The organism is Mycobacterium sp. RTGN6, assembly GCF_033804605.1.
In the GTDB taxonomy this organism is placed as follows: domain Bacteria; phylum Actinomycetota; class Actinomycetes; order Mycobacteriales; family Mycobacteriaceae; genus Mycobacterium.
In genome coordinates, this window is the sequence record NZ_JAPZKZ010000002.1 from 514,421 (window position 1) to 629,763 (window position 115,343).

Sequence of the window (115,343 nt, forward strand, 5' to 3'; positions counted from 1 at the left end):
GACACGGGCGCGGGTCCGGCGGTCGGCATCGAACTGGCCCGCTTCCCGCTGGCGGTGTCCCAGTGAACTTCGCGGGGATGGCCGACGTCCTTTCCTTGCTCGACGCGCCGCGGCAGGTGGTGCGGCTCGACACCGTCGGCTCGGGTGCGTCCGCGGTCGCCTCGAGTTTCAGCGCCGAGATCTCGGTCGCGGGCGTCAGGATGCTGCCTGCGCTGGTCGACGTGCCCGCCTCCGGGCTCGAGTTCCCGTTCGACTGGGGCACTGTGCTGGCAGGCATCGACCGCCTCGAGCTCGCCCCGATCACCATCGACGTGCAGGCCGACGCGGCTGACGACTTCGGCGGCTATCCGCTTGGCGAGCTCGCCACCGAGCTCAAGGACGATCGGCTCGTCGTCAAAGTGCCTGGCGGACGCCAGCTTAGGGCGCTCAACCTCACCGGACTGAAATCGGAGAACGTCGCGCTCGGCAGCGAGCAACAGCTGAAAGCCGCCGCGCGCCGGCTGGTGGTCAGCCTGCCCGATCCGCGCGGCGGCTGGGCGGCGCCGATTCTGTCGGTTCCGCCCGTCGACCGCCAGAAGGAGATCCCGCCGACGCTCACCGGAGCGAGCTTCGCCGACGGAGTGCTCCGGCTGCCGGACCTGACCGGGCCCATTCGGCTCTCCGTCGTGGACGGCGCCACCCCCGACAAGTTCGCCAAGCATGCAATGACCGTCGGCAAGGTGATTGGCTGGGCGGCAAGCACTCCCGTGGATCTCACGCTCACCGGACCCGACGGCACGACGCTGTGGAACTGGTCGGGGGCGATGCCCGCTGGCATGGCGCAGCGCCCCGACGTCACGGTCGCGGTCTCGAGCGCGGCCGAGGCGCTGCGCGCCGCGGGCAGCCCCATCACCGGCAGCCTCACCCTGACGAGCAAGTTCCCGAGCAAGGTCCGGTTCGAGGTCAGCGACGTCGCCGGCGAGCTGATCCGCGACCTGCCAGGCTCCGTCACCGTCGAACTGGCCGGCGAGCCAGTGCCATTGCCGCTTGCCACGCCGCTGCCGCCGTCCGCGCCAAGCACCGTCGTCGCCGACGTGAAGGTGACCTACCTCGGGCAGCGAATGGCCGACGTCTCGGATCCGCTGCCTCCGGTCGGCGCGCACCGCGGCATCGTCGTCCGCCAGGACCGAGTCCTTCGAGTGCTTCCGCCGAAAGCGCTGCGCGACGAGCGGGTGAGTCGAATCGGACTGATCGGCTTCTGCCCCGAGCCGACCGCCCTGCTGGTGCGACTGGTGCCGGCGGGCACCACGTCCGAGCCAGGGTCGGTGGCCGCGCTCGGCACGCCAGGCACGGCCACCGTCGACGCGTCGACCGCCGTTGGGGTGATTTGGGTCGACCTCCCCGAACCGATCCACGTCGAGGCGCCCGTCGCGATCGAGGTGAGCGCCGGAACCGGTGCCGTGTACTGGGTGTCGGACCCGGAGCCCCTTATTCGCATCGTCGTCGTGGACCCCGATCCCGGCGGCAGGCCGATCGTGCTCGGCGGCACCACGTTGCTGACCGTCGATCAACCTCTCGTTGGCGCGCAGCGGGCTGCGCTCCCCGCGCTGGCCTTCGGCTCGGAGGCACCGGTGCTGGCCAGCGCACTGTTCTGCACCGTCGAGCTCACCGACGGTGAACTGCGCTACCCGCGGGGGACGTGATGGTGACGTTCGAAGCAGAGCTCAACGGCCTCGACTTCGCCGAGATCGATGCCACGCTTGCGCGCGCCCGCACCGCGATCGAACAAGCTCAGCAGCTGTCCCTCGGCGACCTGAACCCCGCCGCACTGCTCGGTGATCTCGGTATCGCGCTCGAGGCGGCGGGCCAGGTGCGGCTCGACGCCACGTCCATCAATCAGATTGGTGGGCAGGCACTTTCGGCACTCGGCTCGTTGGTCACGCTGCCCGACCTCAGCGGACTCGAAGAGGTGGTCGAAGGATTGGAGCGGCTCGCCGAGGGGTTGGCCGTCCCCGCGGCGGTGTTCAGCGGCAGCGGCGACGGCAAGGCCGTGCTGGACCGGGTGTTCCGCGCACTGAGCGGCTCGCTCGATCTGGAGACGCTGCTTGGCGAGATCACCGATCGCGCCGTTGGTGCCTTCGACGTGTCCATTCCCGACGAATTCGCGGGACCCATGCGGGCGCTGTCGGCGCTTGCGGGCGATCCGAAACCGGCCGAGCTGCTCGAAATCCTCGGCACGGTCTTCACCGGGCTCGACATCGCCGCGGTGGGCCGGCTGGTCGGCGCGGCCGAATCGGCGCTCGCGCTCGTGGTCGGCGCGGGCGACGCCGGTCCGCTACAAATTGCGGTCGACGCGGTCCACCTGCGGCTGGACGCCGCCTATCAGCTGATGGCCGTCCCGGTGGTGGACGTGTCGGCGCTTCTGAAGGCCATCGACGAGGTTGGGTTTGCGGTCGACGTCGTCGGGACCGCGCTGCCGCGGTTCGCGGCCGGACTTGGCACCGACCTGCGCACCGCGGGGAACCTGTTGTCCGGGCTCGACCTGACCGGATCGCTCGACGGGCTCGTCGCGGCGCTCCCGCTGCCTGGCGAGGACATGCCCCGCGAGCTCGTCGCCTCGCTCGATGGGATGGCCCAATTCCTCGAGCAGCTCGACGGCGCCGCGGTGACAGCCGCCATCGCGGCGATGAAGGACGAACTCCTCGCGGCGGCCGGGCTCGACCAGCTCGCCGACCTGCTCTCCGGGCTGGACGAGGTGTTCGCGCAGGCCGGTGCCCAGCTGGATCGGCTGCCACTGCGGAAACTCCGCGATGACGCGGTGGCAGCGCTGGTCGGCTGCCAGCAGGCGGTGTTGTCCTTCGACGGGTTCAGTTTCCTCGACGAGGCGGTCGCGCCAATTCGCGACTTGGAGACCAAGATCCGCACGCTCGACACGAGCGCCGTGACGGATTCGGTGAGCACCGTGGTGGACCAGCTGAACGACTTGCTCGCCGACGTCGACGTGACTCCCGTACGCGACGCGGTAGCGGCCGTCATCGGTCCGCTCGGCGACATCGTGGAGCGTCTGGTGCCGTTCGTCGAGCAAGTCGCCGACCAGCTCAAGCAGGTGGTCGATCAGTTGAACGGCATCGACTTCGACGTGGCAGGCACCGCGACGCTGGACTTGCTGCACGGTATTCGCGAGCAAGTCGCCGACGCGGTCGGCGGCGGTGACGTACCCGAGCCGGTCAAGGCCGTCGTGGCGGCGGCGGCGGCCGTGCTGCGGGAGCTGGACCTGTCGGCGAAGCTCACTGCACCGTTCGGCGACGCCGTAGCGACGATCGACGTCAGCGCCCTCGTCGCGCCGCTGGAAGGTACCTGGCACGTCGCAGGCGAGGCGTTGGCCAAGGCCACCCCAGCGGCGCTCATCGCCGAACTCGACCCGCCGTTCGCCGACCTCGTCGCCGCGCTCGACGGGCTCAGCTTGGCGCCACTGATCGACGCCGTGCAGCGCCTGTTCGATGACGCGGTCACCGAACTCCGCGCACTCGATCCACGCACCTTGGTCGCGCCGCTGGAGGCGCGATTCCAGGATCTGGTCCGCGAGCTGACCGCAGCGCTCGACCCCGCGCCACTCTTCGCGCCGGTGCACGCCGCGTACCGGGCCCTGCACGAGCTGCTCGACGAGATCGACGTCGCCGCAACACTTCACAGCGTGTTGGGCGGTCTCGCGGACATGCCGCACCAGATGAGCAGCAGGCTTGGCGGGCGACTGCAGGAGGGGCTCTCCGGCGCCGCCCCCGCCGCGGTGGCCGCGGCTGGCTTTCAGCTCGGTGACGTGCTTCGGCCGCTGGCATTGTTCCTCGGTGAGGTACGCGTCAAGTTGGCCCGGCTCGGCGCAGGCGTGCTCGGCCCGGTCTTGGCCGAACTCGCCGCGGCGACGCGCGGGCTGCGCGAATTAACCGACACCGCAACTGGATTCGCTGTTCGGCTCGGCGATGCCGTCGACACCAGGATGGCCTGGCTCAGTCCGACGTCCGGTTCCGGTCCACTTGCGCAACTGCGCACCGACCTCGAGTCCTTCCAGATGGCCATGCAGACGCTGGACGTGAGCGCCGGAGCGCGGGTACAGCTGACCGCGTCGGCAGGGGCCGTGCAGTTCGACGCCAGGGTGCACGTCGACGCGCACGCCGAGGCGACCGAGCAAGCGAGCAGCTTGCGCGGCACAGCCGATTCGGCCGCGCTTGGCCGCAGCTTGCGGCTACTCGGTCGAGCGCTGGACGAGGCGCTGCCCGCCGAGCTCGTCACCGGCGGCCTCGACCCCTTGGCGGCCATCGACGCGTTCCTGGATGCGGTGTTCGACCGGGTCGATCCATCCGACCTCGCCGACCAGTTGGACGCCATCGGGGCCAGGATCGAAGCGCGCTTCGTTGCGCTGGCCGCCGAGCTTGCCAACGGGCTCTTCCTGGTGGTCGACGCGGTCTTCGCCAGCATCGAGCCGCTCATGCCGGCCAGCGTCATCAAGCGGCTGCAGGATGGCATCGACGCCGTCTTGGCCCGCTTCACCGCATTGGACCCGACCCCAATCGAGGACGAGGTACGCGCCGTCGTGCACGCCGCGATCTCCCTGCTGGCCGTGCATTCGCCCGCGGCACTCGCCGCGGAACTCGGCTACGTCTTCGACGCCTGCATCGCCCGCATCGCAGCGCTGTCACCGGCCACGCTGTTCGCGGGTGCGGACCCGTTCGCCCCCGTCAAGGCTCAGCTCGAGACGATGAAGCCGAGCGACCTACTTTCGCCGTTGGTGGCCGAGACGAAGCAGTTCACCGTCGCGCTGGACACCATCGCCAGCATCGATCTCACCTTCGCGGTCGGTGCCGTCGACGAGCTGAAACTGAACTTCGCGACCGTCCTCGACGGCGTGCAGCGGGAGTGGAACGCGCTGTTGGACGAACTCGCGCGGATCTCTGGGGGTGTCTCGGTGAGCGTGAGCGTGGGATGAGGTCGACATGACGACGACGGATCATCGGACGGAGCCGCAGGTGGTCGAGGAAGTGCTCGACGACCCGGCCCGTGGCAGGCGCCGGGTGTGGCGCGACGACGCCGGGCGAGTCGTTCGTGTCGAGCTGGCCGACGGCACCGTGCTCGATGTGCGGCGCGACGACTCCGGGGGGAGCTTCGGCGTAACGACCGGCGACGGCACGCCGTTGCTCACCTTGGCGACTCCGGTCACCGTGCCCGCGGCGCTGCGGGCGGTGGGACTGACCCCGGCGCAGGCGGCCGAGATCGACGGGACACATCGCTTGACCGCGACCGATCGGGGCGGCACCACTCGCACCGAGCTGCGGGAGCGCAGCGTCCGGGTCGAGCGGGATGGCGAGGTGCTGCGGATCGACGCCGACGACGAGGGACGCCCGCGGCGGGTCACCACGCCCGGCTACGACGACGTGTGCTGCCGCTGGGTCGACGGCCGCTGGGAGCTCGGCGGGCTTGACGGACGGGTGCTCGTGTCGATCGTCGAATCACCGGGCCACGACGCCTTTTACGTCCCGCTAGCGACCGCGCCAGGCGGCGGCGTCGGTTGGTCGGAAGTGGCGCGCGACTCCGGCCTGGGGTGGCGCGACGGCGACGGACTCCCGCTCGTCGACGTCGAGCTCGACGTCGCGGATCGAGTCACTCGGCGAACGTGGCACGGCAGCCGGGTGCTCGACTACACCCGCGATCAACGTGGACGGCTGAGCACCTGGACCGAGACACCGCTTCGTGGCGATGCGCGCCCGACGGTCCACGTTCGCCAGTACACCGGCGATGAACTGAGCGGCTTGGTCACCGACGGCGTGCGCACCGTCGTGCGATCAGACGAAGGCGGCCGCATCCGCAAGCTCATCGGGCCGACGCGGACGTTCGGATACGAGTACGACGCCAACGGGCGGCGGGTGGCCAGGGTGTGCCGGGACCACGTAACCACCTACGGCTACGACGAATTGGGCCAGCTCATCGCGGTGACGTCACCGGAAGGCATCGTCGAATACGGCTGGGACGCACTGGGTCGACGGATCTCCGTGGCCGTCGACGGCATCGAGTATCGCGAGCACCGCGACCCGACGGGACGGCTGTGGGCGGTCACGACCGCAGAGGGCGCGCCCGTCTACCGCTTCCTGTGGTGGAACGGGCGGGTGATCGCCCGCTGTGACGGCGACGATGCGATCGACGAGATCTACCTCACCGATCCGTTCGGCACGCTGCTCGGGGTGGCGAACGCGACGACCGGTTGGCGGTTCGACGACGCGATCCAGCCACCCTTCGGTCACGTCGAGGAGGGCGTGGGCTGGCGTCCCACGCTGTTCGGCCACATCGCCGACGGCAACACGTCGCTAATCTGTTTCGGCGCACGCGAACTCGATCCGCAGACCGGCTCGTTCCTCACCCCGGATCCGTGGCACGGTGAGCCCGACGACCCACGACGGCTGGCTGGGCAGTCTGCCGGGGAACTGCCGAAGGAATGGCCCGCCGCGGGGATTCACGCGTATGCACTGAGCCAGTACGATCCGCTGAGCCGGCCGGACCGCGACGGACACTTCGCGGTGTTCAACTTCATCCTGACCCTGATCCTCGGCCCGACCTGGGGTGCCACGCTGACCTCGCTGTCGCTGTTCCTGTTCGCCCCGCTCAACTTCTACGCCGAGGTCATCGGGATCTGCGGGTACATCGGCGGCAGGCACCTCTGGCCACAGCATTCGATCTTCGGGCTGCGGTTGGCGACGGGGAGCTCGCGGCTGGGCACCATGGGGCTGGCGCTGAACGGTTTCGTGCCAAGGGGTTTCGCGGGAGTCGGCGGCGATCGTTGCATCACCATCGGTTACGTGGCGTGGGAGAGTCGGCACTACTTCCATCAGCTGGACCGGGCGCGCGTGCTCGAACTGGACGACATCGCGGGCGCACCGAACACCGCGGACGGCAAGCCCAGCTTTGGCCCGGGCCGGTTCTCGGACAAGTCCAACGGCTCCATCCTGGTGATCACCAGCACCGACAGCGACCGGCGGGACAGGGTGTATGGCAGCTGGTGGACGCGTGGACCCGGCAATGCGGTCGGCCTGCGGGGCACCGCCGATCAGAGCTTCGAGGACCGAGCGAAGCCCGGCTCCCCGCACGTCCGCGGTTCGGTCTTCCTTGCCCATCCGATGCCGGAGTCGATGCCAGCGCCGCGGTCGGTCGGCGATGGCGGCACGCTGAAAGTCGACGAGTACCTCAAGGTGGCCCCGGCAAAGACCAGCACCGCGAAGCTGATACCCGAGGTGTGGTTCGCCGTCGACCCGAAGAGCGACTCCGGCGTCGCCACCGGCACCGTGGTTGGCGTATCCGCAGGCGACCTGGCGGCCGCATACGGGGCCGTGCTCACCGTCGTGCCCGGCAAGAAGCCCGTCGCGATCCTCGACCACGACTTGCCCAGGCGATTCAGCACGCGTCCCGACCTCCGCGGCAACGTCGTGCTGCAGAAGATGACGGTATCGGCCGTGACGAGCGCGGGCTGGGCCTCGCGGGCGGGTGCTGCAGACAAGCTCGATCTCGCGCCGCCGCCGCCGCATCAGGTGGCGGTCGGTGACGTATTCCGTTGCGCGCCAAGCGGCGGTGCGCCGGCCGCCGAACGTCCCAACGCCTACTCCGCGGTGAAGTCGGTGAGCATGGCGCTCACGGTGTCCCCGACGCTCGGTGGCGCCACGGTCGCTGGATCCGCTCTTTACCGGCTGGCCCCCGACGGCATTGCGGCCAACGCGACGTACGCCGACCCCGCCGGCCATCCGGCGCAGCTCACCTTCGCCCGCGACCAGCCGTTCAAGGCGGGCGCCCTCGTCCAGGTCACCGCGACCGGGCAGCCGACCCGGTACGGTCGCATTGAGTCGGTCGCCGCCGCAGTGGATGCGGGGCCGCCCGGCGCCGGTGGTGTCCCCGGCTCGCCCGCGGTACCTGCCTCGATCACTCTCGACGAACCCCTCGCCGGACTGCCCGCAGGCCCGGTCAAGGTGGCCGGCCTCAAGGAGAGCGACCGGGACAAGGACAAGGGCACCAACATCGCCCAGACCGGTGACGCCCTCACCGTCAACGTGACCTCGACCGTTCTGTTCGCGCAGAAGCACCCCGTGCTCATCGATGCCGCGCCCCGTCGGGTACGCGAAGTCTCCGCCGTCGGAACCGTAGGGGTCGACATGGTCGACGAGCTCATCGGCACGGCACCATTCACGTTGACCAAATGCACGCCCAACGGATCGACGGTCGGCACCGAACTGTCCTCGGCGCGCTTCCTCAAGTGGGACGGCGGAGCCAAGCCGAGCGGCTACGGCGGGTGGCCGGCTTCGATCATGGGGGTGGTGCCCACGGTCTCCTCGGGATTCAATGCCGACCGACAGCCGAGTGGCTGGCGCTTCTTCCTGAACGTGAAACCGCCACCGCGAGAGATGCATCCGGACTTCAACGACTACTGGCAGCCCGTCACCGTGTCCGGCGCGGACTACTGGCTGCTGTCGAGCGAGCTGAAGATCACCAAGAGCGATTCGTCGTACTTCTGGGAGCCGGACGCTGACGACCATCCGCGGCGTTACCAGCAGACCATCACGCCGAATGCCGCAGGCGAGTTCGTGATGGACGTGCAAGGGTTCGACAGTCACGGGGTGACGCGACCGGAACCGGGCGGTGGCCCGGTGCTGGCATTCCCGGCCGAGGCTCAGGTGCCAGAAGCGCCCCGCGCCCGGTGGAGCCTCGGCGATGCGCTGGCCGACCACGAACTCACCCACACGCTCCAGAACACTTGGTGGGGACCGATTCTGGGTGCGTTGCCGCTGCAGGGGGCATTCCGGACCGTGCGCGACGTCCTGGTCGCCAACAACGTCGACCGCGACGACGTCAAGTGGATGGACTACCACCCACTCGCGGCGGAGGCCGGCGTCGCGGGTTTCGAGGACAGCAACCTGTTCGAGATGCTGAGCATCGGCGGGTTGATGCAAATGATTTGGAGTTACGTGATTCTCGGGCCCGTGCTCGCGGACGACGACGCCCGGCGGAAGATCTTGTCGACGAACTTCGACGACTGGTCGAGTGTGTTCAACCCGGTCAATCAGGCGATCATCAATGCGATTCCCAAGGTCCAGGACGACGTGCCGGCGTCCAAGGACTGGAAGGTCGTGCTGGGACGGGCGCTGACGCGCGCGCTCGACATGAAGGCCTGGACCCCGTTCATGGGCTTCATCAAACTGCTGCTCCCCGACGGGCCGCGCAACTTCCTCGAGCAGCAAGCGAGCCGAAAGAGCGGCAACCTGTACTCGACACTGCTGTCGGTCGATGACAAGTTCAGCGCAAAGCTGTCGGTGGCCCCGAACCTGACGAACGCCAACGTCACCAAACAACTCGGTGGTGCCGCACGGCTGATGTCGTACGTCGACGGATATCAGAGCCGCAACATGGCGCTGGCCGAATGTGACGCGCCCGGCTCACACCTGGTGACCTTCAACGACTACTTCTCCTTCGGTGCGACGGGGCCGATTCTGCAGTTCGCACCCGCCGGCGGCGATGCGCTGCTGCCCGCCGATCTGTACGAACCCGTGCCGCTACCACCGCCGGCGCCGCCGCCACCTGTTCGACTGTCGGTCGACGGCCCCACGATCGGAACAACGCCGACCGTCACGGAGCTGCTGGTGGTCAAGCCGAACACCCCGATGCGGCCAAGACTGCGGGCCATCGCGCCGATCCCGCCGCGCGTGTCGGGGGCGGTCGGCTGCTACCTGGTGCCGGTCAGCCCCGGGGCGTGGTCCGTGACCGCCCCCGACGCGCTCTCGCACAACCCGGCTGAGGACGCGCACACCGCGGAGGCGACGGTCACCATCGACAGCAAGGTCATCCTCGGATCCGACGACGTGCCGTGGGCCATGCCGCCGGCGTCCGGCGTCGTGCCAACTGGTCCGAAGCTCACCCGATTCATCACCGAGAAGCAGGACTTGACCGTCGTTGGTCACAAGACGACCGATTGGCAGGCGGTCGGAGAGAATGGTGTGACCGTGACCCCCCGACCGGCGGGCAGCGGTTGGGAGCTGTCGGTCGACCCGCCGGCGGCGGGAGCGGCATTTCCCTTCAACAAGCGGGTGCGGATCTGGGCCTTGGTGCGGCCCACGGACGCCAACCTCTTCGACCTCGACCATCCCGACGTCCCGACGCTCGCGGGCAAGCGCAGCTATCTGGAGGACGACATTTGGATTCCGGTGCGCGACTTCCTGATCGAAGTCACCGACCTACCACCACTTCCGCCCGGCGGAACGCCAGCGACGATGACGGCCAACGGTTCATACGATCTGGACCTGCCCATCAAGGTTGCGGGTCCGCCGAGCATCGTCGTCAGCGGCGCGCTGATACGCGCCAGCCGGGACAGCGATCGTCCACCGCGCGGCGAGCGATGGAAGTTCACGGCAGCGGGCGAAAGATTCGTCGAGACAGCCCAAGTCGTGCACGTCATCGTGCGCTACGCCCCTGGCATAGAGCGACCGTTCGACATCACCGTCAACCCGAACTTCACCTTGGACGCCGCCACCTTCGACGCGACGCAGGCGGCTCCGCTCGCGTTGACCATCAACGGCGGGACGGCGCCGTTCACGGTGCTCGCCCAGCCGCCGGCCGCAAGTCGGGCCGAGGCCAAGGTCGTCGGCACCACGGTGACGGTGACCATCGCCGCGCCGCCAGCGCTGCCTCCTGGTGCACCGCCGCCGGCACCCATCGCGCCGATCAAGTGGCAGCTCAAAGTTCGCGACAACGCGGGGAACGTCGGCGCCCGCACCATCACGCTGCATCCCTGAGCGCTGCGCAGAACCGACGGACACTCTCCCAGTAGCCGTACGCGCCGCGTCCGTCGGTTTCGCTACGAGGCGGGCAACTCGAAGGGTGCCCTGGACGCGCAGCGCGTCGAGTCGCGGTCCAAGATGATGGAATGTCTGAAACGAAGATCACGGTCATCTACGACAACCCGACCGACCCAGGGGACTTCGAAGCGGCCTACGAGGCCGAACAGTTGGAAGCCGCACGCAAGATCCCGGGCCACACTCGGTTCGAGGCGTCGAAGGTGTGGCCGAAGGAGGACGGGTCGCCGACTCCCGCGTACCGCATGATCGACCTCTACTACTCCGACTACGACGCGGCCTGCGCGGCGGTCACCACCCCGGAAGCCGGCGCGTTCTTCCAGGCCATGGCTCGGCTGTCGACCGGCGGGGTCCGCGTGCTGATGTCGGACGTCGAGGTGCCCCAACAACGCTGATGTCGACGTGGATTGGCTGGCTGGAGTTCGACCTGTTGCTCGGCGACGTCCATTCCCTGAAGCAGAAGCGGTCGGTGGTGCGTCCGCTAGTGGCCGAATTGCAGCGGCGCCTGAGTGTTTCGGCCGCGGAGACCGATTCGTTGGACCTGCACCGTCGGGCCGGCGTCGGGATGGCCGTGGTCGCCGCCGACCGGGCGCACGTCGTCGACGTGCTCGACGCGGCTGAGCGCCTGGTGGCGGCCCGCCCCGAGTTCGAATTGCTCTCGGTCAAGCGGCGGCTGCTCAACAGCGACGACGACTAGCCAATCAGGTTGGACCGCAGCCGATCTACCTGGCCGGAAGTCACGCCGATGGCGTCCAGGTAGCCGGCGGGCGAACCGTAGTCGGCCTCGATCGTCTGCCAGGCGGCGTCGAGGTACTCCTCGCGAACCCCGAGCACTTCCTCGTTGAGCCGGGCCTCCGCGAAGGTGAAGATTTCGTCGGTGGAGACCGCGGCAGTGCGGTTGCGCAGGGACGCGAGGATGCTCACGCGAAGTCGGGGGACGGCGTCGTTGCTACGCAGAAAGTCGGCCAGGATGGTGTCGCGGTCGACGCCCACCGCCTCGAGCACCGTCGCTACGGTGAACCCGGTGCGGTCCTTGCCTGCGAAGCAGTGCGCGATGACGGGGCGCTCGTCGGCCAGCAGCGAGATCACCTGGCGCACCGCAAGTTTGGCACCCGGGAGGCCCGGAAAACGCAGGTACTCGTCGGTCATGAAGCGTGCTGCCGCGTCGGCGACGTCTTCGTCGTCGGACTTCTGGATCACCATCTTCTCGAAGGCATCCTCGTGCGGAGCCCCCGCGCCCGGCTTGGCGAGCTCCTGGAACGGCAGTCGGTGGATCACGACACCGTCGGGCACCTGGCCAGCCCCTCGCCGCTCGACCTCGCGATCGGACCGCAGGTCGGCGACGTCGCTGATGCCGAAGCTCGACAGCGCCTTGCGTCCGCCGTCGTCGAGACCGCTGAGCTCACTGGACCGAAAGAACCGGCCGGGACGGATGCCCGTCTCCTCGGCGACGTCGCGAAAGTTCCACGCGCCGCCCAGTTCCCCGCCGCTCGACCGCACTAGGGCGTCACCGCCGCGGCGAATGCCGACTTCTCCCGGCCGAGCTCACCGCGCGCGATGGTGCGCATGTGCACCTCGTCGGGACCGTCGAACAGCCGCATCCCCCGGTGCCAGCCATAGAGCCGGGCCAGCACGGTGTCGTCGCTGATACCCGCTGCGCCATGCACCTGGATGGCGCGGTCGATCACATTGCAGGCCATCTGCGGGGCCACCGCCTTGATCATCGCGACGAGATGCCGCGCGTCCTTGCTCTGGTTGCCGTGCTCGTCGATCACCCACGCGGCCTTGTGACACAGCAGCCGGGCCTGATCGATCTCGTTGCGCGACAGCGCAACCTGCTGCTGCACCACACCCTGTTCGGCTAGTGGCTTGCCAAAGGCGATGCGGTTGTTCACCCGGTCGATCATCAGCGCCATCGCCCGCTCGGCCACGCCGATGGCGCGCATGCAGTGGTGGATGCGGCCGGGGCCCAACCGGGCCTGCGCGATCACGAAACCGCCGCCCTCCTCGCCGAGCAGGTTGGCCACCGGCACCCGCACGTTGTCGAAGCTGATCTCGCAGTGCCCGTGCTGGTCCTGCCAGCCGAACACCGGAAGCGACCGCTCCACCGACACCCCAGGAGTGTCGATCGGTACCAGGATCATCGACTGCTGCTGATGGCTGGCGGCGTCCGGATTGGTGCGCCCCATGACGATGAGGATCTTGCAGCGCGGATCGGCCGCCCCGGAGATCCACCACTTGCGGCCATTGATGACGTAGTCGTCGCCGTCACGCAGCATGGTCGTCTCGATGTTGCGCGCATCGCTGGAGGCCACCGCGGGCTCCGTCATCGCGAATGCACTGCGGATCTCACCGTTGAGCAACGGCTCCAGCCACTGCTTGGACTGCTCCTCGGTGGCGAACAGGTGCAGCGTCTCCATGTTGCCGGTGTCCGGCGCCGCACAGTTGGTGGCCTCGGGGGCGAGCTCCATGCTCCAGCCGGTGAGCTCGGCCAGCGGGGCGTACTCGAGGTTCGTCAGCCCGGACTCCGAGGGCAGGAACAGATTCCACAACCCGCGGTCCTTGGCCAGCTTCTTGAGGTCCTCGACCACCGGCGGCACCGTGTGGTCATCGCGCCCCGCCGCCAGCCGATAGGCGTCGTACGACTCCTCGGCCGGGAACACGTGCTCCGTCATGAACTCGGAGAGCCGATCGTGGTAATCCTGACCCTTGGCTGACATCGCGAAGTCCATGACCGTCACGATAGACACCCGTCAATCGCCGACTACCGTCACCTCTCCCGTCGCGCCATCCACCTCGATCAGCGCGCCCGTCGGCAGCCGGCTCGCCGCACCGCGGACGTTCACCACGCAGGGCACGCCGAACTCGCGCGCAACGATCGCCGCGTGCGATATGGGGCCGCCCAACTCGGTCACCACCGCCGCCGCGTAGGCGAACGCGGGCGTGTACCCGATGTCGGTGACCTTCGCGACGAGCACTTCGCCTGGCAATAGGTCGTCGATGTTCTCGGGCCGCACGACCCGCACCCGGCCGCGCACCTTGCCGCCGCAGACGCCAAGGCCGCGCAGGGATTCGCCACTGACCAGCACCTCGCCCGCCGACGGCATCGGGTGCCACTGCCCGCTGAACGCCTCGGGCGGGGCGAACCGTTCGAGGTCGTGCTGCTCGGTGCGGCGCCGGGCGACGACGGCCGCGACGTCGGGCGGCATCGCCTCTAGCTCGTCGACGAGCAGGTAGAACACGTCGTCGACCTCGCCAAGCTGCCCGGCGTCGACGAGCCGGCTGCCGTACTCGCGCAACAGCGTGCGCAGCACCCAGATCGCGCGCACCATCCGGTCGCGCCGCACCTCGCGTTCGCGCAGCTGGCTGGCCGCCGCGATGGACACCGGGAACGCCCATTTCGGCACGCCGGACGTCGCGGCCACGCCACGGGGCGCCGCAGTCGCCGCCTTCGCGACGATCCGCATCAGCAGCGTTGGATCGTCGGCGTACGTCACTGCGCGCATCTCGACCTCGCCCGGCCCCCGATGCCCGATGATCGCCAACTCGCGGTACAACTCGGCGACGAACTGCGGCGCCTTGGCCGTCACGTCGTCGAGCGTGAGCTCGGGGCGGGCCAGCGCCTCGGTCACCGCCGGGTCGCGACGGGCGGCCTCCGCCAGCCGGTGCACCGCGCTCAGCGACTGCGCACTGGCCACCTGCGGACCCGCCGCGGGCATCACGTCGCGTCCGCACAGCAGGCGCAGGATCACGCCGTACGCGGTGCACACCAGGATCGACGCCGACGCCAGCACCCACCCGTGCACGACGTGGTCGCGCGCCGCCACGATGACCGTCCGCAGCCGGTCGTCGTCCATGTCTTCGGCGTTGGCGGCTTGCATCTCCAGCCGCGCCACGTCGGCGACGAAGTCGCGTGAGTCGCGGTGCGAGCCCGCGGACAGGACGAGCAGGTTGTTCGCGAACGTCGCGACGGCGCGCAGCTGCTTGCGCAGCCCGCGCGGCTCGACGGGCGGCTGCTCGGGCCCGAAGAGGTCAAGCCCCTCGGCGGTGCGGCCGAAGAAGCCCGAAAGGATCATGTCGGGTTTGACGAGTGGCACCGTCAGCGCCATGAAGTAGCCCGACGTGATGCCGGCGTACAGGCGGTGGCCGAACACTCCGGTGGTGCGCACCGACATCTCGCGCTCGACGACCCCGCCGGGGCGAAGTCGCGCGGCGATCACCATGGCGGCTGCGCGGGTGCCGCGCACCGACACCGACGCCGACGAGGGGGAGAAGGGCCCGGGCAGCGCTTCTGACAGGTTGGTCGCGATGAAGGCGGGGAAGCGGGGGTCGATGGGGGTGTCGAACTCGCCGTTGGAGCCGTCCGGCCCGGCGGGCACGGGCACCACCCCGTCGGGCGCCGACGCGTCGAACGCGGGGATCGCACGGACGCGCGGCAGCCGGCCGGGGACGGCAACGAGCTTGTCTCCGAACGCGATTCGGCCGCGAGTCGCGAGTGCGAAGTCCACGACGCACTCGTCCGCGGTCCACGACGGGGCGCCCCACCGGGCGGGCAGCCGGGTCGGGTCGAGGGTCGGTTGCGTCGCGACCAGTCGCGCGGGGCCGCCGCGGGCGAGCCGCCGGGGCACCCGCAGCACCGGTCGCCCGACGGCGGCGGCGATGGCGCGAATGCTGGTGTGGCCTCCTGCGACGACGTCAACGGTGCCCGGTTCGAGGTCTGGGTCGAGCAGCGCGCGGACGAAGATGCGTTGCACGTCGTCGGGGTGGACCACGTCCAACGGCTGGTCCGCCGATCCGTCGCCGTCGAGCACCGCTGGTCCGGTGAACGCGCGCAGGGTGGCGTCGACGACGTTGCGGCCCAACGGGAGTGCGGAGCGAATCCACGTCACGGCGGCGTCCGCGGGGGGCTGCGCCGCGACGACAACGCGTCGAATGTCGGCCTCGGCGGCGGTCTGGGCCACGACGGCGGTCTCCTCGGCGTCGGATCCGCAGTGGGCGACGGCCTCGGCACCGACGAGCACGTGCCGAAGCGTGGCCGCATCGCGGACGTCGATCTCGAGGAACACCACTGAGCCAGGCCAACTCTCGGGCCGACTCGAGCCGACGCCGATGACGTCGTGGCCGAGGCTGACGAGCCGTGCGGCTACGCCCTGGCCGAGCGGACCTTCGACTCCGGCGACAATGGCCCTCACGCGCGGCTAGTCGTCGTCATCGTCACTGAACGCCGCGAGCAGCTCCTGCAGGTCCATGTCCGCGATGTCTTGGGCGCGGTCGGCAGGCTCCGCGGCGCCGTCCTCGGCCACGTCGCTCTGGCCAGCCAGGTCGAGCAGCATGTCCAGCACCCCGGCCTGCCGGAGTCGCTTGATGGGGATCGACGACACCACGCGCTGCAACTCCTCGTCGACCTTGTTGGCCGCGGGTGCCGCCTCGTCCTCGTCGCTGAGCTGGGTGCGGAAGTACTCGGCGAGCGCAGCGGGGTTGGGGTAGTCGAAGATCAGCGTCGGCGACAGCACGAGTCCCGTTGCGGCCTTGAGCCGGTTGCGCAGTTCGACGGCCGTCAGCGAGTCGAAGCCGTGGTCCTGGAACGCCAGGTCCGGCGCGATGGCGTCGGGGGTCGGCAGGCCGAGCACGGTCGCCATGTGGGAGCGGACCAATCCGAGCAGTACCTCGTGCTGGTCCTCGGTCGGCAACCCGGACAGCCGCGCCGTCAGGGCCGAGCGGGACTGGGCGGCGGCCAAGGAGTCGCCGACCTGACGCCGGGCCGGGCCCGAGATCAGGTCGTTGAACATCGGTGGCAGCGTGCCCGCTGCCGACTTGGTCCGCAGCGCGGCCCGGTCGATGCGGGCGGGGACGAGGAACGGTTCGTCGACGACGAGCGCCTCGTCGAACAGCCGCAGCGCGTCGTCGACGGGCATCGCCAGGATGCCGTCGCGGTTCAGCCGCGCCAGGTCCGCCTTCTCGAGGTGACCCGTCATGCCGCTGGCCTGTTCCCACAGCCCCCAGCCAAGCGACATGCCGGGCAGGCCTTGGGCCCGCCGCGTCGTCGCCAGCGCGTCGAGGTACGCGTTCGCGGCCGAGTAGTTCGCCTGTCCCGACGCGCCGACGAGCCCGGCCATCGACGAGAACATCACGAAAGCCGACAACTCGAGGTCGCGCGTCAGGTCGTGCAGGTTCCACGCCGCGTCGACCTTGGCCCGCAGCACGGTGTCGATGCGGTCGGGGGTCAGCGACGTCACGACCGCGTCGTCGATCACGCCTGCGGTGTGGAACACGGCGGACAGCGCGTGTTGGTGGTCGACCCCGGCGAGCACCTTGCCGAGCGCGTCGCGGTCGGCCACGTCGGCGGCCACGACGTTGACCGTCGCTCCCGCACAGGTCAATTCGTCGACGAGCTCGGTCGCACCGGGAGCGTCGAGCCCGCGCCGCGACACCAGGAGCAGGTGGCGCACGCCGTGGTGGCCGACGACGTGGCGGGCCACCGACGCGCCCGCCATGCCGGTGCCGCCGGTGATGAGCACGGTCCCCGAGGCCCAGGTGTCGGGCATCGTCATGACGACCTTGCCGATGTGGCGGGCCTGGCTCAGGTACCGCAGCGCAGCGGGCGCCCGTCGCACGTCCCACGTCGTCACCGGGAGCGGCTTCAGCACGCCGGTGCCGCTCAATGCCGCGACACCGGAAAGGATTTGGGCGACGCCGTCGGCGCCGGCCTCGAACAGGTCGAAGGCGCGGTAGCGCACGCCGGGGTGGGCGGCCGCAACGGTGTCGGCGTCGCGAATGTCGGTCTTGCCCATCTCCAGGAACGCCCCGCCGCGTGGCAGCAGCCGCAGCGACGCGGCGACGAAGTCACCGGCCAGCGAGTCGAGCACGACGTCCACCCCGCGGCCGCCCGTCACCGACAGGAACTTCTGCTCGAAGTCCAACGTGCGGGAGTCGCCGATGTGGTCGTCGTCGAAGCCCATGGCGCGCAACGTGTCCCACTTGCCGCGGCTGGCCGTCGCGAACACCTCGAGGCCCCAGTGCCGGGCCAGCTGCACGGCCGCCATGCCGACGCCGCCGGTGGCGGCGTGGATGAGCACCGATTGGCCCGGCTTGGCGTCGGCGAGCTGACGCAGCGCGAAGTAGGCGGTGGCGAAGCCGACGGTGAAGCCGGCGGCCTGCGGGTAGTGCCAGTCGTCGGGCACGGGAAGCACCACGCCGGCGTCGGTGGTCGCGACGGTTCCGGTGCCATCGGGGAACAGGCCCATGACACGGTCGCCGACGGCGACGGTCGTCACGGCGGCGCCGACTTCGGTGACGACGCCCGCGGCCTCGATGCCCATCACGGCGTCGCCGGGGTAGAGCCCGAGCGTGATCATCACGTCGCGGAAGTTGGCCGCGATGGCGCGGATCGCGACCCTGATGCGTCCCGGCTCCAGCGCTGCGTTGGCGTCCGGAATCGCTTCAAGGACGAGGTCGTCAAACGTGCCTGGCGTGCCGACGGCCAGCCGCCACGGCGCCTCGTCCGCGGGCGGGGTGAGCACGGCCTCGGCGGCCCGGCTCGGCACGACGCGCGCGACGTGAAGCACGCCGTCGCGGATGACCACCTGTGGCTCGCCGAGTGCGTGGGCGGCCGTGGGGTCGACTGGCTCGCTCGTGTCGGTGTCCACCAACACGATTCGGCCTGGGTGTTCGGTCTGAGCGGCCCGGATCAGGCCCCACACCGTGGCGGCTGCGATGTCGGTGACGTGCTCACCAGGCAGCGCGACGGCGCCGCGGGTCACCACGACCGACACCCCGGCGGGCTCCGCCAGCCACGTCTGCACGCGTTCGAGCGCGACGTGCGTGGCCGCGTAGACGTCTGCGAGCTCGGATCCCGTCGTGCGCAGCTCGAATACGGGAAGCTCGCCGTCGGTAACCGGGGCGGCCTCGGTCGCCGGCGCAGGGGACCAGATCACCTCGAACAACTCGCCGCCCGACGTGCCGCCGACCGCGGCCGCCAACTGTTGCGCGGACACGGGGCGAGCCACCATCGCGGCGACCGAAAGCACCGGAAGTCCGAGTCCGTCGGCCAGGTCGATGGACATCGACGACGGACCCGTCGGCGCGATCCTGGCCCGCACCGCTGATGCCCCGGAGGCGTGCAGCGACACCTTCTGCCAGGAGAAGGGCAGCTGGATTTCGTCGCCAGCGGTGCTGAGCACCACGGCGTGCAGGGCGCCGTCGAGCAGTGCCGGGTGAACGCCAAAACCGCTGGCCGGCACGTCCTGTGACATCTTGACCTCGGCGAACACCTCGTCGCCGCGCCGCCACATCGCCGTCAGCCCCTGGAACGCCGGACCGTACTCGTAACCCCGGGCCGCCAGCACCGCATACGCGTCGGTGACGTCCACCTCGCGGGCGCCCACCGGCGGCCACACCGACAGGTCTGCGCCGGGCGCGGACACCTCGGTGGCGAGCTCGCCCTCGGCGTGTAGCACCCAGGCCGCGCCATCGCCGTCGGGCCGCGAGAACACCGACACCACACGCGAACCCGCCCGATCCGGCGCGCTCACCACGACCTGGACCGAGACACCCTCGGGTGGCAGCACCAGCGGAGCGTGCAGCATCAGTTCTTCGACCACGTTGCAGCCGACCTCGTCACCCGCGCGGATCGCCAACTCGACGAAGCCCGCGCCGGGGAACAGCACCACGCCACTGACGGCGTGGTCGGCGAGCCACGGCTGCGTCGCCACCGCGAGTCGACCGGTCAGCACGACGCCACCGGTGTCGGGTGACTCGACCACCGCGCCGAGCAACGCATGCTCGGTGGCGCCCAATCCAAGCCCCGTCGCGTCGGAAGCGCCCGCGCGGTTCGAGAGCCAGAAGCGGCGGCGCTGGAAGGCGTAGGTCGGGAGGTCGATGAGCCGGCCTCCGTCGCACACGCGGCGCCAGCCCACCTCGACACCCGCCACCGACAACTCGGCCAGCGCGCTGAGCAGGGTGGTCGGCTCGGAGCGGTCCTTGCGAAGTGCCGACACCGCAACGGGTTCGGTGCCTGACTCGGGCTGCGCGAGCGTCTGTTCGACCGACGCCGTCAGCCCGCTGGCCGGGCCGACCTCGAGGAAGCGCGTGACGCCCGCGGCAGCGCAGGCACGCACGCCGTCGGCGAACCGGACGGCGTCGCGGACGTGGCGCAGCCAGTAGTCGGCTGTGCCGAAGTCCGGCCCGGCGACGTCACCGGTGACGTTCGAGATGACCGGAATGGTCGGGGCGCTGACGGACATCCCGCTGGCGACGGTGTTGAACTCCAACATCATCGGATCCATCAGCGACGAGTGGAAGGCGTGTGACACGGCGAGTCGGTGCACGCGGCGGCCCTGTTCGCGCAGCGTCTCGGCGATGGCCGTCACGGCGTCGTCGGGGCCCGAAATCACCACGGACTCCGGCGCGTTGACGGCGGCGATGCCGACACCGTCGCGCAGCAGCGGCGCGACGGCGGACTCGCTTGCCGCGATCGCGAACATCGCTCCGCCCTCGGGCAGCCGTTGCATCAGCCTGCCCCTGGCGACCACCAATGCCGACGCGTTCTCCAGGGACAGCACGCCCGCGACGTGAGCGGCCGTCAGCTCGCCGACGGAGTGCCCGATCAGGTAATCCGGTCGCACACCCCAGGATTCGAGCAGCCGGAACAGTGCAACCTCGACGGCGAACAGTGCGGGCTGAGCGAACTCGGTGCTGTCGAGCAGCGCGTCGTTGGCACCCCACATGACGTCGCGGATCGGGCGCAGCAGGTGCCGGTCCAGTTCGATGGCGGTGGCGTCCAGGGCTTCGGCGAAGACGGGGAACGCCGCGTAGAGCTCGCGGCCCATGCCGAGGGCTTGCGAGCCCTGGCCTCCGAACACGAACGCGGTCTTGCCCGCCGCGGTGGCGCGGCCGCGGATCGCGTCGGACTCGCCGGAGGCAAGCCCTTCGAGGCCGCTCAGCAGCTCGTCCCGGTCGGCGCCGAGCACGACGGCACGGTGGGCGAACGTGGAACGGCCGCCGAGCGTCCATCCGACGTCGAGCACGTCTGCGTCCTGGTGCGCTGCGACGTAGTCTGCGACCCGGCGGGCCTGAACCGCCAGCGCATCAGGGGTTTTCGCGGAGACCAGCCACGGGACGACGGGCGAATGGCGTTGGACGTCGGCAGCCGGGGCAGCGTCTGCGGCGGGCGGCTCCTCGATGATGACGTGCGCATTGGTGCCGCTGATGCCGAACGACGACACCCCGGCGCGCCGGGTGGCCTGATGCGCCGGCCATGGCCGTGGCTCGGTGAGCAGGGAGATCGCGCCCATCGACCAGTCCACGTGTGGGGTCGGCTCGTCGACGTGCAGCGTGGCCGGAAGCGAGTCGTGGCGCATCGCCATGATCATCTTGATCACGCCCGCCACCCCGGCTCCTGCCTGACTGTGGCCCATGTTCGACTTGATCGACCCCAGCCACAGCGGCTGTGTCCGGCCCTGGCCGTACGTCGCCAGCAGGGCCTGCGCCTCGATCGGGTCGCCGAGCGTGGTGCCGGTGCCGTGTGCCTCGACGGCGTCCACGTCCGACGGCGCGAGCCCGGCGTTGGCCAGCGCCGCACGGACGACGCGCTGCTGGGCCGGGCCGTTGGGCGCAGTCAGCCCGTTCGACGCGCCGTCCTGGTTGATCGCCGAACCGCGCACCACCGCCAGCACGGGGTGGCCGAGCCTCCTTGCGTCGGAGAGTCTTTCGACCAGTAGCACGCCGCCGCCGTCGGCGAAGCCGGTGCCGTCTGCCGCGCCTGCGAACGCCTTGCAGCGTCCGTCCGCGGACAGCCCGCGCTGCCTGCTGAACTCGACGAAGATGTCGGGCGTCGCGTTCACGGTGACGCCGCCGGCCAGGGCGAGGTCGCATTCGCCGAGGCGCAACGCCTGCACGGCCATGTGCAGTGCGACGAGCGACGACGAGCATGCAGTGTCCACCGACACCGCGGGGCCCTCGAGCCCGAGTACGTACGAGACCCGGCCCGACGCCACGCTGGCGGCCTGGCCGGTCAGCCGGAAGCCCTCGACGCCGTCGGAGTCCATCCCGTAGCCCTGAGCGATGATCCCGGCGAACACGCCGGTCGCGCTTCCGCGCAGGTCCGCGGGGTCCAACCCGCCGCGTTCCAGTGCCTCCCAGCACAATTCGAGGAAGACGCGCTGCTGCGGGTCCATCGCCAGCGCCTCACTGGGCGAGACGCCGAAGAAGCTCGCGTCGAAGCCAGCCACGTCGTCGAGGAAACCGCCGGTGCGGGCGTAGGACTTGCCGGGTGCGTCGGGGTCGGCGTTGAACAGCCCAGCCAGATCCCAGCCGCGGTCGGTGGGGAAGTCGGTGAGCACGTCGCGGCCGGCGGCCACCATGTCCCACAACGCCTCTGGTGAGTCCACGCCTCCCGGGTAGCGGCAGGACATGCCGACCACGGCGACCGGCTCGTCGATCACCGACAGTGCGGTGGGGGAGTGCTCGATGGCCAGCGGCGCTCCCGCGAGTTCGGTGCGGATGTAGCCCGCCAACGCCGCCGGAGTGGGGTAGTCGAAGATGAGCGTGGGCGAAAGGGCAAGTCCGGTGGCGACTTTGAGCCGGTTGCGCAGCTCGACGGCGGTCAGCGAGTCGAAGCCGTGATCGGAGAACGCGAGGTCGGCAGAGATGGCGTCCGGCTCGACGGTGCCAAGCACGGTGGCCATGTGGACGCGCAGCAGGTCGAGCACCACCGCTTGCTGCTCCTGCTCGGAGCGGCCTTGCAGCCGTTGCGCCAGTGCGGACTTCGACTTGGCGGCCACGAGCGAGTCGTCGACGCGGCGCCTTGCCGACGAGCTGGCCAGCTGGCTGAACATCGGGGGCAGCACGCCCTGGGCGGAGCGGGTCCGCAGCGCGCTCCGGTCGATGCGGGCCGGGGCCAGCAGCGCCTCGCCGACGACCAGTGCGGTGTCGAACAGCTCCATCGCATCCTCGGTCGACATCGCCAGGATGCCGTCGCGGCCCAGCCTGGACAGGTCGGCCTCTGCGAGGTGGCCGGTCATGTCGCTGGCCTGGTCCCACAGCCCCCACGCCAGGGACGTCGCCGGAAGGCCGTTGGCGCGGCGGTGAGCGGCGAGCGCGTCGAGGAACGTGTTCGCCGCGCCGTAGTTGCCCTGTCCGGACGAGCCGACGACGCCTGCCATCGACGAGAAGAGCACGAACGCACCGATGTTCGCGTGGCGCGTCAGTTCGTGCAGGTTCCAGGCCGCGTCGACCTTGGCCCGCAGCACGGTGTCGATGCGTTCGGGGGTCAGCGATCCGATCACCGCGTCGTCGAGTACGCCGGTGGCGTGCACGACGGCGGACAGCGGGACGTCCAGCCCGGTCAGCAGCGCGGCCAGCTCGTCGCGGTCGGCGACGTCGGCGGCGACGATCCGGACGTCTGCGCCCGCCTCGGTCAACTCGGCCGCGAGCTCGGCGGCGCCAGGCGCATCGGGGCCACGGCGCGACACCAGCAGCAGGTTCGTGACGCCGTGGTGCGCGACGACGTGGCGGGCCACCGACGCGCCCGCCATGCCGGTGCCGCCGGTGATGAGCACGGTGCCCTTGGCCCACGCGTCGGGCATCGTCATGACGATCTTGCCGATGTGGCGGGCCTGGCTCAGGTAGCGCAGGGCCGCGGGGGCGCGGCGCATGTCCCACGTCGTCACCGGAAGCGGGGTGAGGACGCCCGATTCGAACATCTCGGACAGTTCGACGATGTACTCGTGCATCCGGGGCCGGCCCGGTTCGAAGAGGTCGAAGGCGCGGTAGCGCACACCCGGGTGGGCGGCCGCGACGGCGTCGGCGTCGCGGATGTCGGTCTTGCCCATCTCCAGGAACACCCCGCCGCGCGGAAGCAGCCGCAGCGAAGCGTCGACGAACTCACCGGCCAGCGAGTCGAGCACGACGTCGAAGCCGCGGCCGCCGGTGACGTCGAGGAACTTCTGCTCGAAGTCCAGGGTGCGGGAGTCGCCGATGTGGTCGTCGTCGAAGCCCATGCCGCGCAACGTGTCCCACTTGCCGCGGCTGGCAGTGGTGAACACCTCGAGGCCCCAGTGCCGGGCCAGCTGCACCGCGGCCAGCCCGACGCCGCCGGTGGCGGCGTGGATCAGGATCGACTGGCCGGGCTGCACCTGGGCCAGTTCGCGCAGCCCGTAGAACGCGGTGGTGAACACGACGAGCACGGCGGCCGCCTCTGCGTCCGTCCAGCCGTCCGGGATGGGTGCGATGAGCCGCGCGTCGGCGGCGACGACGGTGCCGGTGCCCTCGGGGAACAGGCCCATCACGCGCTGCCCGACGACGAAGTCCGTCACGTCCGGGCTGACCTCGGTGACGACGCCCGCGGCCTCGCTACCGAGCAGCGCATCGTGGGTGAACATGCCCAGCGTGATCATCACGTCGCGGAAGTTGGCCGCGACGGCGTGAAGCTCGACCCGGATGTGGGCCGGCGGCAGCGGGGCGTCCGAATTCGGCACCTCTTCGAGCGCGAGGTTGTCGAACGTGCCCGCTTCGGTGACCCCGAGCCGCCACGGCTTGCCCGAATCCGGCGGCACCAGAATCGAATCCGCTCCGCGACTGTGCACCACTCGCGGCGCGTGCAGTGCGCTTGCGCGGACGACCAGCTGCGGTTCGCCGACAGCCAGGATGGTCGCGACGTCGGCGCTGCCCACCACGTCGGCGATCACGATGCGGCCAGGATGTTCGGTCTGCGCGGCCCGCACCAGGCCCCACACCGCGGCACCCGCCAGGTCAGTGACGTCCTCGCCGGGCAGCGCGACCGCCCCGCGTGTCAGCACGACCAGCACGCCGGTCGGCTCGGCCAGCCAGGACTGGATGCGGGCCAGCGCCTGATGCGTGGTCGTGTGGACGCGGGCCGCCAGATCGGCGGAATCGGTTGCCACCGGCTCGGATTCGAACACGATGACGTCGCCGGGTGCGGCCGGAACAAGCTCCGGTGCGGCCACGGGTGACCACTCGACTTCGAAGAGCTCACCGCCGCTCGGCCCGCGCGTTGCGCTGGCGAGCTGCTCGGCGGTGACGGGACGGGTGGTCAACGACCCCACCGACAGCACCGGCAGCCCGAGTCCATCGGCCAGGTCGATCGACACCGAGTGGGCGCCGGTCGGGGTCAGCCGCGCCCGCAGCGACGTCGCGCCCGCGGCGTGCAAGGACACCTGCTGCCACGAGAACGGCAGCGCCAGTTGATGATCCGAGGCGGCCAAGGCCAGCGCGTGCAGGGAGGCGTCAAGCAGAATGGGGTGCACGCCGAATTCGTTGGCCTGCACGTCCTGCGGAACGGAGACCTCCGCGAACACCTCGTCGCCGCGTTGCCACATCGCGGTCAAGGCGCGGAACGCGGGCCCGTACTCGTAACCCCGTTCGGCGAGCGAGGCGTAGGCGTCATCGACGTCGACCGCCACCGCACCGGGCGGGGGCCACGCCGACAGCTCGGCACCCGGGGCGTCGGCGGACGCTACGACGATCGCCTCTGCGTGCAGCACCCAGCTGCCACCCTCTTCACCGGGTAGCGAGAACACCGCCACCGCACGGGAACCCGACTCGTCAGGCGGACCGACGACGACCCGCACCGGTACGCCGGACGGGGCGATCACCAACGGCGCCTGCAGCGTGAGTTCCTCGATGGTCGGGCAACCGACCTCGTCGCCGGCGCGGATCACCAGGTCCACGAAACCGGCTCCGGGGAAGAGCACGACGCCGTTGACGGCGTGATCGGCCAGCCACGGATGGGCCGAAGTGGCCAGTCGGCCGGTTAGCACCACGTGGCCCGACTCGGGCAGCTCGATGACGGCGCCCAGCAGTGCGTGTGCAGCACCGGCGAGCCCCAACCCGGTGGTGTCCGTCGAGCCGGACCCGCCGCCCGACAGCCAGAACCGCCGCCGCTCAAAGGCATACGTGGGGAGGTCCAACAACTCCCCTGGCCCGCACACGTCGCGCCACGCGACCGGGATGCCGGAGGTGAACGCCTGCGCGACCGAGGTGAGGAACCGCTCGAGCCCGCCGTCGTCCCGTCCGAGCGAGGGCACCACCACCGGGTCGTCCGGGGTGTCGGTGCAGTCGTTGACGGTGTCCTCGATGCCGGCGATCAGCGCCGGGTGCGGGCTGCACTCGACGAACGCGCGGTAACCCTTGCCGCACGCGGTGCGAACGGCCTTGTCGAATTCGACGGTCTGGCGGATGTTGCGGTACCAGTAGTTCGCGTCCAGGAAGGCCGTGTCGATCGGCTCGCCGGTCACGGTGGAGATGAAAGCCGTACGCGTAGAAGAGGGTTCGATGCCGGCCAGTGCTTCGAGGAGCTGCTCGCGGATGGCCTCCACCTGAACCGAGTGCGAGGCGTAGTCGACGTCGATCCAGCGGGCGCGGATCTCGAGCGCCTCGCACTGGCGCACCAGTTCCTCGAGCGCCGTGCGCGCACCGGAGATGACGACGGCGGAGCGCCCGTTGACCACCGCGATCGACGCGTCGTCGGCCACGTCAACCAGGAGCTCGCGCGCTCGGTCCGCACTGCACGCCAACGACACCATGCCGCCCGGGCCGGAGAGCGCCACCAGCAGCTTGCTGCGCAGTGCGACGACGCGCGCGGCGTCGCGCAGCGAGAGCGCGCCCGCGACGTAGGCAGCGGCGATCTCTCCTTGTGAATGCCCGATGACCGCATCGGGTGCGACGCCACACGACCGCCACAGCTGCGCCAATGACACCATCACGGCGAACAGTGCGGGCTGGACGACGTCGACGCGGTCGAGCCCGGGCGCGCCTGGCGCACCGCGCAGCACGTCGACGAGCGACCAGTCGACGAACTCCGACAACGCGTCGGCGCAGGCCTGCAGCTGTTCGGCGAAAATCGGTGAGGTGTCGAGCAATTCGATACCCATGCCGAGCCACTGGCTGCCCTGGCCGGGGAACACGAAGACCGTCTTGCCCGTCGGTGTCGCGTGTCCGACGGTGACCTTCGGGCCGGGCGCGTCGGCGGCGAGCTCCGTCAACCCCTGCTCGAGTGCGGCGCGATCGGCGCCGAGCACCACGGCGCGGTGGTCGAACGTCGCGCGGCCCGCGAGCGTCCACGCGACGTCGTGCGGGTCGGCGTCGGGGTGGCTCTGCAGATGGGTGGAGAGCCGGCTCGCCTGTGCGCGCAGGGCCGCAGCCGACTTGGCCGACAGCACCCACGGCAGCGTCGGAGCGGTCGACTTCTCGATGGGCGCAGCCGTCGGCGCGGGCGCCTGCTCGACGATCACGTGAGCGTTGGTGCCGCTGATCCCGAACGACGAGATGCCCGCGCGCCGCGAGCCGTCCCGAGCTGGCCACGGCTGGTTCTCGGTCAGCAGCGACACCGCACCCGCGGTCCAGTCGACGTGCGGCGATGGCGCATCGACGTGCAGCGTGGCGGGCAGCGTCTCGTGGCGCATCGCCATGATCATCTTGATCACGCCGGCCACCCCAGCCGCGGCCTGCGTGTGACCCATGTTCGACTTCACCGAGCCCAGCCACAGCGGCGTCGGCCGGTCCTGACCGTAGGTGGCCAGCAGCGCCTGGGCTTCGATCGGGTCGCCGAGCGGAGTTCCTGTGCCGTGCCCCTCGACGATGTCGACCTGCGCGGCCGTCACCCCCGCATTCGCCAGCGCCGCGCGCACCACGCGCTGCTGCGACGGGCCGTTGGGCGCCGTCAGCCCGTTGGAGGCGCCGTCCTGGTTCACCGCGGACCCACGCACCACCGCGAGCACGGGGTGCCCGAGGCGCAGCGCGTCGGACAGCCGTTCAACGACGAGCACGCCGCCGCCCTCGGCCCAGCCGACGCCGTCGGCCGCACCGGCGTAGGGCTTGCACCGACCGTCGGGCGCCAGGCCGCGATGCCGGGCGAACTCGACGAAGATAGTAGGTGTGGCGTTCACGGTGACACCGCCCGCCAAGGCCAGGTCGCATTCGCCGAGGCGCAGCGCCTGCACCGCCATGTGCAAGGCCACCAGCGACGACGAGCAGGCCGTGTCCACGGACACCGCCGGCCCTTCCAGCCCGAGCACGTAGGCGACGCGGCCCGACGTAACGCTCGAGGTCATGCCCGTCAGCCGGTAGCCCTCGATGGCGTCGCTCGCCATGCCGTACCCGCCGGAGATGACGCCGGCGAACACGCCCGTCGCGCTGCCCCGCAACGTGCTCGGATCGATGCCGCCGCGTTCGAGCGCCTCCCACGCGAGTTCGAGTAACAACCGCTGCTGAGGGTCCATCGCGAGCGCCTCGGTTGGCGCGATCCCGAAGAAGCCCGCATCGAAGTCGGCCACGTCGTCGACGAAGCCGCCGGACGTGGCATACGACTTGCCGGGCGCGTCCGGGTCCGGATCGAACAGGCCTGCGGTATCCCAGCCTCGGTCGGCGGGCCACTCGGACACGACGTCGCGCTTCTCGTCCACCATCTGCCACAGGCGTTCGGGGGAATCGACCCCGCCGGGGAACCGGCAGGACATCCCGACGACGGCGATCGGCTCGCCGGACCGCTCCACGAGGGCGCGGTTCTGGGTCTTCAGCCGTTCGACCTGGACGAGGGCCTTTCGGAGCGCCTCGGTTGCGTGTTCGAGTTGGTTGACCATGCGGTCCTATCCGTCGTCTGACCGTCGCGGGTGTGGCTGCGCCGACGGTCTGCGACGCTGCGGGTGAAGCGCTGCGTCGCGGATTCGGGGTCGGTCGTGGGTGCCTGTCGTCATGAGCTTGCCGAAATGGTACGTAGGCGGCGGCGGCGCCGCCCACGTACGGGTGGGCTAAGCAGTTCGAAGCCTGTCAGCTGGCTACCAAGAATTCGTTGAGAATCTGCCAAGATCCTGTTCCGAAGCTGTGTGTAGAGCTCGCAAAACGCGGGCAAAACCACCACAGAAGGAAACCGTCTCACTATGTTCAGCAACCGCATCGCCGCCGTCACTGCATCCACCATCGCCGCCGCAGCCTTCGGCTTCGCCGCCTTCGCGGGCGCCGCCACTGCCTCGGCCAGCACGGTCGACGACCGATTCCTGACCAACATCGACGCCGAGGGCATCGCCTTCGACACGGCTCAGGGCGCCATCGAGGACGCCCACCTGGTCTGCTCCTACCTCGCCGACGGCGACACCGGAGTCACCATCGCCGGCGAGATCCTCGACAACAGCGACCTGACCGCCCGCCAAGCCGCCGTCTTCGTCGTGGAGGCCACCAGCGCCTACTGCCACGCGTACATGGACCAGGTCACCGCCTAGCGCCCTCTCCTTGCACCGCCGAACGACGATTACCGCCACGCGAAACTCGAAAATCGCGTGGCGGTAATCGTCGTTCGGCGGTGAAGGTTTCTAGGCGGTCAGCACTCGCCGTAGCCGTCCGGGTCGCAATAGAGCGGTGAGCGGGTCGACGAGCACGATGGTCCGGAAGTAGGTCTCGGTGAGCTCGACGTCGTGGGCCGCCGCCGCGAATGTCTTGTTGATCCACCAGTTCATGAGCCGCTTCGGAATCGAACGCCAATCATCTGCGGGCGTGATGCTGAAGTCGATGAGTCGGTTGGTGCGCCAGATCGGGGCCAACTTCTTGGCGGCCGTGCGGAAGTAGCGCCGACTCACGTCGTCGGTGTCGGATTCTGACAGGCAGCGGTGAAGTGCCGCCGCCTGCAAGCCCGCCGACGTCATGCCCTGGCCCCACACCGGATTGAAACTGCAGACCGCGTCGCCGATGACGAGCAGCCCTTTCGGAAAGCGTGTGAGTTTGTCGTACCGTCGCCACACGCTCGCGGGGTAGCGCGCCGCGGACACGTCGCCCAGCGGTTCCGCGGCGCGCAGTGCGGCCATGTAGTGAGCGGGCAGCAAGTCGGCGGCGAACGCCAGCACGCCGGTGAGGTCGGTGGGTAGCTCATGCCCGGCGATTCCGATGAGCGTGAGGATTGCGGTGTCGTCCTCGTAGGCCAACATACCTGCACCGCTTGGTCTTTCGAGGGTTGGAGCGACGACCGCGACCTTGTCGGTGAGCGCGCCGACGGGGATGCGGAAGAACTGACTCGAATAGCTCAGATTCACGGCGTACTTCTGGTCCACCGGGCGGTCGTACCCATGACCTTCGAGGAATGCCGGCGTGCGGGCCGACCGGCCGGTGGCGTCGACCAGCAGATCGGTCTCCAGGACCTGTGTTTCACCCGTCGCGCGGTCGACGATCCGGACTGCACTGACTCGGTCGGGCGGACCGACGATCGGCTCGACCACGTCGTGACCGTCCTGGAACGTGACGTTCTCGAGCTGACTTACTCGCCGACGGACGTGGTGCTCCAACAGCGGTCGACTGGCCAGGAGGATGACGATCTGATCAGGTGAGGTGAATCGGCCCGTCCGGCATAATTCGTGAGCGCCGAACCGCAGGTAGAGCGGCGACGGGTCGGTGGGGTCGGGAAGGTGCGCCCCGGCGGCGGCGAGTTCATCGAGCAGCCCGGGGAACAGTTCGTCGGCGTAGGTCGAACCCGGACTGAGCATCATGTGCAGGTGCCGGCCCTGGGCGACGCCGCGGCGCTGAGCCACCGTTTCAGGCAACACGTCGCGCTCCACCACGGTGACGGATTCGTAGAAGTCGGAAAGCACCCGGGCGGCGAACAGTCCGGCCATGCTGGCGCCGCAGACCACGGCACTCTTGCGGCGTTGATGCACGTCGGTTCCTCCCTGAAATGCCCCGACCCGCAACGCCACCCTGACATCGGGGAGAAGACCGTGTCCACCAACGAACGGTCACGGCTTCATGAGAACCGCGTGATCGGGCGTCGCGCCGAACTACCCCTTGACAGCTTCACGGGTGACGAGCATCATCTGACAAAACGTTTTATCAAACCGAGAGTGCAACTCTCTGAACTGCGCTAAAACGTTTAATCAACGAAAGGAGCACGATAGATGAGCACTGTCCACGCGCCACACCTCGTGGCGCATCCCTTGCCCGCACCGAACGACGTCGCGATCAGTCGGCTCGGCGCCGTCCAACCGGTCCTGGTCGACGTGGCGCGCGCCATCGACGTCGTCCCGGGCCTCCGGCCGAACGTCATCCTGACGTCCGGCCCCACGATGCCGTGGAGCGAGTACCGGGGCGGGCAGCGAACGGCCGCGCTCGGTGCCGCCGTGTACGAGGGGTTGGCCACCGACCTGGATGCCGCGGCTGCCGCCTTCGACGCCGGCGCACTCGAGGTCGCTGGCTGCCAGGAGTACGGCTGCGTCGGATCCTTGGCGGGCGTGACGTCGCCTTCGATGCCCGTCGTCGTGGTCGAAGACACGGCGAGTGGCGAGCGCAGCTATTGCACGCTCTTCGAGGGCGAGACGCCGGACAGGCTCAACTACGGCGTCTGGAACGAGGCGGTGCGCAACAACCTGAATCTCCTTGCCGACGTGATCGCCCCCGCACTCGGCGCGGCGATCCGGCGTTCGGGCGGCATTGCGCTCTTGCCGATCATGCAGCGGGCACTGCGGCAAGGCGACGAACTGCACAGTCGCAACACCGCGGCGTCCCTGCTGCTGCTGAGGGAGATCGTGCCCGCCCTGTCCGATGCGGACGCGGACGCGCGCGAATTGATCGCCTATCTGACCGCCGGCGACTACTTCTTCTTGCGCCCGGCAATGGCCGCGGCGAAGCTCCTGACGAGCGCGATGGTGGGCGTGCCGAGGAGTTCGATCGTCACGTCGATGGCGATGTCCTGCAGGCAGTTCGGAATCAAGGTGTCGGGCCTCGGTGACCGTTGGTTCACTGGGCCGCTACCGACATTCGAGCACTACCGGCTGGTGGTCGGCTACACGCTCGACGACGCGCAGTTCATGGGCGGCGAAAGCATCATCACCGAGGTCGCTGGGCTTGGAGCGTTCGCCCAGACCTCGGCGTTCACCCTGCAGGACTACCAGGGCGGTGTCGCCAACATGATCGCGGCCAACTCCGAGATGTACGAGATCAGCCACGGCGAGAGTCCGCACTTCCTGTTGCCGTACTTCGGATTCCGCGGCTCGCCGACCGGGATCGACGTCCACGAGGTGGTCCGCACCGCCATCACACCCGTCATGGACATCGGCATCGCAGGCCGAGCCGGCGGCCAGATCGGCGCGGGACTCGCGCGCGCCCCGCTCGAGCCGTTCGCGGCGGCAAGCGCCGCCCTTGCAGCAGCCCACCCGACCACCGAAGGAAGGTAACCATGGACACCATCAACGCGCTCGCTTCACAGCACGTCGAACTCGCCGAAAGCCTTGCCCGACAAGGCGTCAAGTACGCCGTCGGATGCTGGGTCGACGTGCTCGGCCGGGCAAAGTCCAAGATCGTGCCGATCGACCACCTGCCAAACCTCGCCGCGGGCTCCGAGCGCTACACCCCGAGGGGTATGGGTGGGATCGGGCGGATGAACCCGGTCGAGGACGAAGTCGTCGGCGTGCCCGACGTCAGCACCCTGAAGGTCCTCCCGTGGGATCGGCGCTTCGCCTGGATGGTTGCCGACATGTCGATGGGTGGGCGAGAGCCGTTCGCCTTGTGTCCGCGGTCGGCGCTCAAGCGACAGGTCGTCGAGGCCGCGGACATGGGATACGTGTGCCAACTCGGCATCGAACCCGAGTTCTACGTGTTCAAACCGGAATCGGTCGGCGCCACGGCGCTCGAACCCATCGCGCGCAGCGGGCGCATCGCGCCGACGCCGGCCTACGACCTCGAGGTCGCACTGGACGCGATGCCCTTCCTCGACCGCGTCACCGACTACATGACCGAGTTGGGCTTCGGATTGTTCAGTTTCGACGCGGAAGGCGGCGAAGGACAGTACGAATTCGATTACGCACACGACGAAGTGGTCGCCTCGGCGGACCGCATGACGTTGTTTCGGCTGCTCGTGAAGCAGGCGGCGAAGGAGAACGGATTGCTCGCCACATTCATGCCAAAGCCGTTCGCCGAGACGTGGGGGTCGGGTGCGCATTTCAACATGAGCCTCGAGGACCGCCACAACGGCGAGAACGTCTTCAAGACGGGTACCGGCAACACCGGTTGGCGCAAGGAGGCACTGCACTTCGCCGGAGGCGTGCTCAAGCACGCCAAGGCTCTGACTGCGCTCGCGAACCCGACGACGAACTCGTACCGGCGACTGGTCCCGAGGTTGGCCGACGGGAACTACTCGTGGGCGCCCACGAAGATCAGCTATGGCCACAACAACCGGTCGTGCATGTTGCGACTGCCCGCCAACCGGCCTGCGATCGAGAACCGGAGCGTCGACGCCGCGGCCAACACCTACTTGGCAGCAGCCTTCATGCTCGCCGCGGGACTCGAGGGCATACGCGACGGGATCGACCCGGGCAAACCGGAGGACGTCGTCTCCTACGACGACACCTCGATCGGCGTGCTGCCTCGGACGCTCATCGACGCGATCGAGGAGTTCGAGCGGGATCCACTGACGCACAGTGTCTTCCACTCGGCGTTCGTCAGGGATTACGTCGAGATGAAGCGTTCGGAGTGGGAGCGCAGCCATGCGGAGGTCAGTGACTCCGAACGTTCCTACTACCTGCTGAACCTGTGACCGTCGTGGGCATCACGCTCGGATCGACCGAGCGACCAGAGGTGGTCACGGCCTTCGTTCGCTCGGTGTTGGCGGCCGGGGGTACGCCGGTGCTGATCCCCACGGCCATAGCTGCGACGGACATGGTCGAGGAGGCACTCGAAGCAGTCGACGCGTTGCTGTTGTCGGGCGGCGGTGACGTGCATCCATCCGAGTACGGCCAGGCGCCCCGGACCACGCTCGACGCCGTGGACCGCCAGCGCGATCGCATGGAGCGCCGGGCGGTTGACGCGGCATTGCGGCAACGCAAGCGCATCCTTGGCGTGTGCCGCGGCGCCCAGCTGATGTGTGTAGCCACTGGCGGGACGCTGTTCCAGGACCTCGCGGCAGAGGGGCTGGGCGGCCACCTCGACGAATCCCATGACCGCGGCTACGCCACGCTCGTGCACGGCGTGAAGTCAGAGGCTGGGTCGACGGCCGACTGCGTGCTCGATGGGCTCGATGCGGTGAATTCCCACCACCACCAGGCGATCAGAGACGTCGGTGATGTCCTGACCGCCACCGCGTGGGCCGAGGACGGGGTGATCGAGGCCGTCGAAGCGCCGGGGATGCTGGGCCTGCAGTGGCATCCCGAAGTACTCGTAGACACCGACCACCGTCACCTTGAACCCTTCCGGTGGCTCGTCACCGGCAACGGCGGAAGCGAATGAGAATGAATCAACCACCCTTCGAAGCCGCCACCGACGATGCGGCGACGCCTTCACGCATCGATGTCAACAGCAAGGACAGAGTCGGCCGCATCGAGCAGTACGGCGTCGAGTACATCCCCGAGGACGAACGTCGTTCCTCGCCAAGGAATCTCACCAGCATTCTGTCCGGGGGTTCGCTGACGTTTAGCGTGATCATCATCGGCTGGTTCCCGGTCGTGTTCGGGCTGAGTTGGTGGCAGGCGGCGTCGGCAGTCGTCGTCGGTTCGGCCGTCGGCGCAGCGGTGCTGGCGCCGACCGGACTGATGGGACCCCGTTCGGGCACTAACAACCCCGTGGCCAGCGGAGCGTTCTTCGGTGTCGCGGGGAGGCTCATCGGTTCCATACTCGAGGCCAGTGCGTCGGTAGCCTTTGCGGCACTGAGCATCTGGACCGGTGGTGACGCGCTTGCCGGCGCGCTCACTCGCTTCTTCGGGATCTCGGACACCGAACCGGTCCGACTCATCGCCTATGCCGTGCTCGCGGTCGTGGTCACGATCGTGTCGGTCCTCGGCCACTCCAGCATGGTCTTCTGCCAGCGGTTCATGATCCCGACCGCGGGCGCGTGCCTGCTCGTCGGGCTATTGGTGTTCGGTGACGCGTTCGATTCGCACTACCCGGGTACCGGGGACTACATGCTCGGGTCGATGGAGGCGGCATGGATGTTGTCGGTGCTGTTGTGCGCGTCCACCGTGGCTTCCTACGGCCCATACGTGGGTGATTGGTCGCGACACATCTCGCCGCGAACGCATTCCGATGGGTCGATCATGCGAGCCCTCTTCATCGGCGGACTGTTCGGAATGGGCGGGCCCTTCATGTGGGGGGTGTTCACGTCGGTGGCGCTGTTCGCCAGCGCCACACCGGGGGCCGAGACGTCCTACGTGCTGGCACTCGTCGACGCCGCGCCGTTGTGGTTCGTTCCCGCACTGATCTACGTCGGGCTGGCCTCGGGCACGGCGCAGGCCGTGATCAACACCTACGGCACCGGGCTCGACACATCGGCGATCATCCCAAGGCTCAACCGAGTCCAGGCCACGCTCGTCGCGTGTGCCCTGGCGACCGTGCTGGTCTACGTCGGCCACTTCTACTCGGCCCTCGCCAACGGCGTTTCGATATTCCTTGCGGTCCTTGCGTGTTCGTCGATCCCGTGGATCGTGATCCTCACCATCGGCCACGTCCACCGCCGCGGCTACTACCACGTGTCAGATCTACAGGTGTTCAACCGTGGCGAAAAGGGTGGCGTGTACTGGTTCACCGGTGGGCTCAACTACGTCGGCATCGGGGTATGGGTGGTGGCGGTCGTGGCCGGTCTCTGGTTCTCCCACAACCAGTGGTTCATGGGCCCGGGCGCTCGATGGATCGGCGGACTCGACGTCGGGTTCCTAGTGGCGGGCGCCGTGGCGGCGGTGCTCTACCCGATCGCGCTGCGGGCGTTCCCGGAACCTGCCGAATTGTTCGGTCCCAGTGGAGCGCAACGACGAGGAGTACGCCCGTGGCGGTGAGCGTCGCGACCCCTGACATCATGGGTTCCACGCTCGCGGCAGAGGAGGACCAGGTGGCGGTGACGATCCGTGACGTAGCCGCGGCCGCGGGCGTATCGCTAACCACCGTGTCGCATGTGCTGAGCAATCAGGGTCGCATTGGGCAGAACACTCGCGAGCGGGTGCTTCAGGTGGCGGCGGACCTTGGCTACACCGCCAACGTGCATGCTCAGCAGTTGGTGACCAATCGCAGCCGCACGCTCGCGATTCAGGTCGCACCGTTCGATCCCGCCAGCGAGTCGAGCATGCTCATCCCGAACTCGGAGTACTTCCTCGAATTGCTCAACGGTGCATCAGAGGAGGCGGGGAGACTCGGGTACGCGCTGGTGCTCACACCGGCGGGAGTCGGGCCCACCGCGATCACCGCCTTCGCGGTGGACGGGGCAATCATCGTCGACCCGCACGGCGACGAAGGTCTGCTCGATCCGTCGTGGACCTCATCGCATCCAGTCGTCACCGCCGGCCGCACGGCGACCAGGCGCGCCGACCCGTACGTCGTGGACAACGACCATCAGGCGGCAGCGACGAATGCTCTGGAACACTTGTGGGAGCAGGGATTTCGACGACCCGCCGCCATGATTACCGACCGGGCACGGTCGTACACCCGCGACGTCGTCGATGCGTACACGGCGTTCGCCGAGGAGCGGGGCATCCCGGTTCGAGCGATCGAGACCGGAGCGGGCAACTCGACGGGCGATGCGCTGCGGGCACTACTGGCGTCCGACGACCCGCCCGACGCGATCTACGCCGGTTCCGAGGACATCGCCATGGACGTCCTGCACCAGGCGGTCCAGCTGGGCATCCGCGTGCCCGCCGAGCTCGGGCTGTGTAGCTGCGTGGACAGCAGCACCTTCAACCTCACCTGCCCCGAGGTCACGGGCGTGTTCTGCGATCCGCGGACGATCGGCCGGCGAGCGGTGGGCCTGCTGATCGATCTGATCGAGGGCAACAAGCCCGACGACCGGGTCATCATCGTGCCGACCGAACTCAGGGTCCGCACGTCAACCCGTCGCCGCACCGCCTGAACCAACCATGGCCGCCGTTGAGCTCGCCGGACATGACAAAACCTTTTAGCATAGGAGCATGACGATGAAGACCCTGGTCGTGAGCGCAAGTCCGCGGGAGGACGGCAACTCGCACGTCCTCGCGGAAGCTGTCGTGGAAGGGACCGTCGCCGCCGGCAACGCGGTTGAGCACGTCTTCCTCGATGACTACGTCGAACGCATGCTGGGGAACTGCCGGACGTGCCGTCGCGCCGAGGACCGCAGCTGCAGCCTCGATGACCGCTACGAAGCGCTCCTGTTGGACAAGATGCTGCCCGCCGACGGGATCGTGTTCGCGATGCCGCTCTACTTCTACGGGATGCCCGGCCGGCTCAAGACCGTCTTCGACCGATTGTTCTGCTACACCGCCAACAGCGCGCCGCAGCAGGCCCTCGTCGTCGACGGCATCATGAACAAGAAGATCGGTGTGGTGATCTCGTGCGAGGAGAGCTATCTCGGCGCGACGTCAGGTGTGATCGCACAGTTCGGGGAACTGACGCGATACCTCAACCAGGAACTCGTCGGCGTCGTCGTGGGAAATGCCAACAGCCGCGGGGAGATTCGGAACGATCCCACCGACCCGGTGTCGGCGGCCTTCGACCTTGGTCGGCGGCTGTACACCAGTCGAGTCACTGACTACCGGCTGGACACCGTGCGCTCCAACAAGGTGTGGACCGAAGTATCGGTGGTGTGAGGAGCTCGCGCGCTAGGTGGTCAGCCCGCGGGCGATGACGAGTCGCTGAATCTGGTTGGTGCCCTCGAAGATCTGCGTGATCTTGGCCTCGCGCATGTAGCGCTCGACGCGGTAGTCACGGGTGTATCCGGCGCCGCCGAAGACCTGCACCGCGTCGGTGGTCACCTTCATCGCGGCGTCGGTGGCGATGAGCTTGGCGATGCTGGCCTGCGACGAGTACGGCCGCCCGGCGTCGCGACGGCGCGCCGCATCGAGGTAGGTCGCCCGCGCGCTGACCACTGCGGCGGCCATGTCCGCCAACAGGAACCCGAGCCCTTGATGGTCGATGATCTTGCGGCCAAACGTGGTTCGCTCGTTGGCGTAGCGGGTGGCCTCGTCGAGCGCGGCCTGTGCGATGCCGACGGCCACCGAGGCGATGCCGAGCCGGCCGGAGTCCAGTGCGCTGAACGCGATCTGCAGCCCCTGGCCTTCGGCGCCGATCAGCCGATCGCCGTCTAGCACCGCGTTGTCGTAGAACGCCGACGTCGTCGGAACGGCGTGCAGACCCATCTTCTCCTCGGGCTTGCCGAAGCTCAGCCCTTCCAGGTCGCCGGGCACCAGGAAGCAACTGATGCCCTTCGACCCCTCGCCGGTCCGTGCGAACAGTGTGTAAAAATCCGCGACACCACCGTGCGTGATCCACGACTTGGAGCCGTTCAGCACGTAGTTGCCGTCCGTCCGGGTGGCCGCGCAGCGCAACGCCGCGGCGTCCGAGCCGGCCTGCGGCTCCGACAGGCTGTAGGCGCCGATCTGCTCACCCGAGAGCATGCCGGGCAGCCAGCGGCCCTTCTGCTCGTCGGTGCCGAACGTCAGCAGCGGATGCGACGAGAGGCTGTGCACGCTGACCGCGACCGCCACGGCGGCCCAGCGCGCCGCGAGCTCCTCGAGCACCTGCAGGTACACCTCGAACGGCTGACCGCCACCGCCCCACTCCTCGGGCTGCGGCAGGCTCAGCAGCCCCGCCGCGCCGAGTTGTGCGAACACGCCGTCGGGATAGGTCTCGGAGCGCTCGTGCTCGTCGACGATCGGGTCGAGCACCTTGTCGGCCACGTCGCGGGTCAAGGCAACGAGTTCCGCGGCTTCCTCGGTGGGCAACAGGCGGTCGACGGGCATGGTTGCATCTCCTAGTTCTTGCGTGGTCGCACTGTATCGCCGTCACCCGCACTCATCACCAAGGCCGCCATCACGAGCGCGATCCCGGCGATTTCCGGCCCCGTGGGGCGCTGGGCGAGGAGTGCGGCGCCGACGACGGCCGCGGTCGCAGGCAGCAGCGCGAGAAGCAGCGCGAACCGGGCGCGGCCCACGCGCTTCAGCACCACCTGATCCAGCGCGTACGGCACGACGCTGGAAAGCACGCCGACGGCGACGCCGAACAGCCAGGTTCGCGGAGCCGCGAAAACCGACGCGTCGGCGACGAGTTGCCCGAGTAGTAGCGGCGCCGCCAACAGCACGGCCGCGGCCGCCATGCCGACCGCCAGCGAGTCGATGCCGTCGCCCGCGTCGGCGACGCGCTTGCCCAGCAGGATGTAGCCGGCCCACAGCGCAGCGGCGAGGAGCGCGAAGCCGATTCCCAAAAGCTCACCGCCCGCCTGCACGCCGGCGAGCAATGCCACCCCCGCGGCGACCAGGACGACGGCCAACACGTCGCGGAGGCGTCGCGAACCCAGCGTCGCTACGACGACGGGTCCGATGAACTCGATCGCCACCGCCGTGCCCAGCGGTATCCGCGCGATGGATTCGAAGAATGCGACGTTCATCCCGACGGTGACGACGCCGAACCCGGCCGCGACGGCGGCCGAGCGCCGCGTCCAGCGCAGCAGCCACGGCCTCCGCCACGCGACGAGCACCATCGCCGCCGCCGCGCAGCGCAGCCACGCGACGGCCGCCGGGTCGGTGGTCTGGAACAGGAAGACGCCAATGGCCGCGCCGACGTACTGCGACACCGCACCGACGACGAAGAACATCGGCAGGGACCACGCGGGGACGCGCGATCCGTCCGTCACGGCGATTTACAGCGCAGCGTTGATCGCGTCCACCCGGTCCTTGGCGTCGCCGAAGAGCATCTGGGTGTTCTCCCGGAAGAACAGCGGGTTCTGCACGCCCGCGTAACCGGAGGCCATGGAGCGCTTGAACACTATGACGTTGTTCGCGTTCCACACCGTCAGCACCGGCATACCGGCGATGGGGCTGCTGGGATCCTCGGCCGCCGCCGGGTTCACGGTGTCGTTGGCGCCGATGACGAGAACGACCGAGGTGTCGTCGAAGTCGTCGTTGATCTCGTCCATCTCGAGCACGATGTCGTAGGGCACCTTAGCCTCGGCCAGCAGCACGTTCATGTGGCCGGGCAGCCGGCCCGCGACGGGGTGGATGCCGAAGCGGACCTCGACGCCGCGCTCCCGAAGCTTGCGGGTCAGGTCGGCGACCCCGTACTGAGCCTGGGCGACCGCCATCCCGTAGCCGGGGGTGATGATCACCGAGCTGGCCGAGTTGAGCAGTTCGGCGGCGCCGTCGGCGGTGATCTCGCGATGCTCGCCGTAGTCCTTGTCGTCTGCCGGGCCGGCTTCGATACCGAAGCCGCCGGCGATGACGGAGATGAATGACCGGTTCATCGCCTTGCACATGATGTAGGACAGGTAGGCACCGGAGGAGCCGACGAGTGCGCCGGTGACGATGAGCAGGTCGTTGGACAGCAGGAAGCCAGACGCGGCAGCGGCCCAGCCCGAGTAGCTGTTGAGCATTGACACCACGACGGGCATGTCGCCGCCGCCGATCGAGGCGACCAGATGCCAGCCGAGCAGCAGCGCGAGCACGGTGACGGCGATGAGCAGCCACAGCTGCGGTGCGATGACGAACCACACCGTGAGCGCGAAGAACACGACCAGCGCGCCGACGTTGAGGATGTTCTTGCCCGGCAGCATCAGCGGCGTGGACTTGATGCGGGCCGACAACTTCAGGTTGGCCACGATCGACCCGGTGAACGTAACGGCGCCGATGAACACACCGATGAAGACCTCGGCGGAGTGGATGCCGAGCAGGCCTTGACCGTCCAGCAGGGCGGCCTCGGATCCGGCGAGGTCACCTTCGACGTGCAGGTAGCCGTTCCAGCCCACCAGCACCGCGGCGAGGCCGACGAACGAGTGCAGCAGCGCGATCAGTTCGGGCATGCCGGTCATCTCGACCACGCGGGCCCGCCACAGGCCGATCGCGGCGCCGATCGCCATCGCGCCAGCCAGCAGGCCCAGACCCAACGGTTCGATGTGGCGGGACAGCGCCAGCGCGATGGTGGCGACCAGCGCCACCGCCATGCCTGCGATGCCGAAGGTATTGCCGGACCGCGACGTTTCGTGCTTGGACAACCCGGCCAGGGCCAGGATGAACAGCAGGGCCGCGACGACGTAGGCCGCGGTGGCAGTGGTCTCTAGGGTGAACATGCAATCCGTCCGATGAGGGGGAGAGTCGGGGGGAGGGCCGGGGTGGTCAGCTGCGCGAGAACATCGCGAGCATGCGGCGTGTGACTGCGAAGCCACCGAAGACGTTGATGCTGGCGAGCAGGATCGCGACCGTAGCCAAGATCGTGACGACGGCTCCCCCGGTGTAGATGCCGTGTCCGATCTGCAGCAGTGCGCCGACGACGATGATGCCCGAGATCGCATTGGTCACCGACATCAGCGGGGTGTGCAGGGCGTGGTGCACGTGCCCGATCACGTAGTAGCCGATCACGATCGCCAGGGCGAACACCGTCAGGTGTACCTGCAGCGCGGCCGGGGACAGCGCGATGAGCAGGAACAGCACCGCTGCCGCGACGAACGTGATGCCCAGTCGGCGCTGTGGCGACATCGGCTGTTTGGCGGGCTTCGGCTCGACCGGTGCGGCGACGGCAGCCGCAGGCGCCGCGGAGACCTGCACCGGTGGCGGCGGCCAGGTGGTCTCGCCCTCGCGCACGACAGTCACCGACCGCTGCACCACGTCGTCGAAGTCCAGGGTGAGCTGCCCGTCCTTCTCGGGGGTGAGCAGCTTGAGCAGGTTCACCAGGTTGGTGCCGTAGAGCTGGGAGGCGGTGGCGGGCAGCCGCCCGGCCAGATCGGTGTAGCCGATGATCGTCACGCCGTTGTCGGTGAGGATGGCCTGATCCTTGACGGTGCCCTCGACGTTGCCGCCGTTGGCTGCGGCCATGTCCACGATCACGCTGCCCGATTTCATCGAGGCGACCATGTCCGCGGTGATGATGCGGGGTGCGGGCCGGCCGGGAATCAGCGCGGTGGTGATGATGATGTCGACGTCCTTGGACTGCTCGGCGTACAGCGCCGCCTCGCGGGCCTTGTAGTCGTCGCCCATCTCCTTGGCGTAGCCAGTGGCCGAGACCTCGGCCGCCGCGGGGTCGACGTAGAGGTACTCCCCGCCGAGGGACTTGACCTGGTCGGCGACCTCGGGACGCGGGTCGGTGGCCTTGACGATGGCGCCCATACTGCCTGCCGCGCCGACGGCGGCCAGACCGGCGACCCCTGCGCCGACCACGAGCACCTTGGCGGGCGGCACCTTGCCCGCCGCGGTCACCTGACCGGTGAAGAACCGGCCGAAGGCGTGCGCGGCTTCGACGACAGCCCGGTACCCGGCGATGTTGGCCATCGACGACAGCACGTCCAGCGACTGCGCCCGCGAGATACGAGGGACGGCGTCCATCGCCAGCACCGTGATCGGGCGGGCGGAGAGCTTCTCGACCAGTTCCGGGTTCAGCGCAGGCGAGATCAGGCTGATCAGGGTGGCCTTGTCCTTCAATGCGGCGATCTCGACGTCGGAGGGGGCGTTGACCTTGAGCACTATGTCGGCGGCCCAGGTTTCACCGACTTCGGCGCCTGCCTCGACGTAGGCGGCATCGGAGAAGCTGGAGGCGGTGCCTGCCCCGGACTCGACGACGACGGAGTAGCCCAGTTTGATGAGTTGTCCGACGGTCTGCGGCGTGGCGGCGACACGCGTCTCACCCGCGTGAGACTCGCGCGGTATCCCGATAATCATCGAAAGAGTCTCCCATCTGCTGCCGGGGCCCGCGCGTGGCCCTCTGGCGGTAAGCGGTGTGCTTACTCCCAGTGGGCGCCCCTTGCGTCGCCGACCGCACGCTTGTCGTGCGCATCCCTCGAGTAGCTGCGTAAACAGGCGTGCGTTCGGCGAATGAGTTTTCGTCTCCTGGGAGGACCTCGACGAGCGACGCAAGGACGCGGACGCGCTCGATCCGGACGTCTCGGACGTCGTCGACGAACTCAACCGGATCGTCGTCGACGCCGAACGTACGGTTGTTGTACAGATCGCCCGAGTAGGGCCGTAAACAACCGTACTTTCGACGAGCCTTCCACCGCATCAATTCAACGACAGACCGCCAGGGCGCCCGGCGATTGCGAATTCGCACCGATCGCGCATCGACATCACCTACAGGGTGTGCAGCGAGCGGGCCGGGCCGCACGATGGTCGGACGCGTCCGCACGAGACCGAAGCGAAGGAGCGCGATGCCGTGAGTGTGGTAGTTGAACGCGGGCTCGCCCGGTGCCCCCACTGCGTCGCGGTCACCCAGTACTCCTTCACCGAGCTGGGCTCGAATTCGCTGTGCTACGAGGTCGATTGCAAGAAGTGCGGTGAACGCTACCGCGAGCTCCACGGCCCGACCGCACCGAAGTTCGGCGTCGACACCGTCACGGACTGGGTGCCCGACGTGCCCCCGTCGCAGCCTGCCCATCGCGAGCGGATGCGGGCCTGGCTGGCTGCCGCACGCACGCGGCGGCTACTGCGGCGCGGCTTTCGCTGAGGGCTTACGCCGGGTGGGCGGTCGCCGGGGGCGACCGGTATCGGCGGTGCGATCTTCGTTGCCGAAGAAGCTGCGCAGCAGACTGGCGGCCCGGTGTATGTAGGGGACCGGCGTGTCGGGCTCGGTCGGCGCGTCCCGCGACCACATCTCAAGACCGGTGCGTACGGTCGCGAGCGCCAGGCCCGCAATCAGTTGTGGAACCTCGTCATCGGCCTGCAATCGTAGGCGTCGCGCGACGATCTCTGCCACCGATGCGTAGAACTGTTCAAAAGTGGTGAGCACCGCCGCGAGCACGTTGGGATGCTGCAGCGCAACCATTTTGATGTCTTCGTGCTGACGCCTTGATGGCGGTTGCTGATCAAAATGCTCTGCGATCAGAGATATCAGGTCGGTCAGGACGACTGAGCGTCGAGCCTTGCCGCGGGAAATGAACTCCGCAGCCAGCTCATCAGAGATTTCTAACGGGGCATAGACGACGGCTGCTTCCTTGGTGGGGAAGTAGTTGAAGAACGTGCGCTGTGAGACGCCGGCTTCTGCGCTGATCTGCTCGATGGTGACGTTGTCATAGCCTCGCTCGCGGGCAAGGCGTAGCGCGGCGTCGTGAATATCCTGCGTCGTCTGCCGCCGACGACGCGCACGCAGATCTGTCGACTCCGCCATGGCCACATTGTGCAGACCTTGCAACCCGCGCATCAAATCCCACGCGGGGCTGGCACGTTTCGGCGCGGATCTAACCGGACGCCTACGGTGCAGTTGACGCATACGGTGCAGTATGTGCAAGATATGGAATCTTGCATCGGCCCGGGCGCGACGACGCTCACGCGGCGGGCGGGGCCAAGCGAACGAAAGGCCCATCAGTGGTCGGAGTGGTGAAGCGGGCGTGGATTCCGCTGCTCATCGTGGTGGTCTTCGCGATAGGGGGATCGGTGGTCTATCGCATGCACGGGTTCTTCGGCGCGAACAACGAGATCACCCGCCCGGGCGCCGGCCTCGCCGAAGACGCCGAGCCGTTCGACCCCAAAGTCGTGAAGTACGAAATCTTCGGAATGGAAGGCGCCGTGGCGACCATCAACTACCTCGACCTCGAAGCGTTGCCGCAGATAGTGAGGAATGCCCCCCTGCCCTGGTCGATCACCCTCACCACCACCGCACCATCGGCCAGCCCCATCATCGTGGCCCAGGGCGATGGCGACAGCATCGGCTGCCGCATCGTGGTGAACGACGAAGTCAAGGATGAGAAGACGTCAAACGGCGTGACGGCACAGACCTTCTGCCAGGTCAAGTCCGCGTGAGCGACAAACCAGTCGGCAAGCACCCGGCGATTCCTCGGTTCATTCGCCTGTTTTGCGTGCCGGTTCTGTTGGGCTGGCTGGCACTGACCGCCATCGTGAACGTCGTCGTGCCCCAATTGGAAGTGGTCGGTCAGGAGCACTCGGTGTCTCTGACTCCTGATGATGCGCCGTCCCTGCAGGCGATGAAGCTGATGGGCAAGGTCTTTCAGGAATCCGACTCCAACAGCACGGCGATGATCGTCCTGGAGAGCGAGAAGCCACTCGGTGGCGAAGCCCATCGTTACTACGACGGCCTAGTCACGAAACTCAGCGCGGACACCAAGCACGTCCAGCACATCCAGGACCTCTGGGGCGATCCGCTGACTTCGGCGGGCGCGCAGAGCGCCGACAACAAAGCGACCTACGTGCAGATCTACCTTGCCGGCAACCAGGGCGAGACGTTGGCCAATGAATCCGTCCGGGCAGTGAAGGACGTCGTAGCCGCTGATCCGCCGCCGGCGGGCTTGAAGGTCTACGTCACCGGGCCGGGGCCGCTGGCGTCGGACCAACAGCACGCAGGCGACAAGAGCTTGCAGCTGGTCACCGCGGTGACCATCGGGGTCATCCTGCTCATGCTGCTACTCGTCTATCGCTCGGTCGTCACCTTGGTCCTGGTCCTGGTCATGGTGATGCTCGAGTTGGTCGTAGCCAGGGGCATGGTGGCGTTTCTCGGCTACTACGAGGTGATCGGGCTCTCGACGTTCGCGGTCAATCTCCTCACCATGCTCGCGATCGCGGCGGGCACTGACTACGCGATCTTCCTCGTCGGCCGCTATCACGAAGCGCGTCAAGCCGGCGAGGACCGCGAAACCGCCTTCTACACCATGTATCGGGGCACCGCCCACGTGATCCTTGGCTCGGGCCTGACGATCGCCGGAGCAACCTTCTGCCTCAGCTTCACCCGATTGCCCTACTTCCAGACCCTGGGTGTGCCCTTGGCGATCGGCATGCTCGTCGTCACGGTAGCGGCGCTCACCATGGCGCCGGCCCTGATGACCGTGGCGAGCCGATTCGGTCTCCTTGACCCCAAACGCACGACGAACACGCGAGGGTGGCGTCGGGTGGGCACCGCCGTCGTGCGCTGGCCCGGCCCGATTTTGGTGGCTACCATCGCGGTCGCCTTGGTCGGGCTCCTTGCCTTACCGTCCTACACGACCAGCTACAACGACCGGGATTATCTGCCGGCCGATATCGAGGCAAACGCGGGCTACGCTGCGGCGGACCGACACTTCTCGCAAGCCCGGCTCAATCCGGAGTTGCTCCTGGTCCAGGCCGACCACGACCTTCGCAACTCCGCGGACATGCTCATCGTCGACCGCATCGCCAAGGCTGTCTTTCACCTGCCCGGCATCGCCCGAGTCCAGACCATCACCCGGCCACTTGGCACCCCGATCGAACACACCTCGATCCCCTATCAGATCAGCATGCAGGGCGTCACCCAGCAGTTGAACCAGTCCTATTCGGAAGACCGCACGGCAGACCTCCTGAGCCAGGCCAACGACATCTCCAACACGATCGACATCCTGCGGCAACAGATGGCACTGCAGAAGGAGAGCACGGCCGCCCAACACGAGCAGACCGAAGCCTTCCACGACATCGTTCCGGTCATCAGTGATCTGCGCGACAAGATCGCCAACTTCGACGACTTCTTCCGGCCGATACGCAACTACCTCTACTGGGAACCGCACTGCTACGACATCCCAACCTGCGCCGCAGTGCGATCGGTGTTCGACGCCCTCGACGGCATCAGCGCGCTCACCGACCAATTCGGAAGCATCACAGCCAGTTTGGACAAGCTCGATACCCTCCAACCGAAACTGAATGCCCTGCTTCCACCCCAAATCGCCAGCCAGGAAACCAACCTCGACCGGATCCTGTCCAACTACGCGACGCAGAAGGGCCAGCAGGATCAGCAGGCTGCGAACCAACAGAATTCGAACGCGATGGGTCGGGCGTTCGACGAGTCCAAGATCGACGACTCGTTCTACCTACCGCCCGAGGTCTTCGACAACGAAGACTTCAAACGTGGCCTCAAACAGTTCGTGTCGCCGGACGGCAAGGCCGTGCGCTTCATCATCTCCCATCAGGGGGACCCGGCCAGTGCTGAAGGCATCTCCCACATCGACCAAATCAAGAACGCAGCTTTCGAAGCCATCAAGGGAACGCCTCTCGAAACCTCGAGGATCTACCTGGGCGGCACCGCATCGACGTACAAGGACATGCAGGAGGGCAACGACTATGACCTCATGATCGCGGCCGTATCCGCGCTCTGCTTGATCTTCGTCATCATGCTCATCATCACCCGAGCAGTCATCGCCTCACTCGTGATCGTCGGCACGGTGGTGCTATCGCTCGCCGCCTCGTTCGGGCTCTCAGTCCTGCTCTGGCAACACGTCATCGGACTCGAATTGCACTGGATGATCTTGGCGATGTCCGTGATCATCCTGCTGGCCGTGGGGTCGGACTACAACCTTCTTCTGGTGTCCCGCTTCAAGGAAGAACGCGATGCGGGATTGAAGACGGGCATCATCAGGTCGATGGCCGGCACCGGCAGCGTGGTGACCTCAGCCGGTCTGGTCTTCGCGTTCACCATGATGTCGTTTGCGGTCAGCGACCTACGCGTACTGGGTCAGGTGGGCACCACCATCGGGCTCGGGCTGCTCTTCGACACCCTGGTGGTGCGGTCGTTCATGACGCCAGCCATCGCAGCACTGATGGGCCGCTGGTTCTGGTGGCCACAGAACGTACGTACCCGCCCCGCCCGGCGACAACGCGAGCTGACCCCGGCCACGCTCCCCTGATTGTGACCGCACGTCGGTGCTGAAGTTAGATTCGCAGTGATCCGATTCCTTCAGTCGATCGCCGCCACCCGGTAGCAATGGGTGGTGCGCACGACTTCCGACGATTCCTGCTGTCGCTGACCCGTCCCGGTCAGCTCGAGCAGAAGAGAGTCGTAGGAACAGTGTCGGTATTCGTTGACATCACCTCGGACGAGGCGCAGGTCGCCACGCCCACCCCCCAAGCGCGTCAAGGGCAGTGGCGCGGTCGGCTGACCCGGGCGGCGCTGCCGCTGCTGTCGGTCGTCGTCTTCCTGATCGTGTGGCAGTTCGCCGCAGCGGCGGGCATCTGGAACCAAACCTTCGTGCCCTATCCCGCCACGGTCTGGCGGGCGTTCGTCGACGTCTCGACCACCCACGACGGAGTCCGCGGCTACGCCGGCTACCTGTTGTGGGAGCACCTCTACATGACCCTGCGCCGGGTGTTCGTCGGCGTGGTGATCGGCGTCGCGCTCGGAGTGCTGCTCGGCCTCGTCATGGGGTCGGTCGGGTGGGTGCGCAGCGTGCTCGAACCGTGGTTGACGTTCCTGCGCGCCCTGCCGCCGCTGGCCTACTTCTTCCTGCTGGTGATCTGGCTGGGCATCGACGAGGCACCGAAGATCACCCTGCTCGCGCTGGCCGCGCTCCCACCGGCCGCGGTGGCGACCACGGCAGCCGTCGTCGCCGCCCCCGTCGGACTGCAGGAGGCTGCGCGTGCGCTCGGCGCCACTCGGACACAAGTGATTCGAGACGTCGTCATTCCGTCGGCGCTACCCGAGACGTTCACCGGGATCCGGCTCGCCGTAGGGATGGCCTACTCGTCGGTGGTCGCCGCCGAGTTGTTCAACGGCATCCCCGGCATCGGCGGACTCGTCAAGGACGCAAGCAACTACAACAACACCCCCGTCGTGCTCGTCGGCATCTTCGCCATCGGGTTCTCGGGTCTGGTCATCGACGGTCTACTTCGCGCCGTAGAGCGGCGCGCCGTCCCTTGGAGAGGACAGCTATGAAACTGAAGGCACTACTGGCAGCCGCCGCCGTCGCGACCGTGGCACTGGCCGGCTGCGCGGTGGATCACTCCGGACAGGACGCCGCGAAGCCAACTATTCGCATTGGCTACCAAACCTTTCCGAGCGGCGACCTGATCGTCAAGAACAACAAATGGCTCGAAGAGGCGCTGCCCGACTTCAACATCAAGTGGATCAAGTTCGACTCCGGCGCCGACGTGAACACCGCGTTCATCGCCAAGGAACTGGACTTCGGCGCACTGGGCTCCAGCCCCGTCGCGCGCGGTCTGTCCGCGCCGCTGAACATCCCCTACCAGGTGGCGTTCGTGCTCGACGTCGCCGGAGACAACGAAGCACTGGTGGCCCGCAACGGAGCTGGCGTCAACACGATCGCAGACCTGAAGGGCAAGCGGGTCGGCACGCCGTTCGCATCCACCGCGCACTACAGCCTGCTGGCGGCACTGGCGCAGAACAACCTGTCGGCCAACGACGTTCAGCTCGTCGACTTGCAGCCGCAGGCCATCCTCGCGGCGTGGGAACGCGGTGACATCGACGCCGCCTACACCTGGCTCCCGACGCTCGACCAGTTGCGCAAGACCGGAAAGGACCTGATCACCAGCCGACAGCTGGCCAAGGACGGCAAGCCCACGCTGGACCTGGCCGCTGTGGCAACCGAGTTCGCAGGCGCTCATCCCGAGGTCGTCGACACCTGGCGTCAGCAGGAGGCCAGGGCGCTGGACACCATCAAGGACGACCCGGACGCCGCCGCGAAAGCCATCGCCGCGGAGATCGGCTTGACCCCGGAAGACGTTGTGGGACAGCTGAAGCAGGGCGTCTACCTGACACCGGAAGAGGTGGCCTCCGCGGAATGGCTGGGTGCCGACGGAAAGCCAGGCAACATCGCAGCCAACCTCGAGAGCGCCTCGAAGTTCCTGGCCGAGCAGAAGCAGATCCCAAGTGCGGCACCGCTGAAGACATTTCAGGACGCCATCTACACCAAGGGGCTGCCCGGTGCCCTCAAGCAGTGACGTCGCGACGCGCGGTGGCCTGAAGATCCAGAACGTCGAACACCGTTACGGCAACGGCAGAGACGCGGTGACCGCGCTCGGTCCGGTCGACCTCGACGTCGAACCGGGCGCGTTCCTGGTGTTGGTCGGTGCGTCGGGATGCGGAAAGAGCACGCTGCTGCGGCTGATCGCAGGCTTCGAGGAGCCGACCGAGGGCACGGTGCAGGTGGACAGCGACTCGCCGACCCCCGGTGTCACCTCGGGGGTGGTGTTCCAGCAGCCGAGGTTGTTCCCGTGGCGCACGGTGGGCGGCAACGTCGAGCTGGCGCTCAAGTACGCGAAGGTGCCGCGGGACCGGCGCGCGGAGCGGCGTGACCAGCTTCTGCAGCGGGTCGGGCTCGAAGGCACCGCGGACCGCAAGATCTGGGAGATCAGTGGCGGGCAGCAACAGCGCGTCGCGATCGCGCGGGCCCTGGCCGCCGAGACGCCGCTGTTCCTCCTCGACGAGCCGTTCGCCGCGCTCGATGCGCTCACCCGCGAGCGGCTTCAGGAGGACGTGCGGCAAGTGAGCGCGGAGTCCGGCCGGACGACGGTGTTCGTCACGCACAGCGCCGACGAGGCCGCGTTCCTCGGTTCCCGGATCGTCGTGCTGACGCGACGTCCCGGGCAGGTGGCGCTGGACCTGCCGGTCGACCTGCCGCGCACGGGCGTCGATCCCGACGAGCTTCGGCGTTCCCCGGAGTACACCCGGTTGCGCGCCGAAGTCGGCAGGGCGGTGAAGGCCGCCGCGGCCTAGTTTCTCGAAGATGCCCCGGTGGGACTGGCTAGACCGGCGGGTACGCGGGGGGCGGGTAGACGCCGCGCAGACCCCACGGGAGCCACTGGAAGAAGTACTCGATCTCGTCGCTCGCGTCGTAGTCAGGATTCGGATCCATCAGTACCTCCCACAGCGTGACGAGCGATTCAACGAAGTCTAGCCCCGCGGGCCGGGTCCCGGACAGGAGACGGCGACGGTTGCTTAAACTGGCCAACCAGTTGATTGGTACCCGGGCGCCGTCCCGGCCTGCATATAGTGAGTCGTCATGTCCTCCGAATCGCCTTCGAACGGGCTGACCAGGCGCGAAGAGCTCCTGGCCGTCGCCACCAAGCTCTTCGCCGCCCGTGGTTACCACGGCACCCGCATGGACGACGTGGCCGACGCCGTCGGGCTCAACAAGGCGACGGTGTACCACTACTACGCCAGCAAGTCCCTGATCCTCTACGACATCTACAAGAGCGCCGCCGACTTCACCGTCGGCGCCCTGCACGACGACCCGTCGGCATCGGCCCGGGAGACGATCTACCACTTCACCCGCAGGCTGCTCGTCGGCATCGCCAGCGACGTCGAACGTGCCGCCGTGTACTTCCAGGAGGGCCCGTACATCACCGAGTGGTTCACCGAGGACCAGGTGGACTACATCCGTAGGTCCGAGACCACCGTCTACGAGCACGTCCGCGACGTCATCGACCGTGGCATCGCCAGCGGCGAGTTCTACGAATGCGACTCGCACGTCCTGGCTCTCGGCTACATCGGCATGACCTTGGGGTCCTACCGGTGGCTGCGTCCGCACGGACGCCGCACCGCCCAGGAGATCGCCGTCGAGTTCAGCACCGCGTTGCTGCGCGGCCTCATCCGCGACGAGGCGGTGCGGGCGGCCGAGCCGCTGGGCCTGGACCCCTCGGGCATCGCCCAATCGAAGTAGTCCGGGCATGGGCACGGAGATGGATCCCGATCCCACGCTCCTGATGCTCGCCGGCGACTGGCACGGCAACAAGCACTGGGCCGAACGCGTCATCGGCCACGCCGTCGACCGCGACGTCGACACCATCCTCCAACTCGGCGACTTCGGTTACTGGACGGACGATTACCGCACCGAGGACTACCTCGGCGCCATCGACAAGATGCTCACCATGGCCGACATCCGGCTGTTCTGGATCGACGGCAACCACGAGGACCACACCCGCGTCGCCGAGTGGGCGGACGCAACGCGGTATCCGAGCGTGCGCTACCTCGGACGTGGCTTCCGGTGGCAGTGGTGGGGCAAGACGTGGATGAGCGTCGGCGGCGCGATGAGCGTCGACAAGCGGATGCGCGTCGAGGGTGAGAGTTGGTGGCCGCAGGAGGAACTGACCGACGCCGACGTCGAGTACGCGAAGCGCGACGGCGCCGTCGACGTCATCGTCAGCCACGACTGCCCGCGCGGTGTCGACATCCCCGGCGTCGGCCCCGACACCAAGGGCGGCGCGCGCGGCGACTGGCCGCCGGACATCCTGGCCGAAGCCCAACGGCATCGCGACAAGCTGGCGACCATCTGCCGAGCGACGGCACCCGACTGGCTCTTCCACGGGCACTACCACATTCCGTACGCCGCCCAGCTGGACGCGACCAGGGTGGTTGGCCTCGCCGACGACCGCTCGGCGATGGACGACCACACCCTGGTGCTGAACCACGACGACCTGTAGGCCACGTCTGAGAAGGAGCCCGATGAAGTCCACCCTGATGTCGCGACGCGACCTCGACTTCCTGCTGTTCGAGTGGCTCGCCGTCGACGCGCTGACCAAGCGCGAGCGTTTCTCCGACCACTCGCGAGAGACCTTCGACGGCGTGCTCGACCTGTGCGAGGAACTGGCCACCCGATACTTCGCCCCGCACAACAAGACCAGCGACGCCAACGAACCGACGTTCGACGGCACCCGCGTCACCGTCATCGGCGAGGTGAAGGAGGCACTGGACGCGTTCGCGAAGGCCGACCTGATCGGCATGAGCATGGACGGTGCGCTGGGCGGCGCCCAGCTTCCGGTGTGTGTGGCGCAGGCCGGGTTCGCGTGGATGTCGGCGGCCAACGTCAGCACGTCGGGCTACGTGATGCTGACCATCGCCAACGCCAACCTGCTGGCCAAGTTCGGCACCGACGAACAGCGTGAGCGCTACGTCTTGCCGATGCTCGCGGGGCGCTTCACCGGAACCATGGCGCTGTCCGAGACTCAGGCGGGTTCGTCGCTGGCCGACATCACCACCCGCGCCGAGCCGCGCGACGACGGGACGTACCGGTTGTTCGGGTCGAAGATGTGGATCTCCGGCGCGGAGCACGAGATGAGTGAGAACATCGTGAACCTGGTGCTGGCCAAGATTCCCGGCGGGCCGGCCGGCACCAAGGGGATCTCGTTGTTCGTCGTGCCAAAGTTCCTGGCCGACGGCACCCGCAACGGCGTGACGATCTCAGGCTTGAATCACAAGATGGGCCAACGGGGAATCACCAACACCGTGCTCGATCTCGACGGCGCCATCGGATACCTGGTCGGCGAGCCGCACCGCGGGCTGACCTACATGTTCCACATGATGAACGAGGCTCGGCTCGGGGTCGGCATGGGCGCGGTGTCGTTGGGCTACACCGGCTATCTGAAGTCGTTGCAGTACGCACGGGAGCGGCCGCAGGGCCGCCCGGTGACCGCCAAGGACCCGACGACTCCGCAGGTGCCGATCGTCGAGCACGCGGACGTCAAGCGAATGCTGTTGGCGCAGAAGGCGTACGTGGAGGGCGGGTTGGCTCTGGCGCTCTACTGCGCGCGGTTGATCGACGTGGCGCAGACCGCGGAATCCGACGCCGAACGCGACGAGACGACGCTGCTGCTGGACATCCTGACCCCGGTCGCGAAGAGCTGGCCGTCGCAGTGGTGCCTGGAGGCCAACAACCTGGCGATCCAGGTGCACGGCGGGTACGGGTACACCCGGGAGTACGACGTCGAGCAGCACTACCGCGACAACCGACTCAACCCGATCCACGAAGGCACTCACGGCATCCAGAGCCTCGACCTGTTGGGCCGCAAGGTGACTCAGCGCGGCGGCGCCAGCCTGACCGAGCTCGGCAAGCACGTCACGGATGCGGTCGACCGGGCCGCATCCGCGGGTGACGACGCAGCGGAGCTCGCCGCGCAGCTGGACGCCTCCTGGCACCGACTCGTCGCCGTGACCGCTGGGATGTTCGGCTCCGGTGACGCGGAGGCCGCGATGGCGAACAGCGTCGTCTACCTGGAGGCCTTCGGACACGTCGTGCTGGCCTGGATGTGGCTGGAACAATTCATCGCCACGCAGGGGCAGTCCGGCGACTTCTACGACGGCAAGCGCCAGGCCGCGCGGTACTTCTTCCGCTACGAACTTCCCAGGACCGCACCGCAACTCGACCTGCTGGAGAGTCTCGACCGCACCACGCTCGACATGCGCGACGCCTGGTTCTAGATTTCAAACCCACGCTTTCGTGCCGCATTCATGCATTACTTGCATCAACTGATGCTAAATCGGGGTTGGACAGGTATTACTGGGCGTCTCTAGGTTGGAGTGACGACCGCCACACATCTGCTCTGTGATGGCTCGGATCACGATGAAGGAGACGATGTCATGCTCGGTTCTGCGTTCCGCGATCATCGCGTACGCGGCGGTCTCGCGACCGCCGCCGCCACCTGCCTGGTCCTGACCGGCTGTGGCGGCGTCCAGAACAGCACCGGGGGTGACACCGGTGGCGCCTATCCGTCGGGCACCGTCGAGATGTACGTCGGCGCGTCAGCCGGCGGCTCCAGCGACCTGATCAGCCGGGCGGTCTCCAAGGGGCTCAGCGACACACTCGGTGCATCATTTCCGGTGATCAATCGCGAGGGGGCCAACGGCGCGCTCGCCGCCGCAGAGGTCTCTGGCGCCGAGCCGAACGGCAAGCTGATCGCCATCCAGAACGCCTCCCTGTTCACGATCACCCCGCTGGCCGTGGCGCCCGACGAGGTGACGAACATCGACGACTTCGACGTCGTCTCGGGCGTCTCCCGCGATGACTACGTGCTGGTCACGAGCCCAGCCAGCGGCTACCGCAACCTCGACGACATCAAGAACGCGACGAAGGTGGTCCGATACGGCACCACGGGCGTCGGAACCGGCGCCCAGCTGTCAGCCGCGCTGCTGTTCAAGGCCACCGGCGTCAACTCGCAGGCGGTGCCCTTCGACGGCGGTGCGCCCGCACTCGCCGCGGTGCTGGGCAACCAGGTCGACGTGGCCAGCATCCAGGTCGGCGAGGCCATCGAGAACATCCAGTCCGGCAAGCTGACACCGTTGGCGGTCTTCGGCCCGGATCGCATCGAGTACCTGCCCAACGTGCCGACCGCGAAGGAGCAGGGGCTTGACGTCGAGGTGACGCAGTACCGGTTCATGACCGTGCCGAAGGGGACGCCACAGGAGATCCGGGACCGGCTCGCCGAAGGCATGAAGAAGACCTTCGAGACCGCGGGCTACAAGGAGTTCAACAAGCAGAACAGCCTCACCCCGATGGAATTGTCGGGTGACGAGGTCCTCGCACAGTTGAAGGAAGACCAAAAGCGCTACGCCGACCTGGTCAGTCAGAACGGCATCAATCTGCGCGACGAGGGCTGAGTCGTGGGCGAGGTCGAGAAGCCCGTCGAACACCAGCACACCCGAGACATCCTGGCCGAGCTCGAAGATGAAGTCGCGCATGAGATGGAGGAGGACCGCCCACCCGCGGGCGGTCCCGTCTACCAGGTCGTGGGTGCCCTCGTCGGCATCGTCCTCGGTGTCTGCGGCGCGGTGCTCGCCGCCGGATACGGGCTAGGGTCCCTTCACGAACCGGGGCCGGGCCTGTGGCCCTTCGTGGTCAGCGTGTTGATCGCCGGACTGTCCGCCATCCTGCTAGTGGTGGGCCGCGGCCTGACCGACAGCGAGTCGTTCTCCCGCAGCAGCATCCTTCCGGTGGTCGGCGCCATCACGTTCGTCGCGTTCGGACTGTTGATGCCGCTGACTGGTTTCGAAATCCCTGCCGTCCTGCTCTGTGTCGTCTGGCTGAAGTTCCTCGGCGGCGAGAGCTGGCGCAACACCGTTGTCATCACCGTGGTGACCGTCGCGGTGTTCTACTTCCTCTTCCTCTACGGGTTGCGAATTCCGTTGCCCCACTTGATCGCCTTCTGAAACGACACCAACAATGGACTTCAACGCCTTCATCGATGGCTTCGCGCTCGTCGTCGAGCCGAAGAACCTGCTGTACTGCCTCGTCGGCGTCCTCATCGGCATGGTCATTGGCGTGCTACCCGGGCTCGGACCGGCGGCCACCATCGCGATTCTGCTGCCGATCACCTACACGATCGACCCGGTGTCGGCGATCATCATGCTGGCCGGCATCTACTACGGCGCCCAGTACGGCGGCACCATCACCTCCGTCCTGCTTCGACTACCTGGCGAGGCGTCATCGGTCGTCACGGTGTTCGACGGCTTCGCACTGGCCAAGCAGGGCAAGGCGGGTACCGCCCTGGGCATCGCCGCCATCGGTTCCTTTGTCGGAGCGACGATCTCGATCGTCGGTCTGACCCTGCTCGCTCCGGTGGTCGCCGAAGTGGCGCTGGACTTCGGCCCGCCGGAGTACGCCGCGCTGGCACTGCTTGGCGTGCTGCTGGTCGCGACCATCGGCAGCGGCAACAAGCTCAAGGCGATGATCGCCGGCCTCCTCGGGCTGCTGCTGGCCACCGTCGGCCGCGACACCTTCAGCGGGGCGTCGCGCTTCACGTTCGACAGCCTGCAACTCGCCGACGGCATCGACTTCGTCGTCGTGGCAATGGGTTTGTTCGGGGTGGGCGAGATTCTGTACAACCTCGAGCAGCGCCACGGTAAGACGCACGTGCCCGCCGAGGTCGGCAACGTGTGGCCGTCGCGCAAGGAGCTGAAGCAGTCGTCCGGAGCCATCGGCCGCGGTTCGGTGATCGGGTTCGTGCTCGGTGTGCTGCCCGGCGGCGGCGCGGTGCTGTCCTCGATCGTGGCCTACGCCACCGAGAAGCGCCGCTCCAAGACGCCGGAGCGGTTCGGGCGGGGGGCCATCGAGGGGGTGGCCGCCCCCGAGACCGCCAACAATGCCGCGGCGACGTCGTCGTTCATCCCACTGCTCACCATCGGGCTACCCGCCAACGCGACCATGGCCATGCTGTTCGGCGCGCTGCTGATCCTCGGTGTCTCGCCAGGACCGCAGCTGGTGACCGAACATCCGGACGTCTTCTGGGGCGTCATCAACTCGATGTACATCGGCAACATCCTGCTGCTCATCTTGTCGATTCCGTTGGTGGGACTGTTCGTTCGCATCCTTCGGGTCCGTCCCGCGATCCTGGCGCCGATCACCGCCCTCATCACGATCTTGGGTGTCTACACGATCAACAACTCGACATTCGACATCTTCCTGATGGTCGCGTTCGGTGTCATCGGCTATCTGATGAAGAAGGCCGGCTTCGACCCCGGCCCGATGGTGCTGGCCTTCGTCCTTGGTTCGATCATCGAGTCGAGCACGCGGCGGTCGCTGTTGATCTTCGGCGGCGATCCGACCGGCTTCGTTACTCGCCCGATCTCGGGCACGATCCTGGCGATCTTCGTCGTGCTCGCGTTGCTGCCCGCGGTGCGGTCGCTTCTCAAGCGGCGTCAGTCAGCGGCGGCCGGCGTCGAGGCGCCGACGGGTGTTGCCGAGGTGGACACGCATAGCGGCCCTGGCGACGTCGGGGTCGCCGGCGACGATGGCGGCAGCGACGTCATCGTGCTCCCGCCGGACCCGGTCGACGTGGCCGGCGTCGGTCAGCGAGTAGGCGTCGCCGAGGCGGGTGCGGGGAAGCATGATCATCATCGGACCGAGTGAGTCGAGCAGTTCGAGGTAGAACCGGTTGCCGCTGACGGCCGCGACGGCGCGATGGAAGCGGAAGTCCGCCTCGACGGCGTCCTCCGGTGCGGCGGCGACGAACACTTCCAGTGCTGCATGAATGGTGGCCTTGCCGTTGGTGTCCACCCGAGCCGCCGCCAATGCGGCTGCCTCGCATTCGATTCCGATTCGGAAGTCGACCATGTCGAGCACGTCGTGGTGAGTGCGGATGGCGGCTGACTCGACGGTGAACGACGTCGGCTCGGGTACGGCGAGGACGAACGAGCCGCGGCCCTGGAAGGTTTCGACCAGGCCCTCGGCGCGCAGCCGCGTGACCGCCTCGCGGACCACCGTCCGCGATACCGCGAACTCGTCGATGAGCTCGGACTCAGATGGCAGCTTGTGTCCGGGTGGCAGGTCGCCGGCGAGGATCTTGTCCTTCAAGCCGACGACCACCCGCTGCGCCAGGGTCGTCGTCACGACCACATCATGGCTTACCGAAGGACGCCGTCTCCACCGTCCTGGCCCGCATCGTGTCGCTGAGCGTGAACCCGAGCCCTGCGCGCTCCGGCAGCCACATGCGGCCGTCGCGAATGTCGATGCGCTCGTTGAAGAGTGGGTTCAGCCACTCGAAGTGCTCGACCCACGGCTCTGTCGGATAGGTCGCGGCCAGATGCAGATGGATCTCCATCGCGTAGTGCGGTGCGAGCGCCAATCCGGCGTGAGCTGCCAGCGTCGAGAAGCGCAGGAACGGTGTGATGCCGCCGATCCGCGGCGCGTCGGGCTGAACGATGCCGCGGTAGCCCGCGTCGATGAGTGCCATGTGCTCGGGCACCGAGGTGAGCATCTCCCCGGTCGCGATCGGCGTGTCGAAGACGTGGCTCAGGTCGGCGTGCCCGATGGCATCCCACGCATCCAGCGGCTCCTCGATCCAGATCAGGTCGAACGCCTCGAGTTCGCGACACATCCGGCGAGCGCGGGCCCGGTCCCACTGCTGGTTGGCGTCGACCATCAACGGTGTCTCACCGAGGTGTTCGCGCATGGCCGTCACTCGGTCCAGGTCGGTCTTCCAGTCCGGCTGGCCGACCTTGATCTTGATTCCGCCGATCCCCGACTCCAGCGACGCGGTGGCCTTCTCCTTCATCTCGGAGAGCGAGGCCTGAAGGAATCCGCCGGAGGTGTTGTAGACCCGGCACGAATCACGATGTGCGCCAATCAGCTTGGCGAGCGGAAGGTCGGCGCGCCGCGCCTTGAGATCCCACAGCGCAACGTCGAGCGCCGCGATGGCCTGCGAAGCGACACCGGAGCGCCCGACCGACGCGCCCGCCCACAGCAGCGACTGGTAGATCCGGTCGATGTCGGAGGGGTCCTGGCCGATGACGACCTCGGCGATCTCCGCCAGATGGGCGTACTGCGCCTTGCCGCCGGCGCGCTTGGAGTAACTGAACCCCATGCCTTCGAAGCCCTGCTCGGTGACCACCTCGACGAACAGCAGCACCGTCTCCGTGAGCGGTTTCTGCCGGCCGGTCAGGACTTTGGCGTCGCTGACGGGGTTTTCCAGTGGCAGCACTACGTGCGAAAGCGTGAGGTGGCGAATTCGGTCGGACATCGGACCCCGATCAGTTATACGATGAGTGTTCAACTCATCATACAAGTTGAGCGAGATCTGACAACCCCTGCGGCCAGCCGGGGTCTAGAACCCCGCCGAAACTGCTGACAGATCGCGAATTCGGCGAGAATCGCGATCTGTCAGCAGTCTCGGCGACGGAATCAGCCCAACTCGATGACCTGGCGCACGGCCTTGCCATCGGCGAGCTCGTCCATGCCCGCGTTGATCTCGTCGAGCCCGATGGTCGCCGACACCAGCGCCTCGACCGGCAACCGGCCCGAACGCCACAGCGCGACGAAGCGCGGAATGTCGCGGGCCGGGACCGCCGAGCCCAGGTAGCTGCCGATCAGCGAACGCCCCTCGGCGACGAAACCCAACGGCGACACACTGATTCGCGCATCCGGCCGAGGTAGTCCGACCGTCACGGTGCGCCCGCCCGGCGCCGTCAATCCGATCGCCGCCTCGAGCGCGGCTGGGTGACCGGCCGCCTCGATCACGACGTCGGCCTTGAGTTCGGAGACCTCGTCGGCGGTGTAGCCCGCGTGGGCGCCCAGGCTCACCGCCCGATTCACCTTGTCTGACAACTGATCGACCGCGACCACCCGGACGTCGTCGTGAGCCAGCGCCGTCAGCACCGCTGCCATGCCCACCCCGCCGAGTCCGACGACCGCTACCGTCTGGCCCGCACGCGGCCGCCCGGCGTTGATTACGGCACCACCACCGGTGAGCACCGCGCAGCCGAGCAGCGCCGCGACGACCGCGGGCACGTCGGGGTCGACGGGCACCACCGACCGGCGGTCGACGACGGCGTGCGTCGCGAACGCGGAGACGCCAAGGTGGTGCAGCACCGGGAGCCCGTCGCGGGTGAGCCGCGTCCCGCCGCCCAGCAGCGTGCCCGCCCCGTTGGCGGCGCTGCCCGCCGAACACGGCGCGAGGCCGTCGGTACCGCAGGCAGCGCAGTCGCCGCAGCGGGGCAGGAACGTCAGGACGACGCGTTGCCCGACCGCGATGTCGGCGACCCCGGCACCGACCTGCTCGACGATGCCCGCCGCCTCGTGTCCGAGCAGCATCGGCACCGGCCGGACGCGACCCCCGTCGACGACGGACAGGTCGGAGTGGCACAACCCGGCGGCCTCGATGCGGATCAGCAGTTCGCCGTCGCCCGGCGGGGCGAGGTCGAGCTCGGCGATCGTCAGGGGCCGCGATTCGGCGTAGCGGCGGGGGAGGCCGATGTGGTCGAGGACGGCGCCGCGGATCTTCATGACTCCAGCCTGCCTGACACACTGGGCCGGTGGGTGACGATGAGCGGGCCCTCACCAGCCGCGACTTCCCGGTGCACTGGCCGGTGCTGACCCGGTGGACCGACAACGACATGTTCGGCCATCTCAACAACGCGGTGTACTACGAACTCTTCGACACGGCGATCAACGCGTGGATCAACACCAGCACCGACGTGGACCCGATCACGGCGCCGTGGCTGGGGGTCGTCGCAGAGTCGGGCTGCCGCTACTTCGCCGAACTCGCGTTCCCGGACCCGCTGGTGGTCGGGCTGGCCGTGACGCGGCTCGGGACCAGTAGCGTGACCTACCGGCTCGCCGTCTTCGCGCCCCCGGCGGAGGCGCCGAGTACCGTTGCCGCCGTTGGGCATTGGGTGCACGTGTACGTCGACCGCTCCAACCGCCGCCCCGTCCCGATCCCGGAAGCCATCCGGGCGCTGCTGGAGACCGCCGCGGGTTGACCGTCAGGCGTTGTCGTCGAGCCAGGAGGCGATGGCCGCGACCGCGTCACGGAAGAAGATCCCGTACGGGCGGTCGGCGACGTAGCCGAGGTGCGGCGTGGCGAGCACGTTGGGCAGCGTGCGCAGCGGATGATCGGCGGGCAGGGGTTCGGTGTCGAAGACGTCGAGAGCGGCGCCTGCGATGGCTCCCGACCGCAGCGCCTCGATGAGCGCAGGCTCGTCGACGATCGGTCCGCGCGACGTATTGACCAGCAGCGCAGTCGGTTTCATCGCCGAGAGTTCGGCGGCGCCGACCAGCCCGCGGGAGCGTTCACTCAGCTTGAGATGGACCGACACGACGTCGGCGGTGGCGAAGAACTCGTCACGCGGCAGATACCTCGCCCCGGCCTCCGCGGCGGCCGCCTCGGTCAGATTCTGACTCCACGCCACGACGTCCATCCCGAACGCCGCGCCGATCCGCGCCACCCGGGCCCCAATGCGCCCGAGCCCGAGCACGCCGAGCACGCGACGGTCGAGTTCGCGGCCGACCGTCGTCTGCCATCCGCCCTCGGCGAGGGACCGGCGCTCGTCGACCAGGTGACGCGAGGCACCCAGGATGAGCGCCCACGTCAACTCGATGGTCGACGCGACGGTGCCGCCCGTCGTGCTCACGTGAATGCCGGCCTCGGCGACGGCGTCGGAGTCGATCGATGCGTTGAAGGGCCCTGTTGACGCGATCATCCGCAGCCGAGGCAGTCGCTCGATGACGCTGCGCGGCAGCGGGGTTCGCTCGCGCATCACGAAGACGACGTCGAAAGGCGCCAACCGGGCGACCAGCTCGTCGGCGTCCGCGACGTGGTCGGAGAAGACCGTGACGTCGGCGCGTGCCGTGACGGGCGACCAGTCCACCATCGTCAGTGCGACGTGCTGATAGTCGTCGAGCACCGCGATTCGAACCCGTGCGCTCATCGCCTCGTCCTCTCGATATAGTCGCCCGATGCCGATCGTGAGCAAGACCGTCGAAGTGTCGGCCTCCGCCGAGTCGATCATGGCCATCGTGGCCGACTTCGAGTCGTACCCCGACTGGAACGAAGAGATCAAGGGCTGTTGGATCCTGGCCCGCTACGACGACGGCAGGCCCAGCCAGTTGCGCCTCGACACGTCGGTGCAGGGCATGGACGGCACCTACATCCAGGCCGTCTACTACCCGGGCGAAAACCAGGTCCAGACGGTGATGCAGAAGGGCGACCTGTTCAAGAAGCAGGAGCAGGTCTTCTCGGTGGTCGAAATGGGCACGACCACGCTGCTCACCGTCGACCTCGACGTCGAGGTGACGCTGCCGGTGCCCGCGCCGATGGTGAAGAAGGTCGTCAACGACGCGCTGGATCACCTAGCCGAAAACCTCAAGGCGCGCGCGGAGGAGTTGGCTCCCTAGTCAGGACCACAATCCGACCTCGTCGAGGCGTGCGGTGAGCAAGCGCGCACCATCGGTGAACTGTTCGGTGGTGAGCCGTACCACGGCATCGACATCGCGCCTGCGCAGAGCGGCGATCAGCTGCCGGTGGTTGGTCACCGCGTCGAAGCCCCACTGCGCATCGTTCACGAAGACGTGCGGCGGCAGGTACCGGGCGGCGTGCAGCAGAAACCAGGCCAGCTTCATCCGGCCCGCGGAGCGGTTGAGCGAGCGGTGGAAGGCGAACTCGGCGGCGGTCACCTTGTCGGGGTCGTGCCGGTCGACGGCAGCGGCGACGTTGTCGGCGAGCCGCTCGAGTTCGTCGATCTGTTCGTCGGTGATGTGCAAGGCCGCCGACCGCACCAGCTGAGCGGCGATGGTCTGCTGGAGCCAGAACAGGTCCTCGATATCGTCGCGGGTCAACGGCGCGACGATGTGCCCGCGGTTCGGCTCGAGTTGGACCATGCCCTCGCCGCGCAGCGTCCGCAGCGCCTCCCGTACGGGCATGATGCTGACGCCGAGCGCCGCGGCCGTCTCGTCGAGCCTGATGAACGTCCCAGGCCGTAGCGACCCCGACATGATTTCGATCCGCAGGTGAGTGGCCACCTCGTCGGAAAGCTGCTCCCGACGACCCAGCCGCCGCCTGGCGGGTGCGTTCATGCGGTGTCCGTTCTCCCAATCAACTGGTGGGGTTGTCCCCGCGCCGCCGAAGCCATAGTGTGACCGGGGCAACAGCCATGTTTGATCAAATATCAACATCACGCAACCCACGCCGACCGATATCAGGGAGCACCAGCCGTTGACTGCGTCGCCTTCGCCCGTCGAGCAGCCCTATCTGGCGCGCAGGCACAACTGGACGAACCAGCTCGCACGGCACGCGCTCATGCAGCCAGACGCGACGGCCCTACGCTTCCTCGGCCACACCATCACCTGGGGTGAGCTCGACGGGCGCGTCACCGCCCTGGCCGGCGCGTTGAGCCGCCGCGGCGTCGAATCCGGTGACCGCGTGCTGATCCTGATGCTCAACCGCACCGAGTTCATCGAGTCGTTCCTGGGCGCCAACCTGCTCGGCGCCATCGGGGTGCCCATCAACTTCCGCATGACACCCGCCGAGATCGCCTTCCTGGTCGACGATTGCGACGCCAAGGTCATCGTCACCGAACCGGTACTCGCAGGCGTGGCCACCGCGGTACGCAACCTCGACCCCCGCCTATCGACCGTGATCGTCGCGGGCGGCGCGGACGAGGACGGCGTGCTCGACTACGAGGACCTGATCGCCGAGGACGGCGCCCCACCGGTCGTCGACATCCCCAACGACTCGCCCGCGCTGATCATGTACACCTCCGGCACGACGGGCCGGCCCAAGGGTGCGGTGTTGACGCACAACAACATTGCGGGCCAGGGCATGACGGGTCTGTTCACCATCGGTGTCGACCTCAACCACGACGTTGGCTTCATCGGCGTGCCGCTGTTCCACATCGCTGGCATCGGCAACGTGATCGGCGGGCTCATGCTCGGCAGGCCAACCGTGCTCTACCCGTTGGGGGCGTTCGACCCCAACGAACTGCTCGACGTGTTGGCCGCCGAGAAGGTGACGGCCATCTTCCTCGTGCCCGCGCAGTGGCAGGCGGTGTGCGCGGCGCAGCGCGCCAATCCGCGCGACGTGTCGTTGCGCGCGCTGTCGTGGGGCGCGGCGCCCGCGTCCGACACGCTGCTGCGGGACATGGCGGAGACGTTCCCCGGCAGCCAGATCTTCGCGGCGTTCGGGCAGACCGAGATGTCGCCGGTGACGTGCATGTTGTTGGGCGAGGACGCGATCCGCAAGCTGGGTTCGGTGGGCAAGGTCATCCCCACCGTGGCCGCGCGCGTCGTCGACGAGGACATGAACGACGTACCCGTCGGACAGGTCGGTGAGATCGTGTACCGCGCGCCGACGTTGATGGCGGGCTACTGGAACAACCCGAAGGCCACCGCCGAGGCCTTCGAAGGTGGGTGGTTCCACTCCGGGGATCTGGTGCGGCTGGACGACGAGGGCTACGTCTGGGTCGTCGACCGTAAGAAGGACATGATCATCTCCGGCGGCGAGAACATCTACTGCGCCGAGGTCGAGAATGCACTGGCGGCCCACCCCGCCGTCGCGGAAGTAGCAGTGATCGGGCGGCCACACGAGAAGTGGGGAGAAGTTCCGGTGGCCGTCATCGCCTTGGCGGCAACTGCGCCTTCCGCACTGCCGGTGGCCGAACTCGACGATTTCCTCGCCGAACGCCTCGCTCGGTACAAGCATCCGAAGGCGGTGGAGATCGTCGACGCACTTCCCCGCAACCCCGCCGGCAAAGTTCTCAAGACGGAACTGAGAGCGCGCTTCGGCGCGGAGAAGTTCGTTGACGCTAGCGAAAGTTCTTCTGTTCCAAGGGTTTCTGCAGGCAACGCACATGGCTGACCAGGGGAGATGGGTTTGCTAACGGTTGGGTCTTCAATCCTGCGGATGCGGTGCACGGCTACTACGGCATCGGGTACAGTCCTGTGGTCCGCCTTACTACCGACCAGTAGGGAGACGGGAATCACACACTTGGAGCAGGGGCAAGGAGGGGGCGTGCGACATGGTCAGCCGTTCCGTCGCATTCACCGCGGCTTCTTAATGGAGCCACTCCGGTGACGGCGTCTACCGGAGGGCTGGTCGACTACGTCCGCGACCAGATCACGCCTGGCCTCCAGGCCGTTGGCGGCTTCGTCAAGATGTGTGTGCTCACCGCGAAGGCGCTGTTTCGGCGACCGTTCCAGTGGCGCGAGTTCATCCTTCAGGGCTGGTTCCTGATGCGGGTGGCGTTCCTGCCCACCATTGCCGTCGCGATCCCGCTGACGGTGCTCATCATCTTCACGCTGAACATCCTGCTCGCCGAGTTCGGCGCCGCCGACATCTCCGGAGCGGGCGCGGCGCTGGGCGCCGTCACACAGCTGGGCCCGCTCGTCACGGTGCTCGTGGTGGCGGGCGCAGGCTCTACCGCAATCTGCGCCGACATCGGGGCCCGCACCATCCGCGAGGAGATCGACGCACTCGAGGTGCTCGGCATCGACCCGATTCACCGGCTCGTCGTACCGCGCGTCGTGGCCTCGACGTTCGTGGCGCTGCTGCTCAACGGCGCGGTGATCACCATCGGACTGGTCGGCGGCTTCGTATTCGGCGTCTACATCCAGAACATCTCCGCTGGCGCGTACGTGTCGACGCTGACGTTGGTGACCGGCCTGCCCGAGGTACTCATCTCCGTCGTGAAGGCCATGGTGTTCGGGCTGATCGCCGGGCTCGTCGGCTGCTACCGAGGCCTCACCGTCTCCGGCGGCGCCAAGGGCGTCGGCACCGCTGTCAACGAAACGCTAGTGCTCTGCGTCATCGCGCTGTTCGCGGTCAACGTCGTGCTCACCACCATCGGTGTCCGATTCGGAACGGGGCGCTGACATGTCGACATCCACAGTCCTGCGGTCCCGCTTCCCGAGAGGCGTCGGCCAGGCCGAGCGGCTGGCCAAATCGCCCGCGCGGTTCCTCGACAGCGTCGGCCACGTCGCGTGGTTCATCGTCACCGCCGTCGGTTCCATCGGCCACGCACTGCGCTACTACCGCAAGGAAATGCTGCGCCTCATCGCCGAGATCGGCATGGGCACCGGCGCCATGGCGGTCGTCGGCGGCACCGTCGCCATCGTCGGATTCGTCACCCTGTCGGGCGGCTCGCTGATCGCCATCCAGGGTTTCGCCTCGCTCGGCAACATCGGCGTCGAGGCCTTCACCGGGTTCTTCGCCGCACTGGTCAACGTGCGCATCGCCGCCCCCGTCGTCGCGGGCCAGGCGCTGGCCGCGACCGTCGGCGCAGGCGCCACCGCGGAACTCGGCGCCATGCGCATCAGCGAGGAGATCGACGCGCTCGAAGTCATGGGCATCAAGTCGATCTCGTACCTGGTGTCGACGCGCATCATGGCCGGCTTCGTCGTGATCATCCCGCTGTATGCGATGGCGATCATCATGAGCTTCCTGTCGGCGCAGATCACTACGACGCTGTTCTACGGTCAGTCGACCGGCACCTACGAGCACTACTTCCGGACGTTCCTGCGGCCCGACGACGTGGCGTGGTCGTTCGTGCAGGCGATCATCATCTCGGTCATCGTCATGTTGAACCACTGCTATTACGGCTTCTACGCCAGCGGCGGTCCCGTTGGCGTCGGTGAGGCCGTCGGCCGCTCGATGCGCGCCTCGCTCATCGCGATCGTCCTCGTCGTCTTGTTCGCTTCGTTGGCGCTTTACGGCACCAACGCCAACTTCAACCTGACGGTGTAGCGCCATGACCGCTTCAGGCCAAGTGCAATTGCCGGTCAACAAGCCGCGGACGCCACCCTTCAAGTTGGCGGGGCTTGTTCTGCTGGTGGCGTTGGCCGTCGTCGTGACCCTGGTGTCGGTTCAGTTCCGCGGCGGCTTCGAGGACCCCGAGAAGCTGACGTTGATCGCCGGACGGTCGGGTCTGTCGATGGATCCGGGTTCGAAGGTCACCTACAACGGAGTCGAGATCGGCCGCGTCGTCGGCATCGAGGCCGTCGACTCCGACGGCGTCCAGAAGGCGAAGGTGACGCTCGACGTCAACCGCCAGTTCGTCAGCCTGATCCCGGCCAACGTGGACGCCGAGATCAAGGCCAGCACGGTGTTCGGCAACAAGTACATCGCCTTCTCCACGCCGCCGAAGCCCGACGCGGCCCGGATCAACCCGGCAAAGGACATCGACGTCTCGTCGGTGACGACGGAGTTCAACACGCTGTTCGAGACCGTCGTCGAGGTAGCCAAGCAGGTCGACCCCATCAAGCTGAACCAGACGCTGACGGCCACCGCGCAGGCGCTCGACGGGTTGGGCGACCGCTTCGGCGAGTCGATTCAGAACGGCAACACGATCCTGGCCGACCTCAATCCACAGATGCCCCGGCTCCGCCAGGACAACCAGCGGTTGGCCGATCTCGCCAACGTGTACGCCGACGCCTCACCGAACCTGTTCGACGGCCTAGAGCACGCCGTCACCACGGCCCGCACGCTCAACGATCAGCAGGCCAACATCGATGCGGCGCTGATGGCCTCGGTCGGGTTCGGCAACACGGGCGGGGAGGTCTTCGAGAAGGCGGGCCCGTACCTGGTGCGCGGCGCAGCCGACCTGATCCCGACGACGCAACTGCTCGACGAGTACAGCCCCGCGCTGTTCTGCACCATCCGCAACTACCACGACGTCGAGCCGAAGATCGCCTCGTCGCTGGGTGGCAACGGCTACTCTCTGCGCACTCACTCCGAGGTGCTCGGCGCGTCCAACCCGTACGTCTACCCCGACAACCTGCCCCGCGTGAACGCGAGGGGTGGCCCGGAGGGAAAGCCCGGCTGCTGGCAGTCGACGACCAAAGACCTGTGGCCCGCGCCGTACCTGGTGATGGACACCGGCGCGTCGATCGCCCCCTACAACCACTTCGAACTGGGTCAACCCATCGCCATTGAGTACGTCTGGGGCCGCCAGATCGGGGAGAACACGATCAACCCATGAAAATCACCGGTACAGCGATCAAGCTCGGCGCCATGTCGTTGGTGCTGCTGATGTTCACCGCGATCATCATCGTGGTGTTCGGTCAGATGCGGTTCGACCGCACCAATAGCTACTCAGCGGTGTTCAAGAACGCCAGCGGGCTGCGCGCTGGCCAGTTCGTCCGCGCGTCCGGCGTGGAGGTCGGCAAGGTCGCCAAGGTCCAGCTGCTCGACGACGGACACCGCGTGCAGATCGACTTCGACGTCGATCGCAGCGTGCCGCTCTTCCAGGGCACCACCGCGTCGATCCGGTACCTAAACCTCATCGGCGATCGCTACCTCGAACTCAAGCGCGGCGACGACGAGAAGAAGCTGCCGCCCGGCGGCACCATCCCGGTGGAACGCACCGAGCCCGCGTTGGACCTCGACGCGCTCATCGGCGGATTCCGGCCGCTGTTCCGGGCACTGGACCCCGACAAGGTCAACAACATCGCGCAGTCGATCGTCACGATCTTCCAAGGCCAGGGCGGCACCATCAACGACATCCTCGACCAGACCGCGTCGCTGACGTCCGCGATCGCCGATCGCGACCAGGCCATCGGCGAGGTGGTCCGCAATCTCAACACCGTGCTCGACACGACGGTCAAGCATCAGCAGCAGTTCGACGACACCGTGAAGAACTTCGAAACACTCATCACGGGATTGAAGAACCGCGCCGATCCGATCGCGACGTCGGTGGCCGAGATCAGTGATGCGGCAGGCTCGGTCGCCGACCTGCTCGGCGACAACCGGCCGCTGCTTCAGCGCACCGTCACCGATCTCGAGATGATCCAGCAGCCGCTGGTCGATCAGAAGGATCAACTCAACGACATCCTCACCAGGCTCCCGCAGGCGTTGAAGATCATTGGCCGCGCGGGCGGCATCTACGGCGACTTCTTCAACTTCTACGCGTGCGACGTCACCCTGAAGTTGAACGGACTGCAGCCGGGTGGTCCCGTCCGCACCGTCAAGGTCTGGTCGCAGCCGTCCGGAAGGTGCACCCCGCAATGAGGACCCTCGAAGGCGACAACCGGATCCGCAACGGGTTGATGGGCATCATCATCCTGCTGCTGGTCATCGGCGTCGGACAGAGCTTCGCCAGCGTGCCCATGGTGTTTGCGACGCCCACCTACTACGCGCAGTTCACCGACACCGGCGGGCTCAACCCCGGCGACAAGGTGCGTATCGCAGGTGTCGACGTCGGCAACATCCGGAGCATGGAGATCGACGGCGACAAGGTCGTCATCGGCTACTCGCTGACGGGCGTCAAGGTCGGCACTGACAGCCGGGCCAACATCCGCACCGACACGATCCTCGGGCGCAAGAACCTCGAGATCGAGCCGAAGGGCGATACCACCCTCAAGCCCAATGGCGTGCTGCCGCTTGGTCAAACCACCACGCCCTACCAGATCTACGACGCCTTCTTCGATCTCACCAAGTCCGCCTCCGGGTGGGACACCGAAACGGTCAAGCGGTCGCTGAACGTGCTCTCGGAAACCATCAATCAGACCTATCCGCATCTGTCCGCCGCGCTCGACGGGGTGGCCCGGTTCTCCGACACCATCGGCAAGCGCGACGACGAGATCAAGTCGCTGCTCGCCAACGCCAACAAGATCGCCGGAGTGCTTGGCAGCCGCAGCGAGCAGATCAACTCGCTGCTGGTGAACGCGAAGACGCTGCTGGCCGCCGTCAACGAGCGCACCTACGCCGTCAGCGCGCTGCTCGAGCGGGTGGGCAACTTCTCGGCCCAGGTGAAGGGCTTCATCGACGACAACCCGAACCTCAACCGCGTGCTCACCCAGCTGAACACCATCAGCGACGTGCTGGTGGCCCGCAAGTACGACCTGATCGACGTGCTGACCACGTTGAGCAAGTTCACCGCGTCGCTGGCCGAGGGCATCGCGTCGGGGCCCTACTTCAAGGTCATGCTCGTCAACCTGCTGCCCTACTGGATCCTGCAGCCGTGGGTGGACGCCGCCTTCAAGAAGCGTGGCATCAGCCCCGAGGAGTTCTGGGGCAACGCGGGCCTGCCGTCGCACCAATGGCCGGACCCCAACGGCCAACGACAGGCCAACGGCGCCCCACCGCCCGCGCCGACGCATCTGGAGGGCACCCCGGAGCATCCAGGCCCCGCGGTCATCGCGGGCACGCCGTGCTCGTACACGCCTGGGCCCGGCAACTTCCCGACTTCGGCGAACCCGTTGCCGTGCGCAGACGCCACCGTCGGTCCGTTCGGCAACAACCCCTACGGACCCGCGAACGACCTGACGCAGCCGAACGTCGTTGGCCTGCCGCCGAACCCGGCCGCGGCGAACCCCGCTCCCGGCGTGCCCAGTGCCGCGTTCCCCGGTGAGTACTCGCCGATCGTGCCCGGCATCGCGCCGCAGCCGTTCGCTCCCGGCCCGCCGGGGGCCCGCACGGTTCCGGCCACGCCGGGTCCGTCCGATCCGTACATCGCGCCGGGATCGCTTCAGGGCGACGGCACCTCGCCGCTGCCGCCTGCGCTCGTCGGCCCGATACCGCCGCCAGGACCCGGCCCGCAGGTCGGTGGCGGCGGCGAACCGCTGCCCGGCAACCCGCCGTTCCTCCCGCCCGGATCACAGGGATAGGGGCCGCCGCGATGTCAACCATCTTCAACGTCCGCAACCTCAAGATGCCTGCGCTGACGCGTGCGTCGGTCATCATCGGAACACTCGTCATCGTCCTCGGGCTGATCGCCGCGTTCGTCGGCTGGCACCTGTACAAGAAGCTGACCACCAACACCGTGGTGGCCGAGTTCCCGCAGACGCTGGCGCTGTATCCGGGCGACAAGGTCCAGATCATGGGCGTCAAGGTCGGGCAGATCGACACGATCGTGCCGGCCGGCGACAAGATGAAGGTCACCTTCCACTACGACTCGAAGTACAAGGTGCCCGCCAACGTCACGGCGTCGGTGCTCAACCCCAGCCTGGTCGCGTCGCGGACCATCCAGCTGGCGCCGCCGTACACCGGAGGCCCGGTACTCGAGGACAACGCACTCATCCCGATCGACCGCACCCAGGTGCCGGTCGAGTACGACGAACTGCGCGACTCGATCAACCGCATCCTGACCGACCTCGGCCCAACGCCGCAGCAGCCGAAGGGGCCGTTCGGTGACGTCATCGAGTCGTTCTCCAACGGGCTCGAGGGCAAGGGCGAGGAGATCAACAAGACGCTGAACAGCCTGTCCGACGCGCTCACCACGCTGAACCAGGGCCGCGGCGACTTCTTCGGCGTGATCAAGAGCCTGGCGTTGTTCGTCAACGCGCTCTACAAGAGCGATCAGCAGTTCGTGGCGCTGAACGACAACCTGGCGCAGTTCACCAACTCGTTCACCAACACCGACCGCGAGGTGGCCACCGCGGTGCAGGACCTCAACCAGTTGCTCAGCACGACAAGGGGTTTCCTCGACCAGAACGCCACGGTGCTGACCAAGGACGTCAACAACCTGGCCGACGCGACCAACGCGATCCTGCAGCCCGAGCCGCGCGACGGCCTCGAAACCGGCCTGCACGTGTTCCCGAACCTGGCGTCGAACCTCGTCAACATCGCGGCGCCGAACGCTGGCGGCATCGTCGGTCTGCCGACCATCAACAACTACGCCAATCCAATGCAGTTCCTGTGCAGCGCGATCCAGGCGGGTAGCCGGCTCGGTTACCAGGACTCCGCCGAACTGTGCGCCCAGTACCTGGGGCCGATCCTCGACGCGACGAAGTTCAACTTCCCGCCGTTCGGCCTGAACCAGTTCAGCACGGCGATGACGCTGCCCAAGCAGATCGCGTACTCCGAGCCCAGGCTGCAACCGCCGCCGGGATACAAGGACACGACGGTCCCCGGCATCTTCTCCCGCGACACGCTGTTCTCGCACGGCAACCACGAGCCAGGCTGGGTCGTCGCACCCGGCATGCAGGGCGTCGACGTGCAACCGTTGACCGCGAACATGCTGACGCCCGAGTCGCTCTCCGAGCTCATGGGCGGACCCGACATCGTAATCCCGCCCGCTCCACCGGCATTCGGGGTCAACAACGGCAGGCTGCCCGGACCGCCCAATGCGTACGGCGAGAACAGCCCGCTGCCCCCGCCGTGGTACGTGCAGCCCGGACCGCCGCCCGCTCCCGCACCGGGCGTCATCCCCGGCGATCCCGGCGGGGCGATCTCGCCCGCCGGGATGGGACCCGCGCCCGCAGGACCACCGCTGCCAGCTGAAGCAGGAGGCAACTGATGCGCCGCTTGCACGTGACGAGTCCGAGGAAGCTCGGCGTCGGCGGACTCGCCAAGCGCGCGGGTGCCTTCGTCATGCTCGCCGTCGTGCTGACCTCGTGCGGCTGGAAGGGCGTCGCCAACCTGCCGCTGCCGGGTGGTCCCCAGAGCGGTGCCGACAGGATGACGCTCTACGTCCAGATGCCGGATACGTTGGCGCTCAACGTCAACAGCCGGGTCCGGGTCGCCGACGTCTTCGTCGGGAGCGTCAAGGCGATCGAGCTGAAGAACTGGGTGGCGACGCTGACCCTGGACGTTCAGTCCGATCTGAAGCTGCCCTCCAACACGCTGGCCAAGGTCGGCCAGACCAGCCTGCTCGGGTCGCAGCACGTGCAGTTGGACCCGCCGGCTGACCCGTCGGGCACGTTGCTCAAGAGCGGCGACACCATCCCGCTGCAGAATGCGTCGGCCTTCCCCACCACGGAGCGGGTGCTCGCCAGCATCGGCACCATCCTCACCGGTGGCGGCATCCCCAACCTGGAGACGATCCAGACCGAGATCAACAACATCCTGAACGGCCGCGGCGATCAGATCCGCGAATTCCTCGGCAGGCTGGACACATTCACCGCAGAGCTGAACGCTCAGCGCAACGACATCACCCGCGCGATCGACTCGACGAACCGGTTGCTGTCCATCGTGGCGCAGCGCAACGACACCCTCGATCGGGTGCTGACCGAGTTCCCGCCGCTGATCAAGCACTTCGCCGAGACCCGGGACCTATTCGCCGACGCCGTGACGGCACTCGGACGGGTGAGCACCGCCACCGACGAGACGCTGTCGCAGGCGAACCCGGATCTGCATCAGAACCTGATCAACCTGCAGCGTCCGGGCAAGCAGCTGGGCAAGGCCTCGCCGTACGTCATCGGCGCATTGAAGCTGCTGCTGACCGCACCGTTCAGCATCGAGAACGTGCCGAAGGTGGTGCGTGGCGACTACATCAACGTGTCGCTCAACGTCGACCTGACGCTGTCCGCGATCGACAACGGGTTGCTCTCCGGCACCGGCGTTTCCGGCATGCTGCGTGCGCTCGAGCAGGCGTGGGGCCGCGACCCGGCGACCATGATTCCGGACGTCCGGTTCACTCCCAACGCGCACAGCGTTGAGGGCGGCCCGCTGGTCGAGAGGGGTGAGTGAGCTGTGCTGACACGCCTCATCAAGGCCCAGTTGATCCTGTTCACGATTCTGACGATCATCGCGTTGACGGCGCTCGGGTGGTACTACCTGCGGCTACCCGCGCTGGTCGGGATCGGTCAGTACAAGCTCTACGCCGACCTGCCCCGATCGGGTGGCCTGTACTCCACCGCCAACGTGACGTACCGCGGCACCACGATCGGCAAGGTCAGGGCCGTCACGCCAACCGAGCACGGCGCACGCGCCGAGATGAGCATCGACAGCCAGTTCAAGATCCCGGTCGATGCGTCCGCGAACGTGCACTCGGTCTCGGCCATCGGTGAGCAGTACCTCGACCTGGTGTCGACCGGCAATCCCGGCCAGTTCCTCAGCGATGGCCAGACCATCACCAACAGCAGCGTGCCCAGCGAGGTCGGGCCTGCGCTCGATTCGGCGTACCGAGGGCTCGAGGTGCTGCCGAGAGAGAAGATCGACTCGCTGTTGACCGAGACGTCGAAGGCCGTGGGCGGACTGGGTCCGGCGCTGCAACGCCTGGTGGACTCCACCACCGCGATCGCCAGCGACTTCAAGGACAACCTCGGCCCGGTCAACGACATCATCAACAACGCCACGCCCATCCTGGACAGCCAGGTGAACTCGGGGGACGCCATCTCCCAGTGGGCGGCGAACCTCAACGTCATCGCCGGGCAGACCGCCGAGCAAGATCAGGCGCTGCGCAGCGGGCTGCAGCAGGCCGCGCCCACCGCCGACCAGCTCAACGAGGTGTTCAGCGGGGTCCGCGACTCGTTGCCACAGACCCTGGCGAACCTCGAGGTCGTGATCGACATGTTGAAGCGCTACCACGCGGGTGTCGAGCAGGCGCTCGTCGTGTTGCCGCAGGGCGCCTCCGTCGCGGAAGCGGGCACCATCTTCGAGGGTGAGGGCTTGCTGCACTTCGGCTTGTCGATCAACCAGCCCCCGCCGTGCCTCACCGGGTTCCTGCCCGCGTCTCAGTGGCGTTCGCCTGCCGACACCACCACGGCGCCGCTGCCGTCGGGGACGTACTGCAAGATCCCGAAGGACTACCAGGGCAACGTCGTTCGCGGCGCCCGCAACTACCCGTGCGCCGACGTGCCCGGCAAGCGTGCGGCCACGCCAAAGGAATGCCGGAGCAACGAACCCTACGCGCCGCTGGGTACCAACCCGTGGTACGGAAACCCGGATCAGGTGCTCACCTGCCCTGCGCCAGGGGCTCGCTGCGACCAACCCGTCAAGCCGGGCTACGTGGAGCCCGCCCCGTCGATCAACAACGGCATGAACCCGTTGCCTGCCGATCAGTTGCCACCGACTCCGCAGCCGATCAGCGACCCGCTGACCGCCCCTGGCCAGGGAAGTGTGAGCTGCAGTGGCCAGCAGCCCAACCCATGTGTCTACACTCCGGCATCAGGCCCGACCGCCGTCTACAACCCGTCCAGCGGGGAGGTCGTGGGACCCGACGGCGTCTCGTACACCGTCACCAACTCGAATAACCCAGGAGACAACGGATGGAAGGAGATGCTGGCACCAGCCAGCTGAACCCCACCGGAACAGACGCAATAGAGCCGGAAGCGTCGGTCGCAGTATCCGCAGCAACGCAGGACGAGCCGTACTCCTCGGAGCTCACGGCTTCGGCCGGTGAGCCCGTGGTCGCGCGCCGTACCGAACGGTTCAGCCGCGGCGCTCTGGTGGCGATCATCGCCGCGTTGGCCGTGGTCGCCGCGGGCGTCGGGGTGGGCGGTTACCTTGCGCTCCGCGCGCACCAGCGCAGCGAGGTCATCGCGGCTCAGGACGCGCAGGCCCTGGACCGGGCGAAGGAGTGCGTCGCTGCGACGCAGGCGCCCGACGTCGCCGCGATGACGGCGAGCCAGTCGAAGATCATCGAGTGCGCGACGGGTGCCTTCGCCGTCCAGGCCAACCTGTACAGCGGGATGCTGGTCGACGCGTATCAGGTGGCCAACGTCGCCGTGCAGGTCTCGGATATGCGTGCGGCCGTGGTGAAGCATCACGACGACGGCTCGGTCGACGTCCTGGTGGCGCTGAGGGTGAAGGTGACGAACTCGCAGGCCCCGAACCAGGAGCAGGGCTACCGACTGCGGGTGACGATGGCGCCGGCCGACGGCACGTACAAGGTGTCCACGTTGGAACAGGTCACGTCGTGACGGCAGTTCTGCAGGACGTCGAGGAGCCGACGGACACCGACGCGGATCCGATCCGGTACGCCTCGTGGGGGGCGCGGCTCGGAGCGTTCGCGTTGGACTACGTGCCCGGTGTAGTCGTGCTCTCGACGATGGCGCTGATGGGCTACACCACGACACCGGGCAGCTGGCTGCGGTGGGTGTACGTCGTGGTGCTGGCGGTGGTCGCGGCCGCCATGGTGGTGAATCGGGTGCTCCTGCCGTCGTTCATGGGGTGGAGCCTGGGCCGCGCGGTGTTCGGCATCCGCGTCGTCCGTGCGGGCGGTGAGCCGGTCGGCTTCTTGCGCCTGCTGCTCCGCGAGCTCGCGCACCTACTGGACACGGCGGCGGTGTTCGTCGGATGGCTGTGGCCGCTGTGGGACAAGCGACACCGCACCTTTGCAGACATGTTGTTGCGCACCGAGGTTCACGCGCATGCCCGGCCCAAGCGCGATGTTCGTCGCATCGCCGCGCTGGTGTTGGTGGCCGCGGCGCTGTTGACGGCGGCGGGTGCGGGGCTGGGATACCTGGTGGTTTACCGCCACGACAGGGCGGTCGATGCGGCCCGCGCGCAGATCTCGGAGCAAGGCCCGCGCATCGTCGAGCAGCTGCTGAGTTATGACGCCGAGAGCGTGGTGGACGACTTCGCAAGGGCGCAGTCGCTCGCGACCGACGGCTACCGGCCGCAGCTGATCGCGCAGCAGCAGAACGTGCAGAAGACGGGCGTCACCAACAACGAGTACTGGGCCGTCAGCAGTGCGGTCCTGTCAGTGGAGCGTGAGCGGGCGGCGATGCTGATGGCGCTTCAGGGTCAACGCGGCGCGGACGCGAAGGACCTGAAGTTCATCACCGCCACGGTGCGCGTCGACTTCGAGAAGGTCGGCGAGCAGTGGCGGGTTGCCAACCTCATCGTCCTGAAGAAGCCGCAGCTGAACGGCGGCGGCCAATGAGCCCGCGCAGAAAGATCGACCCGGTCGAGCGCTCCTACTTCGCCCCGCTGGACAAGCAACCGCTGCGTTGGGGGCTGCCGGTCACCGCCATCGTGTCGGCGCTCGTCGCCGCGGCGGCGATCGCCGCATGCATCTTCATGGTGGTCGGGCAGGTCAGTGACCATCGCACGCAGGTCAGGGACGCGTCCGCGCTCGGCAAGGTGCGGCAGTTCATGACGGACTACACGACGCTGGATCCCTTCCACGCCAACGACTACGGGGACCGGATTCAGGCGCAGGGCACGGGGGAGTTCGCCCAGCAGTTCAAGGAGAAGTACAACGGAATCGTCGTCCAGGTCGCACGAGCAGAGCCGACGACCGGCACCGTGCTGGAAGCCGGCGTGCAGCGGTGGAACGCCAACGGCAGCGCGGACATCCTGGTCGCTACGAAGATCACCGCGAAGTCACCGGACGGCAAGACCACCATCGAGAGCGGAAATCGTTGGGTGGTAACGACAATCGAGGAAGGGCAGCAGTGGAAGATCAGCAACCTGATCCAGGTGATCTGACCGACGACGCCGTCGCCGCCGCGCCGGTCCCCGAGGGCAAGTCGGCCCGCAGTCGCCACCGCCTGCCGCGCCAGAAGCTGCGGCAACCGGGTGACGAGGTCGCCGAGGTCGTCGAATCCGACACGGACACAGTCGAACCCGAACCCGTAGACGTCGAGTCGAGCGCGGTCGAACTGACCGAGGAGCCGGAGGCCGTCGAGACGGGAGCCGACGAGACCGACGTCGACGAAGCAGAACCGATCCTGGTGCCACACCAGCCGGCGGGCCGCGGACTCAAGCTCGCCGCAGTCGCGGCCGGCGCGGTGGTCGTCGCGGCCGCCGCGTTCGCCGGAGCCACGCTGCAGCCCTACCTAGCCGACCGGGCGGCAGTCCAGGTCAAGCTCGAGGTGGCGACGACGGCAGCGGAGGCCATCCAGACGTTGTGGACGTACACGCCCGACGACATCGACAAGCTGGCAGACCGCACGGCCAGGTATCTCGGCGGCGACTTCGCCACCCAGTACCGGCAGTTCATCGACGGCATCGTCGAGGCCAACAAGCAGGCCCAGGTCACCAACAGCACCGAGGTCAAGGGCGCGGCCGTGGAATCGCTGACGTCGACCGAGGCCTCGGCCATCGTGTACACCAACTCGGTGTCGACTAGCCCGGTCACGAAGGGCATTCCGTCGCTGCGCTACCTGTCCTACCGGTTGACGTTGGAACACCACGGCGGGCACTGGCTGATTACCCGGATGCAGGACATCACGTCGCTGGACCTCACTCCGCGGTTGTAGCGGCGCGGTCCCGCATCCCACGTAGCCTGACCGGTATGCCATCAGTACTCGTCACTGGCGCGGCCAGAGGCATCGGACGGTCCATCGTCGAGCACCTCGCGGGCCGGGGTTGGGACGTCATCGCGGGCGTGCGGACGCAGGAGGACGCCGACGCCATCACCGCGGTCAACGCGCAGCGGGTGTCGGCGGTGTTCCTCGACGTCACCGATGCCGCCCAGATCGAGCAGCTCGAGGCGACGCTGCCCGCTCGGTTGGACGCCGTGGTGAACAACGCGGGCATCGTCGTCAGTGGACCGATGGAGACCGTCACCTCCGAGGACTGGCGAAAGCAGTTGGAGGTCAACGTGATCGGTCAGCTCGCCGTGACTCGGGCGGTACTGCCCCGACTGCGGCAGTCGAAGGGGCGCATCGTCTTCATCTCGAGCGTCAACGGCCAGCTGTCGATGCCCATGGTCGGCGCGTACGCGGCGTCGAAGTTCGCCCTCGAGGCGGCGGCCGATGCCATGCGGATGGAACTGCGGCCGTGGGGAGTCTCCGTCGTCATGATCGAACCTGCGCAGACCGACACGGACATGTGGCGCACCGCAGATTCCGCCGCGGTGGAAACCGAGGCGGCGCTAGCCCCCGAGCACCGCACGCTGTACGCGAGGCACATCGCGGGCTTCAAGAAGTCCATCCCGCTCTCCCAGAAGATCGCCGTGGCGCCGGAGAAGGTGTCCGCCGTCGTGGAGCAGGCGCTGACGACGCGTCGCCCGCGCGCTCGCTACGTCGTCGGGTTGGTGCCGAAGCTTCAGGTGGCACTGATGACGAACCTGCCGACGCGGGCGCGCGATCTCGTCTTGCGCAAGGTCTCCGGACAGCCGTAGCCGAACGAATGGCCCCATTCGGTTCCAGCTACGCGAAATCGACGTGCGCGGTGATTTCCAGCGCACTCGCGTTGCGGACGCAGGCGGGGCCTCATTCACTGCTGGCAAATTATGCACCGATTGCCACAACCGTGACCGCACTTATCTAGGTCGGCTCAGTTGCCGCAATTGCCAGGAATTGTCGCATCCGTCAATCAATGAAGGTCCTGGTAGCGCCAAGGATTCGCGGTGTGGATTCCGCAGGCGGCGAGCCAGGTCTTCGCTCAGCAATTCTTGGTATTGCCGCCTGCGTAAGTGTTAACGTCCTGTGACACGGCTCACGGGGGCGTCGAAAGGACTGGTCAGATGGCAGGCAGGCATCGTACGAGGAAAGCGCGCCGCTTGAGCGTGGCGTTGGTTAGCGCCGCGACAGCGACTGCCACTGCTTTGACGGTCGGCGTCGAGCCGCCGCCCGACCCGGCGAAGCGCCTCACCGCCGAGAACATCGACCTCGCAGCGGCGATCCAGTTGCTGCCGGACTCCGGCCAGTACCCGAACCCCAAGACGCTGCCCGACCTGACGGGCGGACTCGGCACCACGGTCTACGACTTCAGCCAGACCATCCTTGACCAGCTCATCCGGGCAGTGGTGAACGGCATCAGCCTGACGGCGTTCGCCCAGGCCGCCGGAGTGGACCCACAGAGCCTCGTCGACACGCTGCTTACGGAAATCCCCGCGAACCTGCTTCCGTCGATTCTGGCCTCCATCTCGCTCGACCTTCCCGTCCTCGACACCGTGCTCGGCCAATTGGGTTTGGGTGACCAGGGCCTGCTGACCAACGTGCTGAACCTGCTCGGCGTGGACGAGATCACTGACGGCACCCTCACCGGGCTGCTGGCGCTGCTGGGGCTGGACCTCTCCGACCCGCTGAACCTGGCGAACCTCAACGTCCCCGGCGTCAACCTGATCACCGCCGGCCCGACGTTCAGCGTGCTGAAGATGCTCGGACTCGACCTCGGATGGGTGCCTGGGCTGCCAAACTCGGTGGCCAACGAGATCAACGGAACCCCCTACCTGGAGCTCGGCGTCAACGGCGTCGTCGAAATCGTGCAGGGCCTGCTGAACGACGCGTTGGACAACGGCACGCTCGATCTGGGTCTACTCGACGACCTGCTCGGCGGGTTGGGGCTGCCGCTTCCGGGCCTCGGCACCACCCTGGAGCAAGCGGTTGCCAATCTGGTGGCGTCGGTGGCCGGCATCATCACTCCCGTCACCGGTGCATTGCCCGACGTGCTCCACGCCCGTGTCACGCCCACGGTCGGAATCGGAATCGGCGCCTTCGCGGCAGCGATGGCGTACCAGCAGGTGATCGACGACCTGAAGAATCAGCCGGGCGGCTCGGCCTACACCGGCGTCGACCCGATCCTCGGCAGCCTGACCGTGCTGCCGTTGATTCTGATCAACAATGCGGCGCGCCCGGATGGCGGCGCGTTCGCCCGGTTCGGCCCGCTGGCGGCGTTGTTCGGTATCGACACCGTGAACCCGCACACCCAACTGACCGGCGACGGCGGGCTACCCGTCGGCAACACCGGACTCCATCTGGGCGGCGCGAACGTGCTGCCGATCCTGATCGACGCCACCTACGAGTACCAACCGCTGTCCGACCTGGCGTCGTGGCCCAACCCCGTGACACTGGTCAACAACCTGGCCGCCGGCCTGTTTCCGACGTACATGCTGCGCGGGCTGAGCCTTGACGGCCTCACCGACCAGCTCACCCCGCAGCTGACCGCGGCGCTGGCCGACGTCGCCGCAGGAAATCCGTTGGCGCTGAACCTCTATCTGACGCTGCACTCGGCGACGCTCCCGACGTTGGAGCCGCTGTACCTGGCGTCCGACCTGTTGAACATCGTCGGGCTCAGCCCGCTCGCGCAGATTCCGATGCGGTTGGCCAACGCGCTTGCGCCTGCGATGACAATCCTCAACACCATCGGCTACGCCAACGCCGTGCAGAACCCCGACGGTACCTACACCCGGGACTTCTCCACGGCCGGCGAGGAGACGCCCTTCCTCTCGTTCCCCAACATCGATTACGGAAAGGCGCTCGGCGACAGCATCACTGCGCTGTTCGGCGGCTTTCAGAAGGAATTCCTCAGCGGCAACCCGACGCCGAACACCCCCAATGCGCTCGCCAGCCTGCTCGGTCTGCTCGGTGGTGGCGGGTTGCCCGGCCTCACGACGGGCACGGGTACGGGTACGCCGGGCACCGGAACGGGCACGGGAACCCCGACCGATCCGCTCAGCGGACTGCTCAACGGAATCGGCGGCCTGCTCGGCGGGCTGCTCGGCGGTGGCGGGCTGCTCGGCGGACTGGGTGGCGTGACGCCACTCGCCGCAACGAGTGCGTCTTCGGTGCCGTCGTCCAGTGCGCGGATGTTGTCGCTCGCTCCAGAGGTCGAGACGAAGTCGGCCGACGAAACCTCCGCTCTCACAGCGGAATCGACGTCGACGACGGAGAAATCGGACGTGACGCCGCCGGCGGCGGAAAAGGATACTGCGGATACGCAGGCTGCCGAAGAGACTGCCGCTGCCAAGGAAGCGGCGGAGAAGGAAGAGGCGGCCAAGGAGGCGACGCCCGTCGAGAGTGAGCCCACCGCTCCGAAGCATGCGAAGCCGGATGCCGAAGCGGACGCGGCCGACGCCGATGCCGCCAAGGACGCCGACGCAACGACGGCCAAGAAGCCCAAGCACGCCAAGCCCGAACTGAACGTCGTGCGCGACACCGCGAACAACTTCTCGCCCAAGGACGAGAAGAAGGGCGAGGCCAGCGAGACCGGCAAGAAGGACGCCGAGCCGACCACCACAGCCGATGCGTCGGCGGCAAGTGGTTCGGAGAGTGGCGCGTCGTCGGAGCACGCGGCCTGACGGGTCAGGTGAAGGCGAGCCAGCTGGGCAGCGCGCGCTCGCGCGAGTCGCACAGCACCTGGTAGGTGTCGCAGGAGCCCTTGGGCACGCCTGCGCCCGCCCACATGCCGCCGGTGTCGCGGCGCAGCACGATCGCCGACGACCCGCCACCGTCGAGCAGGATCGCGGTGTCACTACCCAAGCCGCGGAACAGATCCTGGATCTGGTCGGGGGTATAGCTACCGCCCTGGAAGACGTACATCTCGTCGCGGTCGCGCGCGTAGGCGAGCGCGGTGCGGGCGGCGCTTGGGCCGCCGTCGTTCATCTGCCCGGTGTCACCTGGCGCCAGCAGTCCGAGGCCACTGACGGCGACGAATCGGGTGCCCTTGTCCATCAGCCCCTGGATGACGGGAGTCGCCGCGTCGAAGTCGTCGTTCGACCTGGGGCTGACGACGAATGGCGCGCCACCAACCGGCAGGATCATCGTCGACAGCGGGGTCCATATCTCGTTGCCGCCGGACAGGCCCTGCTTGCCTGCGTAGGCGACGGTGCCGGTGACCATCGCGTTGGCCTGGGCTCCGCCGCGCGTGTTGTCGAAGTAGGCGCCCAGCGGGGAGCTGCAGCCGGTGGACTTCCACGATCCGCCCTTCTGGCCGCGGATGTCGAAGAAGTTGGCATTGATCGCGATCGTCGGCTTGCCGAGCGCCTGCCAGGCCTGGATCGGCGTGAAGGTCTCCGACGCCTGCCACAGCCCTTCGCCGGTGCGGGCCCGGGGATCGGATTCGCAGCGGGCCTGATAGCCGCGGTGCGAGTCGACGAGCAAACGCGGGGTCAGGCGCTGCGAGGCACCCTTGATGATCATCAGGTGCCCGCCGCTGGTGAGCTCGTACCAGTTGCCGCCGGCGTTGAGCATCGGAGCGGGGTTGCCTCCGCCGAAGTTGTACACCAGGTACGAACCGCGCGTGTTGGCGATGGCATTGGCGAGGAGCTCACGGCCGTCGGCCGCCGCTGCGGTCGGCACACCCGCCGTCGTTGCCAGCACAGCGCACAGCACCATCGTCGTCGCGGACGCGACGAGGCGACGGAACTTTGCGGCCTGACGTGGCATAGCGCCCTTTCAGCAGACACCTACGAGAAGTCAACAATAATCACAGTTAACTCACTGTCAACTTTCGTCACAGGAGCATCACGATTCGAGTACGAGCGAATTGCGTTGCTGGCGAATGCCTTTACGCCGCCGGTCAGCGCCCGGGCGGGGCCAGTCGGTACACCGCGTCCGCGGCATCGTCGGTGACGTACACCGCGCCGTCCGGTCCAACGACGGCGGCGACGGGGCGGCCCCAGCGCGTGCCGTCGGCGTTCTGGAACCCGCCGATCAGGGTCTGCTGATCGCCGAGATTGCCGTTCTGCCAGGGGTAGAACGACACCTCGGGTGCGCGTGGAGGTTGACGGTTCCACGACCCGTGCACGCCGATGAGCGCGCCGTGGGCGTACGGCTCGGGCAGCGCGCCGTCGACGAAGCTCATGCCAAGCGGCGCCGAGTGTGCCCCCATGCTCTGCTCGATCGGCGGGAGCGTGGCGCAGTCGAGTCGACTGCCGTCGGCGTTGGTCGAGACGTCCCGGACGAACGCAAGATGGGCGGGCCCGCCGTCGGGATTGCAGTAGGGCCAACCCAATTCACGGCCAGGCGTTAGCTTCGCGATGGACTCCGGCGGATGCTCGTCGACGTAGTCGGGCACGACCTGCCCGTAGGACGGGCCCGCGTCGGGGATGGGCACGTTGTCCCGGTTGTTCACCGCGGTCCAGATCGCGCCGTCCGGGGCCACCGCCAGTCCGGTGCCGTTGCGCACACCGGTCGCGAACGGCTGCGGGGTCCCGCCGCCTGGTGGAATGCGCATGATCGTGGCGCGCGGGGGGCTCGCGGTGCGGTCCTCGGCCGAGACGTTTCCAGTCGAGCCAATCGAAAAGTACACGGCGCCATCGGGTCCCAACACCACGCTCTTCAGCGCGTGTGCGTACTCGCCGCTGAGGTCGGGGCTCTGCGCGTCGGGTAGGCCCGCGGCGATGGTGCGGGGGTTGCTGACGTTGCCGTCGGCGTAGTCGTAGGCGACGAGCTGATCGCTCTCGGCGACGTACAGCGTGGAGCCTGCGAACGCGAGCCCGTGCGGCTGGTCGAGCCCGCCGAGAAGGAACTCGTCGTGGGGTCCGGCGCCAGTCGGCTGGAGTCGGATGACCTGACCTGCGGCGGGCACGGATACCAGCAGGGAGCCGCCCGGGGTCCACACCGCGAGCCGCGGCGCTGGAACACGGGCCCACACCGACAACGTCCAGCCCTTGGGCACCAAGGCCTTTCGCGGCTCGTCGAACGGTGTCGCCGCCAGATCGTCGGGCACCTGCACGGTGACCTCGACGAGGCCGGCCGGGGTGGCCGACGCGCTCGACGCTGGCGACGTGTCGGGGCTGGACCCCGACGAGCACCCCGCGAGCAGCAGGAGACCGACGAGGCCGATCGACGAATACCTACGCCGCAGCGAGACCCGCATGCATCTCCCAGACCAGAAGCTCCGATGGTTCCGTCGCGGTGACCCGTTGCCCGCCGGATGCGGTGAACCGGACTGCGTCGCCTTCGTACAGTGGGCCGGCGCCCTCGAGGGTGACCGCGCCGCGCGGCACGAACAGATGCAGGTATGGCGCCTCGGGCAGTTCGATGGTGTCGCCGGGTTGCATCCGCGCACCGCGCAGGGCCGCGTAGCGGTTGCGGATGGTGATGGCGGTGGCGTCGGCGTGCTCGGGCATGCCCGAGGCGATGGTGACCAACCCACCGCGGAGCAGTTCGTCGTCGATCTCCAGTTGTTGATAGCCGGGATCGACGCCCGACTCGTCGGGCGCGACCCACATCTGGACGAAGTGAACTGGCTCTTGGTGCGTGGGATCGCCGGTGAGCGTCCAGGAGTCGTTCTTCTCGGAGTGCATGATGCCGCGGCCTGCCGACATCCGTTGAGCCAGGCCCGGATAGATGACGCCGGAGTTGCCGGTCGAGTCCTGGTGCACCAGCGACCCACGCAGCACCCAGGTGACGATCTCCATGTCGCGGTGGGGGTGGGTATCGAATCCGGTACCCGGATTCACGACGTCGTCGTTGTTGACGAGCAGTAGCCCGTGGTGCGTGTTGGCGGGGTCGTAGTGCGATCCGAAGGAGAACGAGTGCTTGGAGTCCAGCCATGAGATCTTGGTGGCCGCGCGGTCGGGGGCGCGCCGGATCTCGACGGTCGACGTGCTGGTCATCTGATCACTCCTCGGAAGCCTTCGCCAGCCTAGGTGGCGGGCACTGGACACGACAACATGAATGATGTGTCATGTATTCCGTGTGGCTATCGGACGACCAGCAGCGAGTGTGGCGCAACTACGTCGCGATGACGAGCCGGCTGCAGGCCGCGATGAACCGTCAGCTGCAGCGTGACCACGGGCTCTCGCTCGCCGACTACGACGTGCTGGTGGCGCTCGACGAGCAACCTGGGTGCCGGATCTCCGAGCTCGGGGAGCGGCTGGGCTGGGAGCAGAGCCGGCTGTCGCACCAGCTGAGCCGAATGCGAACCCGCGAACTGGTCACCCGGCGCGGAGCCGACGACGACCGCCGAGCCGCCACCGTGGGGTTGACCGAACGGGGACGCGCTGCCCTCGACGTCGCTGCGCCGCACCATGCCGAACTGGTGCGCGAGGTCGTGTTCGCCGGGATGAGCGTGGCCGACCTGCGCGCGATCGAGCGCTGGACGTCGCGGGTGCTGGACCGGCTGGACGAATCCTGAGCGCCGCGCTCTACCAGTCCGACTCGTCGAACGTGATGACGCCGCGAATGTTCTTGCCGTCGAGCATGTCCTGGTAACCGTCGTTGATGTTGTCCAACGTGTAGGTAGCGGTTACCATCTCGTCGATCTTCAACAGCCCGGACTTGTACAGCCCGACCAGCTTCGGTGTTTCGACGTGAGAGTTGCCGCCACCGAAGATGTTGCCCTTCAACGTCTTCTGCAACATCGTGAACAGGAACAGGTTCAGCTTGACGTCGACGTCCATCATCGACCCCATGCCCGTCACGACGCATGTCCCGGTCTTCGCGGTGAGGATCATGGCCTCTTCGACGTACTCGCCGCGCATCTCGCCGACGGCGATGATGGTCTTGTCGGCCATCAGGCCGTGGGTAACGTCGATCATCGGCCCGATGGCCTCGGCCATCGACGGGTAGACGTGGGTGGCGCCGAACTTGATGGCCTGGTCGCGCTTCCACTCGTTCGGGTCGATCGCGATAACGGTCTTGGCGCCCGAGATGACCGCGCCCTGAAGCGCGCTCATGCCGATGCCGCCGACGCCGACGATCACCACGGTCTCGCCTGGCTGCACCCCGGCGACGTTGGTCGCCGAGCCGAACCCCGTCGGCACCGCGCATCCCATGATGGCGGCGGTCTCGAACGGAATGTCCGAGTCGATCTTGACGACGGAATCCTTGTGCACCGTCATGTACGGCGCGAACGTGCCGAGGAGGTTCATCGGCGCCACCTCGTGTGAGCCGGCGTGTATCCGGGAGGTGCCGTCGGCGATGGCCTTGCCCCCGAGCAGCACCGCGCCACGGTCGCACAGGGAGCGGTAGCCCTTGAGGCATGGCGGGCACGCGCCGCACGCGGGGATGAACGCGAGGAGCACGTGGTCACCCTCGGCGATGCCCGTGACGTTCTTGCCCACCTTGGTGACGACGCCCGCGCCTTCGTGCCCTCCGAGGGCGGGCAACGCGATCGGCGTGGCGCCCGTGGTCAGGTGGTAGTCGGAGTGGCACATGCCCGCGGCGTGCATGCGGATCTGGACCTCGTCGGCCACCGGATCGCCCAGTTCGATCTCGTCGACGCTGAACGGCTTGTTGAGCTCCCAAAGCAGAGCGCCCTTGGTCTTCATGGCGGAGATCATAGAACACGTTGCAGAAATCCCCATCTCCATACCGTTCACCTGCGCATATGGCGATGACGCAGTGTCATGGACGTACGTGACGCCTAGCGCTCGTTGAGCGCCTTCCAGTGCTCGAACCGCTCCTGGAAGGAAACCGGCCCGATGTAGCGCTGAGTGAACTTGGCGTCGGGCGTCGCCCACTGTTCACCCTTGTCGCCCATCACGACCCAGTCGCCTTCGACGGTCGTCGACGGGCCCTCGAGGGTCTCGATGGTTTCACCCGGCGGCGCCTGCCTTGCGAACACGACACCGGCTGCGGCCCAGCGATTTCCACGCATCCGGCGGTATGACGTCCGGAATACGTCGTTGCGCACCGACCAGCGCGCGTCGGCGTCGTCGCGGACGTCCCAGTCCCCTGCCTTCGCGCGCATGACGTCACCCGAGGTGGTCGTCCAGGTCCACGGACGGTATCGGCGGCGGGCATTGACCTCGCCGACGCGGCGGTACGGTTGCCACTTCGGCTTCGAGCGATATCCGAGTTCGCGCAACTCGGTCAACGTCGTGGCCAGGCTCAGCAGCGCCGCCTTGCGCAGCTTCTCGTCGCGGAACGTGTCGGCCCAACTGTCGACGAGCTTCTTGTGCTGCTTGTTGACGTCGTCACGCTCCGGCCCCCACGTCCAGCCGGCGTCGCGATAGTAACGGCTCCAATCCTCGAACTCGGCCTGAGCCAACGCGTAGATGGCGTCTTCGGCGAAGCCGAGCCGCTTGAGTCGGTCGAGTGGCTGCTCAAGGCTCTCGAGCACCTCGGGTGTCAAGTCGTCCGGCGCGTCCCCCCAGGTGTTCCACGTGTGCCCACCCACCTGCTCCACCGTCTCCAACGCGTTGCGCACCTGTCGGCGGTTCGACTCGCGGTAGAAGGGGGAGAGCTTGGCCCATGGCACCGTCGCGCGTGTTCGTTCAGCCTCGGGTGAGGCCACGTACTTCTCGTGGATGAGCATCGCGGCCCGCTCCCAGTTGTCGTGGGCTTGGCCAGCGGGCAGGTCGATTCCGAGGCGGTAGTTCCGCAGTTTGCCTGCGATCGGAACGGAATCCGCCGCCACGGTCGATTGGGGGTCCCACGCGTACACCTGAAGCCCCGGGAATCGAGCGGCGAGCCGGGTCGCAGTGGTGGGGTCGGTCACCGAGTCGACGAAGATGGCCGCGGCGCGATCCTCGTGCCCTCCGACGAGGGCGCGCAACACGGACTCGGCAGCGGCGGCTTCGACGATGTCGATGGCTACCTTGCTTGTGCCGAAACCCCTTGCCTGTTCGTGGAATTCGTGGTCGTCCAGGTAGCGCTGAGCATCGACATCGACGAGGACCAGCTTCGGTAGCTCGGACTCCGCGTCGAGGGGGTGGTAGTCGCGCTCGAGCTGACGCCGGGACATGTCCGCACACAAGGCGAGCGTTAACTGCGAGGATCCGCAGATCAGGACTTTTGTGATGGTGGTGACGGAGGTGATCTGGTCCAGCAACCGACGGGCGGTGACTTCGTACTTGCCCACCGCATCGCCCGCCCAGCGGGTGTCGGATCCTCCGAATTGTTCAGCGCGCCAGGCGATGGCCAGCCAGGGATCGTCGATGCGGACGATGAGCGGGGCGCGTCGGCCGGTGGCGGTAGGGCCGAGCACCTCGCTGATGGTGCTCAGCCGCCGCAGGTTCGTGGACGGGTCGGGAGACAGCAGGTACAACCGTTGGACCTTGCGCCAGAACCGTTTCGACCCCATCGTCTCCGGGTGGTCGAAGTCCACCTGCAACACTCTGGCGCCCTTGGAGCGACACAGTTGGGCGACGGGACCGTCCGGCGCCGTGGTCAGCAGCACCAGCGAACCGTGTCGCGTCGACTCGCGAGCGATCGCGGTCACCATCGACACCCCTGCCTCGTCGACCCCAACGACGGCGGTGGCGGAGCGGCTCAGCCAGGTGCGGAAACGGTCGGTCTGTAGTCGGAAGGCCGCAGCGGCAACTCCGATGACGCCGACGGAGAACGCGCCGAGCACCATCAGTCGAGCGAGGGTGAGTGCCGCCGGTGGTCCTGCCGGACAAGGGATGTCGGCGCCTTTGACGCGGATTGTTTTGTTCTCGGCGGCCCCCTTCACCAGGCTCGTGGCCCACTCGAACGGAGTGAAGAAGGTGGTGCCCGCCTCGCCCCGGCAGAACATGTACGAGGCGAACGCAAGCACGAACCCGGTCGCGAGCAGCCCGACGACGATCACCACGGGCACGGTCGCCGACGCACGATTGTGGCGGACCAGATAGCTGACGAGGCAAAGCAGCCCGACCACGACCGCCACGACGGTGATGGTTACCGCACTTGCCGGGGTGCCGAACCAACTGAGCCTGCCCGGCAACGTCGCACTGGGTCGCAGCGCCACCACTGTCACGTAGCCCAACAGCACCGCCGAGATACCGAACAGCACGTACTGGGCGATGCGCAAAGTCCGCACTGACGCCCCCCTTCGCCTGTCCCGGTCGCATCATCGCACCGGGGCGGGCTGAGCCGAGGCCGATCGTGTCAGGGGGCGGGCGTTACAGAGTGCGCGGCAACCCGAACTTCTCGAAGAGCCCGTCGGCGTGGAATGCCACGACGTGCGCGATGCCGTCCGGACGGGTCTCGAGGACGTGCAGCTGGAACTCCTCGTGTGCGCCGGTCTCGCGGTTGAGCATGTAGAGCGCGGCCGTGGGCTGACCGTTGGCGGTGATCCGCACGAAGCGCATGTCGCCCGGGCCCTCGGCCGGGCAGTGCGTCTTGGAGAGCGTGACGATGTTCTCCGGACCTTGGTACCAGCCGTCGAAGGGTGGCATCTCGAAGACCGCGTCGGCGGTGAACAGTTCGACGAGCTTCTCCATGTCGTAGCTCTCGAACGCATCGATGTAGCGACTGAGCAGGTCCTGCGACTCGACTGACTCGAGCGGTGCCACCTGCTGGTCCTGATCGGGCTGGACGGCGTCGAGTTGGGCGCGCGCCCGCTGCAGCAGGCTGTTGACGGCAGCCGTCGAGGCACCGATCGCCTGGCCCACCTCCGCGGCCTTCCATTGCAAGACCTCGCGGAGCACCAGCACCGCCCGTTGCCGCGGGGACAGGTGCTGCAGCGCCGCGATGAAGGCCAGCCGTACCGATTCACGGGATTCGACGATCACGGACGGGTCGGAGGGATCCTCGTGGAGTGCGTCGGGCAGCGGTTCCAACCACGTGATCTCATGGTGCTCCGCGATGTCGGCGGTCGGGTCGGAGGCGGGTGCGCCGAGGCCGCTGGGAAGGGGCCGGCGCTTGCGCCCTTCGAGCGAGGTCAGGCTGGTGTTGGTGGCGATGCGGTAGAGCCAGGTCCGGATGGACGATTTGCCCTCGAAGTTGTCGTAGGCCTTCCATGCCCGCAGGTAGGTCTCCTGCACCAGGTCCTCGGCGTCGTGCAGGGAGCCCGTCATGCGGTAGCAGTGCGCAAGGAGTTCGCGCCGGTAGCGCTGGGCATCGGCGAGGAAGGCGTCCTTCGAGGCGAAACCAACGGGTTCTTCGGCGAGCACACTCACTTGACCGACCCTACCCACGACCTCCGACAAGGTCGCCTGAAAAACCGGACCGGTGGCCCTCAGCGACGCCCGTTAGTCTCCCCTGGTGACCACAACCCGCAGCGAACGCAGTTTCGACGGCGTCGGCGGCACCCCGATCGTCTACGACGTGTGGACCCCCAACATCGATCCGACCGGCGTCGTCGTGCTGTGCCACGGGTATGCCGAGCACGCCAGGCGCTACGACCACGTCGCCAAGCGATTCGGCGAAGCCGGCCTCATCACCTATGCGCTCGACCTGCGGGGACACGGCCGCTCGGGTGGCAAGCGGGTCTACCTGAAGGACATCTCCGAGTACACCGACGACTTCCATCACCTCGTCGGCCTCGCCACCGCGGCACACCCGGAACTCAAGCGCGTCGTGCTGGGGCACAGCATGGGCGGCGGCGTCGTGTTCGCCTACGGCGTCGAGCACCCGGACGACTATGCGCTGATGGTGCTGTCTGGGCCCGCGGTGTACGCGCAGGACGCGGTGTCGTCGGTGATGATCTCCGTCGCCAAGGTGGTCGGCAGCATCCTGCCGGGCCTGCCCGTCGAGCAGCTCCCCACCGACGCGGTGTCCCGCGATCCCAAGGTCGTCGCCGCATACGTCGCCGACCCGATGGTCCATCACGGCAAGATGCCCGCCGGGATCGCGAAGGCGCTGCTCGCCGTCGGGGAGACCATGCCGCAGCGCGCGTCGGCGCTGACCGCACCGCTGCTCGTCGTTCACGGCGGTCAGGACAAGTTGATTCCGGCGGCCGGCAGTGAGCGGCTCGTCGAATGCGTCGGATCCGCCGACGTCCACCTCAAGGTCTATCCCGAGCTCTACCACGAAGTGTTCAACGAGCCGGAACGCGCGCAGGTACTCGACGACGTCGTGTCGTGGATCGAGGTTCGCTTGTGAAAGACGTTGGCCGTCAACTCTTCTGCGCGCTGGTCGCGCTACTCCTGCTCGTCGGGTGTTCCTCCGGGCCGGAGAAGCCCGGTGCGCAGGAGCCCGGTGGCTGGGTGGACGAGGACGTGACCTTCGACGCCGACGGGCTCACCATCCATGGCACGTACCGGCACGTGAAGGACGCCCCCAAGGGCCCCGCGGCGTTGCTGATCTCCGAGAGCGGCAACACCGACCGCAACGGCGACAACGCGGTCGCAGGTCCCGTCGGCAACATGCGCCAACTGGCCGAGTACCTGTCCGGCAAGGGCATCGCGACGTTGCGCTACGACAAGGTCGGCACGGGCAAGACGGGGCTGGGTCCGTACGAGCAGAAGAAGGCCGACGTCGGCAGCGCCGTCTACACCGCGGGAGCGAAGTCGGCCGTGCGCTACCTGGCCGCGCAGCCGGGCACCGAGGCGTCCGCCATCTCCGTCTTCGCACTGGGGGAGGGCACGGTGCACGCCGTGCAGCTGGCCGTCGACACCGCGCCAGGCGCACCGAAGATCCAGGGGCTGGGCCTGTTCCAGCCGCTGTCCGGTCGGTACCTCGACATCATCACCGGGCGCGTGCGCACCGGCATCGACGTCGACGTGACGTCGGGCGCCAAGACGCGCCAGCAGGGCGACGACGTGCTCAACGCCTGGAACGCCGCGGTCGAGGAGGCCCGCACCAAGGGCACCGCGCCCGCGAAGCTGCCCGAGGGGTTGGGCGCGATCCTCAACCCGGGCAACGTGAAGGCCGTCGTCGAAGCCGACTCCGTCGACCCGCTGGCCCTCGCTCCCCGGGTGCCCGCGGGCACCCCCGTGCTGCTCACGTGTTCGGACTCCGACGCGCAGGCCTACTGCGACGCGGAACAGCCGCTCGTCGAGGCGCTTAGCCACACCGCGCTGACCGTCGTCCCGCTCAAGGGCGTCAGCCACGTGCTGCGCGACGACCCGACCGACAACGTCGCCAACTACGCCAAGCAGGACCCGCTGTCACCGCAGTTGGTCACGGCGCTCGACGCGTTCGTCCCGAAGCTCGCCGGCCCTACTGGCTAGACTCGCGACCATGACGCGCACAATTGTGGCCGAGGGCTACGGTGGCCCGGAAGTCCTTGCGATACAAGACATTGAACTACCGGTACCGGGTCAAGGTCAGGTCCTCGTCGAGGTGCGCGCGGCAGGCACCAACCCGATCGACTACAAGCTCTACAGCGGCGGATTCGGCCGCGACCCTGGCAGTCTGCCCATGCCGGTCGGCATGGAGGTCTCTGGCGTCGTGTTGGCCGTTGGGCCCGGGGGCTCCGGATACACCGGGCCACTGACAGTCGGTGACGAAGTGATTGTCACGGGACTCAAAGGCGGCTACGCCGAGCGGGTCATCGCCGAGGCCGCTGACGTCGGGCACAAGCCCGCTGAGCTTTCGTTCGAACAGGCGGCGGGGCTGCTCATGGCGGGCGGTACTGCGTGGCACCTGTTGACGAATACCGGGGTGGGGACGAACGACACCGTGCTGATCCACGGAGCCGGCGGCGGCGTCGGGCTGATAGCCGTGCAATTGGCCGTCAACCGAGGGGCAAGCGTGATCGCCACCGCAAGCCCCGCGAGGCACGCTCAGCTGCGCGGATACGGTGCCGAGCCCATCGCGTACGGGCCTGGGCTGGCCGATCGGGTCAGCGCAATCGGACCCGTCGACGCCGCGCTCGACCTCGTCGGTACCGATGAGGCACTCGACACCTCGGTCGAGTTGGTGACCGACCGCGCCCGGATCGCGACGATCGTGGGCTTCGCCCGTGCCCCGGAGCTCGGGATCGCCGCCCTGACCGAGGCTGATGGCGGCCAGGCGATTCGCGACGCCTCGCGTCCCGAGCTCATTGCGCTAGTGGTGGACGGCAAGCTGGAGGTGACGGTGGACAAGGTGTTTCCGTTGGAGGAGGCGCCCGAAGCACATCGGTATCTCCAGACGGGCCACGCCCGCGGAAAAGTCGTACTGGTTCCCTAGCGTCCCCATCATGACTGACGACAAGATGCTTGCGCGGATCTCCGCGCTGCTGCGCAAGGCCGAGCACACCGACAACGTTCACGAAGCCGAGGCGTTCATGGCGGCGGCGCAACGCCTCGCCACCACGACGTCCATCGACCTGGCGGTGGCCCGCGCCCACTCGGCCGAGCGCACCAAGACACAGCTGCCCACGCAGCGCACCATCACCATCGGTGCCGCGGGCACCCGTGGGCTGCGCACCTACGTCCAACTGTTCGTGGTCATCGCAGCGGCCAACGACGTCAAGTGCGACGTCGCATCGAACTCCACGTTCGTCTATTCCTACGGGTTCGCCGAGGACATCGACGCCACCCATGCGCTGTACGCCGGCCTCGTGGTGCAGATGGTGAAGGCGTCCGACGCGTATCTCGTCACCGGCGCGCACCGGCCCACGCCCACCATCACCGCGCGGCTGAACTTTCAGCTGGCGTTCGGGGCACGCGTCGGCCAGCGGCTATCGGAGGCGCGTGACCTGGCCAGGCAGGAAGCGGAGCAGCAGCCCGATGACCGCCCCGGCACCGCAATTGTCCTGCGCAACAAGGATATCGAGTTGAAGAGCTTCTACCGCACGGCGTCGCAGGCGCGCGGGACGTGGCGGGCCACCAGCGCCACGGCCGGGTACTCGTCGTCTGCACGACGTGCGGGCGACAGGGCGGGACGTCGGGCCCGGCTGGGGCCAAGCCCCGAGCTCTCCGGCCGCGGCAAGGCACTGGAGCACTAGCCGCAGGTGCCCCGCGACTCGCAACGCGCCAAGGTCTACGCCGCAGAGGAGTTCGTGCGGACGTTGTTCGATCGCGCTGCCGCACATGGCAACCGATCACTCGACTTCTTCGGGACGAACGTCACGCTGCCGCCCGAGGGCAAGTTCGCCACGGTGGACTCCGTCCAGCGCTACGTGGACGACGTGCTTGCTCATCCCGCGGTGCGCGACCGCTGGACGGGGCTGCAGCCTGTGACGGTGCGAGGGCGGCGCGGCGAACGTGCGGCGCACTACGAGTGGTCACCGGACACGGCCACCGTCGCGGTGCCGGATCGTGAAACCACCTGGGCGTTACGGGAACTGGTGGTGTTCTTTGGACACTTCACAGCTGTTTACGCCATTCCCGCCGAATCATAGTCGGAGATTGAGTCGCGACTACAGCACTCCTGCGCTGGTGCACCGCCACTTCGTGTCGGCTGCCGGTAGAAGCTCTACGCCGAACGTGAGCGCCGGATGAGCTTCCTGCAGGAGGCGGTGGCCAAGGACGCCATCAACCGCGCCACCCAGCGCCTCACCGCTATCGGACGCGGTCCAAGCGGGGCTCGGCGATCGCCACTGCCGTGGTTGTCGCCCGGCGGCAGCAGCGGCCACCATCGTGCTGGAGCGATGCAGATGGCTATCGGCCGGGCGCGTACTTTCGCGGAATCTCGACGCTCGACGCGGCCTTATCGCGCGGATGAGAGGAGCGGTTCAACAGCTTCGAACAGGTTCAGCAGGTCCTGTGCGAATTCACTTTGATGCTGAGGCAGGAACCGTGCCATCCCTCGAACTTCGGCGATCGCTTCCCGGGCCCGCTCTATCTCGGTCGAAGAGGGCCCGGTCCGGTCCGCCACGGACTCCTCGATGTTGGTGCGCAGATATGCCCCGAGGCGGGCACGTATTTGCTCGGCTTGGCGCTCGTAATGATCAAGACGGCTCGTCAACTTGCGATGATCGCGCTCAGCGGCGCGCCGGCAGTCCTCGCTGTGGAAGTCTTTGCGCCTTCCCGGTCCGACGGTTCGAAGGAACTGCTCGTCGCATCGCGGATTAGCGCAGGTGGCTTGGAGATCCTCCCGCTCGTCGTCTCGACGCTCCGCTATGCCAACGACTTCACCGGACAACCGAGTAACTCCTCCGCCTTGCTGAGTTAATTTGCGCGTTTCCAAGTGCCAGTTTGCCACGGATCCACACATGTCAAGCGCTTCGACATGCAGGCCAGCGACATCAGACACAAAGCGACCCGCCCGACGAGCGCGAAATTAATTAGCGCGAATTACCTGAACGCCATCATGATCGTGTGCCCGAAGTGACGGGTGCAGTTGACGCCTGAAAGGTTGACGACGTGCCAGGTAAGCGAGGACGCAGCGCGATCACGGGCCGGTTCGTCAAGCAGTCGACCGTGAAGAAGAACCCAAGGACCACGACCAACGAAAGCACCGGCAAGGGCCGGAAGAAGAAATAGTCGCGGGTCCCCGCGCGGGCCGGTGACGGCTGTCGGTAGCGGGGACCACACTTGGCTGCGCGCAAAACGCACCAGAAGATCGGAGGGCCAGTGGCTCACCTTAAGCAGCAGTTCAAGGACGCCTTGAGCTCCATCGAACCCGGCGATGACAAAACCAATGCGCCCGAGGCGCACAACCTCGTGCGCGATGCACTCAGAGCCGATCCCGCGCTCGCCGGATACGGCGTGAGTCCGGTGCTGATCGGGTCCTACAAGCGGAACGTATCCATCAGGCGGATCAAGGACGTGGACGTGTTCGTCCGCCTCCCTGAGGTCCCCACGGAGGTGTCCTCCCACGACATCCTCGACCGGTTCTTCAAGGTGCTGCATGCAGAGTTCGGCACCGACTCCGACGGGCACCGCCGGACAAAGCGCCAGGACCGCAGTATGCAGGTCTCCTTCCCGGAGTACGACCTCTACGTCGACGCAGTACCTGCCCGGCCCTACGTGGATGGCCAGACCTGGGAGATCCCGCAGAAGGGAGACGAGGACCAGTGGGTCCGCACCAACCCCGAAGCGCTGACCACACTGTCGAGTGCGATGAACGCTGCCCACGACGGCTACTACGTGCCGACCGTCAAGTTGCTGCGCCAAACTCGCCGCGCCCTGCTCGGCGTCGGGACGAAGCCTGGCGGATTCTTCATCGAGGTCGCTACATACCAGGCGTTCAAGTCAGGAATCGTCGGTGGCGACGACCACGCAGAGTACTACGTGTCAGCGCTGCAGCAGATAAGCACGATCATCAACAACTTCACTACCTACGGCATTGAGGTAGCCGATCCCACGATGCTCGGCCACACCATCTCGATTCGCGCGACGGATGACGAGTTGGAAGCCGCCCGAACCTGCTTCGCAGATGCTGCGACCGCGGCGCGTGATGCGCTCGAGGATGAGGACGAAGGGGCAGCCGCGCTGACGTTTCAAAAACTACTCGGCGAGAACGGTGACGGCGACACCGTGTTCGAGATGCCGCCCGGTTTCAATGAGGACGGCACCAAGCGCGCCGCGATCATCTCGCCCGGCGCCCGGGTCGTGCCGGCGGGGCCGAGAACGTTCGGGTGAGCCTCGCCAGATTCGACGACTACCTCGCCTACACCCGGCAGCACTTCGAGGAGGGCCTCATACGGCGCGGCTTTTTAGAAACACAAGCAGGGTGGCGAGGCGCCATCGCGCACACCGGTGGCGCGACAGACGTCCTCGTTACCCTGTCGGCTCGCTTCCCGTTTCATCCGCCTGCAGTAAGCCCTCTCGATCACGATGCGGTGCCCTGGTCCTGGCATCGCGAGGTGAGCGGAGCACTGTGTCTGGTTGCTGAGGACGACCACGATGGACTGTGGTGGACCGAGGTGACCGAGTTCCTTGACCAAGTCACTGCATGGTTCGATCAAGCTCACGCCGGCTGGCCCGAAGACCGTCTCGACCTCGACCTCGACAGGTACTTCCACCAGTCCGACGACACCCGCCTGTACCTCTACGACGACCTCGCGCCATATCGCAACGGATTCGTCCGCTTCAGTCCGGCGAGGAACAACACCATGCGCATAGGGCGCGGTACAGCCTCGTCGAAGTCCGTCAAGGGTGGTAAGCACCGATTCGGCTACCTTGCTGACATCGGAGACGTCGACGTTCCGCCCAGAGCATGGGCGGACATCTCTGCGCAGATCAATCCAAACACCAACCTGGACCGCCGAATTCGTCGCCGTGAAGTCAGCGTGGTGATGCTGACGTATCGGCGCGGCCGCCACGACGGCACCATCACGCTGGAGGTGTGGCCCACAACGGACCACGGCGTCGCAGTCAGGCGTTTGCGCTCCGCGGCCGACACCGACGCTGCCCGCTCTGCTCGCGCAGGCCTGCTGGCCCCTGAACTTCATCGACATCACGTGGCGGTCGTCGGCGTGGGCGCATTGGGTTCGTTCATCGCAGACATGCTCGCCCGCTCGGGCGTCCGCCGCCTCACGCTCGTCGACCATGATGTCGTCGAGCCGGGAAACGTCGTCCGTCACCTCGTCGGCCCCGACACCGTGGGATTGCCGAAGGTCGAGGCAGTCAGACGCCACATCGCCGCGCGCGGCCCACTGCAGGCGGGTGACATCGCGGTCATCGGCGACGCACTGTCCTCCGGCGACTCTGCCGCTGAGCTCATCCAGGGCCACAGTCTCGTGATCAACGCCACCGCGGACTTCGCCACCACAGCGCTGCTTCACCTCACCGCCGAGGCACTCGACACGCACATCCTTTCGGCGGCACTGCAGAACGACGGCGAGACATACCGCATCGATGTGCTCCCCCCGCTCGGCAACGCCGAACCGTTACCGCTCTCGGATGCCGATGCGACCAGCGCGCAACAACTTCTGTTCGACTCCGGATGCGGCAGTCCCATTTCGCCGACCCCACCTCATGCGGTCATCGAAGCTGCCTCAGCGGCAGCCCGGCACGCCATCGGCTTGCTCGTCGACCGGCCGCTGCACCCGGCAGGGGAAGTCCACCACCACAGGCTCGATGAGAGGACGCGGCAGTGAGGCGCACCCAGGCGCGAATCCACCTCAGAAACGAGGCGCATGCACTGATCACCTCCGAAACCGCCAAGCACCTGCCAGCCGAGATCGGAGGCGTTCTGCTCGGTTATCGCGAGGACGCTGACATCATCGTTACCCATGCCCTGGTCGTGGGCGGGAAACTGGCGTCCGCTAATCGCTACGTGCGCGACGATGTGAAGGCCAACGAGCTACTGCGTGCATTCCTGAAAGAACGAGCCGACGATGACCCGATCGGATACATCGGCGAGTGGCATAGCCACCCAGCCCCATGCGGACCCAGTCCGACCGACGTCGACGCGATACGGGCCACCGCCAAGTCAGCCGCCGCCGCCATTGCCCTGCTTGTTCATATCCCCTCAAACCCCGCGGCGTTCTCCGGCATCATCGCGTCACGCCATCGACTCGGACGTGTCTCGACCAGAGCGGCAACAGTATCGTTGCCGCAGAGCAGATTTCCACCTCTTGAACAGCTCCCAGACGGCGCGGTCCGCGGTGACGGCCCAGTGTTTGTTTCCTACCGACAGTCCGACGGAACTGCTGCCGCCGATTCACTTGAGGGTCTGCTCAGAGCGGCCGGTCTGGTCGTATGGCGAGACCGCACCGACCTACGGGCTGGCACCACAACCGATCGGCTTGAACAGGCCCTGACTCAAGGCCTGTCGGCGGCGGTGCTCATCGTGACACCAGACATCGTGCACAGCGAGATCGTCCGCGAACGCGAACTACCGCGCCTGCTGCAACTCGACGCAGATCCAGCATTCAGCTTGTGTATCGCCAATCACGTTGCCCGCTCGCCAAACAACTCCAGATGCGACTTCGAGGCCCCCGACCGGCTGCTGCGAACGGCGCCTGCCCGCACCCTCGCCGATAAGAAGCAAACCAACATGCTTGATCCCGCCGGCGAGGTCGAGATCGCGCGCGACCTCCTCATGCACCGCGTCGAACAACGCAAATCCTTGATCCGCCAACAAGACCGGCGCTTTACGATCCGCGTGCAAAGCAGGCCAACACCTTTCGCTATCGACGCCGGCGAGGACGATCTGCATATCCGCCTCAGCGTGGCCAGCGCCGGGCGCCTCCCCTCCCCAAAGGGGCTCAAGCTCCTTCAAACTACACTGCCGCTGATCAGCGACGCTGTGTACGCCACTGGCGCCAAAACCGTACGCATCGCTGGCGGTGCACACTTATCGGTATCCCTAGCCCTCGGCGCCGCGCTGCCCGAGACAAAGATCGGGACTCTTGAGGTCCTCGACGTCCAGGATCAGATGTGGTCCTCCCTGGCCGGCGACAAGCTTTCAACCAACGACGTCCACATCGAGCCCATCGACATCAAAACGCTGTCTACGGCAGGACGTGAACGTATCGCGGTGTTTGTCAGCTTGACTCCTGACCCCGACCGCACCGCATTCGAGCGGCTTATCCAAGAGTCGCCCGACGGGTTCGCCGCCGCCGCCATCGTCTCGACCGAGCCGAACAGCAGAATCGACGCACGCGAGGCCGGCCGTTTGAGTGCAGCCGTCGCACAAGCCATCAAGCGGCTCGCCGCGAGCAGTGGCCGGGCCGAGATCCACCTGGCGTTCCATGGCCCGTACACCATGGCTGCGCTCACCGGCCGCTACCTCAACACCCTGCGCACCGTAATCTACGAATGGGAAGACGAGACTGCAGACGGGCCAACTTACACACCGGTCATCGTTTTGGAACCCGGTACCGTCGGAGGACCGATAACCGATGTCGTTGCCTACACTCACGTGTGGCGACCCGGGGCGTAGATTTGCACCGACGCGCGACGGCCGCTGTACGGGTCATGCCGCGTTCGCATGGAACGTCGACGGTTTCCGTCGGCAAGCGAATCCGCCAACGCCGAGGCAGGACTGAGTTGCGAAAATCGCAACTTAGTTCCTAGCCTCGACACTATGAGGCAGGAGCAGATTGCGCGCCGGGTCGCCGACAGCATCCCTGCCACGCTCACGCAGGCGCAGGTCGCCGCCCAGATCGGCCTGACCGACGAAAAGCTCTCCAAATCCCTACGCGGCCACCGGGCCTTCTCCTCTGTGGAACTCGCCCAGCTCGCCGAAGCCCTCAACGTCGACGTGCACTGGCTCATCACCGGCCGCCGCGATCCGAACCGGCTCGTCGCCGTCGCCCGCCGTAACTTCGATCGCGAGACAGGCCGCCGCGACGTCCCGGGTCACGACAGCGACGAGCCGGTCCTCAACGACATCGCCCTGGTCTACCGGCAAGCGTTGCCCGCGTGGAGCCCGGTCGACATCGCGCTCCCCGGCACTGTCATCGAAGTGAGATCCACGCTTGGCCCAGATTTTGTGCGCCGCATGGCCGACCGCTTCGAATCCCATCTCGACGTCGACGTCATTCGAACGGCGGAGGTTTCGACGGTATCCTCCTTCCACGTCGGACCACGCAAAGTGATCGTCCTGTAGGCGACCGGAAACTGGTTCCGGGAAAACTGGTCTCTGGCACACGAACTCGGTCACCTCGTCGCCGGCCACCACGCCGACGACCGCACCCCGGCCGAACGCGATCACCACGAATTCGTCGCCAACTACTTCGCCGCTGAGCTGCTCCTGCCCGAGGCCGAGCTGCGTGAAATCGCTTGGCCAACCCTCACCGAGCGCGAACTGGCAGAGTTGATCTGGGAGTGGGGCGTCTCCACCGACGCGCTGTCGGGTCGCCTGGAAACGCTGGGCGTCACCGTTTCGGAGACAGTCGGCAATTCGCTGCAGCTATCCACGCAGAAGCTGCTCCGTTGGCCCCTGGGCGGGCCAGCACGATCATGGTATCGACCAGATCACCATGCGAATGGATGAGGCTGCGACCCGGCGCTTTCCGCTCAAGCTGCAGGAGGTCCACACTGAACTCATCGCGGCCGGCACGCTCAACAAGGGCACCTTGGCATGGATGCTCGGGATCGATCCAAATGCCCTCGAAGTCGACGAGCCGCCACAACCTAAGCCGCTCGACGCTGATCAGCTGGCCGCCGCCTTGAGCCTGTAGTGCCGACGGTCTTCCTGCCCGACAAAACCTTCCTGATCAATTTTGTTCGCCGCATGGATCTGCTCGCCGAGCTGCTTAACGCAGTGGCGGAGTTGGTGAGCGTGTTGGATGCTGCGCAGCCGAGCGTTCGGTGAGGTTGTCGCCCCCGACGTAATAGGCCATTATCGGCAGCAGCACCGGGGGCGCGCCTGTCCGATCCCGGTGGGTTCACATCGCGCGTCGGCATCGTCGGTGGCGCTCGGGAGACCACCACGACGGCACCGTGCCAAGTCGGCGATATGTCCTGTAGCAGTGGGGGATTGCGGAATCGGAAACCCTGCTCGACCGCGATATTGCAACTTCGAGTCAAGTACGTTTCCGGGAACTGTCGCCACCACCGAGGGGTGTCACGACCGGACCGACACATTGGACCGATGAAGCGCGTCAGTCGTGTGGATGCTGGTGGGCGTCGCGGCAGGGGCCGGACCTGTGGTTCCTGGCCCGCGGCGCCGTCACCGGGACGAAACTGTTGCAGGAAGGACGGCGTGGATGGGTTGAAGTATCTGGCGGCGCCTTCGGGTTCCGACCGGTCTGAACCGTCTTCCAAGTCCGTCGTCGTTGCGCGGCCCTCGTGCGGGCTCCACGAAACGACGCGTGTCGATCCCAAGGCTCGCCAGCGGAGTTCTGTCTGTCGTCGGCGACGGTCATATCGTTTTGCCAGCCGGCTTGCGCGAGATCGAACAACCACCCGTCGGCAGAAACAACCAAGTCGGCGATATCAGATGCGACTACATCTATCTGATCGCAGAGCCCGCGCTGTTCGTTCTGTGCACTCTTAGCGTCGCAGAGTTCGCCACGATGGAACCCGTCAGACCGCTTCGTTGATCGCACCGCCATGACACGGCCTCCCTTTCGCGTCGTAGTGACAGAGTGCCGTGATGTTGGAGGCACTCAAATGTGACCTCTGCATGACATCAGTTGAAGGGTCTGGCCGGGGCCGCCGGTTCGGACAGGCTGTACAGACGCCTGCCGTGGGCCCTGGACTCACCGAGTGCGCCGTCGCATTCCGCGCGCGTCGCATGCTCTCCCCACTCCTGACCCACATCTGACCCTGTCCCGTAATCCGACGATCATATAGTTTATGTAGAGAAATGCCCACCACTGCGCTATCGTCTAATCGTATGGTGGTGTCGACCGCCTGAGATGGGTTGTGGTCCACCGGAATGTAGGAGTGGGGTGAGTTCTCCAGTGCCGCACACAGAATGCGCGCACCTGCCATCGGTACGCGATGGCGCGCAGACCACCCGGGAAGCTCAAGTGTCCGTCGGACAAGTCGAAACCAGCGGCCTACAGGTTGTCCACAATCGCCGGAACAAGTCGACCACTCCGACCCATTGTCTAGCGGGCGACACGCCCGCCAGCCAGCACGTCGACGGCCTGGGCGTTCATCTGAGACAGTGGCGTCGTATCAACCTGCAGACCGCACAAACGCAGGTAACTGGACAATGCAGCCGTCCTACAAATGGGTACCGACATAGGCAAGGCGCACGTGGCGCGCCTAGCCTGCTGCCCTGGCGCTTGCACAGCGTTCGTCAGTTCGCTCAGACGGAGGAAGTTTGTATTCAATATCGCGTCAAGGCAAAAGGTTCGGAGGGCTGACGGTGGACATCTCGGACCTGGCAACGAAGCCGATGCGCGGGGTCGGTGACTTCTATGCGATGGCCCTGGACACGTTGGTGGCTATTCCGCGTCGACCGTTCGCGTGGCGAGAGTTCTTGCTGCAGTGCTGGTTCATCGCTCGGGTCTCGTTGGTTCCGGCGTTGCTACTTGCTGTGCCGTTCACCGTGCTCACGGCGTTTACGCTCAACACCCTCTTGGTCGACTTTGGCGCCGCCGACGCCGCCGGCACAGGTGCGGCTGTCGCGATGGCGCAGCTCGGCCCGATTGTGACTGTGCTCGTTGTCGCAGGTGCCGGCGCGACCGCCATCTGCGCCGATTTGGGCGCACGCACAATTCGCGAGGAGCTTGACGCGCTGCGGGTGATGGGCATTGATCCGATCCAGTCGCTCGTCGTCCCACGGGTGATGGCGGCTGGCCTTGTGGCGGTGCTGCTTTCGGCGGTTGTTTCGCTTGCCACTTTGACGGGATCATTCCTGTTTTCGGTATTCGTTCAAAACGCCACACCGGGCTATTACGTCGGGGGTTTGACGCTGTTGACCGGTCCCCAGGACGTGTTGGTCGTGTTGATCAAATCCGGTCTGTTCGGGCTGGCCGCCGGACTCATCGGCTGTTACAAGGGCATCTCGGTGGGAGGTGGTCCGGCCGGAGTGGGCAACGCGGTCAACGAGACCGTTGTCTACTCCTTCCTGGCTCTCTACGTGATCAACCTGCTCGTCACAGCAGGACAGTTCGGGGTGAGCTGATGATCAACATCACTAACACCCCGAGCGCACTACACCCGCGGGTGCGCCGCACGTTGGGCGGCTTCGCCAACGGCTGGAATAGCATCGGTCGCCAAACCCAGTTCTTTGCACTGACCATCCGGTCCATCGGGACCGCCGTGGTGCGATACAAGACCGAGATGATCCGCCTCATCGCACAGATGAGTTTGGGTACCGGCGCCTTGGCTGTCATCGGCGGCACAGTCGTCGTGGTCGGTTTCCTCACGTTGTCGACCGGCGCGCTGATCGCGGTGCAGGGCTATAACCAGCTGTCCGGCGTTGGCGTCGAAGCACTGACAGGCTTCATCTCGGCCTACGCCAACGTTCGGATAATCGCGCCGGCGACGGCCGGGGTCGCGTTGGCGGCGACGATCGGCGCGGGCGCAACCGCCCAACTGGGAGCGATGCGTATCTCAGAGGAAATTGACGCGCTAGAGGTCATGGGAATTCGGTCGATCGCGTACTTGGCGTCGACCCGGGTACTCGCCGGCGTCATCGTCGTAGTTCCGCTGTACTGCGTTGCCGCGCTAATGGCGTTCCTGGCCTCGCGATTAGGAACGGTCATGATCTACGGACAGTCCAGCGGTGTCTACGACCATTACTTCGATACGTTTCTAGTACCCACCGACCTGCTGTGGTCGTTCGTGCAGACGATTGCGATCGCCATTGCGGTGATGCTCATCCACACCTACTACGGGTACACGGCGTCGGGCGGGCCAGCGGGCGTGGGGGAAGCGGTCGGGCGCGCCGTGCGCGCGTCGTTGATCACGGCGATATTTGTCCTTTTATTGGTGTCATTGGCCGTTTACGGCCAGTCCGGCAGCTTCCACCTGGCGTCATAGACATGGAACCCAGATCCGGAGAAGGGCGCCTGCACCCGGCGTGGTGGACGGCCGTACTCGTCGCAATCATCGCCGCGCTGACGACAGGCACGGTGATGGCCTACACCGGCTCGCTGAAATCGTATGTGCCAGTGACGGTTGCCTCGGACCGGTCGGGTCTGGTCATGGACACCGGTGCCAAGGTCATGCTCAACGGGGTGCAGGTCGGACACGTCACCGGCGTCGCCGGCGTCGCCGGCGGCCAACAACCTGTCGAACTGCGGTTGGACATCGACGCGGCCCAAGTCAAATACATCCCGTCCAACGTCGGTGCCCAGATCCGCGCCACGACCGTGTTCGGTTCGAAGTTCGTCGACCTGATCTATCCCGACGCCCCTAGTCCGCAGCCGCTGGTCGCGGGAGCAGTGCTGATGTCCCGCAATGTGACCACAGAGGTCAACACCGTGTTTGAGAATCTGGTTGGGTTGCTTGACCAGATCGACCCGGCCAAGCTCAACGCAGTCCTTGCCGCGCTGTCGCAGGGGTTTCGCGGCCAGGGCGAGCGAATCGGGCAGGCCATCACCGACGCAAATCAGGTGTTGCTGCAAATAAATCCGCGCAGCGAAGCCATTCGCCAGGACTGGCGCTCATTGAAGGGGCTCAGTGACACATACGGTGCGGCCGCGGGCGACATCGTGTCGGTGCTGGATGCCGCGAGCACCACGAGCACCACGATCAGTGACCATGCCGCCGCGCTAGACACGTTGTTGCTCAGCGCAATCGGGTTCGCGCAAGCGGGAACAAATGTACTCGCGCCGAACCAGCGAAGCCTCGTCGACGCGATCAATATCCTCGAGCCCACCACCAACCTGCTGATGACGTATGACCCCTCCCTGACCTGCACCCTCGTCGGGGCGAAATGGTTTCTTGACCACGGAGGTTACAAGGGTATCGGTGGAAACGGACGTACGCTGATCGCCGACGCGACGCTCATCCCCGGCAACGACAAATACAACTACCCGGACAACCTACCTATTGTCGCGGCTAAGGGCGGCCCAGGCGGCAAGCCGAGCTGCGGGTCGCTGCCGGACGTCTCCAAGATGTATCCGGTCCGCCAACTCGTCACCAACACCGGTTGGGGCACCGGACTGGACATCCGGCCCAATCCCGGTGTCGCTCCTCAAACGTGTTACGCCAATTTCCTGCCGGTGACCCGGGCGGTCCCTGAGCCACCAAGCATCCGAGATTGCCTGCCTGGCCCGGCGATTGGTCCGGTCACCGCACCTGGTATGCCCCCGTACGGGGCGCCTCTATACGGAGCCGGCGGTGTGCCACTGTGGCCGGGCATCCCCCCCGCGGGAACCCCGCCACCGGTGCCCGTCCCCGGCACGCCGGTCGCACCCAACAAGATGTCGCCACAACCACCCGCAGTTCTCGGGGCGCCCCCGCCGCCGACACCGGCACCGCCTCCAGTCCCCGAGGCTCCGCCGCTCGGCAGTTCGCCCAACGGCCAGCCGCTGCCGCCGACACCCACAGGATGACCAACGCCTCGAAGGAACAACCTCATGAAACATGACCTCAGAGGCGCGGTTTGGCGCTTCGCCGTCTTCACCCTGGCGTGCCTGCTCGGCATCTTCGCGCTGCTGGCGATCTTCGCGCAGCTTCGATTCGAGAAGGAAAACGCCTACACGGCCCAATTCAGCAACATCACCGGACTAAAGACCGGGGACTTCGTACGCGTCGCCGGCGTGGAAGTCGGCAAGGTCGACAAAATCACGCTATTGCCTGACAGCACACTTGACGTCGAGTTCGGCACCGACACCTCAGTGGTACTCACCGAAGGCAGCAGAGCTGCGATCCGCTACGACAACCTCCTCGGTGACCGCTACCTCGCACTGGAAGAGGGAGTCGGCGGCACCAAAGTGCTGCGCCCCGGCGCCACCATCCCAATGGCCCGCACCGAGCCGGCGCTGGATCTGGACGCACTGATCGGCGGCTTCCGTCCGCTGTTCCGCGCGTTGAACCCGGAACAAGTGAACGCGTTGTCGGGGCAGCTAATCACGGCGCTTCAAGGCCAGGGCGGAACCATCAGTTCATTTCTGGCACAAACCGCCTCGGTCACCAACACGCTGGCCGACCGCGATCAGCTGATCGGGCAAGTGATCAACAACCTCAACACCGTACTTGGATCGCTAGGCGACCAGAGTAAGCAGTTCGACAAGGCGATCACGTCGCTATCCGAACTCGTCGATGGACTTGCCGCCCGCAAGACCGACATCAGCACCGGACTGGCCCACGTCAACGAAGCCAGCAGCACTGTCGCCGACCTGTTATCGCAGTCACGGCCGCCCTTCAAAGAGGTCATCGCGGAAAACGATCGGGCGTCCGGCATCGTCGTCGCGGACCACGACTATTTCGACAACATGTTGAACACCCTGCCTGACAAGTACCAGATCCTGGGGCGCCTAGGCCTGTACGGGGACTACTTCAGTTACTACCTCTGCGACGCGGTGCTGAAGCTCAACGGCAAAGGGGGACAACCCGTGTACGTCAAGGTTGCTGGTCAGGACACCGGGCGGTGCGCCCCGAAATGAAGGCCTTCGCAGAGCGAAACACCGTCATTGTCGGCGTAGTCGGTGTTGCCCTAACCGCTGTGGCGGTGTTGGTAGCGCTGAACTACAGGCATCTGCCGTTCGTGACTGGCCAGAAGCAGTACGCCGCGTTCTTTTCGGAGGCGGGAGGCATAGCACCGGGCTCATCTGTGCAGGTGTCTGGCTACGAGGTGGGCAAGGTGTCCAATGTGTCACTCGATGGGCCGCGAGTGTTGGTGACATTCAAGGTTGATGGCAGCGTCCACCTCGGTGACCGGACCGAAGCGGCCATCAAAACGAAGAGCCTGCTAGGCACCAGAACCCTAGAAGTCGTTTCCCGCGGCGACGGCGACCTGTCCGGCCCGATCCCCGTCGACCGCACCACACCGCCGTATCAATTGACCGATGCCTTGGGCGATTTGGCCACCACCGTGGACCAGCTCGACACAGGACAGCTGTCGCAGTCACTGGACACGCTGGCGCAGACATTCGCCAACACCCCGCCCGATCTGCAGGCGGCAGTGCACGGACTTTCGCGTTTCTCGGAGTCACTCAACATCCGCGATGCTCAGCTGCGAAACCTGCTGTCCAACGCCAACAAGGCAACCAAGGTGCTGGCCGAACGCAGCGATCAGGTGGTGGCCCTGATCACTCACACCAACGCGCTACTGGCGGAGTTGCGCACCGAAAGTGATGCTCTGGACCAAGTTTCGGGCAATCTCTCCCAGTTGTCGCGGCAGGCATCCGCCTTTGTCGCCGACAATCGCCAACAGCTCAAACCGTCGGTGGACAAGCTCAACGGGGTGCTCACCATCGTCGCCAACCGCAGGGAACGGCTGCAGGACGCGATCAAGCGGCTCAGCGACTATGCGATGTCGCTGGGCGAGTCGGTGTCGTCAGGGCCGTTCTTCAATGCGTATATCGCCAATCTGTTGCCTGGGCAGTTCCTACAACCGTTCATCGACGCGGCGTTTTCCGATCTTGGCCTGAACCCCGACGTGAAGTTGCCGTCCGAGCTGACCGATCCGCAGACCGGCCAGCTCGCCACTCCGGCGCTGCCGATACCGTACCCGCGCACCGGGCAGGGCGGCGAACCCAACCTCACCCTGCCCGACGCCATCACCGGCAACCCCGGCGACCCGCGCTACCCCTACCGCGAACCATTGCCTGCCCCACCACCCGGTGGGCCTCCGCCCGGCCCGCCGCTGCCCGGCGCCGAGCACGTCGAGCCCACCCCGTCGCCGACGTACCAACCCGCACCCAATGAGGTACCCCCACGGCAGGAGACACCATGACCGCGAACAGGATTGCCCGGATCGGGCTATCAGCGGCGCTGGTGGCGTTGTTGGTCGGCGGCCTGCTGATCGCCGCCCAGTTCTCCGGCCCCATCAACAAGACAAGGCTCACCGCCTATTTCGACAACAGCAACGGCATCTACCCCGGCGACCAGGTCCGCATCCTCGGCGTACCCGTCGGCAAGATCGAAACAATCGAACCGCAACCGCAACGGGCCAAGATCATCTTCTGGGTCGACGGCAAGTACAAGATTCCCGCCGACGCCAAGGCCGTCATCATTTCCCCAACCGTGGTGTCGGCGCGGTTCATTCAGCTCACCCCGGTCTACACCACAGGGCCTGCAATAGCGGACAACGCTTTAATTCCACAAGAGCGCACCGCGGTGCCGGTGGAGTGGGACGATCTGCGCGACCAACTGGACAAGCTGAACAAAACGCTGCAACCCACCCAACCCGGCGGCGTGTCGACCCTGGGCGCATTCGTCGACACCGTCGCCAACAACCTCCGCGGACAGGGCTCCAGTATCCACGACTCGGTGATCAAGCTGTCGCAAACATTGTCCATCCTGGGTGACCACTCCGGCGACATCTTCGGAACCCTCAAGAACTTAGCGGTTTTGGTGTCGGCGTTACGCGACAGCACCGACCTGATGCGCCAACTCAACCAAAACCTCGCCGCGGTCACCGGGATACTGGCCAACGACCCCAACGAAGTCGGGACCGCGGTCACCGACCTCAACACCGCCGTGACCGATATGCGCGGCTTCCTACACGAAAACCGCGAATCGCTGGGAACCACGTTCGACAAGCTCGCCCAGATAACCCAAGCACTCGGTGCCGTTTCACCGGACCTCAAGCAGGCGCTACACGCCTTTCCCAACTCGCTACAGAATTTTATCAACATCTACGAGCCTGCCCAGGGCGGCACCACAGGCGCGCTGGCTTACAACAACTTCAGTAATCCGATCAATTTCATATGCGGGGCGATTCAGGCGGCATCACGGCTGAATGCCGAACAGTCGGCGAAACTTTGCGTCCAGTACCTCGCCCCGATCGTCAAGAACCGGCAATACAACTTCCCGCCATTGGGAGTCAACGGCGCGATTGGACTGCCGTTGTTCACTGTCGGCGCGCAGGCTCGGCCCAACGAGGTCACCTTCAGCGAGGACTGGATGCGACCGGACTACGTTCCACCGGCAGCACCGCCGATGGGAACCGCTCCCCAGGGCCCGCTGGCCGCTGAGGCGCCGATCGACGCTGCCGCGGGCCTACCGCTCACGGTGCCGACCGATCCAGCCGCCGGCCTGCCCGGCATGATGGTCCCCATCAGGTCTGGCTCATGACCCAGACCTTCGGCCGTCAGGCCGCAACATGGTCAGTTGTGCTGGCGGTCGTGATAGCCGGGCTGTCCGGATGCGGGTGGCGCGGGCTGAATTCGCTGCCTATGCCGGGAACTGAAGGCGGTGGACCAGGCTCGTACGTGGTTGCGGCCCAAATGCCCGATGTCAACAACATCGAACCGAACGCACGTGTGCGGGTCGGCGACGTCAACGTCGGCAACGTGACCAAGATCGAGCGCCAAGGCTGGCACGCACTGGTCACCATGCGCATCAATGGTGGCGTGGCGTTACCTGCCAACGCGACGGCGAGATTGGGCCAGACGAGCCTGCTGGGCTCACAGCACATCGAACTCGCACCACCGACCGGCGAAACACCGCACAGCCAGCTTCACGAGGGCTCGCTGATACCCCTGCAAAACGCTGGTGCCTATCCGACTACCGAGCAAGCCTTGGGATCAATTTCGCTGCTGCTCAACGGCGGTGGAGTCGGCCAGCTTCAGGACGTCGTGGAAACATTCTCCACCGCGCTGCGCGGTCGGGAACAAGACCTGCGCAGCCTGATCGAACAGCTCGACCGCTATGTCACCTACGTCAATGACCAGACCGGCGACATCATCGACGCCACCAACAGCCTCAATCGTGTCGTCGGCACATTCGCCGACCAGAAACCGGTCGTCGATAGGGCGCTGAAAACGATCCCCGATGCGCTGGCCGTACTAAGCAATGAGCGGGAAAACCTCGCCGAAGCCCTCGACAAGCTCGGCGAGTTCAGCGCGGTCGCGGCCGATTCGGTCAACCAAACCAAAGAGAATCTGGTGAAGGAGTTGAAAGACATTGCCCCAGTTCTGCGTTCGCTGGCCAATGCCGGACCGGCACTCACCCGGTCGCTCAGCATGCTGACTACATACCCGTTCCCCGCCGAAACGTTGCAAAACTGGATACGCGGCGACTATGGCAACATGACGGCAGTCATCGACCTCACGCTCAGCCGCATTGACGCCTCCTTCTTCACAGGCACGAGGTTCGAGGGCGGCCTCACCAAGCTCGAACTTCAGTGGGGCCGCACGATCGGCCAGATGCCCAGCCCCTACACCGCCGGCAATCCGCTAGTCGCTCCCTACCACCTTGATCAGGGGCCCTAACATGCACGTGAACAGGCGCATCCTCATCCAGCTCGCGGTCTTCACCGCCATCGCGGTCGTGGCGGCATCGTTCATGGCCTTCGGGTACGTGCGGTTGCCCGCGATGTTTGGACTCGGGCGCTACACCGTCACCGTAGAGTTGCCCCGTACCGGCGGGTTGTATCCGCGGGCGAACGTCACCTACCGCGGCACCCCAGTCGGCAAGGTCGAATCAGTCAGTCTTGGCGATCACGGTCGTGTGGCTGCGGTGCTATCGCTGAAGTCGAGCACCGACATTCCGTCGAATCTGACAGCCGAGGTGCACAGCCAGTCCGCGCTGGGCGAACAGTACGTAGCGCTGTTACCCCGTGACGCTACCTCCGCGCCGCTGAAGAACGGCGACATGATCGCGATGAAAGACACCTCGGTACCGCCGTCGATTGACTCGCTGCTCGACGAGGCCAACCGGGGACTACAGGGCATTCCGCATGACAGTCTCAAGACCGCCGTCGACGAGTCATACACCGCCTTCGGCGGGTTGGGTCCAGAGTTGTCACGGATCATCAAGGGAGGCAGTCAACTCGCGATCGATGCACGCACCAACCTGGACTCACTAACCACCCTGATCGATCAGTCAGCACCTGTACTGGACTCGCAGGCGGAATCGGCTGACTCGATCCAGGCATGGGCATCGCATCTGGCGACAATCACCGGCCAGCTACGTACCAATGACGCTGCACTCGCCGGCACGATCGACAACGGTAGCCAGGCCGCCGACGAAGCGCGCCTACTGGTCGAGCGCCTGCAACCCACCCTGCCAGTGATACTGACCAACCTCGTCACCGTCGGCAAGGTGGCGCTGGATTACCACGCCGGCGTCGAGCAACTGCTGGTATTGATACCGCAGGGGATTGCGAACACTGCGGCCGGCGCGGTGCCGAATCTCAACACCAAGCAGGACTACCTGGGCGGGTTCCTGGCCTTCAACCTGAACCTCAACCTCCCGCCGCCATGCACCACCGGATTCCTGCCGGCCCAGCAGCGCCGGACCCCCGTGTCTACCGACGCCCCCGACCGCCCGGCCGGCGCTTTGTATTGCCGCACGCCGCAGGATTCACCATTCAATGTCCGTGGGGCAAAGAATTATCCGTGCGAAACCCGACCAGGCAAGCGCGCACCGTTCGCGTGGATGTGCGAAAGCGATGAGCAGTACGTGCCGCTCAACGACGGCTTCAACTGGAAGGGCGACCCGAACGCCACCCTAACTGGCCAGGACGTCCCGCAGCTGGGGCCTGGCGATCCAGCACGCGCCGTGCCGCCAGCACCGGAGCAGGGTGCGCCGGCGCAACTCCCTGCCGCGCCGGAGCCACCCCCACCGCTGGCGGTCGCCGAATACGACCCGGCAACAGGAAGTTACGTCGGACCCGACGGAAAGGTCTACACCCAGGCGGACCTCGCTCAGAACGCTCCGAAGGAGAGAACATGGCAGGACATGGTGAGCCCACCGACGCCGAACTGAGCGAAGCAACACTCGACGGGAACGAAATTGAAAACGACACAACCGAAGACGATGAGATCACTGACGATGACACGGCAAACGTGAACGGAGGGAAACGCCCTCCACGGTCACCGGTCAGGCTCGCAGTGGCAGTCAGCCTGGTAGCCATCGCGATACTGGCCGGACTAATCAGCTGGCTGTCATATCGCGGATACCAGTCGCACCAGGTCCAGCAGCAGCGCCAACAGTTTCTGGACGTCGGTCGGCAAGCTGCGCTGAACCTGACCACAATCGACTTCGACGAGGTCGACGCCGACGTTTCCCGAATCTTGAACTCGGCAACCGGAACGTTCCTCGTCGACTTCCAGAAACGGTCCCAGCCGTTCATCGACGTTGTCAAACAGGCGAAATCGAAGTCCGAGGGGACGGTGTCGGAAGCGGGCGTGGAGTCGATGCAAGGGAATCAGGCACAGGTTCTGGTCGCTGTCCAGGTCAAGACGTCAATCGTCGGCGATACCGAACAACAGCCGCGCGGCTGGCGGATGCGGATAGATGTACAGAAGGTTGGGAATGATCTCAAGATTTCCAACGTCCAGTTCGTTCCCTGACGGTCGCGCCAATTGGAAAGGAGCCCTCATGGCACTATCAATCGACATCGACGATGAAATTGATGACGACGTCGACGACGATGCGCTCGACGAAAGCGAGCCCACCGATCAGGACCCGAACGGCGTTGCGGCGCCGACGAAGCGAAAGATTCGATGGGGTCACGTCGTGGCCTACGGTGTGCTGCCGGGGATGGTGCTCATACTAGCGGCCGCAGCAGGATTCCTGAAGTGGCTGGGCTGGTCGCAGGGCCAAGACGACGCCGCCCGTATCGAGTCGGTGCGTGCGGCCAGCGATGGCACCATCGCGATGTTGTCCTATCATCCGGACACCGTGCAGAACGACCTCGACGCCGCGAAGGATCGACTCACCGGTGCCTTCCGCAACTCTTATACCTCACTCGTGGACGATGTCGTTGCCCCGGCGGCCATCGAGAAATTGATCACCGCGGCGGCTACCGTGCCAGCCACCGCGTCAGTGTCAGCAGCCGAAAACCATGCTGTAGTACTTGTTTTCGTCAATCAAACCGTGGCCGCCGGCAACGACGCCCCAACCAACACCAACTCCAGCGTCCGAGTCATACTCGACAAGGTCGACAGTCGTTGGCGGATCTCGGGATTCGAGCCGATCTGACGTGTCTGAAAGTGACCGACGGTGACAGAAATCGAGGACGTGGCAGTGATACTTGCCAGCCGGCTGCAAGGGGCTCAGGTCGTCGCCGCGGCCGGCACCACAGCATCCGAAATGGTGGCGTTACGCAAATGAGGCCCAGAATGTTTCGGTTTGGCGTCTTCGCTTCCGGACCAGCGTTGCTGTGCGCCCCGTCGGTCGCGGCGCCACACGCTAACGCCGATGTGATGACCTATCTGGTCAATGTGACAGTGCGCCCCGGCGACGACTTCACCAGTGCCGATGATGCCTTGGGTTACGGACAGCGGATCTGCGACAAGGTAAGGCAGGGGCTTAACTATTCGACGATCATCGACCAAGCGGTCGATGAACTATGCCCGGCACAGATCTGGCAGCTTCGGAACTCCGCAGCTCACTACCGAGGTGGTTGATGAAACGAACCATGATCGTTATCGCGCTTGCGACTGCCGCAGTATCTGGTATCCCGCGCGCGCACGCCGACAACCGGCGGCTAAACGACAGTGTTGCCGCCAACGTCTACACCGTCCAACACCAGGCCGGCTGCACTAACAACGTCAAGATCAACCCCCAGTTGCGTCTCGCGGCCCAATGGCACAACAACGACGTTCTCAACAACCGAAACCTCGACGGCGACATCGGTTCTGACGGATCCACACCACAAGACCGCGCCAACGCGGCCGGATTCCATGGCAAGGTGGCCGAGACCGTGGCAATCAATCCTGCATTGGCGATCAGCGGTATCGAGTTGATCAATAGGTGGTACTACAACCCGGCCTACTACGCGATCATGTCCGACTGCTCCAACACAGAAATCGGGGTGTGGTCGGAAAACAGCCTCGACCGCACGGTGGTGGTGGCCGTCTACGGGCAGCCACTGTAGTCAATCAACGCTTGGGGAATGCACCGATGGATCCCAACGCCGACCATGATGCCAGCGACGAAATCGAGTACGGCATTGAGCTGGTTTGCCTGGATCCTGCGGGGCGTACACCCGCCCCCGGCGTATCCGCCTGTTTAGCGCAGCCGACGTCTTGCGCGTCGTGCGCGAGCGTTGCGGTCACACGTCGAGCCTGGAGCGGAACGGTGAGGATCCGCTACGTGTACGAAATTCGGTGCTGCTGACGCGGTGGAAGCGAATGTAGCGTCAGTGGTATTCGAAACCGGCACGCTCTCAGCGTGTTTGATCAGCCACCCAGTAGGGGGCCGTCAGCGCATCTTGGAATGACAGGAATCAGCATGGTCTCAGTCTCGGCTACTTCACGTCGTCGTTCCCAAGCACATCGGGGGCGACGCCGTTCTCCTATCCGCGTGGGTGGCTGGCTCACGCGCTTACACCTGCCGAGACAAGCGGAATTTAACCGTGGGTAAACCACGGACGGGTCGTTCATCACCGGCGTGGTCGGGGTAGGGGTACGGGTAGGTCGCACGCCGTTGCGTTCGCCAAGGAAGGTGCCAACATCGTGGGCGGTAATATCTGCGACCAAATCGACTAGGTGCCATACCAACTAGCTACCGACGAGGACCTCGAGGAACGCAGCGGCTAGTAGAGAATGCCGGTGGCAAAATGCTCAGGGTGACGGCTGATGTACGGGACCGCGCTGACGGCGGCATTCCAGTCTGGCGTTGAGCGATGTATCTCGAAACGAATGTCGTTGGGTACCCGTAGTCCCGGCAATGCCGAGTCGACCGCTCCCCTCGACAGTCCAAACGTCGTCGCATCCAGAGCTTGCCGTACCGGCTGGCACGGCCGCTGCCTACCAATGGGCGGACAGTGTCCTTTGGTGTCCACCTGGCCAGCTCGCCGCGTGCGAATGGGCGACGACGTGCAAAGCCGCCGCGCGAGAACCTTGTCTGTTGCTCCCATTCTGGCTGGCCTTCACCCCATGTAACCTCGATGACGTAGTTGACTATGTGAATGCGGTCTGCGATGCTCGTAATCGCCGATTCCAGGGAGGCGTGAGAGGTAGTCGATGACTCAGATGACACAGCCAAAGCCGTCGGAGGAACGATTCGCCGAGGCGACGGCCTTTGAGATCGACGACGCCGACATTGAGAAAGACCGTGCCGCACTGGGGGTCTGGTCGGCTTCTCGTTCCGAGGAGTTGCTATCGACTGCCACACCTGAGGCCATTCGAAACTTCGCCCGTAGTTATGGCGACGACAATCCGCTGTACACCGATCCCAATCACGGACTTGCGTCACGATGGGGCACGCAGGTGGCGCCCCAGATCATGGCGGCCGCACTCAACGCGCCACTACGCGGTGTGCCTCTGCCCAAGGAACTACGTGGCGGAAGCTACAGAGGGATACATGCGTTCGTGTCCGGTGGCACTTGGGACTGGTACCGGCCGATCTATCCCGGCGATACTCTGTACAGCTTCACGGGTCTGGAGTCGGTTGAAGAGAAGTCATCGGAGTTCGCCGGCCGCTCCATCATTCGGGTGCTACGCGATGTCAAGATGAACCAGCATGCCGAAGTAATCGGCACATACCGCACACTCGTGATCTACACCGAGCGCAATAAGGCACGGGAGAAGGGCAAGTACGCCACCATCGAGGAGCCGACGTATTCGAAAGCCGATATCGAGGCCTTGGACGCGGTCTATGGGGCCGAGAAGGTCCAAGGTGTCGTGCCGCGATACATCGAAGATGTCGTAGTGGGTGCCGACATGGGGACAATGG

88 protein-coding genes and 3 pseudogenes (2 of these 91 running past the window's edge) are annotated in these 115,343 nt (G+C 66.8%); 68 read left to right on the forward strand and 23 right to left on the reverse strand.

Features of this window, described 5'->3' with window-relative positions; all coding sequences use genetic code 11:
• From SLQ33_RS06715 to SLQ33_RS06740, 6 genes are all read left to right on the forward strand, one after another.
• Positions 1-66: the 3' end of a hypothetical protein gene (locus SLQ33_RS06715; RefSeq protein WP_319453020.1), read on the forward strand. It extends 837 nt beyond the left edge of the window; the window shows 66 of its 903 coding nt (coding positions 838-903); the start codon falls outside the window, past its left edge; it ends in the stop codon at positions 64-66.
• Positions 63-1,682, forward strand: a complete 1,620-nt coding sequence (locus tag SLQ33_RS06720; protein WP_319453021.1) for a hypothetical protein — start codon at positions 63-65, stop codon at positions 1,680-1,682. The genes SLQ33_RS06715 and SLQ33_RS06720 overlap by 4 nt, the downstream gene beginning before the upstream one ends.
• A gap of 2 nt (positions 1,683-1,684) precedes the next feature.
• Complete coding sequence (locus SLQ33_RS06725) at positions 1,685-4,960, forward strand: hypothetical protein (protein ID WP_319453022.1); 3,276 nt, start codon at positions 1,685-1,687, stop codon at positions 4,958-4,960.
• Positions 4,961-4,967: 7 nt separating this feature from the next.
• Positions 4,968-10,793, forward strand: coding sequence for a hypothetical protein (locus SLQ33_RS06730; RefSeq protein WP_319453023.1), 5,826 nt, complete (start codon positions 4,968-4,970; stop codon positions 10,791-10,793).
• Between the two features lie 131 nt (positions 10,794-10,924).
• Positions 10,925-11,248, forward strand: a complete 324-nt coding sequence (locus SLQ33_RS06735) for an EthD family reductase (RefSeq protein WP_319453024.1) — start codon at positions 10,925-10,927, stop codon at positions 11,246-11,248.
• Positions 11,248-11,550 carry a DUF503 domain-containing protein gene (locus tag SLQ33_RS06740; RefSeq protein WP_319453025.1) on the forward strand — a complete coding sequence of 101 codons (303 nt, stop codon included), beginning with the start codon at positions 11,248-11,250 and terminating at the stop codon, positions 11,548-11,550. Before SLQ33_RS06735 ends, SLQ33_RS06740 begins: the two co-directional genes overlap by 1 nt.
• On the opposite strand, the gene SLQ33_RS06745 is transcribed toward SLQ33_RS06740, so the two are convergent.
• The 4 genes from SLQ33_RS06745 to SLQ33_RS06760 are packed head-to-tail and all read right to left on the reverse strand — an operon-like array spanning position 11,547 to position 28,450.
• Entirely contained in the window at positions 11,547-12,353 is an 807-nt protein-coding gene (locus tag SLQ33_RS06745) for a tyrosine-protein phosphatase (RefSeq protein WP_319453026.1), read from the reverse strand. The genes SLQ33_RS06740 and SLQ33_RS06745 overlap by 4 nt on opposite strands.
• Positions 12,353-13,573 (reverse strand): acyl-CoA dehydrogenase family protein, encoded by a 1,221-nt coding sequence (locus SLQ33_RS06750; RefSeq protein ID WP_319453274.1) that lies wholly within the window; start codon positions 13,571-13,573, stop codon positions 12,353-12,355. Before SLQ33_RS06750 ends, SLQ33_RS06745 begins: the two co-directional genes overlap by 1 nt.
• A 33-nt stretch (positions 13,574-13,606) precedes the next feature.
• Positions 13,607-16,045, reverse strand: a complete 2,439-nt coding sequence (locus SLQ33_RS06755) for a PEP-utilizing enzyme (RefSeq protein ID WP_319453027.1) — start codon at positions 16,043-16,045, stop codon at positions 13,607-13,609.
• A 6-nt stretch (positions 16,046-16,051) separates the two neighbouring features.
• Entirely contained in the window at positions 16,052-28,450 is a 12,399-nt protein-coding gene (locus SLQ33_RS06760) for a type I polyketide synthase (protein WP_319453028.1), read from the reverse strand.
• Positions 28,451-28,747: 297 nt separating this feature from the next.
• On the opposite strand from SLQ33_RS06760, the gene SLQ33_RS06765 reads away from it, so the two are divergent.
• Positions 28,748-29,086 carry a DUF732 domain-containing protein gene (locus tag SLQ33_RS06765; RefSeq protein ID WP_319453029.1) on the forward strand — a complete coding sequence of 113 codons (339 nt, stop codon included), beginning with the start codon at positions 28,748-28,750 and terminating at the stop codon, positions 29,084-29,086.
• 90 nt (positions 29,087-29,176) lie between these two features.
• Here the strand turns inward: SLQ33_RS06765 and SLQ33_RS06770 are convergent, their stop codons facing one another.
• On the reverse strand, positions 29,177-30,508 hold the full coding sequence (locus tag SLQ33_RS06770) for a 2-polyprenyl-6-methoxyphenol hydroxylase-like oxidoreductase (RefSeq protein WP_319453030.1): 1,332 nt from the start codon (positions 30,506-30,508) through the stop codon (positions 29,177-29,179).
• Between the two features lie 237 nt (positions 30,509-30,745).
• Between SLQ33_RS06770 and SLQ33_RS06775 the strand changes: the two genes are divergently transcribed.
• The 6 genes from SLQ33_RS06775 to SLQ33_RS06800 are packed head-to-tail and all read left to right on the forward strand — an operon-like array spanning position 30,746 to position 37,381.
• On the forward strand, positions 30,746-32,020 hold the full coding sequence (locus SLQ33_RS06775) for a DUF1116 domain-containing protein (protein ID WP_319453031.1): 1,275 nt from the start codon (positions 30,746-30,748) through the stop codon (positions 32,018-32,020).
• Positions 32,021-32,022: 2 nt separating this feature from the next.
• Complete coding sequence (locus SLQ33_RS06780) at positions 32,023-33,378, forward strand: glutamate--ammonia ligase (protein WP_319453032.1); 1,356 nt, start codon at positions 32,023-32,025, stop codon at positions 33,376-33,378.
• Positions 33,375-34,067: a type 1 glutamine amidotransferase gene (locus tag SLQ33_RS06785; RefSeq protein WP_319453033.1), complete on the forward strand. Its 693-nt coding sequence runs from the start codon at positions 33,375-33,377 to the stop codon at positions 34,065-34,067. The genes SLQ33_RS06780 and SLQ33_RS06785 overlap by 4 nt, the downstream gene beginning before the upstream one ends.
• Before the next feature lie 2 nt (positions 34,068-34,069).
• Positions 34,070-35,605 carry a purine-cytosine permease family protein gene (locus SLQ33_RS06790; protein WP_319453034.1) on the forward strand — a complete coding sequence of 512 codons (1,536 nt, stop codon included), beginning with the start codon at positions 34,070-34,072 and terminating at the stop codon, positions 35,603-35,605.
• Positions 35,596-36,669, forward strand: a complete 1,074-nt coding sequence (locus tag SLQ33_RS06795) for a LacI family DNA-binding transcriptional regulator (protein ID WP_319453035.1) — start codon at positions 35,596-35,598, stop codon at positions 36,667-36,669. Before SLQ33_RS06790 ends, SLQ33_RS06795 begins: the two co-directional genes overlap by 10 nt.
• Positions 36,670-36,727: 58 nt before the next feature.
• Positions 36,728-37,381, forward strand: a complete 654-nt coding sequence (locus SLQ33_RS06800; RefSeq protein ID WP_319453036.1) for a flavodoxin family protein — start codon at positions 36,728-36,730, stop codon at positions 37,379-37,381.
• Positions 37,382-37,393: 12 nt separating this feature from the next.
• Here the strand turns inward: SLQ33_RS06800 and SLQ33_RS06805 are convergent, their stop codons facing one another.
• Genes SLQ33_RS06805 through SLQ33_RS06820 form a run of 4 tightly spaced genes read right to left on the reverse strand, consistent with a single transcriptional unit; the run spans position 37,394 to position 42,433 of the window.
• Positions 37,394-38,533, reverse strand: a complete 1,140-nt coding sequence (locus SLQ33_RS06805) for an acyl-CoA dehydrogenase family protein (protein ID WP_319453037.1) — start codon at positions 38,531-38,533, stop codon at positions 37,394-37,396.
• An 11-nt stretch (positions 38,534-38,544) separates the two neighbouring features.
• Entirely contained in the window at positions 38,545-39,423 is an 879-nt protein-coding gene (locus SLQ33_RS06810) for an EamA family transporter (protein ID WP_319453038.1), read from the reverse strand.
• 6 nt (positions 39,424-39,429) lie between these two features.
• The gene (gene pntB, locus SLQ33_RS06815; RefSeq protein ID WP_319453039.1) at positions 39,430-40,851 is read right to left on the reverse strand and encodes a Re/Si-specific NAD(P)(+) transhydrogenase subunit beta; all 1,422 of its coding nucleotides are present in this window, start codon (positions 40,849-40,851) and stop codon (positions 39,430-39,432) included.
• Positions 40,852-40,897: 46 nt separating this feature from the next.
• Entirely contained in the window at positions 40,898-42,433 is a 1,536-nt protein-coding gene (locus SLQ33_RS06820; protein ID WP_319453040.1) for a Re/Si-specific NAD(P)(+) transhydrogenase subunit alpha, read from the reverse strand.
• Between the two features lie 490 nt (positions 42,434-42,923).
• On the opposite strand from SLQ33_RS06820, the gene SLQ33_RS06825 reads away from it, so the two are divergent.
• On the forward strand, positions 42,924-43,214 hold the full coding sequence (locus SLQ33_RS06825; protein WP_319453041.1) for a hypothetical protein: 291 nt from the start codon (positions 42,924-42,926) through the stop codon (positions 43,212-43,214).
• On the opposite strand, the gene SLQ33_RS06830 is transcribed toward SLQ33_RS06825, so the two are convergent.
• Positions 43,191-43,874 (reverse strand): TetR family transcriptional regulator, encoded by a 684-nt coding sequence (locus SLQ33_RS06830; RefSeq protein ID WP_319453042.1) that lies wholly within the window; start codon positions 43,872-43,874, stop codon positions 43,191-43,193. The genes SLQ33_RS06825 and SLQ33_RS06830 overlap by 24 nt on opposite strands.
• A gap of 197 nt (positions 43,875-44,071) precedes the next feature.
• Between SLQ33_RS06830 and SLQ33_RS06835 the strand changes: the two genes are divergently transcribed.
• The 5 genes from SLQ33_RS06835 (at position 44,072) to SLQ33_RS06855 (ending at position 50,171) form a co-directional block, all read left to right on the forward strand.
• On the forward strand, positions 44,072-44,506 hold the full coding sequence (locus SLQ33_RS06835) for an MmpS family transport accessory protein (RefSeq protein WP_319453043.1): 435 nt from the start codon (positions 44,072-44,074) through the stop codon (positions 44,504-44,506).
• Complete coding sequence (locus SLQ33_RS06840; protein WP_319453044.1) at positions 44,503-47,346, forward strand: MMPL family transporter; 2,844 nt, start codon at positions 44,503-44,505, stop codon at positions 47,344-47,346. The genes SLQ33_RS06835 and SLQ33_RS06840 overlap by 4 nt, the downstream gene beginning before the upstream one ends.
• A 161-nt stretch (positions 47,347-47,507) precedes the next feature.
• Positions 47,508-48,371 carry an ABC transporter permease gene (locus SLQ33_RS06845; RefSeq protein WP_319453045.1) on the forward strand — a complete coding sequence of 288 codons (864 nt, stop codon included), beginning with the start codon at positions 47,508-47,510 and terminating at the stop codon, positions 48,369-48,371.
• Complete coding sequence (locus SLQ33_RS06850) at positions 48,368-49,396, forward strand: ABC transporter substrate-binding protein (protein ID WP_319453046.1); 1,029 nt, start codon at positions 48,368-48,370, stop codon at positions 49,394-49,396. Before SLQ33_RS06845 ends, SLQ33_RS06850 begins: the two co-directional genes overlap by 4 nt.
• Positions 49,380-50,171, forward strand: coding sequence for an ABC transporter ATP-binding protein (locus SLQ33_RS06855; RefSeq protein WP_319453047.1), 792 nt, complete (start codon positions 49,380-49,382; stop codon positions 50,169-50,171). The genes SLQ33_RS06850 and SLQ33_RS06855 overlap by 17 nt, the downstream gene beginning before the upstream one ends.
• Before the next feature lie 28 nt (positions 50,172-50,199).
• On the opposite strand, the gene SLQ33_RS06860 is transcribed toward SLQ33_RS06855, so the two are convergent.
• On the reverse strand, positions 50,200-50,313 hold the full coding sequence (locus SLQ33_RS06860) for a hypothetical protein (protein ID WP_319453275.1): 114 nt from the start codon (positions 50,311-50,313) through the stop codon (positions 50,200-50,202).
• A gap of 144 nt (positions 50,314-50,457) precedes the next feature.
• On the opposite strand from SLQ33_RS06860, the gene SLQ33_RS06865 reads away from it, so the two are divergent.
• From SLQ33_RS06865 to SLQ33_RS06890, 6 genes are all read left to right on the forward strand, one after another.
• Positions 50,458-51,117: a TetR/AcrR family transcriptional regulator gene (locus SLQ33_RS06865; protein ID WP_319453048.1), complete on the forward strand. Its 660-nt coding sequence runs from the start codon at positions 50,458-50,460 to the stop codon at positions 51,115-51,117.
• 7 nt (positions 51,118-51,124) lie between these two features.
• The gene (locus SLQ33_RS06870) at positions 51,125-51,877 is read left to right on the forward strand and encodes a metallophosphoesterase (RefSeq protein WP_319453049.1); all 753 of its coding nucleotides are present in this window, start codon (positions 51,125-51,127) and stop codon (positions 51,875-51,877) included.
• Positions 51,878-51,899: 22 nt separating this feature from the next.
• Positions 51,900-53,651 (forward strand): acyl-CoA dehydrogenase, encoded by a 1,752-nt coding sequence (locus tag SLQ33_RS06875; RefSeq protein ID WP_319453050.1) that lies wholly within the window; start codon positions 51,900-51,902, stop codon positions 53,649-53,651.
• A 159-nt stretch (positions 53,652-53,810) separates the two neighbouring features.
• The gene (locus SLQ33_RS06880) at positions 53,811-54,827 is read left to right on the forward strand and encodes a tripartite tricarboxylate transporter substrate binding protein (RefSeq protein ID WP_319453051.1); all 1,017 of its coding nucleotides are present in this window, start codon (positions 53,811-53,813) and stop codon (positions 54,825-54,827) included.
• 3 nt (positions 54,828-54,830) lie between these two features.
• On the forward strand, positions 54,831-55,376 hold the full coding sequence (locus tag SLQ33_RS06885) for a tripartite tricarboxylate transporter TctB family protein (RefSeq protein WP_319453052.1): 546 nt from the start codon (positions 54,831-54,833) through the stop codon (positions 55,374-55,376).
• Positions 55,377-55,389: 13 nt separating this feature from the next.
• The gene (locus SLQ33_RS06890; RefSeq protein WP_319453053.1) at positions 55,390-57,075 is read left to right on the forward strand and encodes a tripartite tricarboxylate transporter permease; all 1,686 of its coding nucleotides are present in this window, start codon (positions 55,390-55,392) and stop codon (positions 57,073-57,075) included.
• On the opposite strand, the pseudogene SLQ33_RS06895 reads toward SLQ33_RS06890, so the two are convergent.
• The 3 genes and pseudogenes from SLQ33_RS06895 to SLQ33_RS06905 all read right to left on the reverse strand — a co-directional run.
• Positions 56,965-57,561: pseudogene (locus tag SLQ33_RS06895) on the reverse strand (FadR/GntR family transcriptional regulator); the annotation flags it as partial. The gene SLQ33_RS06890 and the pseudogene SLQ33_RS06895 sit on opposite strands and share 111 nt — an antisense overlap.
• A 1-nt stretch (position 57,562) precedes the next feature.
• Positions 57,563-58,684 carry an L-talarate/galactarate dehydratase gene (locus SLQ33_RS06900; protein WP_319458260.1) on the reverse strand — a complete coding sequence of 374 codons (1,122 nt, stop codon included), beginning with the start codon at positions 58,682-58,684 and terminating at the stop codon, positions 57,563-57,565.
• A gap of 161 nt (positions 58,685-58,845) precedes the next feature.
• Complete coding sequence (locus SLQ33_RS06905; protein ID WP_319453055.1) at positions 58,846-59,946, reverse strand: alcohol dehydrogenase catalytic domain-containing protein; 1,101 nt, start codon at positions 59,944-59,946, stop codon at positions 58,846-58,848.
• 29 nt (positions 59,947-59,975) lie between these two features.
• On the opposite strand from SLQ33_RS06905, the gene SLQ33_RS06910 reads away from it, so the two are divergent.
• The gene (locus SLQ33_RS06910; RefSeq protein WP_319453056.1) at positions 59,976-60,422 is read left to right on the forward strand and encodes a thioesterase family protein; all 447 of its coding nucleotides are present in this window, start codon (positions 59,976-59,978) and stop codon (positions 60,420-60,422) included.
• Positions 60,423-60,425: 3 nt separating this feature from the next.
• On the opposite strand, the gene SLQ33_RS06915 is transcribed toward SLQ33_RS06910, so the two are convergent.
• Positions 60,426-61,370 (reverse strand): D-2-hydroxyacid dehydrogenase family protein, encoded by a 945-nt coding sequence (locus SLQ33_RS06915; protein WP_319453057.1) that lies wholly within the window; start codon positions 61,368-61,370, stop codon positions 60,426-60,428.
• A gap of 28 nt (positions 61,371-61,398) precedes the next feature.
• Between SLQ33_RS06915 and SLQ33_RS06920 the strand changes: the two genes are divergently transcribed.
• A complete protein-coding gene (locus tag SLQ33_RS06920; RefSeq protein WP_319453058.1) occupies positions 61,399-61,836 on the forward strand; it encodes an SRPBCC family protein in 438 nt (145 codons plus the stop codon).
• Here the strand turns inward: SLQ33_RS06920 and SLQ33_RS06925 are convergent, their stop codons facing one another.
• Complete coding sequence (locus SLQ33_RS06925; protein WP_319453059.1) at positions 61,837-62,514, reverse strand: GntR family transcriptional regulator; 678 nt, start codon at positions 62,512-62,514, stop codon at positions 61,837-61,839. It lies immediately after the preceding gene.
• 139 nt (positions 62,515-62,653) lie between these two features.
• Between SLQ33_RS06925 and fadD5 the strand changes: the two genes are divergently transcribed.
• From fadD5 to SLQ33_RS07000, 15 genes are all read left to right on the forward strand, one after another.
• Entirely contained in the window at positions 62,654-64,294 is a 1,641-nt protein-coding gene (fadD5, locus tag SLQ33_RS06930) for a fatty-acid--CoA ligase FadD5 (RefSeq protein ID WP_319453060.1), read from the forward strand.
• 212 nt (positions 64,295-64,506) lie between these two features.
• Positions 64,507-65,307 carry an ABC transporter permease gene (locus tag SLQ33_RS06935; protein WP_319453061.1) on the forward strand — a complete coding sequence of 267 codons (801 nt, stop codon included), beginning with the start codon at positions 64,507-64,509 and terminating at the stop codon, positions 65,305-65,307.
• A 1-nt stretch (position 65,308) separates the two neighbouring features.
• Positions 65,309-66,178 (forward strand): ABC transporter permease, encoded by an 870-nt coding sequence (locus SLQ33_RS06940; protein ID WP_319453062.1) that lies wholly within the window; start codon positions 65,309-65,311, stop codon positions 66,176-66,178.
• A 4-nt stretch (positions 66,179-66,182) separates the two neighbouring features.
• Positions 66,183-67,412 (forward strand): MCE family protein, encoded by a 1,230-nt coding sequence (locus SLQ33_RS06945; RefSeq protein WP_319453063.1) that lies wholly within the window; start codon positions 66,183-66,185, stop codon positions 67,410-67,412.
• Complete coding sequence (locus SLQ33_RS06950) at positions 67,409-68,440, forward strand: MlaD family protein (protein WP_319453064.1); 1,032 nt, start codon at positions 67,409-67,411, stop codon at positions 68,438-68,440. Before SLQ33_RS06945 ends, SLQ33_RS06950 begins: the two co-directional genes overlap by 4 nt.
• Positions 68,437-70,038 carry an MCE family protein gene (locus tag SLQ33_RS06955; protein ID WP_319453065.1) on the forward strand — a complete coding sequence of 534 codons (1,602 nt, stop codon included), beginning with the start codon at positions 68,437-68,439 and terminating at the stop codon, positions 70,036-70,038. Before SLQ33_RS06950 ends, SLQ33_RS06955 begins: the two co-directional genes overlap by 4 nt.
• Before the next feature lie 11 nt (positions 70,039-70,049).
• Positions 70,050-71,669: a virulence factor Mce family protein gene (locus SLQ33_RS06960; RefSeq protein WP_319453066.1), complete on the forward strand. Its 1,620-nt coding sequence runs from the start codon at positions 70,050-70,052 to the stop codon at positions 71,667-71,669.
• Positions 71,670-71,743: 74 nt separating this feature from the next.
• Complete coding sequence (locus SLQ33_RS06965) at positions 71,744-72,841, forward strand: virulence factor Mce family protein (protein WP_319453276.1); 1,098 nt, start codon at positions 71,744-71,746, stop codon at positions 72,839-72,841.
• A gap of 3 nt (positions 72,842-72,844) precedes the next feature.
• Positions 72,845-74,392 (forward strand): MCE family protein, encoded by a 1,548-nt coding sequence (locus SLQ33_RS06970; RefSeq protein WP_319453067.1) that lies wholly within the window; start codon positions 72,845-72,847, stop codon positions 74,390-74,392.
• On the forward strand, positions 74,362-75,015 hold the full coding sequence (locus SLQ33_RS06975; RefSeq protein WP_319453068.1) for a hypothetical protein: 654 nt from the start codon (positions 74,362-74,364) through the stop codon (positions 75,013-75,015). Before SLQ33_RS06970 ends, SLQ33_RS06975 begins: the two co-directional genes overlap by 31 nt.
• The gene (locus SLQ33_RS06980; protein WP_319453069.1) at positions 75,012-75,980 is read left to right on the forward strand and encodes an RDD family protein; all 969 of its coding nucleotides are present in this window, start codon (positions 75,012-75,014) and stop codon (positions 75,978-75,980) included. Before SLQ33_RS06975 ends, SLQ33_RS06980 begins: the two co-directional genes overlap by 4 nt.
• Complete coding sequence (locus SLQ33_RS06985; protein ID WP_319453070.1) at positions 75,977-76,528, forward strand: mammalian cell entry protein; 552 nt, start codon at positions 75,977-75,979, stop codon at positions 76,526-76,528. Before SLQ33_RS06980 ends, SLQ33_RS06985 begins: the two co-directional genes overlap by 4 nt.
• The gene (locus SLQ33_RS06990; protein ID WP_319453071.1) at positions 76,495-77,301 is read left to right on the forward strand and encodes a mammalian cell entry protein; all 807 of its coding nucleotides are present in this window, start codon (positions 76,495-76,497) and stop codon (positions 77,299-77,301) included. The genes SLQ33_RS06985 and SLQ33_RS06990 overlap by 34 nt, the downstream gene beginning before the upstream one ends.
• 35 nt (positions 77,302-77,336) lie before the next feature.
• A complete protein-coding gene (locus SLQ33_RS06995; RefSeq protein ID WP_319453072.1) occupies positions 77,337-78,167 on the forward strand; it encodes an SDR family NAD(P)-dependent oxidoreductase in 831 nt (276 codons plus the stop codon).
• Between the two features lie 426 nt (positions 78,168-78,593).
• On the forward strand, positions 78,594-81,068 hold the full coding sequence (locus tag SLQ33_RS07000; RefSeq protein ID WP_319453073.1) for a hypothetical protein: 2,475 nt from the start codon (positions 78,594-78,596) through the stop codon (positions 81,066-81,068).
• Positions 81,069-81,072: 4 nt separating this feature from the next.
• Here SLQ33_RS07000 and SLQ33_RS07005 read toward each other — a convergent pair whose 3' ends face one another.
• The 3 genes from SLQ33_RS07005 to SLQ33_RS07015 all read right to left on the reverse strand — a co-directional run bounded on the left by SLQ33_RS07005 (position 81,073) and on the right by SLQ33_RS07015 (position 84,332).
• The gene (locus SLQ33_RS07005; RefSeq protein WP_319453074.1) at positions 81,073-82,155 is read right to left on the reverse strand and encodes a phosphodiester glycosidase family protein; all 1,083 of its coding nucleotides are present in this window, start codon (positions 82,153-82,155) and stop codon (positions 81,073-81,075) included.
• 133 nt (positions 82,156-82,288) lie between these two features.
• Positions 82,289-83,590 (reverse strand): gluconolaconase, encoded by a 1,302-nt coding sequence (locus SLQ33_RS07010; RefSeq protein WP_319453075.1) that lies wholly within the window; start codon positions 83,588-83,590, stop codon positions 82,289-82,291.
• The gene (locus SLQ33_RS07015; RefSeq protein WP_319453076.1) at positions 83,568-84,332 is read right to left on the reverse strand and encodes a pirin family protein; all 765 of its coding nucleotides are present in this window, start codon (positions 84,330-84,332) and stop codon (positions 83,568-83,570) included. Before SLQ33_RS07015 ends, SLQ33_RS07010 begins: the two co-directional genes overlap by 23 nt.
• Before the next feature lie 71 nt (positions 84,333-84,403).
• On the opposite strand from SLQ33_RS07015, the gene SLQ33_RS07020 reads away from it, so the two are divergent.
• Positions 84,404-84,853, forward strand: a complete 450-nt coding sequence (locus tag SLQ33_RS07020) for a MarR family winged helix-turn-helix transcriptional regulator (protein WP_319453077.1) — start codon at positions 84,404-84,406, stop codon at positions 84,851-84,853.
• A 10-nt stretch (positions 84,854-84,863) separates the two neighbouring features.
• On the opposite strand, the gene SLQ33_RS07025 is transcribed toward SLQ33_RS07020, so the two are convergent.
• The 3 genes from SLQ33_RS07025 to SLQ33_RS07035 form a co-directional block, all read right to left on the reverse strand.
• On the reverse strand, positions 84,864-85,988 hold the full coding sequence (locus tag SLQ33_RS07025) for an NDMA-dependent alcohol dehydrogenase (RefSeq protein ID WP_319453078.1): 1,125 nt from the start codon (positions 85,986-85,988) through the stop codon (positions 84,864-84,866).
• Positions 85,989-86,083: 95 nt separating this feature from the next.
• Positions 86,084-88,465 (reverse strand): hypothetical protein, encoded by a 2,382-nt coding sequence (locus tag SLQ33_RS07030; protein ID WP_319453079.1) that lies wholly within the window; start codon positions 88,463-88,465, stop codon positions 86,084-86,086.
• An 82-nt stretch (positions 88,466-88,547) separates the two neighbouring features.
• A complete protein-coding gene (locus SLQ33_RS07035) occupies positions 88,548-89,546 on the reverse strand; it encodes a sigma-70 family RNA polymerase sigma factor (RefSeq protein WP_413467590.1) in 999 nt (332 codons plus the stop codon).
• Between the two features lie 85 nt (positions 89,547-89,631).
• On the opposite strand from SLQ33_RS07035, the gene SLQ33_RS07040 reads away from it, so the two are divergent.
• The 5 genes and pseudogenes from SLQ33_RS07040 to SLQ33_RS07060 form a co-directional block, all read left to right on the forward strand.
• Positions 89,632-90,471: an alpha/beta hydrolase gene (locus SLQ33_RS07040; RefSeq protein ID WP_319453081.1), complete on the forward strand. Its 840-nt coding sequence runs from the start codon at positions 89,632-89,634 to the stop codon at positions 90,469-90,471.
• The gene (locus SLQ33_RS07045; RefSeq protein ID WP_413467591.1) at positions 90,468-91,541 is read left to right on the forward strand and encodes a hypothetical protein; all 1,074 of its coding nucleotides are present in this window, start codon (positions 90,468-90,470) and stop codon (positions 91,539-91,541) included. The genes SLQ33_RS07040 and SLQ33_RS07045 overlap by 4 nt, the downstream gene beginning before the upstream one ends.
• A gap of 10 nt (positions 91,542-91,551) precedes the next feature.
• Positions 91,552-92,484: an NADP-dependent oxidoreductase gene (locus SLQ33_RS07050; protein WP_319453082.1), complete on the forward strand. Its 933-nt coding sequence runs from the start codon at positions 91,552-91,554 to the stop codon at positions 92,482-92,484.
• A gap of 10 nt (positions 92,485-92,494) precedes the next feature.
• The gene (locus SLQ33_RS07055; protein WP_319453083.1) at positions 92,495-93,244 is read left to right on the forward strand and encodes a DUF2786 domain-containing protein; all 750 of its coding nucleotides are present in this window, start codon (positions 92,495-92,497) and stop codon (positions 93,242-93,244) included.
• A 6-nt stretch (positions 93,245-93,250) separates the two neighbouring features.
• Positions 93,251-93,592 (forward strand): annotated as a pseudogene (locus tag SLQ33_RS07060) (TIGR04338 family metallohydrolase); the annotation flags it as partial.
• Between the two features lie 356 nt (positions 93,593-93,948).
• Here the strand turns inward: SLQ33_RS07060 and SLQ33_RS07065 are convergent.
• Entirely contained in the window at positions 93,949-94,383 is a 435-nt protein-coding gene (locus SLQ33_RS07065; protein ID WP_319453084.1) for a hypothetical protein, read from the reverse strand.
• A gap of 431 nt (positions 94,384-94,814) precedes the next feature.
• Between SLQ33_RS07065 and SLQ33_RS07070 the strand changes: the two genes are divergently transcribed.
• From SLQ33_RS07070 to SLQ33_RS07160, 20 genes and pseudogenes are all read left to right on the forward strand, one after another.
• Positions 94,815-95,825, forward strand: coding sequence for a nucleotidyltransferase (locus SLQ33_RS07070; protein ID WP_319453085.1), 1,011 nt, complete (start codon positions 94,815-94,817; stop codon positions 95,823-95,825).
• A 224-nt stretch (positions 95,826-96,049) separates the two neighbouring features.
• The gene (locus tag SLQ33_RS07075; protein WP_319453086.1) at positions 96,050-97,285 is read left to right on the forward strand and encodes a ThiF family adenylyltransferase; all 1,236 of its coding nucleotides are present in this window, start codon (positions 96,050-96,052) and stop codon (positions 97,283-97,285) included.
• A complete protein-coding gene (locus tag SLQ33_RS07080; RefSeq protein ID WP_319453087.1) occupies positions 97,282-99,075 on the forward strand; it encodes an SAVED domain-containing protein in 1,794 nt (597 codons plus the stop codon). Before SLQ33_RS07075 ends, SLQ33_RS07080 begins: the two co-directional genes overlap by 4 nt.
• A gap of 144 nt (positions 99,076-99,219) precedes the next feature.
• The gene (locus tag SLQ33_RS07085) at positions 99,220-99,744 is read left to right on the forward strand and encodes a helix-turn-helix transcriptional regulator (protein ID WP_319453088.1); all 525 of its coding nucleotides are present in this window, start codon (positions 99,220-99,222) and stop codon (positions 99,742-99,744) included.
• A 33-nt stretch (positions 99,745-99,777) separates the two neighbouring features.
• Positions 99,778-100,131, forward strand: a complete 354-nt coding sequence (locus SLQ33_RS33570) for an ImmA/IrrE family metallo-endopeptidase (protein WP_413467604.1) — start codon at positions 99,778-99,780, stop codon at positions 100,129-100,131.
• The gene (locus SLQ33_RS07090; RefSeq protein ID WP_319453089.1) at positions 100,124-100,318 is read left to right on the forward strand and encodes a hypothetical protein; all 195 of its coding nucleotides are present in this window, start codon (positions 100,124-100,126) and stop codon (positions 100,316-100,318) included. The genes SLQ33_RS33570 and SLQ33_RS07090 overlap by 8 nt, the downstream gene beginning before the upstream one ends.
• The gene (locus SLQ33_RS07095; protein WP_319453090.1) at positions 100,318-100,452 is read left to right on the forward strand and encodes a hypothetical protein; all 135 of its coding nucleotides are present in this window, start codon (positions 100,318-100,320) and stop codon (positions 100,450-100,452) included. Before SLQ33_RS07090 ends, SLQ33_RS07095 begins: the two co-directional genes overlap by 1 nt.
• A 1,536-nt stretch (positions 100,453-101,988) precedes the next feature.
• A complete protein-coding gene (locus SLQ33_RS07100; protein WP_413467605.1) occupies positions 101,989-102,720 on the forward strand; it encodes an MlaE family ABC transporter permease in 732 nt (243 codons plus the stop codon).
• Positions 102,720-103,580 (forward strand): ABC transporter permease, encoded by an 861-nt coding sequence (locus SLQ33_RS07105; protein WP_319453092.1) that lies wholly within the window; start codon positions 102,720-102,722, stop codon positions 103,578-103,580. The genes SLQ33_RS07100 and SLQ33_RS07105 overlap by 1 nt, the downstream gene beginning before the upstream one ends.
• A 2-nt stretch (positions 103,581-103,582) precedes the next feature.
• On the forward strand, positions 103,583-105,100 hold the full coding sequence (locus tag SLQ33_RS07110; protein WP_319453093.1) for an MCE family protein: 1,518 nt from the start codon (positions 103,583-103,585) through the stop codon (positions 105,098-105,100).
• 24 nt (positions 105,101-105,124) lie between these two features.
• On the forward strand, positions 105,125-106,153 hold the full coding sequence (locus SLQ33_RS07115) for a virulence factor Mce family protein (RefSeq protein ID WP_319453094.1): 1,029 nt from the start codon (positions 105,125-105,127) through the stop codon (positions 106,151-106,153).
• The gene (locus SLQ33_RS07120) at positions 106,150-107,445 is read left to right on the forward strand and encodes an MCE family protein (RefSeq protein ID WP_319453095.1); all 1,296 of its coding nucleotides are present in this window, start codon (positions 106,150-106,152) and stop codon (positions 107,443-107,445) included. Before SLQ33_RS07115 ends, SLQ33_RS07120 begins: the two co-directional genes overlap by 4 nt.
• Positions 107,442-108,788, forward strand: coding sequence for an MCE family protein (locus SLQ33_RS07125; RefSeq protein WP_319453096.1), 1,347 nt, complete (start codon positions 107,442-107,444; stop codon positions 108,786-108,788). Before SLQ33_RS07120 ends, SLQ33_RS07125 begins: the two co-directional genes overlap by 4 nt.
• A complete protein-coding gene (locus SLQ33_RS07130) occupies positions 108,785-109,927 on the forward strand; it encodes a virulence factor Mce family protein (RefSeq protein WP_319453097.1) in 1,143 nt (380 codons plus the stop codon). Before SLQ33_RS07125 ends, SLQ33_RS07130 begins: the two co-directional genes overlap by 4 nt.
• A 1-nt stretch (position 109,928) precedes the next feature.
• Positions 109,929-111,425, forward strand: coding sequence for an MlaD family protein (locus SLQ33_RS07135; protein ID WP_319453098.1), 1,497 nt, complete (start codon positions 109,929-109,931; stop codon positions 111,423-111,425).
• A complete protein-coding gene (locus tag SLQ33_RS07140; RefSeq protein WP_319453099.1) occupies positions 111,389-112,012 on the forward strand; it encodes a mammalian cell entry protein in 624 nt (207 codons plus the stop codon). The genes SLQ33_RS07135 and SLQ33_RS07140 overlap by 37 nt, the downstream gene beginning before the upstream one ends.
• Positions 111,957-112,643, forward strand: a complete 687-nt coding sequence (locus SLQ33_RS07145; protein ID WP_319453100.1) for a hypothetical protein — start codon at positions 111,957-111,959, stop codon at positions 112,641-112,643. The genes SLQ33_RS07140 and SLQ33_RS07145 overlap by 56 nt, the downstream gene beginning before the upstream one ends.
• A gap of 140 nt (positions 112,644-112,783) precedes the next feature.
• Positions 112,784-113,071: a DUF732 domain-containing protein gene (locus SLQ33_RS07150; RefSeq protein ID WP_319453101.1), complete on the forward strand. Its 288-nt coding sequence runs from the start codon at positions 112,784-112,786 to the stop codon at positions 113,069-113,071.
• Positions 113,071-113,679, forward strand: a pseudogene (locus SLQ33_RS07155) (CAP domain-containing protein). Before SLQ33_RS07150 ends, SLQ33_RS07155 begins: the two are co-directional and overlap by 1 nt.
• 952 nt (positions 113,680-114,631) lie before the next feature.
• Positions 114,632-115,343, forward strand: partial view of a MaoC family dehydratase N-terminal domain-containing protein gene (locus SLQ33_RS07160; RefSeq protein WP_319453102.1) — the 5' portion only. 578 nt of this gene lie beyond the right edge of the window; only the first 712 of its 1,290 coding nucleotides appear in the window; its start codon is at positions 114,632-114,634; its stop codon lies beyond the right edge, outside the window.

Bases quoted from the DNA above. Each gene is read 5' to 3' on its own strand.
- SLQ33_RS07110 (WP_319453093.1), top strand. From the start codon at position 103,583: ATGGAACCCAGATCCGGAGAAGGGCGCCTGCACCCGGCGTGGTGGACG.
- SLQ33_RS07085 (WP_319453088.1), top strand. From the start codon at position 99,220: ATGAGGCAGGAGCAGATTGCGCGCCGGGTCGCCGACAGCATCCCTGCC.
- SLQ33_RS06880 (WP_319453051.1), top strand. From the start codon at position 53,811: ATGCTCGGTTCTGCGTTCCGCGATCATCGCGTACGCGGCGGTCTCGCG.
- SLQ33_RS06765 (WP_319453029.1), top strand. From the start codon at position 28,748: ATGTTCAGCAACCGCATCGCCGCCGTCACTGCATCCACCATCGCCGCC.
- SLQ33_RS06905 (WP_319453055.1), bottom strand. From the start codon at position 59,946: ATGAAGATCCGCGGCGCCGTCCTCGACCACATCGGCCTCCCCCGCCGC.
- SLQ33_RS07125 (WP_319453096.1), top strand. From the start codon at position 107,442: ATGACCGCGAACAGGATTGCCCGGATCGGGCTATCAGCGGCGCTGGTG.
- SLQ33_RS06915 (WP_319453057.1), bottom strand. From the start codon at position 61,370: ATGAGCGCACGGGTTCGAATCGCGGTGCTCGACGACTATCAGCACGTC.
- SLQ33_RS06750 (WP_319453274.1), bottom strand. From the start codon at position 13,573: ATGTCAGCCAAGGGTCAGGATTACCACGATCGGCTCTCCGAGTTCATG.
- SLQ33_RS07105 (WP_319453092.1), top strand. From the start codon at position 102,720: ATGATCAACATCACTAACACCCCGAGCGCACTACACCCGCGGGTGCGC.
- SLQ33_RS06940 (WP_319453062.1), top strand. From the start codon at position 65,309: ATGTCGACATCCACAGTCCTGCGGTCCCGCTTCCCGAGAGGCGTCGGC.
- SLQ33_RS07145 (WP_319453100.1), top strand. From the start codon at position 111,957: ATGTACAGAAGGTTGGGAATGATCTCAAGATTTCCAACGTCCAGTTCG.
- pntB (WP_319453039.1), bottom strand. From the start codon at position 40,851: ATGTTCACCCTAGAGACCACTGCCACCGCGGCCTACGTCGTCGCGGCC.
- SLQ33_RS06900 (WP_319458260.1), bottom strand. From the start codon at position 58,684: ATGTCCGACCGAATTCGCCACCTCACGCTTTCGCACGTAGTGCTGCCA.
- SLQ33_RS06730 (WP_319453023.1), top strand. From the start codon at position 4,968: ATGACGACGACGGATCATCGGACGGAGCCGCAGGTGGTCGAGGAAGTG.
- SLQ33_RS06965 (WP_319453276.1), top strand. From the start codon at position 71,744: ATGCTCGCCGTCGTGCTGACCTCGTGCGGCTGGAAGGGCGTCGCCAAC.
- SLQ33_RS06960 (WP_319453066.1), top strand. From the start codon at position 70,050: ATGTCAACCATCTTCAACGTCCGCAACCTCAAGATGCCTGCGCTGACG.
- SLQ33_RS07140 (WP_319453099.1), top strand. From the start codon at position 111,389: ATGGCAGGACATGGTGAGCCCACCGACGCCGAACTGAGCGAAGCAACA.
- SLQ33_RS06735 (WP_319453024.1), top strand. From the start codon at position 10,925: ATGTCTGAAACGAAGATCACGGTCATCTACGACAACCCGACCGACCCA.
- SLQ33_RS07135 (WP_319453098.1), top strand. From the start codon at position 109,929: ATGCACGTGAACAGGCGCATCCTCATCCAGCTCGCGGTCTTCACCGCC.
- SLQ33_RS06865 (WP_319453048.1), top strand. From the start codon at position 50,458: ATGTCCTCCGAATCGCCTTCGAACGGGCTGACCAGGCGCGAAGAGCTC.
- SLQ33_RS06955 (WP_319453065.1), top strand. From the start codon at position 68,437: ATGAGGACCCTCGAAGGCGACAACCGGATCCGCAACGGGTTGATGGGC.
- SLQ33_RS06760 (WP_319453028.1), bottom strand. From the start codon at position 28,450: ATGGTCAACCAACTCGAACACGCAACCGAGGCGCTCCGAAAGGCCCTC.
- SLQ33_RS07115 (WP_319453094.1), top strand. From the start codon at position 105,125: ATGAAACATGACCTCAGAGGCGCGGTTTGGCGCTTCGCCGTCTTCACC.
- SLQ33_RS07005 (WP_319453074.1), bottom strand. From the start codon at position 82,155: ATGCCACGTCAGGCCGCAAAGTTCCGTCGCCTCGTCGCGTCCGCGACG.
- SLQ33_RS06830 (WP_319453042.1), bottom strand. From the start codon at position 43,874: ATGGCGGAGTCGACAGATCTGCGTGCGCGTCGTCGGCGGCAGACGACG.
- SLQ33_RS07090 (WP_319453089.1), top strand. From the start codon at position 100,124: ATGGATGAGGCTGCGACCCGGCGCTTTCCGCTCAAGCTGCAGGAGGTC.
- SLQ33_RS07050 (WP_319453082.1), top strand. From the start codon at position 91,552: ATGACGCGCACAATTGTGGCCGAGGGCTACGGTGGCCCGGAAGTCCTT.
- SLQ33_RS07020 (WP_319453077.1), top strand. From the start codon at position 84,404: ATGTATTCCGTGTGGCTATCGGACGACCAGCAGCGAGTGTGGCGCAAC.
- SLQ33_RS06805 (WP_319453037.1), bottom strand. From the start codon at position 38,533: ATGCCCGTCGACCGCCTGTTGCCCACCGAGGAAGCCGCGGAACTCGTT.
- SLQ33_RS06800 (WP_319453036.1), top strand. From the start codon at position 36,728: ATGACGATGAAGACCCTGGTCGTGAGCGCAAGTCCGCGGGAGGACGGC.
- SLQ33_RS07100 (WP_413467605.1), top strand. From the start codon at position 101,989: ATGCGCGGGGTCGGTGACTTCTATGCGATGGCCCTGGACACGTTGGTG.
- SLQ33_RS07015 (WP_319453076.1), bottom strand. From the start codon at position 84,332: ATGACCAGCACGTCGACCGTCGAGATCCGGCGCGCCCCCGACCGCGCG.
- SLQ33_RS07150 (WP_319453101.1), top strand. From the start codon at position 112,784: ATGTTTCGGTTTGGCGTCTTCGCTTCCGGACCAGCGTTGCTGTGCGCC.
- SLQ33_RS06740 (WP_319453025.1), top strand. From the start codon at position 11,248: ATGTCGACGTGGATTGGCTGGCTGGAGTTCGACCTGTTGCTCGGCGAC.
- SLQ33_RS06985 (WP_319453070.1), top strand. From the start codon at position 75,977: ATGAGCCCGCGCAGAAAGATCGACCCGGTCGAGCGCTCCTACTTCGCC.
- SLQ33_RS06875 (WP_319453050.1), top strand. From the start codon at position 51,900: ATGAAGTCCACCCTGATGTCGCGACGCGACCTCGACTTCCTGCTGTTC.
- SLQ33_RS06945 (WP_319453063.1), top strand. From the start codon at position 66,183: ATGACCGCTTCAGGCCAAGTGCAATTGCCGGTCAACAAGCCGCGGACG.
- SLQ33_RS06975 (WP_319453068.1), top strand. From the start codon at position 74,362: ATGGAAGGAGATGCTGGCACCAGCCAGCTGAACCCCACCGGAACAGAC.
- SLQ33_RS07130 (WP_319453097.1), top strand. From the start codon at position 108,785: ATGACCCAGACCTTCGGCCGTCAGGCCGCAACATGGTCAGTTGTGCTG.
- SLQ33_RS06950 (WP_319453064.1), top strand. From the start codon at position 67,409: ATGAAAATCACCGGTACAGCGATCAAGCTCGGCGCCATGTCGTTGGTG.
- SLQ33_RS06870 (WP_319453049.1), top strand. From the start codon at position 51,125: ATGGGCACGGAGATGGATCCCGATCCCACGCTCCTGATGCTCGCCGGC.
- SLQ33_RS06790 (WP_319453034.1), top strand. From the start codon at position 34,070: ATGAATCAACCACCCTTCGAAGCCGCCACCGACGATGCGGCGACGCCT.
- SLQ33_RS07055 (WP_319453083.1), top strand. From the start codon at position 92,495: ATGACTGACGACAAGATGCTTGCGCGGATCTCCGCGCTGCTGCGCAAG.
- SLQ33_RS06995 (WP_319453072.1), top strand. From the start codon at position 77,337: ATGCCATCAGTACTCGTCACTGGCGCGGCCAGAGGCATCGGACGGTCC.
- SLQ33_RS06780 (WP_319453032.1), top strand. From the start codon at position 32,023: ATGGACACCATCAACGCGCTCGCTTCACAGCACGTCGAACTCGCCGAA.
- SLQ33_RS06890 (WP_319453053.1), top strand. From the start codon at position 55,390: ATGGACTTCAACGCCTTCATCGATGGCTTCGCGCTCGTCGTCGAGCCG.
- SLQ33_RS07025 (WP_319453078.1), bottom strand. From the start codon at position 85,988: ATGAAGACCAAGGGCGCTCTGCTTTGGGAGCTCAACAAGCCGTTCAGC.
- SLQ33_RS07120 (WP_319453095.1), top strand. From the start codon at position 106,150: ATGAAGGCCTTCGCAGAGCGAAACACCGTCATTGTCGGCGTAGTCGGT.
- SLQ33_RS06925 (WP_319453059.1), bottom strand. From the start codon at position 62,514: ATGAACGCACCCGCCAGGCGGCGGCTGGGTCGTCGGGAGCAGCTTTCC.
- SLQ33_RS06920 (WP_319453058.1), top strand. From the start codon at position 61,399: ATGCCGATCGTGAGCAAGACCGTCGAAGTGTCGGCCTCCGCCGAGTCG.
- SLQ33_RS06850 (WP_319453046.1), top strand. From the start codon at position 48,368: ATGAAACTGAAGGCACTACTGGCAGCCGCCGCCGTCGCGACCGTGGCA.
- SLQ33_RS06775 (WP_319453031.1), top strand. From the start codon at position 30,746: ATGAGCACTGTCCACGCGCCACACCTCGTGGCGCATCCCTTGCCCGCA.
- SLQ33_RS07010 (WP_319453075.1), bottom strand. From the start codon at position 83,590: ATGCGGGTCTCGCTGCGGCGTAGGTATTCGTCGATCGGCCTCGTCGGT.
- SLQ33_RS06820 (WP_319453040.1), bottom strand. From the start codon at position 42,433: ATGATTATCGGGATACCGCGCGAGTCTCACGCGGGTGAGACGCGTGTC.